Here is a 115,103-nt window from a genome sequence, read left to right as displayed (position 1 = left end):
ACCCTGTGGCAGCCGGGCACCGACCACGCTGGTATCGCCACGCAAATGCTGGTGGAACGTCAGCTCGAAGCCAAGGGCCAGAGCCGCCACGATCTGGGCCGCGAAAAATTCCTCGAGAAAGTCTGGGAGTGGAAGGATGAGTCCGGCGGCAACATCAGCCGTCAGATCCGCCGCCTCGGCTCGTCCGTCGACTGGAGCCGCGAGCGCTTCACCATGGACGACGGTCTCTCGGAAGCGGTCAAGGAAGCCTTCGTGCGCCTGCACGAAGACGGTTTGATCTACCGCGGCAAGCGTCTGGTCAACTGGGACACCAAGCTGCACACGGCGATTTCCGACCTCGAAGTGGAAAACCACGACGAGAAAGGCTTCCTGTGGAACCTGAAGTACCCGCTGGCCGACGGCGCCAAGACCGCTGAAGGCAACGATTACCTGATCGTCGCGACCACCCGTCCGGAAACCATGCTCGGCGACGCCGCCGTCGCCGTTAACCCGAACGATGAACGCTACAAAGCCCTGATCGGCAAATTTGTCGAGCTGCCACTGGTTGGCCGCCGCATCCCGATCATCGCTGACGATTACTGCGACCCTGAATTCGGCACCGGCTGCGTGAAAATCACCCCGGCCCACGATTTCAACGACTACGAAGTCGGCAAGCGCCACAACCTGCCGCTGCTGAACATCTTCGACAAGAACGCCGAAGTGCTGGCAGCCGCCCAGGTATTCAACCTCGATGGCAGCGTCAACGAAGAGATCGACGGCACCCTGCCCGCCGAATACGCCGGCCTCAACCGTTTCCAGGCTCGTAAGGAAATCGTTGCCGCGTTCGAAGCAGCAGGCCTGCTGGTCAGCGTCGACGATCACGCCCTGAAAGTACCGAAAGGCGACCGCTCCGGCACCATCATCGAGCCGTGGCTGACCGACCAGTGGTACGTTTCGACTAAACCGCTGGCCGAGCCTGCGATTGCTGCCGTTGAAGACGGCCGTATCGCGTTCGTGCCCAAGCAGTACGAAAACATGTACTTCTCGTGGATGCGCGACATCCAGGACTGGTGCATCAGCCGTCAGCTGTGGTGGGGCCACCGGATTCCGGCCTGGTACGACGAGTCGGGCAAGGTCTACGTCGGTCGCGACGAAGCCGAAGTGCGTGCCAAGCACAACCTCGGCCCGGACGTTGCGCTGCAACAGGACAACGACGTACTCGACACCTGGTTCAGCTCGGGCCTGTGGACCTTCTCCACCCTCGGCTGGCCGCAGCAGACTGAATTCCTGAAGAAATTCCACTCCACCGACGTGCTGGTGACCGGCTTCGACATCATTTTCTTCTGGGTTGCCCGGATGATCATGCTCACCATGCATTTGGTGAAAAACGAAGACGGCACGCCGCAGGTTCCATTCAAGACCGTGTATGTGCACGGTCTGGTGCGTGATGGCCTGGGCCAGAAAATGTCCAAGTCCAAGGGCAACGTCCTGGACCCGCTGGACATCATCGACGGTATCGAGCTTGAAGCGCTGGTGGAAAAACGCACTTCGGGCATGATGCAGCCAAAACTGGCGAAGAAGATCGAGAAGCAGACCCGCGACGAGTTCGCCGACGGCATCGCCAGCTATGGCACCGACGCCTTGCGCTTCACGTTCTGCTCGCTGGCCTCGACCGGCCGTGACATCAAGTTCGACATGGGTCGCGTCGAAGGCTATCGCAACTTCTGCAACAAGATCTGGAACGCGGCGCGCTACGTGCTGGACAAGGGCGAAGACTGCGGCCAGAACGGCGAAGCCTACGAACTATCCCTGGCGGATCGCTGGATCATTTCGCAGCTGCAACGCACCGAAACCGAAGTGACCCGCCAACTCGACCAGTTCCGTTTCGACCTGGCGGCACAAGCCTTGTACGAGTTCATCTGGAACCAGTATTGCGACTGGTACCTGGAACTCTCCAAGCCTGTGCTGTGGGACGAAAACGCAGCCGTAGAGCGTCAACGCGGCACCCGTCGCACGCTGGTTCGCGTGCTGGAAGTCGCCCTGCGTCTGGCTCACCCCTTCATGCCGTTCATCACCGAAGAAATCTGGCAGCGCATTGCGCCGCTGGCCGGTATCGAAGGCAAGACGATCATGCTGCAACCTTGGCCAGTGGCCAATGAAGCACGCATCGACCAGGCCGCCGAAGACGACATCGAATGGCTCAAGGGTCTGATGCTCGGCACGCGTAACATTCGTGGCGAGATGAACATCGGCCCGGGCAAGCCCCTGCCGCTGTTCCTGAAGAACGTCAGCGCCGAAGACCAGCGTCGCCTCACCGAGAACGAAGTCCTGCTGAAGAAGCTGGCCAAGCTCGAATCGATCACCGTATTGGCCGCCGGCGAAGAAGCACCACTGTCCGCCACCGCTCTGGTCGGCGAGATGGAAGTGCTGGTGCCGATGGCCGGCCTGATCGACAAAGACGCCGAACTGGCGCGCCTGGACAAGGAAATCCAGCGCCTGCAAGGCGAAGTGCAGCGTGTCGGCGGCAAGCTGTCCAACGCCGGCTTCGTTGACAAGGCCCCGGCCGACGTCATCGAGAAAGAACGTGCCAAACTGGCCGAAGCCGAACAGGCTCTGGGCAGATTGGCTGAGCAGCATGCGCGGATTGCCAGTTTGTAACGGCACATCGCACTGAAAAGGGAGACCCATGGGGTCTCCCTTTTTTATGCTTGCCGCATTCCCCAAAACACCAACAATCCCTGTGGGAGCGAGCTTGCTCCGGGCGGCGTTCCGACGATAGCGATCTATCATCCAATATCAATGTTGAATGTGATGGCCTCATCGTCGGAACGCCGCCCGGAGCAAGCTCGCTCCCACAGTAGATTGTGGTCGTCGTCACAATTGAGTTCACAAGAGCTGGATGTGGGACAATACCCGCCACTTTTAGCCATACCCGAATCGACCTCGCCCATGAACGCCCCCCGCACACCAAAACCTGCGCGCCAAAAGCCAAAACCCACGACCCCGGCCAAAGCCGTCGAGCCGCGCGAGAAGGCCAGCCTGCACCCGCGCAACCGCCACCAGGGCCGTTACGACTTCCCGACGCTGATCAAGACCACGCCTGAACTGGCGAAGTTCGTGATCATCAATCCGTATGGTAAAGAGAGCATCGACTTCGCCAGCCCGGACGCGGTGCGGGTGTTCAACCGGGCGTTGCTGAAGTCGTTCTACGGCATCGCTCATTGGGACATCCCGGCCGACTACCTCTGCCCACCGGTGCCAGGGCGCGCCGACTACGTGCACTTCCTGGCCGACCTGCTGGCCAGCGTCAACGACGGCGAAATCCCCCGGGGCGCGCCGGTCAAGGTGCTCGATATCGGCATGGGTGCCAACTGCGTCTATCCGTTGATCGGCTATAGCGACTACCGCTGGCACTTCCTCGGCTCGGAAATCGACCCGACGGCGGTGGCTGCCGCCAAAGCCATCGTGCAGTCCAACGGGCTGAACAAAGCCATTCAGTTGCGCCAGCAAAGCAATCCCAAGCACATTCTGCTGGGCCTGCTCGAACCGGGCGAACGCTTTGACCTGACCATGTGCAACCCGCCGTTCCACGCCTCGATGGACGAGGCTACCAAGGGCAGCGAGCGTAAATGGCGTGCACTGGGTCGCGCCGACCCAAAACGCAAACTGCCGGTACTGAACTTTGGCGGCCAGTCGGCAGAACTGTGGTGTGAAGGCGGCGAAGCACGGTTTGTGACACAACTGATCGCCGAGAGCGCGCATTTTCAACACAAAGTGCTTTGGTTCAGCACCCTGGTCTCGAAAGCTTCGAACCTGCCTGCCATCCAGACAGCGCTGAAAAAGGCCGGCGTACTGGAAAGCCAGGTCGTGGAAATGTCTCAGGGGCAGAAGCAAAGCCGCTTCGTCGCCTGGACCTTCCAGACTAAATCCGAGCAGCAGGTCTGGCGCGAACGCTGGGTTCGCAAAGCCTGAGTAACTGACCGTCGCAGATCAACTGTGGGAGCGGCCTTGCTCGCTCCCACATTGGTTTGGAGGTGTTTGAGGGGCTGAATCGCAGACACAAAAAAACCGTGCCCGGATTGCTCCGGTGCACGGTTTTTTTACGCGTCTTACTTGTTAACAGCGTCAGTCAGGCCTTTAGCCACGACCAGCTTGATAACTTTCTTGGCAGCGATTTCGATGGCAGCGCCAGTCGAAGGGTTGCGGCCGGTACGGGCAGGACGCTCGGTCACTTTCAGCTTACCGATACCTGGCAGAGTGATTTCGCCGCCGTTTTCCAGTTGATCAGCAACGATTTGGCCCAATTGGTCCAGAGCGTTACGCGCGGTGGTTTTTGGCGCGTCGATAGCTTCAGCGATATCGGCGATCAGTTGGTCTTTAGTAAGAGCCATTTAGTGTTCCTTCCCTATCAAATTCATATGGTTTGCAGAGTGCAGTGTCAGCCATCGAGCCCGATCTTCTGGATCTGGCACCCTCGGCTACAACACCGACAGGTCGGGGTTATAGATGCCGAAATCAGGGTTTGGTTCGACCTGACAAATGCTGAATGCACGCTTAACGCAGTGACTTCGCGTAAGACGGGGCAAAACTAGCACAGAGACGGGGAAATATCCGCCTCTACCTACCCATTTGGTCAGCTTTATTGCTCTAAATCCGGAAAAAAGCGCATAAGCCCGGTCTGACACGCCTCGAACACCCTTCAAGCACCGCCAAAACCAGCAGGTGCGGTACACTGGGCACTTTTTCGGGGAGCACGCCCTCCTCCCTTCAATCAGCCGAGAAGCCCATGCCGATCCGTCATTGCATCGTCCACCTGATCGACAAAAAACCCGACGGCACACCTGCAGTTCTTCACGCCCGCGACTCCGAACTGGCAGAGTCCACGGCCATCGAGAACATGCTCGCCGACCTCAACGAGAGCTATAACGCCAAACAGGGCAAGGCCTGGGGGTTCTTCCATGCCGAGTCCGGCGCGCATCCGTTCAGCGGCTGGCTGAAGGAATACCTCGACGACGGCAAGGACTTCACAGCGTTCAGCCGCATTGCAGTGGAACACCTGCAAAAGCTGATGGAAGAGTCCAACCTGTCGACCGGCGGCCACGTGCTGTTCGCGCACTATCAGCAAGGCATGACGGACTACCTGGCCATCGCCCTGCTGCACCACAGCGAAGGCGTGGCGGTGACCGATCAGCTCGACGTGACACCGTCCCGGCACCTGGATCTTGGCCAGTTGCACCTGGCGGCGCGGATCAACGTTTCCGAGTGGCAAAACAACAAACAGTCCAGGCAGTACATTTCGTTCATCAAGGGCAAGAACGGTAAAAAGGTTTCGGAGTATTTCCGCGACTTCATCGGCTGCCAGGAAGGTGTCGACGGCCCGGGCGAAACCCGCACCCTGCTCAAGGCGTTCAGTGATTTCGTCGAAAGCGAAGACCTGCCGGAAGATTCCGCCCGCGAGAAGACCAAGACCCTGGTCGACTACGCCAGCAGCCAGGCCAAACTCGGAGAACCGATGGGCCTCGAAGAGTTGTCGGAGCTGATCGACGAAGAACGCCCGAAGGCCTTCTACGATCACATCCGCAACAAAGACTACGGCCTGTCGCCAGAGATCCCGGCGGACAAACGCACCCTGAACCAGTTCCGCCGCTTCACCGGCCGCGCCGAAGGCCTGTCCATCAGCTTCGAAGCGCACCTGCTGGGCTCGAAGATCGAATACGACGAAGAAGCCGGGACACTGATCATCAAGGGCCTGCCGACCCAACTGACCGATCAGCTGAAGCGCCGCAACTGATGCTGGGCGGCGTACTGAAGAAATTCCTGCTGATCCTGCTGGTGGTTGTGGTCTACCAGAACTGGGGCAAGATCGAGCGGGTGTTCAACCCGTCGCAAGTGGTGTCCGAGCAGACCCAGGCCAACGCCAGGGTCGTGCTCTACGCCACCGACTGGTGCGGTTACTGCAAGCTGATCCGGCGCTTTCTCGACCAGAAAGGCATTCCGTACCGCGAGTTCGACATCGAGAAAAATGCCGAGGCGCGCAAGGCCTATGAAGCGTTGGGCGGACGCGGCATTCCGATGCTGGATGTGAACGGCACGTTGATTCGCGGTTATGAGCCAGACGAGATTCTCGCCGCACTGAAATAACTACTGTGGGAGCGAGCTTGCTCGCGATAGCGGTGTGTCAGTCAAATTAATGTTGAATGTGCCGCCGCCATCGCGAGCAAGCTCGCTCCCACATTTGTACGTCAATGTTTTTCGATGCGAAAACCAAATCGCGGGAAGTGCACATGCACCAGCCCGCCACGCTCATCTTCGCGGCGCAGGATCAGCTCTTCGCTGCCGGCAAACAGCAACTCGCCCGCAACCGGATCAACGCCATAGTCAACGGCGGCAATTACCACGTGCTGTCCCGCCTTGAAGCCGTTTGGCTCGTTGAACTGCTCGTCCGGCAAGGCCGCAGGCGTTGAATGACGCGCAACCTCCAGAGCTTCTTCAGAGGTCATTTCGCTGAACGCGCCATGCCCGAAACCCATAACTCGCGACAACCAGGCTGACACCGCCGGATAAACATCGACCAACGGCGCAGTCACCGGTGTGCCCTTGAGGAACCACAACGGGTGGGCCATGGCGAAATCGGCAATCGAAGGCTCACCAAACAGGTAGTCACCGTCCTCGCGTTCTAATTGCTGCTCAAGCCGCGCCATGATCGTCGGCCACTGATGCTTGGCCTGCTCGGCCGACAATCGCGTGGCGCTGCCACCGCTGAACAAGTCGGCACGGTCAGCAACAAAAGCCTTGATCGCTTCTGGAGACAACTTGGCAAAACGCGCCGCCACCGATTCAGGCTGGAACACCAGGCTCACCGCGTGCTGAAATACTACCGAGTCGGCCCAGGCGGCGAAGGTCGCACTGACCATCTCCTGACCTTCCGGGAATAGCGCAGGCGAAGCCTTTTCCTGCTCCAGGCGCCGGGCGATCAACGCCGTGTCGCAGTAGATATCGGCGCCAATCTGCAACACCGGGGTCTTGCGGTAGCCGCCGGTCAGCGCGGTCAGATCAGGTTTCGGCATCACTGGTGAAATCTTCACCGAACGCCAGGACAAGCCTTTGAAACCGAGTAACAGCCGGGTCTTTTCTGCGAAAGGGGAAGTCGGGTAATGGTGGAGAATCAACTCTGACATGCTGGAACCCGCTGCTGGTGTTAGAAGTCAGCAGCTTAGCGCGCAATCGATTAACGGCCTACCCATCTGCCTGATGGGCACTTATCAGTCACATTGATAAGCCCGCAGCAGCGCTCGCCACCAGACATTCCTTGGCGCTTTTCTTGAGTTTTTTGATCAGACGCTCCTGGCGCAACGCTTCGCTCTTATCACGGCAGGCTTCGGTGTAGACCAGCGCAACAGCGGGGCTGGAGAGGAAAAACCGCGCACCCTTGCCGCTCTGGTGAGTGGCAAAACGTCGGACGGGATCATCGCTGATCCCGCAGTACAGCGAACCGTTGGCCGCGCGAACCAGATAGACAAACCAGGGTTTGCTCTGCGCGGGTGGGGTTGCAGGGTCGCTGACGGAGACTTCGCTCAGGGTGTTCACGTGACGATCAAGGCTTGTAGGAAACAAGCCGCGATCTTATCAGCGACTGGCCTGAAATGCCTTCAGCCCCTTCAAGGCCTGTACGCGAACGGCATTGCTCACCAACGGCGTCCACCCCAGCAACAGACCTTTGAAACCCAACGCCTGACGCGACCAGCGCCACAGATCGAAATGGTCATGGTGCTCGCAGATCTTGCCGTCACGGAAAACAAAACGCGCCTGGATATTGTTGACCACCGTGTTGCCGGTCTGGCTGAACAGGTAAGTCGCCACCCAATGGGCGCCGCCCGTACGCTCGTCGGCGCGGACATTATCGAACGTCAGGGAAAAGTCTTTGGCGTGAGTGGTGAGCATGCGCCACATGTCGCCGGCATCGCGCCCATGCAGTTCACCAAACGCCGGATCACTGAACACTACGTCCTCGGTGTAGCAGGCGCTCATGGCCTCGGCATCCAGCCGCTGGAAAGCTTGATAAAACTCAGTGATCAATGCGCTGTTGGCATCACTCATGGACAGGCTCCCTGGGTTTGCAAAGTAGCTTCGAAAGATGCCTGCACGATAGTCTGCAAACGTCGGGAAAACTACCGGCATTCGCCACAGGAATACCGGTAGTACGCCCGCTTTAGACGCGTTCGCTTTCGACCTGTACGTACAGCGAACGCCCGGCACCGAGACCGGCGATGATTGCGCCGAGGCCAATAACCCCGAAGATCCAGCCCAGCGCAGTCCAGCCGCCAGTCCAGTCATGCACCAGACCGACTGCGAACGGGCCCATGGAGGCCAACGTATAACCGAACCCCTGGGCCATGCTCGACAGGTTGGCCGCCACATGGGCATCGCGCGAACGCAGCACGATCAGGGTCAGCGCCAGGCTGAACGTACCGCCCTGCCCCAAGCCAAGCAGGATCGCCCAGCCCCACAGACCTTCGATCGGCGCATAGAGGCAGCCGAACAGACCGCCAAGGGTCAGCAGCATGACGATGACGATCGCCAGCCGCTGATCCTTGCCACGAGTCGCCAGCCATGGCGCCGCCAGCGAACTGGCCAACTGGATAATCACCGAACCCGACAGCACCAGCCCGGCCTGGGTTGGAGTCAGGCCACGGCCGATCAGAATCGACGGCAACCAGCCGAAGACGATGTAGGCCAGCGAGGATTGCAGGCCCATATAAAGAGTCACTTGCCAGGCCAGCGGATCACGCAGCAGACCGCGTACCCGATACGCCACGTTGTGCGCGCCGTGTTTCTGACCGACTTGCGGCAACCAGAAGATCACTGCGACCAGCGCAGGAATTACCCAGAAGCCCAGACCGAGCGCCCAACTTTCGTCGAAATGCTGACTCAAGGGCACTGTCGCACCGGCCGCCATGGCCGCGCCCAGGCACAGGGCCATTGTGTAAACGCCGGTCATGGTGCCCGCGTGCTGGGCAAAGTCACGTTTGACGATGCCCGGCAGCAACACGCCGATCACACCAATGCTTGCGCCGGCCAGAATGCTGCCGGCAAACAGTCCGATCTCACCGAACGAACTGCGCAGAATGATCCCGCCAGCCAGCGTCAGCAAAATCCCCAGCACCACTCGCTCGGCGCCAAAACGCCGTGCCAGCAGCGGCGCCAGCGGGGCGAACAGCCCCAGGCAGAGCACCGGCAAGGTGGTCAGCAAACCGGCCTGGGCAGCCGACAAACCGAGGTTCATCGAGACCTCACTCAGCATTGGCGCCATGCTCGACAGCGCCGGGCGCAGGTTCAGCGCCACCAGAATCAGCCCCAGCAACAACAACCACGGGCGACGTAAAACCGGATGGCTTTGCTGGACCTGCTCGTCATCGGCCTCGGCATCGATCAGCAACTCTTCGAGCTCTGCCGTGCGTTTGGGTTGGGTCGTGTTGCTGGGACTCGCCTGCTGGCTGGACATGAGGTTCTCGGATTCAAGGTTCATTGATCAACTGCCGGGAAATGGCTTTGGCCCGCTCCGGGTCGCGCTGCTCGACGGCATCGAGCAGTTCGATATGCAGATCGAACACCTCTTGGCGTCTAGGGGTAATGTTGAGGGTCTGGCGCAGTTGCGCGCCGATGATGCTGGAAAAATAGCGATACAGCTCGCTGAGGGTGGGGTTGTGCGCGGCATCGACCAAACGACGGTGGAACACCAGGTCGCAGACGATGTAGCTGTCGAGGTCACCGTGGTAGTGACTGCCGCTGACACCCAAGGCCTCACGCAGTGCGATCAGGTCTTCATCGGTACGGCGTAATGCCGCCAGGCCAATGGCCTCGACCTCGAGGATGTGCCGGGTTTCCCGGGCCTGCTCGTGGGAGCAACGCGACAAGGCTTTCATCGTGTCCAGCGGATCGACCACCGCCCGAAGGTAACTGCCGTCACCCTGACGAATCTCGATCAGCCCGGAAAACGCCAACACCCGCATGGCCTCGCGCACGGTATTGCGGCTGATACCTAGCTCGGTCGCCAGTTCAGGCTCTGTGGGCAGGCGTTGGCCGACGGTCCAGATGCCGTTGTTGATGCGCAGGCGCAACTGTTCAAGGGCCTGATCGACCAGAGAACGTTTAACCAATGGGGATGTGTCTGTCATGGAATTCGCCCTTTCATCCAATCATAGGATGAATTTTCTGACATGTTAGTCAGCTTCGTCCGAGAGGACAACGGGCTAGGGTTATAAATCTGGAAAAGGAGCGGTATTTTCGATTAGTCAAAATTACCCTGTAAGGGTAATTTTAGGGACAGGGTTCGTGGTTTCTTATGGAAAAGAATACACCTCACTTCGACTTGTCGGTCATCAAGGCTGAGGTCAGGAGACAAGGAGCCAAAGCTTTTACTCAAACTGCATTGAGGTCCGGGAAGAGAATGGGATGGAACCTGCGAGATATGGAATTCGCCATTTGCTCACTGGAACCGCGGATGCTTTACAAATCGATGACTTGCTACACCGACCACCGAAACTGGCAGGACGTTTACCACACAACATTTCATGACCTGGAGCTTTACATCAAAGTGACCTACTGCCCCAACGGCGGGCCTCCGGTGATCTCTTTCAAGGAGAAGAACTTATGAATACGCGACAATGCATGAGCTGCGGCGCTCAAGACGCAATGCAACACTTCCAAGGTCGCAGTCTCAGTGTCGACTATAAGAACGTCTCACGATGGGTGCACGACATTGCCGGCTGGGAGTGCAGAAACTGCGGTGAAATCATTTTTGACAATGACACCGACAGCGCCGAGCGCTACTCCGACGCAGGCGATAAATTGCTCGAAGATTGCTTTCAGATCATGGGCACCGAGATGAAACGCATCCGCCGTAAACTGCACCTCACGCAGAAGGAAGCCGTAAAACTACTTTCCGGCGCCGGGCACAATGCATTTTCGCGATACGAGCGCGGCGAAATTCAACCTCCTCAAGCTTTGTTCACGCTGATGCGTCTGCTGGATCGTCATCCTCACCTTCTGGCTGAAATACAAGCGATGAACGAAGGTACTGACTTGAAGCGGCTGCTGGCCACACGCTTTCCGGAAGAGGAAACGGTGCTGGCATCCTGATCCCGAACATCAGACAAAAATAAACCCGGAACATTGTCCGGGTTTATTTCACTACCAAGCCTGGATCAATGCAGAATCTGGCTCAGGAACAGTTTGGTGCGTTCGTTCTGCGGGTTGTCGAAGAAGTCGTTTGGCGCAGCCTGTTCGACGATTTCGCCCTTGTCCATGAAGATCACGCGGTTCGCCACGGTCCGGGCGAAGCCCATTTCGTGGGTGACGCAGAGCATGGTCATGCCGTCTTCGGCCAGACCGATCATGGTGTCCAGAACCTCTTTCACCATCTCTGGATCGAGTGCCGAGGTCGGTTCGTCGAACAACATGATTTTCGGTTTCATGCACAGCGCACGGGCAATCGCCACACGCTGTTGCTGGCCGCCGGACAGTTGCCCCGGAAATTTGTGCGCCTGCTCTGGAATGCGTACGCGCTCCAGGTAATGCATGGCAATTTCTTCAGCCTTGCGCTTGGGCATCTTGCGGACCCACATCGGTGCCAGCGTGCAGTTCTGCAGGATGGTCAGGTGCGGGAACAGGTTGAAGTGCTGGAACACCATGCCGACTTCGCGACGAATCGCTTCGATCTGTTTCAGGTCGTTGGTCAGCTCCACGCCATCGACCACGATGCGGCCCTGCTGGTGCTCTTCCAGACGGTTGAGGCAACGAATGGTGGTCGACTTGCCGGAACCCGACGGCCCGCACAGAACGATACGCTCGCCCTGCTTGACGTTCAGGTTGATGTCTTTCAGCACGTGGAACTGGCCGTACCACTTGTTCACGCCCTGCATCTGAATAATGCCTTCAGGGCTCACAGGCTGTTTGATCGCTTCACTCATAAACTACGCTCCTAACGCTTGTGGCCTGTGTCCAGCTTACGTTCCAAATGCATGGAATAGCGGGACATACCAAAACAGAAAATCCAGAACACCAGGGCCGCGAACACATAACCTTCGGTGGCCATGCCCAGCCATTTCGGGTCGGCGGCGGCTTGCTTGACACTGTTGAGCAGGTCGAACAGACCGATGATGATCACCAGGCTCGTGTCCTTGAACAGCGCAATGAAGGTGTTGACGATGCCCGGAATCACCAGTTTCAGGGCTTGCGGCAGTATCACCAGGCCCATGCTGCGCCAGTAACCGAGGCCCATCGCTGCGGCGGCTTCGTACTGACCTTTGGGAATCGCTTGCAGACCACCGCGCACCACTTCGGCCACGTAGGCCGACTGGAACAGGATCACCCCGATCAAGGCCCGCAGCAGCTTGTCGAAGTTCATGCCTTCAGGCAGGAACAACGGCAGCATCACCGACGACATGAACAGCACCGTGATCAACGGCACACCGCGCCAGAACTCGATGAAGGTCACACAGACCACGCGAATCGCCGGCATGTTCGAGCGACGGCCCAGTGCCAGCATGATCCCCAGCGGCAACGCACCGACGATACCGACGGTGGCGATCACCAGGGTCAGCATCAGACCGCCCCATTGACTGGTCGCAACGTTGGTCAAGCCAAGCATGTCACCGTGCAGCAGGATGTAGGTAACGATCGGATAGAGCACCAGAAAACTCAGGCCGTAGACCGCTTTACGCTGAAAACGCGAAATGAACAGCGGTGCGATTCCGATCACTGCCAGAAACACGCTCAGGTCGACGCGCCAGCGCAGTTCAGGTGGGTAGTAGCCGTACATGAACTGGCCGAAACGCTGCTGAATGAACACCCAGCAAGCGCCTTCCTTGGTGCAATCGGCGCGCGTGGTGCCCACCCAGTTGGCATCAAGAATCGCCCAGTGCAGGATCGGCGGCACCACCAGGTAAATCAGGTAGAACGCGAACAGCGTGAGCAGCGTGTTGATCCAACTGGAGAACATGTGCTCTCGCATCCACGCCACGACACCGATGCGAATGCCCGGTGGTGGCAGGTCAGGTTTGAAAATATGAGTCGTCATGCGCGTTTCCTCACCGCTCGATCAGCGCAATGCGCTTGTTGTACCAGTTCATCAGCAGGGAAATGCTGATACTGATCGCCAGGTACACGCTCATGGTGATAGCAATAACTTCGATGGCTTGCCCGGTCTGGTTCAGCACCGTGCCGGCAAACAACGAAACCATTTCCGGGTAACCGATACCGGCCGCCAGCGAGGAGTTCTTCGCCAGGTTCAGGTATTGGCTGGTCAGTGGCGGGATGATCACCCGCAGGGCTTGCGGGATGATGACCTTGCGCAGGGTTGGACCGTTGCGCAGACCCAATGAACGCGCCGCTTCGGTCTGACCGTGGCTCACCGAGTTGATCCCGGAACGCACGATCTCGGCGATGAACGCCGCGGTGTACACCGTCAGGGCCAGAGTCAGGGCCAGCAGTTCCGGGATCAGTACCCAGCCACCGACGAAGTTGAAGCCTTGCAGCTTCGGCATTTCCCAATGCAGTGGCGCACCGAAGATCAGTGCGCACAAAGCTGGAATCACCAGAAACATCGCCAGGCCGGTCCAGAACTTGTGGAACGGTACGCCGGTCGCTTCGAAACGCTTGTTGGCCCAACGGCACATCAGCACGATGGCGACGATAGCCACCACGACGCTGATCACAAACGCCCAGAACCCTTCGGCCATCTGAGCGGCCGGCATGTTCAGGCCACGGCTGCTGACAAAGAAGGTGTCGGCGAAATTATGGCTGTTGCGCGGCCCTGGCATGGTCAGGAACACCGCGAAGTACCAGAACAGGATTTGCAGCAGCGGTGGAATGTTACGGAAAGTCTCAACGTAAACCGTCGCCAGCTTGTTGATGATCCAGTTCTTCGACAGCCGTGCCACGCCAACGATAAACCCCAGAATCGTCGCCAGGATCACACCGATAACGGTCACCAGCAGGGTGTTGAGCAAGCCGATGACAAACACCCGGGCATAGCTGTCCGATTCGGTGTAGTCGATCAGGTGTTGCGCGATGCCGAACCCGGCGCTGCGCTCCAGAAAGCTGAAACCGGAAGTAATGCCCCGGTGTTGCAGGTTGGTTTGAGTGTTGTTGAACAGGTACCAACCCATCGAGATCACCGCGACAATCGTGATGATCTGAAACAGCCACGCACGCACTCGCGGATCGCTGAGGCTGAGCCTCTGCTTTGGTGCGCCGATTGAATTTTGCATGAAGTGCCCCAGAAATAATGGAACAGAACATCACCCGGTGGTTGGCCCACCGGGTGATAGAACCATCAGCGCACTGGTGGTGCGTATTGAATGCCGCCGTTGGTCCACAGGGCGTTCAGGCCACGGTCGATTTCCAGCGGGGTGCTCTTGCCGAGGTTTTTCTCGAAAACTTCGCCGTAGTTACCGACTTGCTTGACGATTTTCACCACCCAGTCTTTCGGCAGCTTCAGATCTTTACCGTACTCACCGTCAGTGCCCAGCAGACGGGCGACGTCCGGGTTCTTGGTCGACTTGGCTTCAGCCTCGACGTTTTTCGACGTGACACCGGCCTCTTCGGCGTTGAGCATCGCGTAGCCAACCCAACGAACGATCGCCAGCCACTCATCGTCACCGTTACGCACGACCGGCCCCAGAGGCTCTTTGGAAATGGTTTCCGGCAGAACCACGTAATCTTTAGGCGAGGCCAGCTTGCTGCGCTGTGCATACAGCTGGGACTTGTCGGAGGTCAGCACGTCGCAACGACCGGATTCCAGCGACTTGGCACTTTCATCGGAGGTGTCGAAGGTAATCGGGGTGTACTTCAGGTTGTTGGCGCGGAAGTAGTCGGACACGTTCAGCTCGGTGGTGGTACCGGCTTGAATACAGATGGTCGCGCCATCCAGTTCCTTGGCACTCTTCACGCCCAGCTTGCTGTTGGCCAGGAAGCCTACGCCGTCGTAATAGGTGATGAAGCCAGGAAACTTCAGGCCCATGCCCGCGTCACGGGAACTGGTCATGGTGGAGTTACGCGACAGCATGTCGATTTCGCCGGATTGAAGAGCAGTGAAGCGCTCCTTGGCGTTCAACTGGCTGAACTTGACCTTGGTCGCATCGCCGAATACAGCAGCGGCCACAGCGCGGCAGTAGTCAGCATCGATACCGACGATCTTGCCGGTAGAGTCCGGAACCGAGAAACCCGGCAAACCGTCGCTCACGCCGCACTGCACGAAGCCTTTCTTCTGCACGGCATCCAGGGTTGCACCCGCCTGAGCGAACCCACTGACACCGAGAACTGCGGCCGCAGTCACGACTGCCAGGGTGGATTTCAACATCTTCATTCAAACCTCCAGTTTTGCTCTTGTTGTGTCGGAGCTTGAGTCCTGCCGCACCCTTATGAGGCGCTGTTGACCCGTGTTGGCTTTTTTTAGGGTCAAGCGGCGTAAGACCTAAGCTATGAGTCTAGTAGGAGAAAATCCACTCATGGATAACTCACTTCTCACCAATCGGCCGAACGGACTGTAGCCCTTTCACGTTCGCGAAGCCCGTAGCGGCCACTGGCGAACATCCATCACCGGATTCTTTGCTATCCCACAGCCAGCAGTACACTGATAGTGTTACCGCCAGGCGCAGGATTACTTGCACAGGTTTTCTCATAGCAAGGCCCGTACCACACCGGCCGCTAAAGCGATTCAGCGGCAGGTCAATAGCAAAACTTTCAACCTTGCGACATCTTCTTAACTGATCGACCCATCGTGCACCTTGAGCTCGCACTCAAAGGGAGCGAACGCACACATTTGGAGCAAACATGACCCAGCCCCTTATTCTTCAACCCAGCAAGCCTGTGGACGCCTGCGTGATCTGGCTGCACGGCCTGGGCGCCGACCGCTACGACTTCCTGCCGGTGGCCGAAGCCCTGCAGGAAAGCCTGTTGACCACCCGCTTCGTCCTGCCCCAGGCGCCAACCCGCGCAGTGACCATCAATGGTGGTTACGAGATGCCGAGCTGGTACGACATCAAGGCCATGAGCCCCGCCCGGAGCATCAGTCACGAAGAACTGGAGGTGTCGGCCGAAACCGTCATAACGCTGATTGAAGAGCAGCGAGCCAGCGGAATAGACGCCTCGCGGATTTTCCTTGCAGGTTTTTCCCAGGGTGGCGCAGTAGTGCTGCACAGCGCTTTCCTGAAATGGCAGGGACCGTTGGGTGGCGTACTTGCCCTTTCCACTTATGCACCGACGTTCAGCGATGAACTGGAACTTTCAGCCAGCCAACAGCGGATTCCAGTGCTGTGCCTGCATGGCCAATACGACGATGTCGTCCAGAACTCCATGGGGCGCACTGCGTACGAGCATTTGAAGACCCGTGGTGTCACCGTGACATGGCAGGAATACCCAATGGGCCACGAAGTGTTACCCGAAGAAATTCGCGATATTGGCGTCTGGCTCGCGGACCGCTTGCGCTAATACAGAAACTTCCTGTAGCTGTATGAGCAACACACTACGCCGCGCCCGTTTCTTGCATTACACTGGCCGGCGTACATTCCTTAACCAATTGATGAGATGACCGTGCTCAAAGCACTCAAGAAAATGTTCGGTAAAAGCGAGGCTGAGCAGCTCGCGCCCAGCTCCAGCGCACCTTCCCACACACCCGGCAACCGCACCGACGGTCATCAGCCTGGCCAGACCGCAGCAGTCGCGGCACCGAAACATACGCCCGCGAACACTCCGGCCACCGAGTCTGTTGCCGAACCTGTTACACAGCAACCGCGCAGCGAGACGCCAAAACCTGCGCAACCACGCCGCGAACGCGCGCCGAAACCGCCGCTCAAAGCCTGGAAACTCGAAGATTTCGCCGTCGAACCCCAAGAAGGCAAAACCCGCTTTCATGATTTCAAACTGGCCCCGGAACTGATGCATGCCATCCAGGACCTGGGTTTCCCGTACTGCACGCCGATCCAGGCACAGGTATTGGGTTTCACCCTGGCCGGCAAAGACGCCATCGGTCGCGCCCAGACCGGCACTGGTAAAACCGCCGCGTTCCTGATCTCGATCATCACCCAGCTGCTGCAAACCCCGCCGCCGAAAGAGCGCTACATGGGCGAGCCACGGGCGCTGATCATTGCACCGACCCGTGAACTGGTGGTGCAGATCGCCAAGGACGCGGCAGACCTGACCAAGTACACCGGCCTCAACGTCATGACCTTCGTTGGCGGCATGGACTTCGACAAGCAACTCAAGCACCTCGAAGCCCGCCACTGCGACATCCTTGTGGCTACCCCAGGCCGTCTGCTGGACTTCAACCAGCGCGGCGATGTGCACCTGGACATGGTCGAAGTGATGGTGCTCGACGAAGCCGACCGGATGCTCGACATGGGTTTCATCCCACAGGTGCGTCAGATCATTCGCCAGACCCCACCGAAAAGCGAACGTCAGACCCTGCTGTTCTCCGCCACCTTCACTGAAGACGTGATGAACCTGGCCAAGCAATGGACCACCGACCCGTCGATCGTAGAGATCGAAGTCGCGAACGTGGCCAGCGAAAACGTCGAACAGCACATCTACGCCGTTGCCGGCGCCGATAAATACAAGCTGCTCTACAACCTGGTGACCGACAACGGTTGGGAACGGGTGATGGTCTTCGCCAACCGCAAGGACGAAGTGCGGCGCATCGAAGAACGCCTGGTACGTGACGGTGTCAACGCGGCCCAGCTGTCGGGCGACGTTCCGCAGCACAAGCGCATCAAGACCCTGGAAGGTTTCCGCGAAGGCAAGATCCGCGTGCTGGTGGCCACCGATGTCGCCGGTCGCGGGATTCACATCGACGGTATCAGCCACGTGATCAACTTCACCCTGCCGGAAGTGCCGGACGATTACGTCCACCGTATTGGTCGTACCGGTCGTGCTGGCGCCGATGGCGTGTCCATCAGCTTCGCCGGTGAAGACGACTCCTACCAGCTACCGTCCATCGAGGCGTTGCTGGGTCGCAAGATCAGTTGCGAAACCCCGCCAACCCATCTGCTACGAGCGGTTGAACGCAAACGCCCTTAAGCCCGCGTCGCAACCACCAAAGCGCAGCCGGAAACGGACTGCGCTTTTTTTACGCCTGGATATTGCCAAATAGAACAATAAGTCCACAATGGACAAATTAGTTTACTTGCGAATCCACGGAGCATCCGCATGTCCAGCACACCTTATGTGATCGCCCAACCCCAGGCCCGCGAACTGCTTGATCAAGTCGACGTGCCGAAGATCCTGCGCAAGCTGTTCCGCGACCTGGCCGCGGGTCAGGCCGTGCAGCCGGCTCAGCAACGGGTGGAGTTTCCACAAGGCGCCGGTGACTTCATCAACTACCTCGGGGTGTTGGCCGAAGACGGTGTGTACGGAGTGAAAACCTCGCCCTACATCGTCCGCAAGGAAGGTCCACTGGTGACCGCCTGGACGCTGTTGATGTCGATGCAAACCGGCCAGCCGCTGCTGCTCTGCGATGCCGGTGAACTGACCACCGCCCGCACCGCCGCGACCACTGCCGTCGCCATTGATGCCCTTGCCCTGCCGCAAGCCTCGCGCCTGGCAATCATCGGCAGCGGCCCGGTCGCCCAGGCTCATCTGCATTACGTGAAGAATGTGCGGGAGTGGCACAGCATCAGCCTCTACTCGCCGAGCCTGGCGAGTCGGGATCCGGAGATGCTTGCACAGCTCTCGGCCATCGACTCGCGCCTGCAAGTGCGAGACAGCCGCGAAGCAGCGATCCAGGACGCCGATGTGATCATGCTGTGCACCTCGTCTGCAGGACCTGTGATCGACCCGCGGACCTTGAGCAAACCGACGCTGATCACCTCCATCAGCACCAACGCAGTGCGTGCCCACGAGGTGCCGCCTGCAACGCTGAGTGAAATGCAGGTCTATTGCGACTATCGCCTGACCACGCCAGGTTCTGCCGGCGAAATGCTGATCGCCAGCGAACAGCATGGCTGGGACAAGAGTGCGATCGTTGGCGACCTGGCCGAACTGTTGAGCGAGCAGACGCCACGTCCGAGCTATGATCGCCATGTGTTCTTCCGCTCGATCGGCCTGGGTCTGGAAGACATCGCCCTGGCCAATGCCCTTTATCAGTTGCAACACCAGAATTGAAACGAAACGCTTTCCCTGTGGGAGCGAGCTTGCTCGCGATGCAGACGCCGCAATCCGTCAGGCAAACAGCGGTGATGCAATCGCGAGCAAGCTCGCTCCCACAGGGGCTCTCTACAATTCCAGCATTGCGCCCACACTGGAGATACTCATGACCCAGGCAGACTTCATCATCATCGGCGGTGGTATCGCCGGTGCTTCCACCGGTTTTTGGCTGTCGCAAAACGCTCGGGTGATCGTGCTCGAACGCGAATCCCACCCGGGCTACCATTCCACCGGGCGCTCGGCCGCGCTGTACACCGCCGCTTACGGTACGCCGCAAGTACGCGCACTGACCCAGGCCAGCCGGGACTTCTTCGACGCACCGCCTGCCGGTTTCTGCGAACACCCGCTGCTGACCCCGCGCGGTGAGATGACCGTCGACTTCACCGGTAATCCGCAAGAGCTGAACAACCAATACCTGAGCGCCAAGGCGACCGTGCCGCAAATGCAACTGCTCAGCGCCGACGAAGCCTGTGCGCGGATTCCAATCCTGCGTCGCGAGAAGGTTCATGGCGCGATCTATGACCCTACCGCCACGGACATCGATACTGACGCCCTGCATCAAGGCTACCTGCGCGGGATCCGCCGCAATCAGGGCGAAGTGCACACTGACAGCGAAGTCCTGAATCTGACGCGCGATGCGAACAATCGCTGGCAAGTGAAAACCGCCGAGCAGACCTTCAGCGCGCCGATCATCATCAATGCGGCCGGTGCCTGGGCCGACCAACTCGGTGAGATGGCCGGCGCCAAGCCTCTGGGGATAATCCCCAAACGTCGCGCAGCCTTCATCTTCGCCGGTCCCGAAGGCATGGACATCCACGATTGGCCGATGCTGGTCAGCCTCGACGAATCGTTCTACATGAAGCCCGATGCGGGGATGTTCCTGGGTTCGCCAGCCAACGCCGACCCGGTGGAACCGCATGACGTGCAGCCCGAAGAGCTGGACATTGCCATGGGTATCTACCAGATCGAAGAAGCCACCACCCTGACCATCCGCCGACCGACCCGCACCTGGGCTGGCTTGCGCAGTTTTGTCGGCGACGGCGATCTGATCAGCGGCTTCGACCCGCAGGTGCCGGGGCTGTTCTGGGTGGCCGCGCAGGGTGGTTACGGTATTCAAACCTCCCCCGCCATGGGCCAGGCCAGTGCCGCGCTGGTTCGCGGCGAAGCCTTGCCGGAACAACTCAGCCGCTTTGATCTCAGCGCCGCAATGCTCTCCCCTTCCCGCCTCGGCTGAACCTGCCGCCGAGGTGACGTCTGACCTCGATTACGGCAAACTCCCAGCGCCCCTTTCTCTATGGGGCGCTGATTGCCTGGAGCAACACCGATGACCCCACCTCTTCAAGATCCTGCACTGGATAACTTCCGGGCGATCGCCGACGCCATTGCCACGCTGTTTTTCCCCCACGCCGAGGTGGTGCTGCACGACCTGCGCACGCAAAAAATCGACTACATCGCCAACAACATTTCCAAACGGGAAGTGGGCGACGATGCCGCGTTGGAGGACATGCTCAGTGAAGAAGTCAGCGAGCGGAACATCGGCCCGTACGAAAAGCTCAACTGGGATGGGCAAAAGATCCGCAGTCTCAGCAGCGTACTGCGCGACAGCGAAGGGCATCCGATTGCCGTGCTGTGCATCAACCTGAATATTTCGCTGTTTGAAAACGCCAAGGCGGCGCTGGATCTGTTTCTTTCACCGAGCAAGCTGATCCCGCAACCCGACGCGCTGTTTCGCGACGACTGGCAGGAGCGCATCAACACCTTCCTGCATAACTGGCTGCGAGAGCGGCAATTGGGGTTGAATATGCTGACTCGCGAGCACAAACGCGAGCTGGTGCTGGCGTTACACGCCGAAGGGGCCTTCAAGGGTAAAAGCGCCTCCAACTATGTGGCCAATGTGCTGAACATGGGACGGGCGACGGTGTACAAGCATTTGAAAGAATTGAAAGGCTAATACCTGACCTGAGAGGTGTGTTGGCTGATAGGGCCTCATCGCGAGCAAGCTCGCTCCCACATTAGTCCTGCGAACACAGGTCCATTGTGGGAGCGAGCTTGCTCCGGGCGGCGATCCGACGATGGTGATCGATCAATCGCCGTAGATATCCGACGTGAAGTACTTGGCTTCAATCTTCTGGTATTCGCCATTGGCGCGAATGCCATCGATGGCATTGTTCAGTTCGGCGACCAACTCGGTGTTACCCTTGCGCACCGCAATCCCGGCGCCCTCGCCCACGTATTTCGGATCCTTGAGCTCCGGCCCGACAAAGGCGTAGCCCTTGCCGCGAGGCATCGACAGGAAATCACTCAGCGGAATGGTATCGGCGAAAATGCCATCCAGACGCCCGGCGGCCAGGTCCATGTAGATCTCTTCATTGTTGCCGTAACGCGCCACCTTGATGCCCTTGGGCTCGAAGACTTCCGTGGCGTAACGGTCCGTGGTGGTTGCCCGTTGCACACCAATGGTCTTGCCCTTGAGGCTTGCGTACTGGTCATCAACCACCGCGCCATCCTTCATCACCAAACGCGATGAGGTGAAGTAGTACTTATGGGTGAAGTCCACCGACTTTTTACGATCTTCGTTAATGGTCATTGACGACAGCGCTGCGTCGATTTTCTTCACCTTGAGCGAAGGAATCAAACCGTCGAACTCGCCCTCGACCCACTCGCACTTGACCTTCATCTGTGCGCACAACGCGTTGCCGATGTCATAGTCGAAACCGGTGATCTTTCCATCCGCAGTCTTCGAGGCAAACGGCGGATAAGCCGCTTCGATACCGATGCGCAGGGTTTTCTCGGCGGCAAACAAGCTGCTGCACGCCAACAGGCTCAGGGCCAGACCACCGATCAGGGGGAGCTTCTTCATGTTCGTTTTCTCGCGGGTTGTTGTTGGTTTGGCAAGACAGAAGAAAGTGAAACGGGAAACGCCTTTTTTGTACTTATAATTCCATACTGGACTTTTATGTATTATCCGTCAATCAGGCGCGCGCAGTTCTTTCAGCCTCTGGTCGGTGAGGTGAATCTGGGGGGAAATTCGGTGTGGTTGATGACCCTATCGCGAGCAGGCTCGCTCCCACAGGGGATCTTTATCGAACACAAAATCTGTGTCTGATGGAGATCAACTGTGGGAGCGAGCCTGCTCGCGATGACGTACTCGAGGGCGCTAGAGGAATTACTTCTCCCAGCGATCCGCCGCCGCGTGATCACTGTCACGCCCTTCCACCCAACGCGGGCCGTCGCTGGTGTTTTCCTTTTTCCAGAACGGTGCACGGGTTTTCAGGTAGTCCATGACAAAGGCGCAGGCGTCGAATGCCGCCTGGCGATGGGCACTCGCCGCGCCGACGAAGACAATCGGCTCGCCCGGCTCCAAAGCGCCGATGCGGTGCAGTACTTCCAGCTTGAGCAGCGGCCAGCGCTGTTCGGCCTCAATAACGATTTTGCCGAGAGCCTTTTCGGTCATGCCCGGGTAGTGTTCAAGAAACATCCCGGCCACATCGAGTCCATCGTTGAAGTCGCGGACATAACCGACAAAACTCACCACTGCGCCAACGCCGACATTCGCCGCGTGCATCGCATTGACTTCAGCACCCGGATCGAACGCCGTGGACTGCACGCGAATCGCCATGGATCAGCCTCCGGTCACCGTCGGGAAAAACGCCACTTCATCGCCATCGACGAGCGGTTCGTCGAGCTGGCACAAGTCTTCATTGCGCGCGCACATCAGGTTCTGCTCGCTCAGCACCTCGGCGCCCTCGCGTTGCGCCAACAGCAAACGCACATCGTCGACCGTGGCGAAATCGCCTTCGACACTCAACGAATCAACGCCCAGCGCCTCGCGATAACGGGCGAAAAACTTCACCGTCAGCTTCATTGATCGGCCACCTGATAGTGCCCGCTCTTGCCGCCGAGCTTCTCCAGCAGGCGCACGGTTTCGATGACCATGCCACGGTCCACGGCCTTGCACATGTCGTAGATCGTCAGCGCGGCGACACTGGCCGCGGTCAGTGCTTCCATTTCAACCCCGGTCTGCCCGGACAGTTTGCAGCGGGCGACGATGCGCACCGCATCGAGGCCTTCGGCACTGAGCTCGACCTTGACGCTGGTAAGCATCAACGGATGGCAGAGCGGGATCAAATCGGAGGTTTTCTTCGCTGCCTGAATGCCGGCAATGCGTGCCACGGCGAACACATCACCTTTGGGGTGACCACCGCTGACAATCATCTGCAGGGTTTCAGGGAGCATACGCACAAGCGCTTCGGCCGTGGCTTCACGGAACGTCACGGCTTTTTCGGTGACGTCGACCATATTGGCGCGACCTTGGGAATCGAGATGAGTCAGCACAGCCTTACTCCTGATCAGGAGCAGCGATTGTAAACCCGTGGGTCAATTTTTCGCGAGTTTGATTGTCGACTCACCACCGACCCCGCGTAGGAGCTGCCGAAGGCTGCGATCTTTTAGCGTCTGCAAGATTGCTGAAGATCAAAAGATCGCAGCCTTCGGCAGCTCCTACGTGGGCATGTCGTCGAGCACAAAAAACCGGGCGACCTGATGGCCGCCCGGTTCCGGTGAGACATTTACAAATGCGATTCGGCGTATTCGGCCAGAATCGAACGCGGCACCCCTTGCAGGGTGATGTGCACACCGTTGGGGAAATCCTTGAAGCGTTCAGTCAGGTAAGTCAGCCCGGAGCTGGTCGCGGACAGATAAGGGGTGTCGATCTGCGCCAGGTTGCCCAGGCACACCACTTTGGAACCGGCGCCGGCACGGGTGATGATGGTTTTCATCTGGTGCGGGGTGAGGTTCTGGCATTCGTCGATCAGGATCAGGCTTTGCTGGAAGCTGCGGCCCCGGATGTAGTTGAGGGATTTGAACTGCAACGGCACTTTGCTGAGGATGTAGTCGACGCTGCCATGGGTGCTTTCGTCATCCATGTGCAAGGCTTCGAGGTTGTCGGTAATGGCGCCCAGCCAAGGCTCCATTTTTTCTGCTTCGGTGCCCGGCAGGAAACCGATTTCCTGGTCCAGCCCCTGCACGCTACGGGTCGCGATAATGCGTCGGTAGCGCTTGCTGACCATGGTCTGCTCGATCGCCGCCGCCAGTGCCAGAATGGTTTTACCCGAGCCCGCAGCACCCGACAGATTGACCAGGTGGATGTCCGGGTCGAGCAAGGCGTACAGCGCCAGGCTCTGATAGATGTCGCGTGGTTTCAGGCCCCAGGCTTCCTGGTGCAACAGGGGTTCCTGATGCAGGTCGAGGATCAACAGTTTGTCGACGTGGATCTCCTTGATCCAGCCAACAAAGCCCTGTTCGTCGATGATGAACTCGTTGATATGTACAGCCGGCAGGTTGTCGATCAACTGCACCTGGTGCCAGGTGCGGCCATGGTCCTGACGGGTTTCGACCTTGCTGACACGGTCCCAGAACGAGCCGGTCATGTTGTGATAACCATTGGGCAGCAACGACACGTCATCAACTAACTGGTCGGTGCTGTAGTCCTCGGCCGCGATCCCGCAAGCCCGGGCCTTGAGGCGCATGTTGATGTCTTTGGTCACCAGCACCACACGCAGATCCTTGTCACGCGCGTGCAGGTCGATCAACTGGTTGATGATGATGTTGTCGTTCAGGTGCTCGGGCAGAATGATGTTCGGCTCGGTGCGCTTGCTCATCAGAATCGACAGCAAACCCTTGGGCCCGCTTTTTCCGCGCTGGATCGGTACACCCAGTTCAACGTCTTCGGGAGAGGCGTCGCCCAGCGTCTTGTCGATCAGGCGAATAGCCTGACGGCATTCGGCCGCAACACTGTGAGGGCCGCTCTTGAGCTTGTCCAGCTCTTCAAGGACGGTCATCGGGATGGCAACGTGGTGTTCTTCGAAGTTCAGGAGCGCGTTTGGATCGTGGATCAATACGTTGGTATCGAGTACATAAAGGATTGGCTGGTTGGAGGGGCTACGTCCGTGATCATCCATACTCGGTCACCTGTGTGGGAGCCAGTCGACGCAATACCATGACAGTGCTGCGCCTCGAAGTGGCCACCGAATTCACCTGCCGTACCCAAATGAACTGCACGACTCAAGTGAACTGCACACAAGGGGGTCTTGGAAGACGCCACCTGTGTTGCAGGTTTCGGCGGTCTGTCTTCGTAATACTCCAAAACCTGTGACAGAAAAAAGCACTTTGACGTTTTTTTGAAGTTTATTTTTCAGAGTGACGAAAAGCCCTTGGCGCGCCGACCCGGCACCGTTAAAGTCGGAAGTCCGCCTGCATCGAAATCCCTCTAAAAATCACCCCTGCCCCAATGTTTCCGGCTTTTTTTGGGGAAAGGCGCGTTTCAGCGAAAAGCGTCCTGACAATCCTCCCAGCCGATCCCGCTTTGCGCGGTGTGCGTCAACAACCAGGGCATTGCCGTTTTCACCACGTCCTGCTTGACGTTGAAGTTGATCACCCCGTGGCGCCACAACAGCATCAATGTCAGCACCCGCTGCGCACTCTGCTCAGCCGTGAGCTGGCGACTGCCGTCCGCCGGGTCAATGTCCCACAGCGCAACCTGCAACCCCTGAGTCTTGAAGAAACCCTGCGCATCGGCGCGACGCTGGCCATTGGGCGGACGGAACAACGGCACAAAGTTCTCCGGCAGTTTGTTTTTCACCAGCTCGACGCTGCGAGTGACTGAGTACTGCCAATCCTGCCAATGGCTGTGGGAACGGAACTCCCAGCCCTGCACGCCGATGCACTGCTTTGAGTACAACGCTTGCAGCTCGGCCACCGAATGTTGTGCCAGACGGTTCTGGATATCGCTGCCCAGCACAAAGAAAGTCCCGCTCAGGTTCGACTTGCGCAGGTACTCGGTCAGCCACGCGGTGTTGTCCGGGGCGATGTTCACGGCGCTGTCGAAGCTCAGCACAAACAGCCGATCATTCAGCTCATCGCCGTTACGCTCGTAGTCACCGAACAGTTCGACTTCGCTGCTGGTCTGCGGAAACAACGCAGCCTTGCGCAGTTGTTCATTCAGATAGCGCTCATGAAAGCGCCTGCTCGGTTCGGCCCAGCGGGTGTAATACGAGTCTTCGCCTAGCTCGAACTTGGCAGCCTGCTGACGCAGGGTGTCCATGTCTTCGACCAGAAAACAGAAGGACGCATCCTGGTCACAGCTCTGCTGGGCGAAGTTGTAGTTGGCGAGCAGGCGCAGCCACATGCGTGCGCGCAGCTTGTTGATCGACCCAAGGTTGATCATGCGCAAGCCCAGGCGCTGTTTTAAAGCGCCTTCGTCCAGCGCTTCACTGGCGAGCAAGGCCCGGGCGAAGGTGAGGATTTCTGCGCGTGACGCGACATCGAACAGCGTCGGGTTGCCGAGTTGTTCAGGCCAGGTGCTGCGATCCAGCGTGGCGAGGTCGTTGGGCGCGGCATAGGCACCAACGCTGAACAACCAGGCACAAAACAGTAAAGCGATACGCAAAAGGATGTCTCCATAACAAAACCCGCGCGGCACTATAGCTGATCCAGACCAGATCCCCGCAGCGGCACCGATCTACCACAGGTTGTGCGGATACCCACCGATCATCACTTATGACCTTGATAGCTGGAGTCAACCCGGACAACCCCCTAGAATCCCCGCACGATTAAAGGAGACGACTTCAATGCTGATGGTGATTTCCCCCGCCAAGACCCTCGATTACGAAACACCGCCGGCCACCCAGCGTTTCACTCAGCCGCAGTACCTGGACCACTCCCAGGAGCTGATCCTGCAACTGCGCGAGCTGAGCCCGGCACAAATCAGCGAGTTGATGCACGTTTCCGACAAGATCGGCGGCCTCAACGCCGCACGCTTTGGCAGCTGGACCCCGGCATTCACGCCGGCCAACGCCAAGCAGGCGCTGCTGGCGTTCAAGGGTGACGTGTACACCGGCATGAATGCCCAGACCTTCAGCGAAGCCGATTTCGACTACGCCCAGCAACACTTGCGTATGCTCTCGGGCCTCTACGGCCTGCTGCGCCCCCTGGACCTGATGCAGCCATATCGTCTGGAGATGGGCACCAAACTGACCAATGCCCGCGGCAAGGACTTGTACGCCTTCTGGGGCACGCAAATCAGCGAATGGCTGAACGAAGCCCTGGCCGATCAAGGCGATGACGTGCTGCTCAACCTCGCCTCCAACGAGTACTTTTCTGCAGTCAAACGCAGCGCCTTGAACGCCCGGATCATCAACACCGAGTTCAAGGACCTGAAGAACGGCCAGTACAAGATCATCAGCTTCTACGCGAAGAAAGCCCGCGGGATGATGAGCCGTTTCGTGATCCAGGAACGCATCAACGACCCGGCTGCGCTCAAGCAGTTTGACGTGCAGGGTTACCGCTACAGTGCTGAACAGTCAAAACCCGACAACCTGGTTTTCCTGCGCGACCACGCCTCCGAATAAAGTATCAGGATGGCACACCACAGTTTGAAGATATCTACGGTTGCGTGCCCTCGGTCGAACACAGCGTCTCGGTGAAAACCATTGTGCAGTGATTGATTGGTAGTACAAAAAGCCCCCTCCCAACCCTCGGTTCCCACATCCGCAGGAGGTTGCGAGGGTTTTTTTTTACTGGTCAGAAGGCTTATGCGTTTGACGATTTCACTTTCCCCACCGGCGAACCCCAACAATTTGCGAGGGTGATATACCGCCCGGTATCGAATACTCGGTTATTCTCGCTACTTTTTTTGTCATCTTGCCGAATACTGTACGAAGGTATGCACCTGTATCTATCCCCTGCCCGGGTTCAAGTTTGATTTTGTATTCATACTCTCCATAACTCCCACCTCTCAACCTAACATTAGAAGTTGAAACATAGTTATAGTCTCGCGATTTCAACATATGATCCTCTACGGTATCCAACTCTAGCGCTCTAGGCTGAAAGCCTCCCGCCAAAGTTATTTCATCGAGGCTTCTATTATCCTGACGATATACGAACATCGGCTCTTGATTTGTAGCCCACCGCTTGGCATCGAAAGGCTTTTTAAGATTAACTGGCCCATGCATCGGAGAACCTCCGTTCACGATGATACTGACCGTAGTAAAATCACCATCACCTGCGTCAACAGGCTGATTTTCCTTAAATATAGAAAGAATTTTAGCCAAGACACTCAATTTATTCGATGAGGCATTCTTGACTGTACTGGATGTGGATGTGGATGTGGATGTGGATGTGGATGTGGATGATGAAGGTGTAAGCTCCTCTGCGGGCATCAAAACACCATATGTGTCACCTGTTTGCAGTTTTGAACTCCCACCACGCACCGCTAAGTCTTCGACACTGCGTCGTGGTTCTTTTCGTGACGAATCTGGTGAGATTGGAGCCAAGCCATTATCGTCGACCCATAACATCGGATTATTCCTGACCATTCGATATAGATTAACCCCATCCACGTCACCCGCCGGATCCGGATTCAACCACCGTTGCCACCCCGCCACGTAATACCGGAACCCATAGTAATAAAGCCCCGTCGCATCCCGTTCTTTGCCCGAATACCGCACCGTTTTGTAACTGACCTGCACCGCCTCGCCATCCGCCCACGCCGTGCCGCCGAACGGGTAATACCTTTCCTGAGTGATGATGTTGGCATCCTGGTCCAACTCCAGCGTGCTCGACCCCAGATGATCCGCCAGGCTGTAGCGTTGCTGATCGTTGGCAATTTCCGCAGGTCGCCTCGCTTCCCAGTGCAACACCCGCACGCTGCCGCGCCCAGTCTTGACCTCGATGACTTCAAGCATTTCACCTGTGCCGCTGTGGCTTCGCAGTTCCAAGCCGGGCAAGTAACGGACCTCACTGGTAAGCCTCCGTGCATGGGTTTGCATCTCGCGAACTTTGCGCACACGCATGCCGTCGGCACCGTAAATGTAGCGTTCGCTATCGTCGGCTCCGGAATTGCGCTCTACCGGTCGAACTTCGCGCAACTGGTTGCGCAGGTCCCAACTCAAGGCCTGTCCCGGTTGCAGGCTCAGCAGATTGCCGTTGGCGTCGAAACCGTTGCGAAAGTCTTCCTCGCCCGGTTCCACGCCCTCAAGTACCGGCAGGCAACGGTTGCTGTACGCCGCCGCGACCAATCGATGGCCGTGGCTTTGCGGGCCTTCGTGGGTCAGCTCCAACAGATTGCCGCCCGCATCGTAGTGGTAGCGCTGGCGGTAATTGGCGCACGGTGCAGGGTCGTCAAACGCCGAAAACTGCGGGCCGCGATTGGCGCCACCAGCCTCCCAGCCGCTGGCTTCGATCAGTTGATAAAGGCTGTCGTAGCGGTAACGGCTGATCGGCTCGATGCGCTGATTGGCGAAGTAACGAATCGGCAGCGCCGCGTCCTCGATACTGAGCACATTGCCCGTCGGGTCGTAGGCATAACGCAGGTCTTGCAAAGCCTCGTTGCCACGCTTGGCCTGAAGCCGGGTCAGGCGGCCATCTTCAGCCGCATATTCCAACGTGGTGAGCACACCATTGCCGGCAGTTTCGCGTTCGGTCTGACCGTGCGCGTTGTACTGAATGGCGCTGACCAGGGTGGTCGGCGTGGCGGCGTTTTTCAGTTGCAGGCGAACCTCACGCAACTGGCCGGCGACGGTCTGGTTGAACAACTGGCGATGGCCTTTGGCGTCGATCTGCTCGATCACCTCGCCCAGCGCGTTGAAGCACGAGCGGCTGGTCGCGCCTGTACCGGGTTCACACAGCAGGTCACGCTCCGCCACAAGCTCAGGCCAGTCGGGGGCGTCCAACGCCTGTAGAAAATGCCGCGTCTGCTCCAGCACCCCGCCGATCACGCCAAACGCCGCAAACACTTGCGTGCCCGCCGGTTCATCGTGACGAATCAGTTGCCCGCACCGGTTGTGCGCGGCGAATGCCGGATCAGCCCCGCCATAGCCATAACGTTCCGTGCAGAACGACGGTTCACCCTTGGACTGCTCGAACAGCGCCAGCGGTCGCAATTGCTCATCGTATTCAGTCCAGTGCTGACTGCCACGGCCATCCCAGCCCTGCACGGGTTGATCCGCCTCGCCCATCAGACTGACGCGCCACCCGGCATCGACGCTGATCGTGCTCAGTACCTTGCCAGACAGGGAATGAATTGTGCTCAGATTGGCGGGGGCCGAAGCTTCCGTCAGCAACCGTGGATCCCACTGTTCTATGGCGCGTCCAAGCGCATCGAACACGTTGCGACTGATCCGGGCTTGCACTGCTGCATTTTCTTCGCCTCGATAATAATCCACTGAGCGTACGGACAAACCTCGTGGATCACTGACCGCGAGTCGGGGTGTCTTGTAATGCATACCGATGGTCCGAGCCTGCATGGCGCAACCTCATTCTTGTTTGCCAGCAGGATGCTGGCGCATTCCAGGCGATAACGGCTACTGGCAGAAATTACAGTACTGACTGGAGGCCTTTGTTCAATGCTTGAAAACATCAAGCTCGCTGGGCTACTCTCATCCACCATCGCCTATCTCGAACTTGTAGAATTCATTAGCAAAATGGAATTATGACCTTATCATTCCGCCCTCAGAAAAAACAAAATAGTAAATTATGAGAACAATCGCTGAAGCAGGGACAACCTCTTATGATTGTGAGCATTAATATATTCGTCGACACGATTACGCCCAGATACAACCATCTGAAGCTTAAACCTTTGCCCACTGATATTTTTTGCATTTCTCTGACTAACTACCGGATACAAAAACAAGGCTTTTTTCATCATAACACTTAGGCGAAATCTCTTTTCCGGATCAATGAGTGCTTTCGTCCCCTTATCTATTTCATGGTATGGAAATTTTTCGGTATACGACAACCCCTTATCCACTTCAGCATGCATAATTTTCAAATAACGCAATACACCTCTTTCATTGATATCCAACAAGCCTTTCTGAAGAACCTGATCGAAAAGCACATTATCCGCGCTACGCAGCACGCCACTTTCTTGGGGAGTAAGAGTCGAATCATCGGTATATCGCGATATCATTGCATTCTTAACTTTCATATCACTACCCATTGCCGCATAGTGCTCGCTTACAACTTGATGCGCCTGCAGCAGGCTACTACCAGTTACAGCGTAATCAAGTAAAGCAACAGCATCCATTCCTGAGTCTTTGCCCCCGACAGCCGCTTCAATAAAGCGATTCCTATTACCACGTTCCGCTTCGGACAACTCTGAGTAAGCATGCATCTTTTTCTTGTCACCACCCAACCCTGACATTTGAAGCAGGGCTGTCGAATAGCCCTGTTGCTCTATGAAAGCACCTAACGTTTGCGGACTACGCCCGACCATTAAATAAAGTGTTCTATCGGGTTTTATACCTTGAGCCTCAAGCCCGGTCTTGATTGATGAAAATATAGATGTGAAACCTTCAACATCCTTCTCGTCAAAAAAATCACGACTCGAACTATTACCTCGCTCATCATGAAAAGTTACAGGACTATTTCTAACCATTCGATACAGATTAATCCCATCAATGCCTCCCGCCGGATCCGGATTCAACCACCGTTGCCACCCCGTCACGTAATACCTGAACCCGTAGTAATAAAGCCCCGTCGCATCCCGCTCTTTCCCCGAATAGCGCACCGTTTTATAACTCGCCTCAACTTCCCCCGATCCAGCAAACCACGCGGTAGTACCGAAGGGGTGATAACGCTCCTGGCTGATCACTCCCCCCTCACCATCGAGCTCCAGGGTGCAGGAACCCAGATGGTCATTCAGGTTGTAACGGTATTGATCATTGGCCGTGTCCTTGGGAGGTTCTGATTCCCAGTGCAACACCCGCACACTGCTGCGCCCGGCCTGGACGCCGATCACCTGCAACACTTCGCCGGTGCCGCTGTGGCTGCGCAGTTCCAGATTCGGCAGATAACGCACTTCCGAGATCAGCGTCCGGGCAGCGGTTTGCATCGAGCGGACTTTGCGCACGCGCATGCCATCGGCGCCGTAAATGTAGCGCTCACGATCGTCGGCTCTGGAGTCGCGTTCTACCGGTTGCACTTCGCACAACTGGTTGCGCAGGTTCCAGCTCAAGGCTTGCCCCGGTTGCAGGTTCAGCAGATTACCGTTGGTGTCGAAGCCGTTGCGAAAGTCCTCCTCGCCCGGCTCCACGCCCTCGCGCACCGGCAGGCAACGGTTGCTGTGCGCCGCTGCAACCAGTCGATGGCCGAGGTTCTGCGGGCCGACATGGGTCAGTTCCAGCAGGTTGTTGCCGGCGTCATAGCGATAGGTCTGGCGGTAATGGCCAACCGCGGCGGGATCGGCGGTGGTGGATGACGACGGGCCCTGGTTGGCGCTGCCCGCCTCCCAGCCGGTGGCTTCGATCAGTTGATAAAGGCTGTCGTAGCGATAACGGCTGATCGGCTCGATGCGCTGATTGGCGAAGTAACGAATCGGCAGCGCCGCGTCCTCGATACTGAGCACATTGCCCGTCGGGTCGTAGGCATAACGCAGGTCTTGCAAAGCCTCGTTGCCACGCTTGGCCTGAAGCCGGGTCAGGCGGCCATCTTCAGCCGCATATTCCAACGTGGTGAGCACACCGTTGCCGGCAGTTTCGCGTTCGGTCTGACCGTGCGCGTTGTACTGAATGGCGCTGACCAGGGTGGTCGGCGTGGCGGTGTTTTTCAGTTGCAGGCGAACCTCACGCAACTGGCCGGCGACGGTCTGGTTGAACAACTGGCGATGGCCTTGGGCGTCGATCTGTTCGATCACCTCGCCCAGCGCGTTGAAGCACGAGCGGCTGGTCGCGCCTGTCCCGGGTTCACACAGCAGGTCACGCTCCGCCACAAGCTCAGGCCAGTCGAGGGCGTCCAACGCCTGTAGAAAATGCCGCGTCTGCTCCAGCACCCCGCCGATCACGCCAAACGCCGCAAACAGCTGCGTGCCCGCCGGATCATCATGACGAACCAACTGCCCGCACTGGTTACGCTCAGCGAATTCAAGCGCATTGTCGGCGTAGGTCAGGCGCTCAATGGTCTTGACGTCCGCCCCCCGGGTTTGTTCATGGATCGCTGTCGGCCGCCGTTGTTCGTCGAACTCAGTCTACCAATGACTGCCCCGGCCATCCCAGCGCTCCAGCACCTGCCTGGCCTCACCCGACAAACCCAAACGCCACCCGGCATCGACACTGTCAGTAAGCAACACCGCCCCCGACAGGCTGTAAACCGTGGTCAGGTTCGGTCGGGCCGTTGGCGCCAGAAACCGCGGATCACGCTGCGTCACCAGCCACCCGGCGGCGTCATGCTGTTGGGCAGTGACCCGCTTCTCGGGGACAAGCTCGCTGACGTCTCGCCGACAATACGCGACCTGACGAACCGGCAAACCACGACCGTCGATGACCGCCAGGTATGGGGTATGTAAATCAACATTTGAACTCACTTGCCCGTCCATGGAGTTCCCCGCTGCTCGGCTGGAGGTGGATCAAACAGATCGTTCTCGTCGAAGGCGATGGTGTACCAGGTGCGGTACTGCTGCTCCCGGCGCAACGGTTTTTCTTCCGGTGGGTTGCCTTGCAGCATTTTTTTTGCCAGTAAGGTCTCGGTCGGGCGGCCTGCCGCGTCGTAGAACTGCTGGTCGTGAAAGGCGTGTTTGCGCATCGACCGATCCTTGATATAGCGCGGCTGATCGGCAAAGTACGGCCGGTAAATCCGCACGGTCTCCCCCTTGTTGTTGTACTCGACCGGCTCACTGACCCGCCAGCGTCGCGGCACCTCGGCTTCCTGCGGCGTCCCGTCGGGCTTGAGGATCAGTTCGCCGCTTTCATCGACTAGCCAGGACATGCCGGGTTCGACCTCCTGCTTGGTTTGCAGCGTCCGGCCGAATCCGTCCAGGCAAGCGATACTCACCCGGACTTGCATCTCTGCGTCGCCGGGGTAGCGGTCGGCCAACAGGGTGACGGCGTACACCGGCTCACGATGCGCCGCGTCAATGTGCGCCTTCAAGATCCGCTCGTTCGCATCAGGGGTTTTCAGGCCTTCGAGGTGCTGCCGGGCCCGGTCGCAGAGGTGCCCACTGGGCAGCACAAAACCTTCGGCTCTGGCCCAGGCGAACCATTCCGGGGACGGCGCAGAGACACGGCCCATCCAGCAAAAGGTGTCCCAGAAACCGGCGCTGGCGAAATGACCGATAGCGGCTGTCGGATTGGCAATGGCAAGAGCGGGGTCACGGTCGTCCGGCGGCAAATAGAGATGCAAGGAGTGGAAACCCACGGGCTCACCCAGTTCAGTACCGTAAAAACTGGTGACCAGCGGTTCACCGAACGCGCTGTAACGGGCCTCCTGGATATTGCGATTGGCATCCTCGATAGCCGCCGGCAGGAACGTCCGGTAGTCGATGTCGAGGCTACGGGTGGTGCAGCCGTCCGGCAATGTGACGGCGGTGGTCAGGCACCCGTAGTCATCGTAGGTCATCCGGGTAATGCCGTGACTTCGGGTCTCCTGGAACTCCTTGACGTTATAAAAGCCGTCCAGCCCATGGTAGGTGGGAAAGCCTCGGTGCACGGACCACAAGTAGTCTTTTGCGTCATCCGAGTTCAGGCTTCCATCCTTTTTCACTTCGGGCAGGAACAGCTCCATGATGTGGTAACCGACCTCAGGCGATTCGAGTTTTTCTTTCAGGTTGAAGGGCATCGTGCCCTGCTCGTCCTTGAGTTTGTCGTAAGCGCTCAGGGCGACTTCATCCAGTTCCGCCGTTTCCATGTAGGCAGGTAACCCTTCGAAGGTCGCCTTTTCCGGATCCATCGTTTGGCCGCTGACCGGGTTGATGTAGAACTGTCGAGACAGACCGGTCAGCACAGGCTCGTCAGCCCACTTCCCGCCCTCCTTGAACCATTCAAGGAAGTTGTCATGGTTGATGGTTGCAGGGCTCAGTTCTGACTTCTCCAGAACCAGTGCATTGCTGCGCTGTTGGTACGGCAGACCCAGGCGCCAAGCTTCAAGGTTCGGTTCGTCTTCACCCTGATGGTGGATATGTTTCGCCTTGGTTTGCGTCAGGTACCAACATTGTTGAGCCGGATCATGGGCGTCTTTCCACCAGGTGCTCTGATACTCGTCACTGAAGGGCGGCGTGTCGTCGACGGTGCTGCGTCGGGCGTAGTGCACGCTGACCCCATGAACGACGCTGCCATATTCATCCCACTCCAGGTTGAGGCTGTGCTGGCAGAACGGGTCGTCTGCGAGGTGCGGTTCATAGTGGTAACTGATCGACTCCAGATCCATGGGCTGGAGTACTGCGTAAGGTTGATGCTGGCCTTTGGGGCGCAGCACCCGTACCAGATAGCGGCTCTCTTGTACGACATAGGGCACAGCAGTGGCCGGGTCGTCGTCGGCAGCAAAGACCTCCGAGCGCATGACCCTGCCGCTCAGGCTGCGGGCGATTTCGCGGGCTGTGTCTTCGTCCAGTGGGGCGAGCCGTTGCGCCGCGCGGTCGTTGAAGTGGTAGTTCTGCAGCTCGGTGGGTTTCAGAGCGATCGCCAGCGGGTCGAGAGCGTAGTAACCGTCCCTCGACGAATCGATGGATTCGCCCGTATGGAACCAGATCTTGTTCAGAATCGGCGCGGTGAAACCGGCACCCGCCCGTTCCGCAGGAGTGGCTTCGGTATCGGTCTGCATCAGCAGGCGAAAGCCACGGAACTCTCGTTCGAAGCGGTCGTAATAACCGCCGCGGTAGGTGAATCCCTGGGTCAGTCGGTTGCTCGTGATGTCATCGATCTGGGTTTGCTGGCTCACCAGGTGCATGGCAAACGGTAGATGGGAGATGGGGTTCTCGACCCCCGCAGTGTGCTGCTCCTGCTTCTCGTCCAGCCATTCCTGGGCCGAACTGCGGTAGGTCACGCGACTACTGGCGCCCATGTTGTTGCAGGTTTCACTTACCAGGTAGGGTTTGGCCTTGACGAAATCGTAGCGCCAGTGCCGTGGTGTCATGTGCGGTACGGTCAGGATCAGGCTGGAGCAGCCCAGCCCTTGCAGGTCGGCGGTGCTGACCTGGCAGAAGCGGTCGTAGCGCACACCTTCAGGCCAGGGCAGGTCGACGGAGGTCGGGGCGTAGCCGTTACCGGCATGGTTCATGAACACCCGCAGGCGATCAGGTTCCAGATAGATCAGATCGGCCGCGCCCGAGCCGTCGAGATCGGCCAGCAGCACCTGCGAGGCATTGAACTCGGCGTAGGTAAAAGGCAGGGAGCACAGCACGAAGCCCTTGCCAAATCGCCCACGCCCCAGGTTCGGCCAGCATTTGACTTCGTTGTGACGGATGCGCACCAGATGCGAGGTTCCACTACCCAGCACATCGGCAAAAGCTACCAGTTCGGTCGGGGTGTTGCTCAGCAGTGGCAGATCGTCCTCGTCCTCTGCTTTGTCCGGGTGGGGCACATCGATACCATCGGCGAACCCGGTCTCGCGACGGTTGGCGTACAGGCGCACGCTGCGGGTGCCGATCAGCGCCATGTCGCTCAAGCCGTCACCGACCAGGTCGGCCATTTGCGCCATGGGGTGGAAAAACTCGCTGGGGAAGGCATCGAAAGGGATGAAGTCAGACCAGCTTCCGTCCGGGTTCAGGGTGAAATAACCGCACATCCCCGGCCCGGCGATCACCCAGTCCAGCTTGCCATCGCCGGTCAGGTCGGTGAGCGACTGGTGGATCGGCTTGCTGCTGTCGGCGACTGGAATGTTCTCCAGCTGTTTCCAGTCGCTGTACCACACGCCGTCGCGACCCGTTGTGCTGCGCAACGGTTCACGGTAGTACCAGGCCTTGTCGTAGCGGCATAGCACCCCCGGCATGCCTTCGCCATACAGGTCCACCATCTGGTAACGCTGACCGTCGTTGAGCCCGGGCATATCCAGGAACCGAGTCCCCCCCTGATGATGTTGCGGATCAAGTTCAAAAGCGTTGTAGCGAAACTCCATCGGTGGTCGGCTCTCGACCTGGCCCAGACTGTCATAGGCCTGAAGGTGCGCAGCCGTCAGGTGGTTGTAGCCCAACGGATTTGCCCGGTGCTCCAGCAACAGGCGCTGGACCAGCACCGGTGTTTCCCCCAGTTCTTTGGGGAAGTGATGGAACATCAGCACTTGCCGGCACAGGCGCCGGGTGCCCAGTTCAAACCCGTAGGCGTAGTTCCAGAACGGATCGCTGCGCTCAGGCCATATCAGCGTTTCATCAAAGGTCGGCGCGGTCTCAAGCGCAGTGCTGCGCTCGCCATAATCGAACACCAGGTGAAAGTGCCAGTGTTCTTCTTTCCAGCTGTCGGCGCCCCATGAGTACAGATGTCGATGGGCCTTTTCATTGCCGTAGCACACGCGTTTGAGGTAGCGCTGAGCACGGTGGTCGCGCCACTGCGGCGCCGCCGGGGCATCCTCTTCGGCCTTGTACTCGTAGATGATGTGCTCGCCTCGGGTATTGAGGCTTTCGTCGATCAACCAGACGCCGACATGCTGCAGGTTGTTCGGGTCGGCCCGGCGCGAGTTCTCGGTTTTGCCATAAGCATGCAGGCTGCCATCGGCACCGTGAATCAGCCAGAACCCTGTGGGGTCTGCGGTAGTGGACCAATGTTCGATCAAGGCAAACTCACCCTCGACCCGCGGCCAGTGCCGCACCACCCTATGCTCGCCCCCCAGTGGCACGCCGTTGTAGGCGGTTTCGGTTCGGGAGATCAGCGAGCCGTCGCTTTCAGCGCGCTCGGGCATCCACACATCACCGCCGGGGCCAACCACCTGATCGGTGCCTGTGTAAGTCGGTACGCCTTTGGTGGTGCGCAGGGTGATGGCATTGACCGTCATCCGCCAGCCGATCCCGAACGGGCTATTGCCGACGTCACTGCTGTAACCCAACCCGAGCGCCGGGGCAAAGCCGCGTCCGGGGGAGATCGGCAGAGGCAACTCCAGGGAGGCCGCACCGCTGGTGCCCACCGCGCCCCACCCCTTGCCGATGCTTTGGATGGCGCCACCGCCCTTGGGCAGGGAGGGGGCGTTGATCTCGAGTTTTCCTTGATTGTCCATGGCCATCCTGGTGTCCACCGTGACAGAGCTGAGAGCGGGCAGACTGCCCGAGTGGACTCAACTTATCAGGCAAGCGGGCGGCTGTGACCTGTCAAACCTGACAGGTTGATGAGCATTTTTTAGATTGAATCCGTTAGATATGCAGCGTTTTAATCGCCAATGTTTCAGGCGAAAAGAACCGGTCTGTTGTGCTCAGCAGACCAGTTCTTATGACGGCGCTGTCGAGTACCCCGCGTCTGGGCAAGCCCTTTTGAGGTTCAGCGCATTACAGCTGAAGCCCGTACCTGATCGGATTGATCGGGTACTCGTTGTCCAGCGCCTTGCGGGCGGAGTCTGGCGGATGTGTAGGTCGGAACGCAAGGTGGTGTAGTCAGTGGCCTGACCACCGTACAGGCGCCACTGTTGTAGGGAGAAGCTCCGCTACCACTCGTCGGGACTGTCAGTTATGTCAGGTTGTCATCGACCGGATGGCTGACTACCAATAGCAAGGTGAAACATCTGACCGTTCTAACCACCGGAGATCGGAAAATGGCAAAGATACTAGAAGAGTCTCATCCACTGGTCGATATCACCCCCCCCAAGTTAACAGTCCTGCGAGCGATCGGGTTTACAGTTCACCTGTACGTATCGATATCGTACCTGGGACTGGAGGGCACTACCCTGCGAAGAAGTTCGAGATCGATTTTCATCCGAGCGGACCATCATTCGAGAAAGATAGCAGCCAGAGCAAGTTTTCTCAGAACTTACCTCCAGGCCCCCATGAGCTACATACCCGAGGGATTTGGTATTCGGGCTCACAATCTGCGAAGTCCGGCTATACGTTTATCCACTGGTTCTATGTGTTGACCCCTCCCGAGGCTTAATCAGCCAAAACTACCGTTCGTCGACACTGTCAATTCTGTCAGGTAGATACTCGTTCACGTTCAGCGTAGAAAAAACACCACAGCACAATCGCCGATTCACTCTCTCCTTTGCGTGTCGCTCAGGGCGCCACACTTGGGCTTGCAGGAGAAACAGGATGAGCAAGGACTTCACCAATCCGTCCATCAAACAACTTTTCGAACTGATGCCGGGTACTGCCGAGCCTTCGACGTTGAGCAACATCGAACATTTCATCGAACAGCGCGGGTCGGTGTTCGAGCTGCTCAAGCTGGGGCGTCAAGGTGTGGTGGAGACATTCGGGATGCACAGCCGCGAGGCGCAAGTGCTACTGGACAGAGCGTCGAGCCTGGCGGTGTATGCCGCCCGCGAGTTTCGTGAGCAGCGTTTGGTGCGCCAGACACCGCCCAATCCGTTGCATCGCACCGGGGTCAGGGCCCTGGTGGAGACGCCTACCTTCGATGATCTGTTCCATCCCGACTGGGAGGGTTTCAGCCCCTCGCAAAGCCCGGACTCGAGTATCTCGCCCGCGGCGTATTTCGTGAGGTTGGTGGTGCTGGCACGGGATCTGGAAGCCCGCGCAACGGGCGGGGCCGGGCTCATTACCCTCGACACTCGGCGGCCGGATCTCACTCAGCTCATCATTGACTCCATGAGCATGTTCCAGATCAAACCGACGGTGGTTCTGGTCAATGAGGTGCTGGAAAGCATCATCAAAAACTTCATCGGCCCTGCGGTATTGAAAGATCAAGTGGTCGATGACCGATTGCTGGAAACGCGTTTTCCGCATCGCTCCATGCCGTTCGAGTGGTATGCCGAACAATGGAAACTGGTATTGGGGGAGAACAAGCTCTCATTGGGCGAGGTGGTGCGTGTCATTGACTCGACGGCCCCGTACTTCAAGCAATCAGGGGTACACGGCGCGCTGTCGGACATTGCGCTCCATCAATCCTGCAACATAGGGTCTCAAGGGCAGCGATTGTTGACCGAAAACTTTCTTCCCGCCAGCGCCCCCGGCCAACCCGAAAAATTCTACAAGGAAAACTTCGGCTCCACCCGCACGCCGTTGCTGGACTCGGTGCACTTCTGCGCCCAGACCTCGATTGATGCGCAGACGCTGACCTCCCTGTTGTCGATCGAAGACTGCGTGCCGAAGCGCTCGATCAATGTGGACCCAAGCGTGGTTCCGCAGGCGTCACCCAAGGTATTTGGCTCGGTGTTCATCAACGAGGGTACGGCCGCTGCGATGGACCTGTCGCCTCCAGCCAATGGCGGCACACGGATGCTGACCGACGCTACAGACAACCGTTTTGAGCGGATGAACCGGATGTTGCGTCTGAGCCGCTGGCTGGAATTGCCCCCTGACCAATGTGATCGACTGGTCATGGCCGCGATCCGGGCGGAGCAACGTGGCGAGATCGTCGGTTCGCAAGACTCTGCCGATCAGTCGGCGGCCACACCCTTCAGAATCACCAACAATACCCTTCGGGCCATTGGCCTGTTCCAGGAATTTCGTCTGCGGTTCAAGTGCTCTGCCGAGCAATTCGCCGCCCTGATCGATGAGATTTCTCCTTATGGACGCGGCGAAGAATCTTCGCAGTTCGACCGGATTTTCAATGCTCAGGCGTTGTTTGATACACCTTTAATGCTGGATAACGGCAATTTTGCGATCGAACCGCAAACGCGTGCCGACAAGCGTACCGTCGATCAAATTTGCAGCAGCCTGGGGATCAATCAGGAGACCTGGCGTTACCTGGCGCGCTTCGTGGCCAAGAGCTACAACCTGACCGACGAACTGCAACGCAGCCTGCCGATACTCTCGTCCTTTTATCGCTTGGTGTTGCTGGCCGCTTTTCTGCGCATCAGCCCCATAGAGTCAGGGGTACTGCTGGAGGCCCTGAGCGATAGGGGCGGCAGCGAGTTGCTTCAGAGGGTATTAGGCGAGCCCCGTCTGCTGGTCAGCGGCGTTAGCGGCATCGGCGATGTATTGAGCGTGATGCATGCCGCGCAATCCTGCGTTCAATGGTGCCAGGACAATGACCTGAACGTGCCTTGGCTGGTGCAGCATGTGGCGCCAGTGATTGCGCCGCCCCTGGCGACCGAAGCGGACACCACGTTACTGCAGGAAGTCCACAAGCGGCTGCAACCGGTGCGGTTCTCTGAAGAGACGCTTCGGGCCGCGGGCGTGCCGCAGAGTAATGACCTCTACTCCGAAGGCTGGCTGCCACTGCTTGAAGAGCTGGTTGACCGCGATGGTCTGGTGTTGGGGCTGACCCACGACGAGGAAGATTATGAGCGCGTGGCTCGCGGGGAAATTCAAGCGGCAGTGACGTTGGCGAGCATCCCGCCAGCGGATGTCGATCGGGCATGTGCGGTGATTCTGGCGCTGCTGTTGCAGGCCAGGGACGCTCAACATGCGGTGGTCCAGGAAAGCTTGTCGGTGTACCTGAGTATTTCCCAGGACCTGGTGCTGCCGTTACTCAAATGGGTCAACAAGGGCGGTGTCTACCTCTTGCTCATGGAAACGACACGGGCGCTGGACGCGGTCACTTCCGGTACAGAGAAAGTCAACGTCGGCGATGACGTGCTGAACCTGCTGGCACAGCTGACTCGGCGCGCTGACCTTGTTCAAAAGCTCGCGCTCAGTTCTGCGATGCTGGTGGCCCTGACCACCCGGCAAAACTGGCAGTGGCTCGGTCTCAAGCATCCAGAAGAACTCACCCTCAGTACCTTGTATTACCTGACACTGTTTCAGCGGGTGGTGACCCACACCGGGCAACCTGCCGAAAAAATGCTGCAGTACCTGGAGCTGGTCAATGGGCTGCCGACCTATCTGACACCGGAAGACCTGCGGCTGATCCGTGATTCGGCGGCGAGCAAGCTGGCTGAAGTGGTGAAGTGGGGCGTCCGGGAGGTGCTCGAGTGCATCCTCTATTTGAATCCGTCGATGCCGGTGGTTCGCGATTTGCCCACCCTGGACACGCTGCTTCGCATTCGTGGGCTGGCGGCCAGTAGTGGCTTGGATGCCAAGGCCATCATTGGCTTGGGTGCGCTCACCCCGGACAGTGACAAGCATGCCTGCCGCAATGCCGCAGAACAGGTGCTGGAGTGTTTGTCCGAGTCTGCGGTGCAGGGTCAGTCTCAGGCATTCGGCGAAGTCGGCCAGAGCGTGACTCACGATATCAGGTGCATCAACGACACCCTGATCGCCAATGTGAAGAATCAAGTCGCCCTGATCGAGTTGACGCTGCGTGACCTCACCAACCAAGTCTTGCCGAACATCACGGTGACCTGGAGCTGCGATCGCCCCGGGCTGCTGGAGTCGACGTCGATGACCGACCATGAGGGGCGTGCAGTGATTCGCTTCAAGCCAGAGAAAGGACCGTGGATGGGCGCCGTGCAAGTCAAGGGCACCTATGGCCTGGCTCAAGTGGTGTACGCACCGAAAATCCTGATCGATTGCGACGAATTCTCGCTGGGCTTCAGCCTTGACAGCTCTGAAGACCCAGGGAAAGACGAAACATTTTTGGCCGGCGGGCAAGCGTTTTTCCCTGTGTTTGTGAAGCTTGAAGATAAGCACCGCAACCCTGGGGTTGGCCGTACCGTGACATTTGCCGGGCAAGGCGTCGTTGCTGATCCACTGGTGGCGATTACCGATGAGCAAGGCTTCGCCAGAACCCGAATCAGAAGCATCGAGCCCGTGGAAAACGCAAGCGTGGTGGCGAGTTACAGCACCAAGGATTCGCTGGTCATCAATAACATCACTTTTGTCGACAAGCCCTCTATCAAACTCCTGGAGGCGGTGTCGATGGCCGTCGTCGGGCAGCCGCTGGTACTTCGTTGTCACGTCATAGGCCTTGGTAAACGGCCTGCACCCAATGTGGTCGTCACGTTCTTCAATGGGCAAACGCCGCTCGGCACTGCAACGACTTCGGTCGATGGCGTTGCTGAGTACACCGTGACCACACCAGCACATGGAAACCAGACATACATTGCCAAGGTCGAAATGGGCGAGCAAAAACTCGAGATCTACGTGGCCACGGCGGCGGTGATTCACGGCGAATCTACCGACTATACGTACCCGGTCGCGGGCTCGGGTACGCCTACCTTATTGTGGGTCGCGGTCAGGGAGCGGGCCGATAACCAGGCAAGGCTGATTGCCCAGTGTCCGATCGAATGGACGGTCAAAAAACTGCCGAGCAGCTCTCCGGTCATGACCACGATTTCGACCGATGCATTGGGGCGTTCCACGTTTCCCTTCGAGGTCGACGAGGTGGGCGACTACGAGGTGACAGCTGTCCAGGTGAATAAAATAACGGACAAGCGCACGTTCAATCTCAAAGTCGTGCCGGCGATTCCGTGGACCTACACATTGACCGACACGACTACGAATACCGTTGTCAGCCGCACGTCCGAACGAGAGCCCTTGGCGTTCATCCGAGGTCGAACCTATTCGCTTGAGATCGACCTGCCACCCGCGGTCGACCTTAATGGCGCCCGTGCGATGCTGGCCTGGAACAGTGAGTTCTCGGCAAAGGGGCTGGGAATGATCTTCAGTCCGCCCACCGGCGCCTACGTGATGATCGGCGATAACAAAAAGCTCAGCTGGAACATTGACTGCAAGGACCTGCGCAACGGCACCTTCGATTTGACCTTCTACTGCAATCGACTCGATCAGCGACTGGTATTGCCGGGGCGTCTGGATGCACCGCCACCGGTGCTGTCGTATCCCGCCAATGGCAACAACGTGGAAGTTCAGCCGTTGCTGACGGGTACCGGCAGTCCGTCGGCGCAGATTTATGTATTCGAAGGCCGCGACGGGCCGCTGCTGGCGCGTACCAGTGTCGGCGATGACGGGAAATGGTCGGTACGGGTTCCTGAGCCGCTGTCGATGGGGCCGCATGTGCTTTCGATCAAACAGCGGCATATCGATACGACTGAGGCGTGGGCGGCTGATGTAAGGGTAACCGTGACTGATTTTGTTGCCATTGTTGAGTATACAAACCCTGTTTTGATCCGTAATCAGGCGGTCAGAGTCAGACGTGGATCCTGGCTTGAAGGAGTGGGTTTGCCCGGTCTAGAGGTTCGAGTGGTAAAGATGAATTCCTCTGCAACTATTTACGCTCGAGGAATAGTGGGAAGGGATGGACGCTGGCGAGTGCAGTTGGATTCGACGCTGATAGGATTATTAGATATAAATGCTGCACTATTTAAAGACGACACGATTAAATCCGCCTGGCAATATTCAGGGACTACAAATCCCTACAAGTTGCACGTTGTCGATGGCAGTTGACTTTTGTTTTTCTGGCTGCAGAGTTCGTAAGCCAATAAGAAGGCATGCTTTTTACTGTCAGGCATAACTGTGTGCCTGCTTTGTTTCGGCCTTTTATCTTCGAAATATTGCTACTTAGCGGTGCAGAGGAGAAAACAATGAACACGTCAATTATGGGCACGTTGGAAGAACGTCGCTGCATGGCCCTGTCAGACTTTTATCTGGGGCAAGTAGCGCCAGTAGAAGATGAAGTTCGCCCAGACAAGTTGAACCTGACATCACTCAATGATTTGTATCAGTACCTGTTGCTCGATAGTCAGGTCGGTCAGCAACTGGAGACGTCGCGACTGGCCGAGGCAATCGCTTGTTTGCAACAGTATATCGGCGCCATCTATGGAGGCATGGAATCTGGCCACACAACGGAATTTTCCAAAGACGAATTGGCAGCCTGGCACCAGCGCTATTGCAACATCAGTGATTGGGCCGGTTATCAGATGCTGGCCGATTACCCGGAAAATTACATAAACCCGACGTTACGCTTGAACAAATCTGACTCCTTCAAGGAACTGGAAAATAATCTGGGGCAAGCGAATCTCAACGATGGAGCGGTGCAGATGGCGCTCTTTGAGCACCTGACGCATTTTGAAGAGGTGTGCAACCTCGATCTGATTTCGGCTTACATAGACAGTACCAACGGAAGTACCGGCAAAAAGGGCGAAGACTTCAAGAATGCCGATTATTACTTTGTTGGCCGGCAACGCGTTCAACCCTTTGGCTATTTCTGGCGCAAAGCCCATGTCGAGTTAAACGCCGGGAGTGAGTTCCTTAACCCGGCCGCCTGGACCGAGTGGAAGCCCATTGGTATTCCGGCTGCCGAGACCGTGCTGGCGATTCGGCCGGTGTTTTTCGCCGGGCGCTTGGCGGTGGTTTACGTCGAGGAGCAAAAAGTGCCAGACCACAAGCAAACAACTGGGCCTGTTGAAATCATCTTCCATAACCAATGGCAGGCTGAGGCCAAGCTTTCCTATCTTGCAGCGAATGGGATCTGGTCGCACCCTACATCCTTGGGGAAGACGGGGTATAGCGGGGAGTCGAAAGGTACCGCCCGGTTGGTGGTCGTGAACCAACCCGGCGTGAAAAAAGATGTCGATGACCTGCTGGCCGTATGTTTCACCATTACCCCGCCTCCTTCACAGCAGCAGGCGGCCGCCGCACAGGCTGAGGAAGAACGCGGATGGCTATTCGCTGTGTGCACTGCACTGTTAGAGCAACAATCTCCTGACATTGAAAAACTCAAAAAGTTGATCAATGAGCGTTTCGCCGATAGCAATAACCTGCAGCACAAGCTCTCACTCAGCGACGCCGTGTGGGGCGGGCATGCCGACGGTAGCTATGGCCAAGACCGCAACGACATCACCTTCGATCAGGCCCCGAATGTCAACAGCGTTCCGGTGATCAGCAAACAGGAGTCTGGTGCGCAGTTCCTGAATGTTCAGTCGCTAAATCTCACGAAGCTCAAGTGGATTCGCCTCAATTCCCTTTTTGGTCCGGAACTGGTGGCCAAGGCGGCTATTTCCATTGATGAAATTTTGTCCCGGAGGTCGCAGGACACCCTTGAGCCTCAGCCCGAAGGCACATCCCCGCCGAATGCGCCCATCGACTTCAACAGCGCACACGGTAAGTTTTACTGGGAACTGTTCTTCCACCTGCCCTTCCTGATTGCCCATCGTCTGTGCGAAGAACGCAACTACCAGGAGTCGCAACGCTGGTACCAGTACATTTTCAACCCGCACATTCGAGAGCCACGCCCGGACGAAAAGGAACCCAGTGATCGCTACTGGCTTTGCCGCCCGTTGCTGGAAAAAGGCGATATCGGCTTCGAAGCCCTGGGATTGGTGGACCCCGACGCCATTGCCTTTTCGAACCGCATTCACTACCGCAAAACCATTTTTGTGGCTTACGTGCGCTGCATCATCGCCCATGCCGATTCACTCTATCGCCGGCTGACCCGTGACAGCCTGGCGGCGGCGAAACTGCAATACGTGCGGGCCTTGTCGTTGATGGGCACCGCGCCCACGGCCAAAGCCATGAGCCACTGGGTGCCGAAGTCGGCGGACGACATACTCAAGCCCAAGGCTGGCGCCTCGTCACTGGTGACGTTCGCCCAGTCGCTGGACGTCAACGTCGCCAACCTGCCAGCGCGGGTAGAGGGTACGCCAGACTTCGAGATCGTCGACCTGGATGAGTTTCGCCCTGCCACCAACGATCAGTTGCTGAACATCTGGAAGTACATCGAGGAGTGCCTGTGGAACATGCGGCACAACCTGACCATCGACGGCAAACCGATGTCGCTGGCGCTGTATGCCCCGCCTACCAACCCGCTCGACCTGCTGCGAGCCCAGGCTGGCGGCTCTTCGGGAGCATCGCGCAACGCCGGCGGCTGGCTGAACATTCCGCACTACCGTTTCCGCTCCCTGCTGGCCACGGCGCAAAACGCGGTGCAGACCCTTATCGGGTTTGGCCGTGAGGTGCGTCAGTTGATGGAGATGCGTGATCGCGGGCAACTGGAAGAGTTGCAGCAAAGCCATGTCATTGCACTGGGCGGGCATGCCACTACCATCCAGGAGGAAACTATCAAGCAGCTGGAGGCCTCGGAAGCCGCGTTGAAACAAAGTCGGAAGATGATTGAAGAGCGGGCCAGGCACTATGAAGACCTTAATGGCAACGCATTGTTGGGGGCAGAAATAGCTGGCGATACCCTTTCAATCGCTGGAAAGCTCACCGGCTACGCCGCCATGGTGCCAAGCGTCGCCGCAGGTGTCGCCGCCGTGTTCCCGCGTATTTTCGGCATGGCTGCCGGCGGTGGTGACCCATCGAAACCAGTGGAAAAGGCAGCTTTAGCATTAGCCATCACGGGCAGCGTTTTAGCCACGGGAGGTGAAATCAGTCAACGAACAGCGTTCTACCTTCGTCGGGCTCAAGAATGGAGCTTTGCCGAAGCCCAGGCCAAGAGCGAACTAGAGGTGGTCAAGGAACAGCTCACAGCCCATATGCACACCCTCCGGGCCGCCAGAGCCAGCCTCGCACAAACCGAAAAAGCCAACCAGCAGGCCCAGGAGCTCTATTCGTTCTACAAAACCCGCGCCACCAACGTTGAGCTTTACCGCTGGCTGTTGAGCCAGATGGCCACGTTGTACTTCCAGACCTATGACGCCGTGGTGGGGCTGTGCCTGAGCGCCGAAGCCAGTTGGCAATACGAGATGGGCGATTTCGACACGCGGGTCATTCGCCCTAATGTCTGGATGGACAACCGCCACGGCCTCAGCGCCGGCGAGTCGATGCTGCTCGACCTGCTGCGCCTGGAGCGGGACTTCCTGAACCGTAACGAGCGTCGACTGGAGCTGACCAAGACCATTTCCCTGCGTCAGCTGTTCGAACAAGGCCAGTACACCGCGCCCAAAACCTGGGAGCAGGTGCTGGTGGAACTGGGTAAAGGCAAGCTTGACTTCGAGTTCTCTCAGCAATTGTTCGACAGCGATTACCCCGGCCATTACTGCCGACAGATCACCACCGTCGCGCTGTCCTTGCCGATGGTATTGGGCCCCTACCAGGATGCGCACGCGACTCTGACGCAAACCGGCAGCACCACGGTGCTCAAGGCCAATGTCGACTCGCTCGACTATCTGTATGGGGACGGGAACCAGATGCCGCCGCCCGATATTTTGCTCAACCTGCGCAGCCACCAGCAAGTGGGCATCAGCCATGGTCTGGATGATGCCGGCCTGCACCAACTGATGTTCGGAGATGAACGCTACCTGCCCTTTGAAGGCACGGGGGCTGTTTCGAGGTGGCAGCTTCATTTCCCGCGGCACGCGTCGGCTCAACAACAAAAACTGATCAAGAGTCTGACGGACGTTGTTGTACACGTGCGTTATCTGGCAAAGGCCGGCGGTACGGCTTACACCGAAGCGGTGCTGGATAAGTTGGGTGATTGAGAGTGGGCCGCCCCTGATCAACCAGGGGCGCTACCTGGCGGAGTGCCTGAGTGGCGTTATGTCGATTCAGAAACCATGGATCAATAGAGGTGAAAACATCATGAACGAAGACGAAATCCGGGGTCGTGAACTGATTGAAGACGGCCGATTTTCCTCAGACTGGAAGGATTACTGGACACACTTTAATGGCAAGGGAAATGCGAGAACATTCACAGACCCTACCTATGATAATTACTTGATGATGAATGGAGAGGCGGCCGTTACTCAGACATTCGACACGGCCCCCCTCACCACGGCTCAACTGACGAATGCCTGGTATCGGGTGAGTTTTCAATATGAAAACTTCGGTGACGGTGCAAACGCCAAGGTCGTGGTGAGGCCCAGCACCGGGACAGAGGACCTCATCGACTTAAGTGGAAAAATTCCTGATCAGCCTCTCGCCGACTGGAACTTCTATGCGCCTTATACGCTCACGGTGGTGGCAGGCGACAAGGATATTACCGTTGAATTGCATGGTTCTGACTTGGGCGGATCAAGTGGCTTACGTATGACCGATCTCAACGTTCAACTGCATCTTGCGCCGTTGAAGTTGAGCAAAATCCAGGTCGATGACAGATTGTATGAGATCACAACCTGACATTTAAATCGGAGCTGAATATCACTGATGAAAGTTAACACCGGACCGTGATAAACAGCTCCGCGCTTCAAAAAACTTAACATCCGCATTACCAGAGCACTGGCACACAACCTTGTTAGTTAACGATTAGTGGCTCACATACAAATACCCGCACAAATAAAATCGGTCCTGCTCGCCGTTGACTTCAACAGCAGACCACACATCAGAAACTACCTGATCGATTATTTAGCGCTACCCACCGTAAACTAGGAGAGACCTGCGATGAACCAGAATAAAGAATCACAATTAACGGTGACACCACTCTTGTACTTTTGCCATGGTGGTGAGCACACACAGAAGGTTTTCGCCCAAGCTGATAGCCCTTGGCTTAATCAGCGGGTCAGTCTGAATGAAGACCCAAAGCAACCGCCTCTACCTCTGACGGTAGAACCGAACGTCGGCGATTATCAAATATTTGGAGAGGAAGGTGCGCGTTGGACATTCAAATGTCCGGCCGACGGTGTCGATACCGAGTTTGTGCTGTGGCTCCAAAGTGAGTTCACTGCACAACCCTATAAAATCCCCGTTTCGGTGGGGGATCACCGACTTAAGATCAGAAAAACAACTGCACCACAGGCTCCGATTGTTTTGAATGAAGATGTCGCTTTTTTAGCGGTGGAGGTTGTTTCTTACTACACCGGTAAAGTGATGGAGGGCGTTGCGATTGAATGGATTGTAGAGGGCGAGTCATTTAAAAAACATACCAAGGTCGATGGTTGGAGCGAGCACACGCTTACACCGAAGAGTGCTGGCGAGTATGATATACAGATAAAAATATGGTCTCCTTATGACAATGATTACGTTCGGCATTCGTTTAAAGTTGAAGTACTCGCTACCTCACCCTGGGCATCCGATTTAGAATTTTTGTGGAATGGCGTGCCATTCGCCATTGGAGAAGGCATCCTTGCGCGCCCTGCTGGAAATCAAAAATTAAGGATAAACCCCAGGAATTCCAACCTCATAGATAGTCGGATTTCCGCGACAAGCAGCAATATGCCTTGGTTGTCTTCAGTGCCACTTTTGAAGAACCCTAAAACTCTAGTAAGTTCAGGGATCGAGTGGTTTATAACCATTCAAGAAGGAAATTTTAGTACCGGATCCCTAGAGTGGAGCTGTTCAAAAATCGGTCAGAAAAAAGTTATTCCGGTACAGGTTTTTGGCTATCACCTCTTGCATGCCGGAAGAATGACAATTGATGGCAAACTCATGACAACGGAACACGCGATTGAGCTACATAGAGATAGAATACACTCTATGAAATTCATCCCCAACCAGGGTAGTTCATTGATAGGTCGCGAATTCAGTTTAAGACTTCCAAACAATAATGACTTCGGACTTGTTTTTACACCTGACGTGGCGAAGCCAGTTCGTTTGACCGAAGAGGGGGTAGAGTGGTTAATTGACGGAAAGGGTGCTAATGCCGGCCATTTATTAATTTCAGTAAGGTGCGAATCCCCTTCTATTCCCGTAACCTTTAGCTGCTATATATTGCCCTAGGCTGAAGAGGGGGGGGGACTTGACTGAATGTCATGAGTGAAATACCAGCACTCATTCAGTTCCGTTGCAAGTCACATCTGTTTTTACAGCCCCCCTGTCCTTTTCAATCCCAAATACCGCATCATCCACTCTCCCCCCTTCTTCTCCAGGCAGCACATCCAGCGGCGACACTCTATGAGTGCGTAACTGCTCATGGCGCTCACCCAGTATATTCAAGCCCACCGTGCCGCATGAAGGCCTCACCAAATCCGCCCATCGCCAACCCCATCTACGCTTAGGTAGGATGACCCTCTCCCCTGCCCGAGGTTTCGCTTCATGTTCATCGGCGTCCTGCTGGTCATCACCTGGCTGATCCTGTTGCTGCGCTATCCGGCCAAGGCTTTACCGGTCTCTCTGGCGGCGGCCATCGGGTTGGGGTTGGTCGCGACGTGGGTGGTGTGGCTGGACAACCGCGAGGTCAAGCAACTGGCGCGGCTGGAGTTGCGCATCACCTACGCACCGGAACACTGCCCGGCGGATCGCCCGCTGCTGCTGAAGATGAACAACGGCAACGACGTGCCGCTGACCGAGTTACGCTGGCGGATCGCGGCCTATGCGCCGGGCGACACCGTCAACCTGGCGGACAATCAATACGCCGCGCCGCGCTACCGTGGCCCCGGCGAATTGCAGGCCGGCGCCGATTGGGAAGACTGCTTGCCGATACCGCCGCTGCGTCCCGGCTATCGCCCGCAAACCCTGGAGTTTCGCGCCGAGCATTTGCAGGGTAGTTTCTCTGACTGATCCTTCACTTCCCCCCTCTTCTTGCACAAGGACCGCGCCATGCCCATCGCGTTAATCACCGGTTGTTCCAGCGGCATCGGCCGCGCCCTGGCCGATGCCTTCAAAGGCGCCGGTTTCGAGGTTTGGGCCACGGCGCGCAAGGCTGAGGACGTGGCGATACTCGCAGCGGCCGGGTTCACCGCGGTGCAACTGGACGTCAATGACGGGCCGGCGCTGGAACAATTGGGCGAGCGCATCAACCAGCAACACGGCGGTCTCGACGTGCTGATCAACAATGCTGGTTACGGCGCCATGGGGCCGTTGCTCGACGGCGGTGTACCGGCGATGCAACGCCAGTTCGAAACCAACGTGTTCGCCATCGTCGGCGTCACCCGTGCGCTGTTCCCCGTACTGCGTCGCGCCAAGGGATTAGTGGTTAATATCGGCAGCGTCTCCGGCGTTTTGGTGACTCCGTTCGCCGGTGCCTATTGCGCCTCGAAAGCCGCGGTGCATGCCTTGAGCGACGCGTTGCGCATGGAACTGGCGCCGTTCGGCATCCGGGTGATGGAAGTCCAGCCCGGCGCCATCGCCTCCAGCTTCGCCAGGAACGCAGGCGTTGAAGCCGAACTGCTGATCACCGAACAATCGCCCTGGTGGCCGTTACGCGAAGGTATTCGCGCTCGGGCCAAGGCTTCTCAGGACAATCCGACTCCGGCCACGGAGTTTGCGGCTGATCTACTCAAAGCCGTGCAAAACAGCAAACCACCGCGTCTGCTACGGCTGGGCAATGGCAGCCGGGCGTTACCGCTGCTGGCGGGGTTGCTGCCCAAGGGCTTGCTGGAAAGTGGGTTGATGAAGCGGTTTGGCCTGACGGGCCACCTTTAAACAGTTAGGACAACAGCACTTCTGCCGCGCGTCCATTTCAAGGAATGAACATGACCGACTACACCCCCTACTTCAACGAAGTGACCCAGACTCTTGTCGACATCGAGCAATGGTTTTCCGGCACGGCCGACAGAGGCCTACTGACGCAGTTGCTGGCCCGTTTCTCACCGCAGTTTTCGATGATCGTGCCCGGCGGCAATGCGCTGGACTATCCGGGCTTGAGCGAGTTGTTCGATAAACTTGGTGGCGCCCGCCCTGGCTTGCGAATCGGCCTGAGCGAACTGCGCGGGATTGACCAACACGCAGGCGGCGCGACCATCAGCTACCGCGAACTGCAATCCGATGCGAGCGGCGTGCTGAACGATCGGCGCGCTACGGCGGTTATTGAAAGGCTGCCGTCAGGTGCGTTGCTGTGGCGGCATTTGCATGAGACGTATTGCCAGGGTTGAACGATCAAAAGAACGTTTATCTCACGTAGCTTTTTGAAGGACATGGCCAGCGCTTCCGAGGACGGTTCCGACACGTTTTGACGGTTGCGCTGGGTGACGGGGGACGGATAACCTTTTCGGGTCGCTGCCCATTCAGCGATCGGGTGTGGTAGCCCGGATTTCTCATAGGAGTGACTCAACCCATTGGAGCATCACTATGTCTAAAGCCACTCCCAATCCCACTGAAACCGACCCTGTTTCCCCCTATGCCTCTCTCGATTCAAAAGAACTCCACGCCGCTGCGCACCGCGCGCTCGATCATTACCTGGTCCTTCCTGAGACCAAGCAGTTGTTAGCCGACCGACGTCCCGGCTGCATTTTCGTCATCGCCCCCGATGTCGACAGCGAAACCCTACTGGCCCATGCCTGCGAGACGCTCGCCTCGGTCAATGTCATGGCCAGCGATCTGGCGTTTGAACTCGAAGGCCCCAAGCGCAATACCGCGCTGGCTATCCAGCAGATGATTTCGCTGGCTGAATTGGCGGTGAATCGGGCGCTGGATCACCTCGATCCACCGGATTCTCCGCAGTAGCGGACCAGGGCGTTAATCGTTCATAACGGGCAAGCCTTGATGCCAGTCAGTTAGGGCGCGCAACCTGTGGGAGCGGGCTTGCTTGCGAAGCAGGCGACTCGGTCTACCAGCTACTCCCCGCCCGCCTGCTTCACCACCACCGTGCAGGTAATCCCCGCCGCCAGCAGCACGCCCTCCGGCACTTCATCAATGTGGATCCGCACCGGCACCCGTTGTGCCAAACGCACCCAGTTGAAAGTCGGATTCACGTCGGCGATCAATTCGCGGCTTTCCGGGTTGTCGCGGTCGTAGATGCCGCGAGAAATACTTTCGACATGGCCCTTGAGCACTTCGCCGCTCATCAACTGCATGTCGGCTTTATCGCCGACGCGCACGTGGGGCAATTTGGTTTCTTCGAAGAAGCCGTAGACCCAAAACGAGTTCATGTCGACCACGGCCATTTTCGCTTCGCCGATGCGCGCATAGTCACCGCGATGGACGTTGAGGTTGGTGACATAACCGTCCACTGCCGCCAGCACTTTGGTGCGTTTGAGGTTCAGCTCTGCCGCTTCCAGCTGCGCCTGGGCCTGTTGGTAATCGGCCAGGGCCGAGTCGGCGATGTTGCTGGCGTCGTCGCGGTTTTCCTTGGAGATCACCAGGTTGTCGAGATCGGCGCGGCGATGCGCGTTGACCTTGCGCATCTCCCAGGTGGCCTTGCGTGAGGCCACCAGCGACTGCGCCTGCTTCACCGCGATCTGGTAATGCTCGGGGTCGATCTGCATCAGCAGGTCGCCCTTTTTCACTAGCTGGTTGTCGCGCACCGGCACCTCGATCACTTCGCCGGTGACGTCGGCGGCGACGTTGATGATGTCGGCGCGCACCCGGCCATCGCGGGTCCACGGGGTGTCCATGTAATGCACCCAGAGGGTCCGGCCGATCCACAGCGCGAGGGCCAGTACCAACAAGGTCGCGAGCAGACTGAAGAGCTTTTTCATCGAATCGGTCTCAAGGGTAAACAGTCAGCGCAAGGGCGCCGAACAAACAAGTGAAGAGGCTCAGGCGCAGCAGCGCCGGGTGCCAGAAGAAGCGGTACAGATCAAACCCGGAGAGAAACCGGTCCAGCGCCCAGGCCACCGCCGCAGCGATGAAAAACATCAGGGTCATGGTCGGCATGTACACGCCGTGGAAGGCGATTTCACGAGGCATGGTCAGGTCCTTGCGGGGCAGCGAGTGCCGCCAGTGGCGATTGCGGGTCGAGCAACGAGGTGCGGATGAAATGCAGGTAGCTCTTCACCCGACGCAAAGCCGAGGTGTCGAAGTGCGGAGCAAAAGGTTCGTCGGTGGCCTGGGCGCGGCTGATAGCGTGGTCGACCGCCACCAGACTGCGCTCCAGATTGCTCTGGCTCGGTTGCAGAAACAGCCGCACCAGCGAGCGGCCCATGACCCGGATCGCCTGGCGCCACGGCTGGGTTTCGGCGTAGGCCGGGTGCACCGGAAGGATCGCCTGTTCCTTGCGCAACTCGATGATCGCGTGGCCGACTTCCAGCACCACGAACATCCAGCGCAGCAGATCGCGTTGCACCTGAGGCTGCCCGGCGGCCAGCCCATACGCCTGGTGCACCAGATCGCGGGTGCTGCTTTCAAAACTTGAGGCCAGCCCTTTCAGTTTGCCACTGATGGCGAACACCACTTGCCCGCGCAAGTCCTGCTCAAGTCGCCGCCACAACCAGCGGCTGTTCGGCGGCAAGATGATCGCCCCTGCCGCCGCACAGACCAGCATGCCCATGACCATCGCGATGTAGTCGTTGATGAAGGTGTAAGGGTTGTAAATGGTCAGGTTGTCCGGCACCGAACCGGTGCTGAAAAAGATCAGCAAGCCCAGGCCGACACCGGCGTACTGCGGCCGTGAGGTGAGGAACGAGCCGAGCACGATCACCGGCGCCAGCATCACGCACAACAACGGGAAACCGTCGATCCACGGGAAGATAAAAAACATCTCGACGAAACCGATCAGCGCCCCGAGCAACGTCCCGCAGGCCATCTGGAACGCCATGCGTTTGGGGTTAGGCGTAGCCGCCGACAGACCGACGGTGGCGGCAGCGATCAAGGTCATGGTCGCGCCGCTCGGCCACGCGGTGGCGACCCAGTAACTGCCCAGCACGATCAGAATGAATGACGCCCGGATGCCCGCAGCGGCCGAGGCCAGCCCGTTGGTTTTCGGGGTGTAGGGTTCATCCCATTGCTCGCGTTCGTGACGGTGCTCGGCCAGTGACGCGTGGGTCTGTGCATAACTGTGAAGTTCGTCGACGAAGCGGTAGAGCAACTCGTAGGCGGTGTGGAAATCCAACTGCTCGGCGTCGCTCGGTTCGCTCTCCTGAAAGATCGCCCGCAAGCGGCGCACCCGTACCGGCAGCCCTTCTTTATAGGCCGCTAATTGCGCCGCCAGACGCGCTGCATCGGCATGGGTCAGCGCACGCCCCGAGAAGCCATCGAGTAATTCGGCCAGGTCCTGCAAGCCCGGTTTGATCGCCGCCACCACATGATCGGCGCCACTGCTGCGCAAGCGTTCGAGCAACTGGTGCAAGGCGTTGAAACGGGTGGTGATGCCCATGAACTCGCTGTTCAGCCGACTGAGCCGGCCGTTGCGCCGACGCATGTGCGGGTCTTCGAACACGGTGACGCTGCGCAAACCTTCCAGGCCCACGGCTTCGGCGATAAAACGCACGTTGCCGGCTTCGAAAGCCTCGCGTTGGCTGCGACCCCGCAAGCCATCGGTGACGAACAGTGCGAACACCCCGAAGCGTTGATACAAGGCGTTGCGCATTGCGGCGCTGGCGGTTTGCGGAAGGATCGCGGCGCTGACCAGGGTCGAGCAGAGAATCCCCAGGGAGATTTCCAGCACCCGCCAGACCGCCGCCATGAACGCGCCGTCCGGGTGCGCCAGCGCCGGCAAACCGACCATCGCTGCGGTGTAACCGGCGAGCACAAAACCGTAGGCGCGGAAGTTGCGATAACGCGCGGCGCCGGCCGTGCAGATACCGACCCAGATCGCCAGCGAGCCGAGGAACAGTTCAGTGTTCTGCGCGAACAAGGCAATCAGCGCGACCATCACCGCCGAGCCGGCCAGGGTGCCGAGGAAGCGATAGAAGCTCTTGGCGAACACCTGACCGCTCTGCGGCTGCATGACGATGAACACGGTGATCATTGCCGTGCGCGGTTGCGGCAGCTCCAGGCGCATGGCCAGCCAGAGGGTCAGGAACGCGGCGATCAGTACCTTGAAAATGTAGACCCAGGTCACGCCGTCACTGCGGGCCCAGTCGAAGAAACCTCGGCGCCACTCAAGGGAATACAGCCAGCGCAAAGGTGCAGGCAAGGGAGTCATGAAATCCTGCTCATTGGTCGAAAATTGTGCGGCGAGAACACGATCTCTGTGGGAGCGAGCTTGCTCGCGAAGACGGAGTGTCAGTCGATGCAAATGTCGCCTGACACACCGCTTTCGCGAGCAAGCTCGCTCCCACAGGTTCTGTGTTCAATTCACGATGCTCTTGAGAAGAGCCGGGGTTTTCGGCGCCTGGACTTTGCTGTCGGGCGGCACGTCGTTGCCAGCACCGAGCCCGCCGCCGAGGGCGGTGACCAGTTCGGCATGGGCACTCAAGCGCGCAGCCTGAACTTGTTGCTGCACTTGCTGCTGCTTGAACAGCAGGCTCTGGGCGTTAAGCACATTGAGGTAATCGGTGAGCCCGCGCTGATAGGCGATCAGCGCGATGTCGTAGGTTTTCTGCGCAGTCGCCACCGACTCGGCGGCGAAGGCTTGCTGCTTGTCCATGGACTCGCGGCGGATCAACTGGTCGGAGATGCTTTTGAGCGCATTGACCAGGGTCTGGTTGTACTTGGCCACAGCGATGTCATAGCCGGCTGAGGCTTCACCCAGCTCCGAGCGCAAGCGCCCACCGTCGAAGATCGGCAAGGAGATCGCCGGCCCCACGTTGTAGTTGAGCTTTTTACCGGTCAGAAACTCCAGCGCCCCACCGCCGGTCGCCATGTAACCGAGGCTGCCGACCAGATCGACGTTGGGGTAGAACCCGGCGTGAGCCACATCAATCCCACGAGCCTGGGCCGCCACTTGCCAGCGACTGGCGACCACGTCCGGGCGTTGGCCGAGCAATTGCGCCGGCAATGCCGAGGGCAGTTTCAGCGCGGCACCCAGCGACAACGTCGGACGCTGCAACTGTGTGCCCTCCCCTGGCCCTTTGCCTGCCAGCGCGGAAAGCTGATTGCGGCTCAGGGCAATTTCTTCGTCCAGCGCGTCCAGTTGCCGATGGGTTTCCGGCAACGGGGTTTGTGCCTGGCTGACTTCAAAATGGGTACCGATGCCACCGTCCAGACGTTTTTGCGCGAGGTCGAGAATCTGCTGTTGCTGCTTGAGGGTCGCGATCACGATGTCCCGTTGCGCGTAATGCAGCGACAACTGGATGTAGGCACGCACCACGTTGTTCTGCAATTCGAGCTGAGCCATGCGCGCTTCGGCGGCGCTCATGTGGGCGATGTCCACAGCGCGCTCGGTGGCATTGCTTTCACGGCCCCAGAGGTCGAGGGCATAGCTGATACCAAGAGCAGCGTTGTTGTCCCAGGTGGTGGTGTTGGCCAGTTCACCCGGGCCATAGAACTGATCGGTGGGCCAGTTATGGCGTTTGAGCGTGGATTGGCCATTGACCTGCAACGACTCGGCCGACTCGGCAACCCCGGCCATGGACTTGGCCTGGCGCACACGGGCGGCGGCCATGGCCATGCTCGGGCTGCCTTGCACGGCGAGGTCGATCCAGTGATTGAGTTGCGGGTCGCCATAGGCCTGCCACCACTGGGCGGTGGGCCAATGAGCGTCCCTGGCGGCGCTCTGGATCGCCTCGTCGGTGGCCAATGTGTTGGCGTCAAATGCCGTGCCCTGTGGGGCAATACCTCCGGTTCCGATGCAGCCGCTGATGGCTAACGATAAAGCCCAAACACTGAGAGTCTTCAACTCTCTGCTGATGCGACGCGGCACTGCTGCAAATTCCTGAGGTGGGGGATATTCCCCGTAGGAGCTGCCGCAGGCTGCGATCTTTTGATTTTCCGGCGTCGTCAAGAACGTCAACGTCAAAAGATCGCAGCCTGCGGCAGCTCCTACAGAGATGGGCGCAATTCTAGGGGTGGGCCTGTGCGGCGATAAGCCGGGATTCCTGTGAATCTTTGTTACCGTTAGCGAGATAATCCCTTGGTCGGGGTCACAGCGTTCCGCAACTTCGTGTCACAATTTGTCATCGCACCCGAGAACACCCCATGGACACTTTGCAAAATATGCGCGCCTTCAGCTGCGTCGCCGAAGCCGGCAGCTTCACTGCCGCTGCCGTGCAGCTGGATACCACGACGGCCAACGTCTCGCGCGCGGTCTCCAACCTGGAAGCCCACCTGCAAACCCGCTTGCTCAACCGCACCACTCGCCGCATCGCGCTGACCGAGGCCGGCAAACGTTATTTGCTGCGCTGCGAGCAGATCCTCGCCTATGTCGAGGAAGCCGAGGCCGAGGCCAGCGACGCCCATGCGCGCCCGGCCGGACAACTCAAGGTGCACACCATGACCGGGATCGGTCAGCACTTCGTGATCGATGCGATCGCCCGCTATCGCAAATCCCATCCGGACGTAACCTTCGACCTGACCATGGCCAACCGCGTGCCGGACCTGCTGGACGAGGGCTACGACGTATCGATCGTGCTCGCCAGCGAACTGCCGGACTCGGGTTTCGTCTCGCAACGGCTGGGTATCACCTACAGCATCGTCTGCGCGTCGCCCGCCTATGTGAAAGCCAACGGCTGCGCGCAGAAGCCCAGCGACCTGCTGAATCACGCCTGCCTGCGCCTGGTCAGCCCGGTGATTCCGCTGGAAAAGTGGCTGTTCGACGGCCCGGAAGGCCAGGAAATGGTCACCATCAACAGCTCGCCGTTTCTGGTGAACTCTGCCGACGCCATGAAAACCGCGATCACCAGCGGCATGGGCGTCGGTGTGCTGCCGGTCTACGCCGCCATCGAAGGCTTGCGCAACGGCAGCCTGGTGCGGGTCATGCCCAACTACCGCTCGCAAGAGCTGAACCTGTACGCCATCTACCCGTCGCGCCAGTACCTGGATGCGAAGATCAAGACCTGGGTCGAGTACCTGCGCGGGTCGCTGCCGGAAATTCTGGCGGCGCATCAGGCGGAATTGGCGGCGTATGAGTTGAGCGGGAGTCTGGGCGGGGCCAGGTTGGCCAATTAAAAAGATCGCAGCCTGCGGCAGCTCCTACGGATGTATACCTTGTAGGAGCTGCCGCAGGCTGCGATCTTTTCCGCCCTCGCACAACCCTCGCCAAGAATGTTAGCGTGCCTGGCATTCTCCTCCGCCTGACGAGCCTTCCTGCGATGAAAAAGACCGTACTCGCCTTCAGCCGTGTCTCGCCCGAAATGGTCGAGTCCTTGCAACACGACTTCGATGTGATCGTGCCCAACCCGAAGCTGGGCGACATCAACGCGCAGTTCAACGAAGCCCTGCCCCATGCCCACGGCTTGATCGGCGTCGGTCGCAAGCTCGGTCGCGCGCAGCTGGAGAACGCCAGCAAACTGGAAGTGGTGTCCAGCGTCTCGGTCGGCTACGACAACTACGACCTGGCCTATTTCAACGAACGCGGGATCATGCTCACAAATACCCCGGACGTGCTGACCGAAAGCACCGCCGACCTGGCCTTTGCCTTGCTCATGAGCAGCGCCCGGCGTGTCGCCGAGCTGGACGCCTGGACCAAGGCCGGGCAATGGCAAGCCACTGTTGGCGCGCCGCTGTTTGGTTGCGACGTGCATGGCAAGACGCTGGGCATCGTCGGCATGGGCAACATCGGCGCGGCCATCGCCCGACGCGGTCGTCTGGGTTTTAACATGCCGATTGTGTACAGCGGCAACAGCCGCAAGACCCACCTTGAACACGAACTCGGCGCACAGTTTCGCAGCCTCGATCAGTTGCTGGCTGAAGCCGATTTCGTCTGCCTGGTGGTGCCGCTCAGCGACAAGACCCGGCACTTGATCAGCCATCGCGAACTGGCGTTGATGAAGCCGAGCGCGATTCTGGTGAATATTTCCCGTGGTCCGGTGGTCGATGAGCCGGCGCTGATCGATGCCTTGCAGAACCAGCGGATTCGCGGGGCGGGGCTGGATGTCTACGAGAAGGAGCCACTGGCCGAGTCGCCGCTGTTCCACTTGAAGAACGCCGTGACGTTGCCGCACATCGGCTCAGCCACCCATGAAACCCGCGAGGCCATGGCTAACCGCGCCTTGGCCAACTTGCGCAATGCCTTGCTGGGTGAACGGCCGCAGGATCTGGTTAATCCGCAGGTGTGGAAGGGCTGATCAACAGACAGGCACGTCAATCAAGGCGTGCCTGTTATTTTGAACTTATGTATGAACAGCACAGTGCATTCATACTCACGTTCCAACCCTGCACTTAACTTGCTATTAGACACTACAACTTACCCTGCGACACAACTTGCAATTCAGTCCTGCGCTCTACACTTTTTTTGCGCTATAAACTCATGCCCTACCCCTGCGAATGGCAGGAACCGGATATGGAGAATACGCACCATGATGAATTTCACCACGGCCTGCCTGATCAGGCGCAGTAAGTTGGCCCTGGTTTTAATGGCTGGTGTATTTGGCCTGCTTGTTGTTTACAGCAATTTGACTGACTACGCCTCCAACTACGAATTCGTTGGACATGTACTCAGTATGGACACGACCCGCCCCAACAGTGCCTTGCGCTATCGCGCCATCACCTCCCCCATGCTGCACCATAGAATCTACTGGATGATCATCACCCTGGAGACAACCTACACGGCCTGTTGTTTGTTGGGCGCCTATCAGCTCTACAAAAAACTGAATGCGCCACGCAAGGAATTCCACGAGGCAAAAAAATACGGAGTTGTCGGTTTGATGATCGGCATTTTCGTGTATTACTTTTGCATACAGGTTATCGCCAATGAATGGTTCGACATGGACACTTCCGCAGAATGGAATGCCATGGCATGGACCCGAAGTATTATCGGTTACATGATGACGGCGCTTATTTATCTGTCACTGAAGACCGATCATTAACAAACGCCGTACTGCTGAACCCGATAAGGCAGAGTGCAACTTATTCGATCACGCCAACTTGCCACTGCCCGCCATCACCCGCGCCTTGGGTTTGCGAAACACCAACACGTTACCCAGCATCACCAGTACCAAGCCGGCCAATGCCGGGGCCGTCCATTGGTAGCCTTCGGCGAAGGCCGACACGTTCAACGCCACGACCGGGAACAGCACGGTGCAATACGCCGCACGTTCCGGTCCCATGCGACCGACCAGGGTCAGGTACGCGGTGAAACCAATAACCGAACCCGGAATCACCAGATACAACAACGAGCCGATATAACGCGAGTTCCATTCAATGTCGAAGGGAATGCCTTTGACCAGGCAGTACATCGATAGCATCGCAGCGCCATAGGCCATGCCCCAGGCGTTGGTCGTCAACGGCTTGAGGCCGGCTTTCTGTTGCAGGCTCGAGAGCATGTTGCCAGCCGAAAAACACAGGGTGCCGAGCAGCGCCAGACCCAGGCCAAGCAAGGTTTGCGGACTGGCGGTGTGGCCGACCAGTTCCGGCCAGAACAACAAGCCCAGCCCGCACAGGCCCAGCGCAGCGCCCATCAGCACATTGCGGGCCACTTTCTGACCGAAGAACACCCGCGCATTCAGCGCATTCCACAGTGTGGCGGTGGAGAACACCACGGCGACCAGACCGCTGGGAATCCACTGGCTGGCGGTGAGGAAGCACATGAAATTGATACAGAACAGGCACAGCCCCTGGGCCAGGCAGATCAAGTGCCCACGCCGGTTCATCACTTGCAGGCGTCGGCTGAGCAGTAACATCACAAACAGCACCAACGATGCCAGGCCGAAGCGATAAACGATCGACACCGGAATCGCCACCACCCCCAATTGCAGTTTCAAGGCAATCCAGGTGGTGCCCCAGATCAGCACGGTCAGCAGGTATAACGAGAGGTTCATGACGGCAACTCCTGAAGATGACCTTCAGTCTGTGCCCGAGTCAGGCTGTGCACTTGCATAAACTTGCGCTTTTGTCGGTCGACGGGCTGGCAGCGTCGAGGCGACGGAGTAGGATGCAAGGCGTTGGAGAGAGCCGATCATGCCCGCACTGGAAACCCTGCAAGTCTTTCAAGCCCTCAACCGCTCGCCGAATGCTCGCCTTGAGCACAGCGCCGAGCTCGGTGACGGCATGGCTGCAGCCCTGTGGAGCAACCATCACGACGCGCAGGACTATGAAGCGCCCGGTCATCACACCCTCTCCTGCTACATCGCCGGAGGCACCGGGACTTTTCGCCGCGAGCAACCCGGCACCAAGGGCGGCCCGGACAAACTCTGCATCCTGCCCGCCGAGCACCAGTCAGCCTGGGTGATCAACGGTGAAATCCGTCTGGCTCACTTGTACTTCAGCTCCGAACAATTTGCCCTCGGCTGCGTCACCTTGCTCGACCGTGAACCTCGCGAACTGCAATTGCAGGAAAGCACCTTTCTCGAAGACCCGGTGCAGGCTCGACGCTTCCGTCAGTTGATTGAATTGAACTGGGACGAACCCGGCGAACGCCTGCTGACCAGCAGCCTCGCCCATGAAATGCTCAGCCACACCTTGCTGAGTCAGGTCGGTCTGCGCCAGGGTTTGCGCCTCAAGGGTGGACTGGCCGCCCATCAACGCCGGCAACTGGTCGAGTACATCGACCAGCAATTGGCCGAGCCCATCAGCCTCGGTCAGCTGGCCGGTCTGTGTGCGTTGTCGGAGTACCACTTCGCACGGATGTTTCGCGAGAGCTTTGGCCTGCCGCCGCATCAATACCTGCTGGCCCGTCGCCTGACGCATGCACGGCATTTGCTGCGCAGCACCTCGCAACCGCTCGGTGAGATTGCGCTGGCCTGCGGTTTTGCCAGCGCCAGCCATTTCACCAATCGCTTTCGTCAGGCGATGAAGGGCACGCCCGGCGACTATCGTCAGGCGTTTTTGCGTTAGCGCAGCCACCATGCGCGAGTGCTAGACGACCAAGCTTTCATCAGAACTCCAGAGTGCTGGACAACGACACCTGACGCGAATCGCCCATCGACACAAAGAACCGGCTGACGGCCGAGGTGTAGTAAGTGCGGTCGAAGAGGTTTTTCACGTTGAGCTGGAACTTGACCTTTTGCCCGTCGAGTCTGGTGTCGTAGGTGGCGAAGGCGTCGGCCACGGTGTAGCCCGGCAGGTCGAAGTCGTTCACCGCGTTACCGGCCCGTTCGCCGACATAACGCGCGCCCGCGCCTACCCGCAACTGATCACCACCGACGATGGTGCCGAAGTCATAGACCGCCGACAGCGAGCCGGTGTTTTTCGCCACGTTTTGCAGTCGTTTGCCTTTGTAGGTCGGGTCTTCGGTGACCTCGGCGTCGGTGTAGGCGTAGCTGCCGATCATGCTCCAGCGGTCGCTCAACTGGCCGGTCAGGTCCATTTCCAGGCCACGGGAACGCACCTCGCCGGCCGCGCTGTAGGTGGTGACCAGCGGGTTCTCGGAGTTGGCCACCAGCACGTTGCGTTTCTTGATGTCGAACAGTGCGATGTTGCCGGTCATCCGGCCCGGGATATCGAGCTTGGCGCCCAGTTCCCAGGACTTGGCTTCTTCCGGTGCAACGCTACCATCGAGCACAACGGTGCTGCCGCTCAACGGCGCGATGGTCGAGTTCGGTTTGAAGGACTCGGTGTAGCTGCCGTAGAACGACAGTTCATCGGTGTAGCGATACACCAGACCCGCACGCGGCACCCACTTCTGGCCGTTGCTGTCGGTGTTGGCCTTGAACGGGCGGCCCTTGCCGGCGTACTGGTCGTATTCCTGGAAACGCCCGCCGGCCAGCAGAATCCACTGGTCGTTCAGGTGGATCGAGTCCTGCAAAAAGACCGAATCGCTGCGCAGCAGATCGGTCTGATTGCTGTCCGCTGCGCTGACCGTGGTACCTGCCACCTCACGACCGTAGACCGGGTCCAGATAGCTGAAGGACGGGAACAGGCTCTTCTGGCGGATCAGGTCGGCGCGGTAGATCTTGCGGTATTCGTCATCCACGCCGAACACCAGATCGTGCTGCATGCCGGCCACATCGACCTTGCCTTCGAGGCTGGCGGTAGTGAAACGGTCGGTAGTCAGGGCGCCTTGGGTGCCGTCCATGCTGCGGGTCAGCGTGCCTTTTTTCGGGTCGATGTCGGTGATGCGAACCTGGCTGGCGTCGTAGGTTTCGCGGTTCCAGCTGTAACCGAAGTGAGCTTTCCAGTTGTCGTTGAGCTCGTGGTCGGCTTCGAAATGGTACAGGTCCGAACGGCCTTCCATATTGTTGAACGGCTCATCGAGACGGCGACCACGCGGGATGTCCAACGGATGATTGGTGCGCGGGTCGATGGCCGTGCCACGGTCGAATGGCGTCAGGAATTCACGGTGCTCGTAGGCGAACAGCAGCTTGGTGCTTTCGCCATACCAGGCCAGCGAGGGTGCAATCAGGGTCTGTCGATTGGTGCCAAAATTGCGCCAGTAATCCTCGTCTTCGTGGTCCAGCACCATGCGGTAGGCCAGCCCCGAATCCCCCAGTGCGCCGGTGCTGTCGAGACTACCGCCGCTGCCATTCTTACCGCTGCCATAGGTTGAACCACGCAAGGTCACGGCATTGTATTGCTGTAACTCAGGCTTCTTGCTGACCAGATTCACCACGCCACCCGGGTCCTGAATGCCGTAGAGCAACGAGGCCGGCCCTTTCAGGACTTCGACCCGATCCACCGAAGCGTTCAGGCCACGACCCTGCACCAGCGGCATGCCGTCGCGCATGATCGAGCCGTTGCGGTTGTCGCCGAAACCGCGGGTCATCACCGAATCCTGAGTACTGCCCAACGTGTTGCCTTGGGTGATGCCGCTGACATTGGCCAGCGCATCGTCCAGGTTACGCGGCACCTGGTCGCGCAGCACTTGGGCCGGGATCACGTTGATGGTCTGGGGGATTTCCTGGAGCGAGGCCGAGGAACGTGCCACTGAGGTGGTGGACGGTGGCTGATAGCTCATCGGTTGCTCAACCGCCGAGGTGATGGTGGTCGCGCCGAGATTCAGGGCACCTGCGGTGGGCTGTGGCTCAAGGGCCAGGGTGTGGGCGTCGGTCTGGCGGAAGGCGAAACCGGATTTGCTCAGCAAGCGCTGTATGGCTTGTTCGGCGCTCATCTGGCCATTGATAGCCGGTGCGTTGAGACCGTAGGGCGCTTCATCGGTGTAAACCACGCTGATGCCGGTGACCCGACTGAAGTCGCTCAAGGCCTGGGGCAAGGGTTTGGCAGCGATACTGAAGGTGAACAGCGCGCTGTGCTGCTCGCTGGACTGCGCGGCGCCAGCCACGCTCAGCGGCAACAAGGCCAACGCCGAAACGGCCAGCGTAGAAGCGCCAAACCACTGTTTAACCGAACCGCCTGCCACCGATTTTGCCCTGGACTTCATTGCTCGTGACCTGTGTGTAGAAACGCTACGGATGCGAATGAATCGCACTTTCACCACTACACGGATGTCACTCGGGTTTACCTCACGCCTTTTTTGAAATTATTTGCACTACTTCACCCGCACAATCCTTCCGGCACTGCTTGCCGAACCAACGGGCTTGCCTTGCTGATCCATGCGGTGCAGGTAGTTGATCAGGCTATCCAGGTCTGTCACGCCCAAGTCGCGACGGTTGAGTCCCTGTTTGAAAAGACTGAAGCGATCGCCACCGTCGGCCAGGAAGCTGTTCACCACCAGCCGATAGGTGAGCTCGGTCTGCAACGGTTTGCCGTTAAGGCGAACACTGCCGGGGATCACTCGACTGTCCAGCGGGCGCGTGGAATCCCAGCGATAACTGAAGCCCCTGGAGACTTGCAGCACATTAACGTCGCCTTCTGCCTTCCATTGTTGATTGAGCAATTGTTCGAGTTGCCGTCCCTTCAGGTCGAAGGCGATCAGGGTGTTATTGAACGGCTGCACCGTTGCCAGCTGCCCATAGTTCAGGCGTTTTTGACCTGGCTCCAGGGCCAGGTCACCACGAATGCCACCTTTGTTCATGAAGGCGATTTGCGCGCCATATGCCGCGCCGGTCGCCAGTTGAGCATCGGCGATCAAGTCGCCCAACGGCATCTCGCCCGCCGCGTCGGGACGTCGAGTGATCGGGGAAGCCGCAATGGCGCCGACGGATTTGAGCAGCACGTTATTGCTGCGCGCTTCAACTTCCCGCTGCAAGGCGAGCATCTGCGGATCGGCTGGATACTGCGCCGGATCGGCCAGCAAATTGGCCGCTTGAATCCGCGTGACCCGATGTTGACCGGGAGTTACGTCAAGTGTCAGGTGGGTCATCAGATGCCCATAGGAATTGCCCTGCGTCACCAGCAGAGAACCGACCTTGCACAGATAACCCTGATGGGAATGCCCGGTGATCAATACATCGACCGCTGGATCAAGACGCTTGGCCACCTCAACGATATCGCCGCTCAGTTGGCTGCAGTCCTGTTTGTCGTAAGGTTCGGGGGTTGAGCCGCCCTGATGCACCACCGCGACAATCGCATTGACGCCCTGGCGGTTGAGCTCCGGGATCAGCCGATTGATCGACCCGGCTTCGTCCTCGGCACGCAAACCCTGCATGCCCTTGGCACTGACCACGGATGCAACATCGCGCAGCACCGCACCGACAAAGGCGATCTTCTGGCCTTTGACCTCTTCGATGCGATACGGCGGCAACAGGAGTTTGCCGGTGTCAGTGTCGATCAGGTTTGCCGCCAGGTACGCAAAACCACTGCCGGGATAGCTGGCGCGAAACTGACAGGCCTTGGTCGGACGAATGGAATCGCAACCGCCATTGAGCTGACGCAGGAACTCCGCCTTGCCGTTGTCCAATTCATGATTGCCGATGGCACTGAGTTTCATGTCCATGTGCCGCAGCGCTTCGAGCGTCGGTTCGTCGGCCCACATCGCCGACAGCGGTGGACTGCCGCCCACCAGGTCGCCGGCACCGATGAACAGCAACTGCGGATCGTCCTTGCGCAGTTGCGTCAGCATCCCGCCGAGGGTCGCAATGCCCCCGGCCTTGAGCGTGCGCACACCGTCAGCGGCCGTGCTGTCACGAAACGCGTAAGGGTTGGCCTGCAAGTAACCGTGCAGGTCGTTGATCGCCACGATGTTCACGGCAACCGGTTGGGCTGGCGGCTGAACATGGGCGCAACCACCCAGCGCGGCGATGGCCAGGGCGACTGCACTGAGCAGCCTTGGCAGGGAGAGACGTGACATGGGTTCATCCTTGTTCGCTAATCATTATCTGTAGGAGCTGCCGCAGGCTGCGATCTTTTAAAACAAGATCAAAAGATCGCAGCCTGCGGCAGCTCCTACGAAGTGTGGCGGTCAGGGTGCCTGTCGCGGCACCGGGGACCACCTTGAGCGTAGTCCCCATCCCTGCACGCAACAGGAGGATTTTCAGGTGGTCGGTCATGCATCCGATCCTCTCCTGAAAGTGAGGGCTCAACATCGTCCACGCCTTCAGCGCAAAATAATCATCCGTCCCAGCAGGCTGTGCTGCTCGAACCCCAGTACTCCTTGCAGGGAATCGAGCACCGCTTGCGGGTCTTTGCTTGGAAAGCTGCCACTGATCCGTCGTGCGGCCAGGTCATCGTTGAGCACGATGATCCGTCCCGGGTAATGCCGGCCGAGGTCTTTCACCACATCAGCCAAGGGTGATTTGTAGTAATTGAGCCAGCCCTGACGCCAGGCCAGTTGCGCTTCGCTGTTGGCGGCATGAAGTTTTGCGGCGGTGCCGGCGCCATAGGCCACTTGCTGGCCGGCTGTCAGCACCTGCTGCTCGGCGCCCTTGGTCGGCGTCACTGCGACGCGTCCCGAGAGCACCGTCACCTGCGCGCCTGCCGGTTGCAATCGCACTTCGAACTGCGTGCCGAGCACCCGCGCCTCGCCCTTTTCAGCCTCGACCACAAACGGCTCGCCGGTATGGGTCACGCTGAAAAAGGCCGCACCGCGACGCATCTGGACGTGCCGTTCACCGTGACTGAAATCCACGGCAATGGCGCTGTCGGCATCGAGGGTGACCCGCGATTGATCGACCAGGGTCACGCTGCGCACTTCGCCCGGCGCCGAGACGTAGTCCGCCCCTAGATCATCGAGCCAACGTGACGGCTGCCAACCGGCGCCCAACGAGACCATCAGCAGCAAGCAGGCCGCCATGGCCAAACCGCCAGACCAACGCCGCACACTGGAACGCCGGGAGCGGTTCATCGCATTGAGGTAACCCTGCAAGGCAAAGGCCTCTTCTTCGGCCAGGGCGCGGGCCGGCACTTCGCTCATTTCCCAGACCACCTGTGCTTGGGCGTAGGCTTCGGCATGCGCCGGATCGGCCTGTAACCAACGGCTGAACGTGGCTTGATCGCCGCTGCTCGGCTGGTCGTGCAACAGGCTCAACCAGGCCAGCGCAGCCTGCTCCTGAGCGGGCGTCGGACTGACGCGAGCGGTGTGATTCACGGTGCTGTCCCTGGCGTACGCGGTATCGGTTCTCGCAGACTGGCCTTGCAGGCTTCGAGGGCGCGCATCATATGTTTTTCCACGGCACTTTGGGAAAGCCCCATGGCCTTGGCGATTTCGGCGTACTTACGTCCGTGTATACGGTTGAGCAAAAAAATCTGCCGGGTACGTTCGGGCAAGCCGCGCAACGCCGCCTCGACATGGCGCAGGTCATTGCCGGCTTCCAGCGCTGCTTGCGGCTCGACGCTGAGGTTGTGCTGTTGCTCGGGCAGCCAGCCTTCGTTGAGCCGGACCCGCGCGCCTTCGCTGCGCAGATGGTCGATGGCGATGTTGCCGGCGCAGCGCAGCAGGTAAGTACTGAGCTCCTCGACGTGCACCAGCGGTCGGCGCCAGAAACGCAAAAACAGGTCCTGCACCAGATCGGCAGCAGTCGCCCGACAGCCCACGCGCCGACTGACCAACGCTTCCATTTGCGGACGCTGGGACAAAAACACCTGCAAAAAATACGCGCGACCACCCGGGCTATCGGTGCCGTCAGCGTTCTGGGGTTCAGGGGGTGTGGTGATCATCAAAGGCCGACTCAACGTGGTCCATGCCCTGCGCAGGGCCAACGGTGCGCCGATATTAATGATAAATATTCTCATATGCAAAGATGCCGAACACCTTTGTGGCCAGGGAGCTCAATAGACCCACAAAACAAAACGGGCCTGCAAATGCAGGCCCGTTTTCAGTGGGGTGGTAAGAGTGTTTCAGCCGTCAGCTATTGAGCGCGGCCTGTTCGTTTTCGAGAAATTCTTCTTCAAGCAGCGCGTCGGCATGAGCACCAGAGCTGATCGGCGTTACAGTGGCGCGTTTACCGCGCAGTTTGCCGAACAGGTGTTCCAACGCGTGTTCAAGCTTGGCGGACGCCCCGTCGATGGCCAGTTCCAGTGTGGCGGCTTTATGAGTAACGGAAACCGGTTGGTGGCCTTTTGGCCGCGCTTCAAGCTGGCAGCGCATGTCGTGTGGACCGGGTTTATCGCCGTTCTCGTCCCGCAGGTGGACTTCGACCCGTGTCAGGTCTTCTTCGTAACGTTCGAGCGTGCTCTCAATGGTAGTACGTACCCACTCCTCCAGTCGGATGCTGCTTTGAATATGGTTATCGCTGTTGACTTGGATTTGCATAGTTCATCCCTTATTTCAGCTAGCTCGCGAGAGGTCCGGTGCAGTATTTGAAACCTGGGTGACCGTGACCTCTTGGTTACAGAGTTGGGCAGACCGAGAAACAATTCAACCCCTAAAAAAAGATAAATTTTCATACACAAAAAAAGCCGGACAACTGACAAAAGCGCTGTTAATGTCGGGAGTCAACTCGACCTGCAACGCTGCAACAAATCCTCACAATTGCCCCTCGCCCAACGGGTGCATTCCGCGAAAATTCTCCGCCTCTTCCACCTGATCGCACTGTCACCGATCATCTGCTGCGTCATGCCCTGAAACGGACCATGAATGAAAAAGGCGAGCCATTGAAGCTCGCCTTTTTATTGCCTGTTTATTGACCCTGAGCAGGACCGGCATGTCCCTTGCTACGTCCTGCAAAGATTGCCGGTGGTCTGGAAAAGCGAACCAATCCTGATCACGACCGGTCAACAACTGCACGATCCAATCAAGCGGTGACGCATTATGGATAACCCCTTTCAACTGATCACCGACGCCTTTGCGCCGGATTATCAGATCAACCTGAGTATTCAGGGGCTCGACGGCAGCATCATGCTGACCCTCTCCAACGCCGGCCGAATCGTCGCCAAACGGATGATCAGCGCCGAACAACGCAATGACCTGCAACGCCTGAAACGCCTGGTGCAAAGCATCCAGTTCGGCATCGCCATCGAACAAGGCCACAGCGCCGTGGCGATCCTCGAAGCCATGACCGACAGCGACAGCCTCAAGTTGCTGCCGGTGTCATCACGCAAGGCTCACCCCCCCTTGCTGGCAAGGTTTTAAAGCTCGCCCTTCTCGACTTCCGGATGTTCACCGGAGCCCGCTCCCGTCTTGCGTTGCGGGTGCGTGATCTTCACCGACGGGAATTGCGAGGAGGCATAGCGCACCACCAGAATCGAAAACGCCAGCAGCAGAATCCCGCCGCACAGGTAAATGATCCCGATGTCCGGCGGGCTGTGGTGCGACACGTTGGAGATCAGCAGGCGCGTCAACGCGGTGATCGCCACGTAGATCAGAAAACGCACCGGCATGTGGTTGGTCTTGAAGTAAATCCCGACCATCGCCCCCAGCTCTAGGTAGATGAACAGCAGCAAGATGTCATCGATCTTGATGTCACCTTCCTTGATCATCAGCAAAAACTCCGCCACCGCCGCCCAGGCAGTGACCGCGCCAATGGCGAACAGCGCCATGTAATGGAACGTCTCGACGAACAGATTGCCCAGTGACTCGGCCAGCTCATGGACGTTCTGGCGAAGTTTTTCAGCCCAATTGATATTCACGGTAGTTCTTCCTTAGGTCGGCTCGACCGATGATGCGGGTTCGACGTGGCGGTTGTTCTGCATGCAGAAAAAAGGCCAGCGGCATGGAGTGAGATGGCGATCGGGTTCGGCTGGACACTTCTGCAGAAGCGATCGGTGCTGCTGACAAACGCAGAAACCCGTCTACATTAAAAAGCCACTACCCAAAGCGCAGGGATTCGCTTATCCTTTTCGCTGTATATAAATACAGTAGTCGCAAAAGACAACTATCGTGAAGGCATGTGAGGTGGTGAATGGCCGTCGAAGTGGTATACCGCAGCAGCCGAGATCTGGAGCGTTTGTTCATGGATAAAGCCGAAGCTGACCGTCATGACAAAATGCTCGAACTGGCCGAATTGCTGGCTGAAGTGTTGCAAAAAGCAGTTCCGTCCCTGACCGAGCAACAAGTGGAAGAAGCCGGGATCTACATGGCGAAAAATCGCGATGTGTTCGCCAAGGCATTCAAGAGCCAGCCGGATGCCCTGTCAGAATTGCTCAACGTGCCTGTTGAAGCCGTTGAACCCGCTGAGCCTGGCGAATCAGCTGAGCCTGCCAAGCCAGCCAAGTCCGCTAAGCCAGCCAAGTAAGCAACGCCCGAATTGAATAGGCCCTGAGTCACTGATTCAGGGCCTTTTTCATGCCTGGATTTCAAGCGTCCGGTTGTTCCAATGCCTCGACCAACACTTTGAAAAACCGCGCTGCTTCACCGCCCGTCACCACGCGGTGATCGAAGGTCAGCGACAGCGGCAATATCGGGTGCACTACAACCTTGCCCTCCATCGCCACCGGTTCGTCGCGAATGGACCCGGCGGCCAGTATCGCCACTTGCGGCGGCACCACCACCGGATTGGCATAGCGCCCGAACAAGGTGCCGAAGTTCGACAAGGTCAGGGTCGCGCCCATCATTTCCCTGGCCGGAATCGAACGGGCCTGCACGTCGGCACGCAAGCGGGTCACGCCGTCTTTCAGATCGGCTGACGAGCGATTGCCGACATCGCGCAGCACCGGCACGAACAAACCGTCTGGGGTGTCGACGGCAATGCCCAGGTCCAGGGTGCTGTGGTGTTTGATCGACAAGGTCTTGCCATCAAACCCGCTGTTGAGCACCGGCTCCACGGCACAGGCTGCGGCCATGGCTTTGGCGAGGCGGATCAACGGTTCACGCGCACTGCCCCAGCGGTGCAGATCAGCATCGGCGAAGATGGTCACCGGCACCACCTCGGCGTGGGATCGGGCCATGTTCAGTGCCATGCTGCGGCGCACCCCGCGCAGCTTCTCACCACCGAATTTATCGCGCTCGGTCTGCGAGGCCGTTTCAACATCGCTGCGGGTAATCAGCCCATTGGGGCCGGACCCGATCAGCCCATTCAACTCGACGCCCAATTGCCGGGCCAGTTGCCGTACTGCCGGGGTAGCACGAGCGCTCATGTGTTCGCGGGTTGAAGGTGCGGCGCCGACGAAAAACTGATCATCCTGACGGCTGCCGCCACCTTCAAGCCGGCCCACCACCGTGCAGGCATCGGCTTCGCCTTCATACCCCAGCAAAGGTTCGCCGACGTGCAGAATGTCGCCTTCGCCGCCGTAGATTTTCGCCACCACACCGTCGTAGGGTGCGGGAATATCCACCAGGGCCTTGGCGGTTTCCACCGAGACCAGCAGTTGATCGGCCTTCACCGTATCGCCGACCTTGACGTGCCATTCGACGATTTCCGCTTCCTGCAGTCCTTCGCCCAAGTCGGGCAATTTGAAATACTTCATCGCAGCCTCCGGGAGCTCAGCGCCTCTTTAGAAGTGGTGCAGCACGCTGTCGCAGGCGTGAAGGATGTCTTCGACGTTTGGCATGTACAGCAACTCCTGCCGATACAGCGGTGGCGGAATGTCCGGCGCGGTCACCCGCAAGATCGGTGCCTGCAAATCCAGCAATGCACGTTCGTAGAGGCTGGCGGCGATTTCCGCGCCGACGCCACAGGTGCGTGGTGCTTCATGGACGATCACGCAACGGCCGGTCTTGCGTACTGAGGCTTCCAGCGTGTCGAGGTCCAGCGGCTTGATGCAGGCGACATCGATCACCTCGGCCGAAATCCCCTGAGCGGCCAACGCATCGGCCGCCTGCAAGGTTTCCATGACGCTGGCGCCCCAGCTGATCAGGGTGATATCGCGGCCCTCACGCAAGGTGAAACACGTATCGAGCGGCAGACGCTTGCCATCGTCGAGCAACGGTTGCGGGTTCATCCGGTAGAGCCGCGTCGGCTCGAGGAACAGCACCGGGTCGGGGTCGTCGATGGCCGCCAGCAACAGGCCATACGCTCGCGCCGGTGACGAAGGAATCACCACGCGCAGCCCCGGAATATGCGCAAACAGCGCCTCGGTACTTTCGCTGTGATGTTCCGGCGCACGAATCCCCGCGCCCATCGGCGTGCGCAGCACCATCGGGCAAGTGATCCGCCCGCGCGTGCGATTGCGCATGCGGCTGGCATGGGACACCAGGTGCTCCATGGTGGCGTAGATGAAGCCCATGAACTGGATTTCCAGCACCGGTTTCAGTCCTTGGGCAGCCATGCCGATCACCAGTCCGCCGAGCATGGTTTCGGCCAGCGGCGTATCGATCACCCGCTTGAAGCCAAAGCTGTCGCGCAGCCCTAGCGTGGCGCGAAACACACCGCCGTTCACGCCGACGTCCTCACCGAGCACAATGACGTTTTCGTCTTCGCGCATGGCCCGGTGCAACGCCAGGTTGACCGCCTCCAGCAGCGTGACTTTGCCGTTACTCATGGGCGGGCCCTCCTGCTCGGCGCGCCGCGCGCTCGAGCAACCACTCGCGCTGCTCGGCCAAAGCCGCCGGCCACTGGGCATAAACGTGATCGATCACCGATTCGGGTGACTGACTGCCGGCCGCGTCGAAGTTATCCACAGCGCCCTGCACCAGCGCCTGACACTCGGCGATCAGCGCCTGTTCACGCCCCTCGTCCCAGACGCCCTGCCCGGCCAGAAAACGTTGCAAGCGCTTGACCGGTTCTTCAAGCCAGGCCTGTTTGACCTCATCGGCCGGTCGATAACGGGTCGCGTCGTCTGCGGTGGTGTGATCGCCGAGGCGATAACTCACGCACTCCAGCAACACCGGGCCTTTACCGTGACGCGCCCGCTCGAGGGCAATTTGCACCCGGTCGTAGACCGCGAGTATGTCGTTGCCATCGACCTGCTCGCCGTGGAAACCGGCGCCTATAGCCTTCTGTGCCAGGGTCGGCGCCGCGCATTGAATCCGCCGTGGCACCGAAATCGCCCATTGATTGTTGTTGACCACGAACACCACCGGCAACTGCCAGGCACCCGCGACGTTCAAGGCTTCGAGGAAGTCGCCCTTGCTGGTCGCGCCATCGCCGCAGGTGGTCACAGCAACCCGGTGTTCGCCGCGAATCTTGAATGCACTGGCCACTCCGCATGCGTGCAGCGCCTGGGTGGCGATCGGCACACAGATCGGGAAGTCCTCGGCTGCCGACGGTTCGGCAAAGTCGCTGCCGCGCTCATCGCCGCCCCAGTACAGCAGAATTTCTTCCATGCGCACCCCGCGCATCAATTGCACGGCGGTGTCGCGGTAATACGGGATCAGCACGTCTTCAGGGTGCATCAGACTGCCGACCGCCACACCAATGGCTTCCTGGCCGAGGGTCGGCGCGTAAGTCCCGATGCGCCCGGTGCGTTGCAGGGCGACGGCTTTTTGATCGAAGAGTCGGGTCAGGACCATTTGCCGGTAGAGGCGGGTCAGCAGATTGAAGTCGTCGGCCCAGGCGGGAAGTTCGCTCAATGCCTGGCCGTCGGGGGATAAATAGCGGGTGTAGGAAAGGTTGAGCTTGTTGAGCATCGCTTGGCTCCTGGCACGCGGGGTCAGCGTGCAGTTGTCGGGCCCGACGCTTGTGGCGCCGGGCTCAGGGAGCAAGTCGACCGGGTAAGGCCCTCACTCCTTCATCGGTACAACACTTTCTCCGCCAGCTCATCCGCGACCCGGGCCGGCGAGCGTTTTTCAGCCTGGGCATGGGCGAAGACTTCGGTCAGCCGCGAGCTGATTTTCGAGAGGTGCGCGGTGATGCTCGACAACTCCTCGCCACGGTGTTTGAGCGATACATAAATCAACCCGCCGGAATTGATCACGTAGTCCGGCGCATAAAGAATGCCGCGGTTCTCCAACTGGTCGGCAACGTGCAGGTTGGTCAGCTGGTTATTCGCCGACCCGGCCACTGCGGCGCAGCGCAATTGCGCAACGCTGTGGCTGTTGAGTACGCCGCCCAGCCCGCAAGGCGCGAGGATGTCGCACGGGGTGCTGAGCAGCGAATCGTTGGCAATCGGATGGGCGCCCAGTTGCTCCATCGCCAGTTGCACCTTGCCGGCGTCGATGTCGCTGACCAACAACTCCGCTCCGGCGGCATGCAGTTGCTCGGCGAGGGAAAATCCGACATTGCCCAACCCCTGGATCGCCACCCGCAGGCCTTCGAGGTTGTCGCTGCCCAGGCGGGCCATGGCAGTGGCGCGGATACCGGCGAACACCCCCATGGCGGCATGCGGTGCCGGATCGCCGGCGGCAGTGGTGCTGGTGACATGCTGGGTTGTCTGGGCAATGCAATCCATGTCGGCGACCGAAGTACCGCTGTCGATGGCCGTGATGTAACGACCGTCGAGCTGTTCGACGACGCGGCCGAAGGCCTCGAACAAGGCAGCGCGGTTTTCGACGTGGGGGGGGCGAACGATCACTGCCACCCCACCACCCTGCGCCAACCCGGCCAGCGCGGCCTTGTAGCTCATGCCTTGAGCCAGGCGCACAGCATCCATCACGGCGCTTTCATCGTCGGGATAGGCAAGGTAACGGCAGCCACCCAGGGCGGGACCCAAACGGCTGCAATGAATGGCAATGACCGCCTTCAACCCGGTCACCGGGTCAACGCTAAGGTGCAGCGATTCAAGGCGAGTGCTTTGCATGAGAGCGAACATCGTAGGGCTCCCGAATCACTTCTTGTAGTCGCCAGTATAGGCTTGCGGCTGAAAATTGCTGAAGCGCACCGGAATAAGCAGAGGGGGCTTTGCAGCCATAAAGACATAACCTGCAATACCCTGTGTACAGCACTGGACGAAAGCCTGCGACGGGGCTAAAACGAGGCATTCGCCGGAGATTTTGATGAACCCGCGCCAAGCTTTTTTCGCCTGCCTGCAACGCTCGCCACCGGCGCTCTTCGAAGCGGCGCTGTGGATCGCTGCCGAGCACGATCCGGAGGTCAAGCCCGAGGTGCTACTGGAGCAATTCAAGGATCTGCAACAACGGGTCAGCGCTGGTTTGCCAATGTTGCCGGTCAGCGAGTTGGCTCAACCGTTGTTACGACGACTCAATGACATGGGTTATCAGCAGGACGAATCCACCCCGCTACGCCCGCAGGCGGCGCTGCTCAACAAGGTGCTGGAACGCCGCCGCGGGCAACCGCTGGCACTCGGACTGATTGCGCTGGAGTTGGCGCGACGCCTGGAGATTCCGATGGTCGGGGTCAACTTCCCCGGACATTTCCTGTTGAAGGTGCCGGGTGCCGACCATTTGCTCGACCCGTGCGGCGGACGGCGCTTGTACCCCAATGATTGCCGCGAGCTGCTACAGCGCCAGTACGGCCCGAACATGCCGCTCAACGCCGAGCATCTGCTCACCAGCGAACCGATCCACATGCTCCAGCGACTGTCGCGCAACTTGCGTCAGTTGCACTTGGCCAACGACGACAACATCGGCGCGCTGATCGACGCCGAGCGAGTACTGGAACTCGGCAATGCCTGCGCCAGCGACTACCTGGCCCGCGCCAGCCTTTACCAACGGCTGGACTGTCCCAACGCCGAGCGTTTCGACCTGGAGCATGCCTTGTTGCTCAGTGACGATCCGATCCAGCGCATCCGCCTGACCGAACGGCTGGGCCACCTGCCCCCCAATAGCGTGGTGCATTGACACCGCAATGGATTACCGGCCTTGGCAGCCGGGATCGCTGGTATAGTTTTGCCATACCCACGAACCGAGCCGTTGATGACCTCTTCCCCTGCTCCGATCCTCATCACGGGCGCCAGCCAGCGCGTCGGCCTGCATTGTGCCCAGCGGTTGCTGGAAGAAGGTCACCGCGTCATTATCAGCTACCGCAGCGAACGCCCTGGCGTGCAAACCCTGCGTGACCTTGGCGCGACCGCACTGTTTGCCGACTTTTCCAGCGAGGCCGGGATCCTGGCGTTCATCACGCAACTGAAAGCCCATACCCAAAGCCTACGGGCGATTGTGCATAACGCCTCCGCATGGCTGGCCGAAACGCCTGACACCGAAGTGGCCGCATTCACGCAGATGTTCAGCGTGCACATGCTTGCGCCCTATCTGATCAACCTGCATTGTGCCGACTTGCTGGAGCGCTCGACGCCTGCTGACATTGTGCATATCAGCGACGATGTCACGCGCAAGGGCAGCAGCAAGCACATCGCCTACTGCGCCAGCAAAGCCGGGCTCGACAGCCTGACCCTGTCCTTCGCCGCGAAGTACGCACCGAAAATCAAGGTCAACGGTATCGCGCCGGCCCTGCTACTGTTTAACCCCGACGATGACGCGGCGTACCGCGCCAAGGCCCTGGCCAAATCCGCGCTGGGTATCGAGCCCGGCGGCGAGGTTGTCTACCAGAGCCTGCGCTATTTGCTGGACAACCCTTATGTCACCGGCACGACCCTGACCGTCAACGGCGGACGGCACGTCAAGTAAGCCGCCCCCCGCGAGGATGTTCCATGACGTTATCCCTGTCCCAGAGCTACCGTGAGATCCTTATTGGTGTTGGCGAAGACCCCGACCGCGAAGGTCTGCAAGACACCCCGATGCGTGCGGCCAAGGCCATGCAGTACCTGTGTCATGGTTACGAGCAAAGCGTCGACGAGATCGTCAATGGCGCACTGTTCGCCTCTGACAACGATGAAATGGTGATCGTCGACGATATCGAGCTCTATTCTCTCTGCGAACATCACCTGCTGCCCTTCATCGGCAAGGCCCATGTGGCTTATATTCCTACCGGCAAGGTGCTGGGCCTGTCGAAGATCGCGCGAATCGTCGACATGTTCGCCCGGCGTTTGCAGATCCAGGAAAACCTCACCCGGGAAATCGCCGAGGCGGTGCAACGCGTGACCCAGGCCGCCGGTGTTGCGGTAGTGATCGAGGCCCAGCATATGTGCATGATGATGCGCGGCGTCGAGAAACAGAATTCGACCATGAACACCTCGGTGATGCTCGGCGCCTTCCGCGATTCGAGCAACACTCGTCAGGAGTTTCTGCAATTGATTGGACGGAGCAAGTAGCAATGCCACAACTTCAACCAGGAATGGCCCGCATCCGGGTCAAGGACCTGTGCCTGCGGACCTTCATCGGAATCAATGAGGACGAAATCCTCAACAAGCAGGATGTGCGGATCAACCTGACCATCCTCTATGCAGCCCACGATGCGGTGCGCGACAACGACATCGATCACGCGCTCAATTACCGCACCATCACCAAGGCGATTATCGCTCACGTGGAGGGCAATCGGTTCGCCCTGCTCGAACGCCTGACCCAGGAGCTGCTCGACCTGATCATGGTCAACCAGAGCGTGCTCTACGCCGAAGTCGAAGTCGACAAACCCCACGCCCTGCGTTTTGCCGAGTCGGTATCGATAACGCTCGCCGCAAGCCGCTGACCGTGTCTGGCGCATAGTCCGCCAGGCTTTTATTATCCGCGCCACGATTTGATTGCACCGAGCCCATCATGACCGAACAACAACGCCTGGAACTTGAAGCCGCCGCCTTCCGCCGGCTGGTCGCGCACCTGGACAGCCGCAAGGATGTGCAGAACATCGACCTGATGAACCTCGCGGGTTTCTGCCGCAACTGCCTGTCCAAGTGGTACAAGGCCGCCGCCGACGAACGCCAGATCGAGGTCAGCCTCGATGACGCCCGTGAAGTGGTTTACGGCATGCCGTACGCCGAGTGGAAAGCCCAATACCAGCAAGAAGCCAACGCCGACCAGCAAGCGGCGTTCGCCAAAGGAAAAACCCATGACTGACCTGAACACCCTGCGCGCCAGCCTCAAGAGTGGCGAGCACGCCTTCGCCGATACCCTGGCGTTCATCGCCGCTGGCTACGATTACCAGCCACAGGCGTTCAACAACGGTGGCGTGGAAAACGCCGCCGGCCAGAACGAAGGCTCGTGCAAAACCCTCGGCCTGGCGCTGCTGGAAGGTTTGAGCGATGAAGAAGCGCTGCTGGCGTTTGGTGAGCATTACCGCTCCGTGGTTGCGACACCGGATGGCAGTGATCACGGCAATATCCGGGCGTTGATTGCGCAGGGTTTGGCGGGTGTGAAGTTCACAGCTCAACCACTGACCCGCCGCTGATTCCTGATTTGAATGCACTCCCCTGTGGGAGCGAGCTTGCTCGCGATGGCTGCTTCACATTCAAAACTGATGTCGACTGATACATCGCTATCGCGAGCAAGCTCGCTCCCACAAAAGCAGTGGGCACAAAAAAACCGGCCGAAGCCGGTTTTTTCATTTCAACGATTTCAGAACTTGGCGTTCTGCAGGTCGTCCAGGTAACGCTCGGCGTCCAGTGCGGCCATGCAGCCGGCGCCGGCCGAGGTGATCGCCTGACGGTAAACGTGGTCAGCCACGTCGCCGGCAGCGAAGATCCCTTCGAGACTGGTCGCCGTCGCGTTGCCTTCACGGCCGCCCTGCACGACCAGATAACCGTCTTTCAAGGTCAGTTGACCTTCGAACAGCGAAGTGTTCGGGGTGTGGCCAATGGCGATGAACACACCGTCGACTTTCAGCTCGTCGAAGCTGCCGTCATTGTTCTTCAAACGTGCACCGGTCACGCCCATGTTATCGCCCAGCACTTCGTCGAGCGTCGAGTTCAGCTTCAGGACGATCTTGCCTTCGGCAACCCGTGCGTGCAGCTTGTCGATCAGGATTTTCTCGGCGCGGAAGGTTTCGCGGCGGTGAATCAAAGTCACTTTGCTGGCGATGTTGGCCAGGTACAGCGCCTCTTCAACAGCGGTGTTGCCGCCGCCGACAACGGCCACTTCACGGTTGCGGTAGAAGAAACCATCGCAAGTCGCGCAGGCCGACACGCCTTTGCCCATGAAGGTTTCTTCCGACGGCAGGCCCAGGTAACGAGCGCTGGCGCCGGTCGCGATGATCAGTGCATCGCAGGTGTACGTGGCGCTGTCACCCGTCAGGGTGTACGGCTTTGCAGCGAAGTCGACGGCGTTGATGTGGTCGAAAACGATTTCGGTCTCAAAGCGTTCGGCGTGCTCTTTCATCCGTTCCATCAGTGCCGGGCCGGTCAGGCCGTGCACGTCGCCTGGCCAGTTGTCGACCTCGGTGGTGGTGGTCAGTTGACCGCCAGCCTGCATGCCGGTGATCAGCAATGGCTTCAGGTTAGCGCGGGCGGCATAGACCGCAGCGCTGTAACCGGCAGGGCCGGAACCGAGAATAATCACTCGCGAATGACGTACATCAGACATGACTCACTCCTATCGACCGGCCGGTACTACCTGGCGCGGAATGCCGGATGACCGGCTGGAATAAAAAAGGACTGTGCAAGCACTTGGGGTAGTGCCGTAGTTGGACAGCCCTGAAAATAATGGGTGCAGCGTATCGAGGAGGCGAAGATTAAGGAAATACGGTTTAACAATCCAGCTCATAGGCGGTCTCTATCCCCATGAGGCCGATTTAAAGGCGCCTTTGTTACAGTCTCTTTGTTGTTATAGCTAGTGTCGATACCGTTACCGCGCTTTCGCCTGTGTGACAAAGCCGGTAAGGTCGGCGCGTTTTCTCATTGCTCGGAGCCCACTATGCCCGCCCCCGTTCTGTCCGGCCCGCAATACCTGCGCGAAGGCCTGAAGCTGGTCTTGAGTCCCGGCCTGCGTTTGTTCGTGTTGTTGCCGCTGGCCATCAACCTGGTGCTGTTCGTCGGATTGATTTACCTCGCTGGCCATCAGTTCAGCCTGTGGGTCGACACCCTGATGCCTTCATTGCCGAGCTGGCTGAGTTTTCTCAGCTACATACTCTGGCCGCTGTTCGTGATCCTGGTGGTACTGATGGTGTTTTTCACCTTCACCATGATCGCCAACGTGATCGCCGCGCCCTTCAACGGCTTTCTCGCGGAGAAAGTCGAAGTGGTGGTGCGTGGCACTGACGACTTCCCGACCTTCAGCTGGGGCGAGCTGATCGCCATGATCCCGCGCACGCTCGCCCGGGAGATGCTTAAACTCGGCTACTTCCTGCCCAGAGCCCTCGCGCTGCTGATCCTGTCATTCATCCCGGTGGTCAACCTGGTCGCGGCACCGCTGTGGCTGCTGTTCGGCGTGTGGATGATGGCGATCCAGTACATCGACTACCCGGCGGACAACCACAAGATGAGCTGGCAGGACATGCTCGCCTGGCTGCGCGAGAAACGTTGGCACTGCATGAGCTTCGGCGGGATTGTCTATCTGGCGCTGCTGATTCCAGTGGTGAACATCCTGATGATGCCGGCGGCGGTGGCGGGCGCGACGTTGTTTTGGGTGCGTGAGCGTGGCGCGGATAACCTGGTGGCCAAATCCGCCTGATTGCGTCACAAATCCATCATCGCACCGACACAATGGCGACATGGCCTCAGCCGACACTGAGGTCATGACGACAGCTCTGCATATCACTCTGATCACCGAAACCTTCCCTCCGGAAATCAACGGTGTGGCCAATACCCTTGGCCGCTTGTGCGAAGGCCTGCGCGCGCGCGGGCACCTGGTAGAACTGGTGCGACCGCGCCAGGGCAGCGATCAAACCCGCCTCAGCGACGATGAGCTGCTGCTCTGCCGCGGCTGGCCGCTGCCGGGTTATCCGGGGCTGCAATGGGGTCAGTCGTCGATGCACAAATTGCTCAGGCGCTGGAAGCGTCATCGCCCGGACGTGCTCTACATCGCCACCGAAGGGCCGCTGGGGTTGTCGGCCTTGCGCGCGGCGCGGCGGTTGGGCATTTCGGTGGTGAGCGGTTTTCATACCAACTTCCAGCAGTATTCCAACCAGTACGGTCTCGGACTGTTGACCCGGTTACTGACGCATTACCTGCGCTGGTTCCATAACCGCTCCAAGCTGACCCTGGTGCCCAGCGCCAGCCAGCGCATGGAGTTGGAGCGTCGGCATTTCGAGCGCCTGGCACTGCTGTCCCGTGGCGTCGACAGTCAACTGTTCCACCCGGCCAAACGGCTGGGTTCGCTGCGTGAAAGCTGGGGATTGGATAACGACGATGTCGCGCTGATTCACGTCGGCCGGCTCGCTCAGGAAAAGAACCTGGGGCTGCTCAAGCGTTGTTACCAGGCCGTGCAGTCAACTTATCCACAACGACGGATAAAGCTGATCGTGGTCGGTGATGGCCCGCAGCGTGCGATGCTGGAGCAAGAGCTGCCCGAGGCGATCTTCTGCGGCTCACAGCGCGGCGAGGCCTTGGCCTGTCACTACGCGTCCGGAGATCTGTTTCTGTTTCCGAGCCTGACCGAAACCTTCGGCAACGTGGTGCTGGAAGCACTGGCCTCCGGATTGGCGGTGGTGGCCTACGATCAGGCAGCCGCAGCTCAACACATTCGCCATGGCTACAACGGTGTGCTGGCGATGCCGGGAGACGAAGAAGCCTTTTGCGATGCCGCCCGTTGGCTGCTGGAAGAAGCAGAAACCTTGCGCTGCATACGACTCAATGCGCGTCAGCACGCCAGTCGGCAGGGTTGGGGAGCCATTATCGAGCAGTTTGAAGGGCAGTTGCGTGGGGCCTGCGAAGTGCAAGCAGGAGCACAGCCGTTGCGGGCCATGCCCCATACGATCAGACCAGCGTCATCAACGCCTCACGACTGAACGGCAAAATGTCCTGCTCGCGACCTTCGCGGACTTTTTGTGCCCAGTCCGGGTCGACCAGCAAGGCGCGCCCCACGGCCACCAGGTCAAACTCTTCGTTATTCAACCGTTCCAGCAGGTTCTCCAGACTGGCCGGCTGCGCGACTTTGTCGGTGTTGACCATGAACTGCAGGAACTCACCGTCCAGCCCCACGCTGCCCACGGTGATGGTCGGTTTGCCCGTCAGTTTGCGGGTCCAGCCGGCCAGGTTCAGCTCGGAACCGTCGAACTCCGGCTCCCAGAAACGCCGCGTCGAGCAGTGGAAAATATCCACGCCGGCATCGGACAGCGGCTGGAGAAACTCGCCCAACGCCTCAGGGGTTTGCACCAGACGCGCGGTGTAATCCTGCTGCTTCCACTGGGAGAAACGGAAGATGATCGGGTAGTTCGGACCGACCGCCGCACGCACGGCCTGGATCAGTTCGATGGCAAAGCGCGAACGATTGGCCAGGCTGCCGCCGTATTCGTCAGTGCGCTGGTTGCTGCCTTCCCAGAAAAACTGGTCGACCAGATAGCCGTGGGCGCCGTGGATCTCGACGCCGTCCATGCCGATGCTCTGCGCATCTTTGGCGGCCTGGGCGAAGGCTGCGATCACGTCCTGGATATCCTGTTTAGTCATGCCATGAACCACGACCTGACCGTCCTTGAGTTTTTCCGATGGGCCGTAGCCTGGCACGCTGGCATCCGGTTCGGTGCCGATGCGCCGTACGCTGCCGACGTGCCACAACTGCGGAACGATCTTGCCGCCTTCGGCGTGCACCGCATCGACGACTTTTTTCCAGCCGGCCAACGCCGCTTCGCCGTAAAAATGCGGGACGTTCGGGTAACCGTTGGAAGCCTTGTGGCCAACCGTGGTGCCCTCGGTGATGATCAGACCCACACCTGCGGCGGCACGGCGGCGGTAGTACTCGATGACTTTCGAATTCGGCACACCGCCCGGGGAAAACGAACGGGTCATCGGCGCCATGACCACACGGGTCGGCAACTCCAGGGCGCCGAGGTTAAACGGTTTGAACAAGGCTTTGACAGGCATGCGGCACTCCATGGAGAGGCGAGGTTTATGACGGTGATAATATGGCGTATGCACAGTTTTGCGAAGCACTATTGATTTGGGTGATTAAAGGGTAGAAGCGAAAAGATCGCAGCCTGCGGCAGCTCCTACAGATAGCGTTGATCCGTAGGAGCTGCCGCAGGCTGCGATCTTTTGATGTTCAGATCAGGGCTTTTTCGATCGCCTGAACGATCGTCGGATCATCCGGCGCGGTACGTGGCGAGAAACGCGCCAGCACGCGACCATCTTTACCGAGGAGGAATTTCTCGAAGTTCCAGGTGATGTCACCCGGGAATTCCGCGCCCTCACCCGCCAACAACCGGTACAGCTGATGACGATCGTGACCGTTGACTTCCAGCTTGCTGGACAGCGGGAAGGTCACGCCGTAGTTGAGGCTGCAGAATTCTTTGATCTCGTTTTCAGTTCCTGGCTCTTGCCCGGCAAACTGGTTGCACGGCAAACCCAGCACGCTGAAGCCTTTAGCCTTGTATTGCTGGTAGAGGTTTTCCAGAGCGGCGTATTGTGGGGTCAAACCACACTTGGAGGCGACGTTGACCACCAGCACGACGTGCCCTTTGAAGGGCGCCAGAGGCAACTCCTGGCCATCCAAAGCTTTCAATGTAAGGTCGTGAAAAGCACTCATGACGGACTCCAAATTTCCCGTGTTCTTCTCGAAACAGCCACTTGGTGATGTCGCCAAGGACAGCCGCGGACTAAAAAGGCGCCCCTCGGGCGCCTCTCCAGTTCTCGAAAGCTTAGCGCAGAAAATCAGTGGTGATGGCCACCTTCGCCATGGACGTGACCATGAGCGATTTCTTCCTGGCTGGCATCACGGATGTCGATGATTTTGACCTGGAAGTTCAAACGCTGGCCGGCCAACGGGTGGTTGCCGTCAACGGTCACGTCGTCGCCGTCCAGATCACGGATGGTGACAATTTGCATCTGGCCGTCTGGCGCGGAAGCGTGGAACTGCATGCCCACTTCCAGTTCGTCGACGCCTTCGAACATGCTGCGGCTCAGGGTGCTGACCAGTTCGGCTGCGTATTCGCCGTAGGCATCTTCAGGTTCTACGGAGACTTTCAGTTCTTCACCGACTGCTTTGCCTTCCAGGGCTTTTTCCAGGCCTGGAATGATGTTACCTGCGCCTTGCAGGTAGACCAGCGGCGCGCCGCCGGCGGAGCTGTCGATGACCTCACCAGCGTCGTTGGTCAGGGTATAGTCGATGGAGACAGCCTTATTGGCGGCGATCAGCATGGGGCGAGACCTTTTGCATAAGAATATAGAAAGACCAAGTTTAGCGAAGCAATCGCCCGAAAGCGAACAGAACCCGGACGGACGGGTCGCTTCGAAAGGGTCGACGGTCCAAGGCTTCCATCAGGACGAGGACGGACACTGGGTTGCCGAGCTTTCCTGCGGCCATACCCAGCATCTGCGCCACCAGCCACCGTGGCAATCACGGGCCTGGGTGCTGGACCCCGCCAAACGTATTGAAAAAATAGGTCAGCCCTTTGATTGCGGTTGGTGCGCTCAGGGCTCGGTTAGCGATAACCTTGACGTCTGAAATATCGGTAGAAGGCCAGTCATAGGCGTTCACCCTTGCCATGCACCTCCAGAGAATCCGCATGCAAACTTTTTTTATCGCGCCCACCGATTTTGGTGTGGGTCTGACCTCCATCAGCCTTGGGCTGGTGCGTACCCTTGAGCGAGCCGGGCTGAAAGTCGGCTTTTTCAAACCGATTGCCCAGCCACACCCTGGCGACACCGGCCCTGAACGCTCCACCGAACTGATGGCCCGCACCCACGGCCTGAAGCCGCCGCAACCACTGGGCCTGGCTCACGTTGAGCGGATGCTTGGCGACGGTCAACTGGATGAGCTGCTCGAAGAAATCATCACCCTGTACCAGCAAGCCGCCATTGGCAAAGACGTGCTGATCGTCGAAGGCATGGTCCCGACCCGCAGCGCCAGCTACGCCGCACGGGTCAATCTGCACCTGGCGAAAAGCCTGGATGCCGAGGTGATTCTGGTCTCGGCACCCGAAAACGAAGTGCTCACCGAACTGTCCGGCCGGGTCGAGTTGCAAGCGCAATTGTTCGGCGGTCCGAAAGACCCGAAAGTGCTCGGCGTGATCCTCAACAAGGTCAAAACCGATGAAAGCATGGAGGCTTTCGCCGCCCGCTTGAAGGAACACTCGCCTTTGCTGCGCAGTGGCGACTTCCGGCTGCTCGGCTGCATTCCGTTCCAGCCGGAATTGAACGCCCCGCGCACCCGTGACGTGGCAGACCTGATGGGCGCGCAGGTGCTCAACGCCGGCGACTATGAAACCCGGCGCATGAGCAAGATCATCATCTGCGCCCGCACCATGCGCAACACGGTCGAACTGCTCAAGCCCGGCGTGCTGGTGGTGACCCCTGGCGATCGCGACGACATCATCCTCGCCGTCAGCCTCGCGGCGATCAATGGCGTGCCGTTGGCCGGGCTGTTGCTGACCAGCGGCACCCTACCCGACCCACGGATCATGGACCTCTGCCGAGGTGCCTTGCAGGCCGGTCTGCCAATGTTGTCAGTGAGCACGGGCTCCTACGAAACCGCCAACCTGTTGAACGGTTTGAACAAGGAAATCCCGATCGATGACCGCGAGCGTGCGGAGATCATCACCGACTTCGTCGCCAGCCACCTCGACGCCAACTGGCTGCACCAGCGCTGCGGCACGCCACGGGAAATGCGCCTGTCGCCGGCGGTGTTCCGCTATCAACTGATCCAGCGCGCCCAGGCTGCCAACAAACGCATCGTCCTGCCTGAAGGCAGCGAACCGTTGACCGTGCAGGCCGCCGCGATCTGCCAGGCGCGCGGCATTGCTCGCTGCGTGTTGCTGGCCAAACCCGAGGACGTGCAAGCGGTCGCGCGTGCCCAGGGTATCGAGCTGCCTGAGGGCCTGGAGATTCTCGACCCGGACCTGATCCGTCAGCGTTATGTCGAGCCGATGGTTGCGCTGCGCAAGACCAAAAGCCTCAACGCCCCGATGGCCGAGCAACAACTGGAAGACACCGTGGTGATCGGCACCATGATGCTCGCGCTGGATGAAGTCGACGGGCTGGTGTCCGGGGTCATTCACTCCACCGCCAATACCATTCGCCCGGCGCTGCAACTGATCAAGACCGCCCCTGGCTGCACGCTGGTGTCGTCGGTGTTTTTCATGCTGTTCCCGGAGGAAGTGCTGGTCTACGGCGACTGCGTCATGAACCCGCACCCGAGCGCCAGCGAGCTGGCCGAGATCGCCCTGCAAAGCGCCGACTCTGCCGCAGCCTTCGGGATCACGCCACGGGTAGCGATGCTCAGCTACTCCAGCGGTGAATCGGCCAGCGGCGAAGAAGTCGAGAAAGTCCGCGAGGCGACCTTGCTCGCCCACGAAGCGCAAAACGCGCTGCTGATCGACGGGCCGTTGCAGTACGACGCCGCCGCCAACGAAGACGTGGCTCGGCAACTGGCGCCGAACAGTCAGGTAGCCGGTCGGGCAACGGTGTTCATTTTTCCTGACCTGAACACCGGCAACACCACCCACAAAGCCGTGCAGCGCAGCGCCGACTGCGTCAGCCTCGGTCCGATGCTGCAAGGCCTGCGCAAACCGGTGAATGATTTGCCGCGCGGCGCTCAGGTCGATGACATCGTCTACACCATCGCCCTGACTGCGATTCAAGCCGCCAACCGACCTATGGATCTTTAAATGCTGGATTTTCTACCCGCGCCTCTGCGAGGCGTGATCGCCTCGCTGTTGTTGGCGCTGAACACCATCGTCTGCTGCACGCCGCTGTTTGTCGTAGCAATCTTCAAATTGCTGCTGCCCTTCCCCATCGCACAGCGCTTCACCGACTGGCTGATGAGCCACATCCACGAAGCCTGGATCAGCAATAACAAGGCCTGGATGGACTTGCTCGGGCACACGCGCTGGACGCTCAGCGGGCTCGAAGGCCTGGACTATCAGCACTCGTACCTGATCACCAGCAACCACCAAAGCTGGGTCGACATCATGGTGTTGCAATACGTGCTGAACCGGAAGATTCGCCCGCTGAAGTTCTTCCTCAAGCAAGAGCTGATCTGGGTTCCGGTGATTGGTCTGGCGTGGTGGGCGCTGGGTTTCCCGTTCATGAAGCGCTACTCCAAGGCCTATCTGGAGAAGTACCCGGAGAAGAAAGGCAAAGACCTGGAAACCACCCGCAAGACCTGCGACAAGTTCCGCAATAACCCGGTCGGCATCTTCAACTTCGTCGAAGGCACACGCTTCACCGAAGCCAAGCATGCTCAGCAGCAATCACCGTTCCGCTACCTGCTCAGACCCAAGGCCGGTGGTATCGCGTTTGTGCTGGATGCCATGGGCGAGCAACTGGAAGCCATCGTCAACGTGACCATTCATTACCCGGCCGGGCGCCCCGGTTATTGGGACTTGCTGTGCGGCAAAGTGAAAGACGTGGTCGTGCACTTCCAGGAACTGAAGATCCCGCCGCAATTCATCGGCAAGAACTACGACCAGGATGGCGTGTACCGCCTGGAGTTCCAGGGCTGGATCAACCAGTTGTGGGAAGACAAGGATGCGCTGCTTGCACAGATGCATCGCGAATATCCCGCGAAGTAATCAGGTGTCTGTACCGGCCCCATCGTCGGATCGCCGCCCGGAGCAAGCTCGCTCCCACAGTTGATCGTTGGTGAACGCAATATTTGTATTCCATAGAGATCCCATGTGGGAGCGAGCTTGCTCGCGATGGCGATCTCAAGGACACAAAAAAACCCGCAGATGATTACTCATCTGCGGGTTTTTCATGAGCGGCTAACGCTTAGATCGCGCCGCGTTTACGCAGCAGATCCAGCACTTGCTTGACGCTTTCTTCCAGCGACAGCGTCTGGGTGTCGACCACAAGATCAGCGTCCAGCGGCACATCGTACGGGAAGGAATCACCCGGGATGTTGTCGCCGCCAGCGGCGTACAAACCTTGTGGATCACGCGCGGCGCAAACCATCGGCGACGCCTGCACATAAACGGTCAGCAAACGGTCGCTGCCGATCAGTGCCTTGGCCTGTTCACGGCCTTCGGCATCCGGCGCGACAAAAGCCGCCAGGGTCAGCAAGCCGGCTTCGTTGAACTGACGCGCAACGTGAGCTGCACGACGCCAGTTCTCGGTGCGCCCGGCACGATCGTGCGGCAGACCTTTGTTCAGGTCGTGACGCAGGTTCTGGCCATCCAGTACAAACACCGCACGCCCCATGTCGAACAGCTTGCGCTCGACCGCATAGGCCAAGGTGCTTTTGCCAGCGCCCGACAAGCCGCTGAACAGCACGGTGGCCGGTTGCTGGCCGAAGCGCTGAGCACGCTCCTCGGTGGCTACATGCGCCAACTTGCCATGGTGCGTGGTGCTGCCGTGAGCCAAAGGCTGGGCGACGATCATGCCGGCGCCGACAGTGCCGTTGGTCAAGCGGTCGATGATGATGAACGAGCCGGTGGTGCGGTTGCTTTCGTAACCGTCGAGAGCAATCGGCGCGTCGAGGCTGATCCTGACCTTACCGATCTCGTTCAACTGCAAGGCGCTGGCCGGGCCTTCTTCCAGGGTGTTCACGTCGACCTTGTTGACGATGCTGGCGATCGAGCCCGGCACGTAACTGGTGGCGCGTTTGATGTCGTATTTCTTGCCCGGCAGCAGCGGCTCTTCAGCCATCCACACCAGCATCGCTTCGAAGCTGTCGGTGACAGGCGGCACGTTGTCGGCGTGAACCAACAGGTCGCCACGGGAGATGTCGATCTCGTCTTCCATGGTCAGCGTTACGGCCTGACCCGGGCCTGCATGTTCCAGCTCACCGTCGAAGGTGACGATGGATTTCACGCGGCTGCTCTTGCCCGACGGCAGCACCACGACTTCGTCGCCCTTCTTGACGATGCCGCTGGCCAGGGTGCCGGCAAAACCGCGGAAGTTCAGGTTCGGCCGGTTGACATACTGCACCGGGAAACGCAGGTCGGTGAAGTTACGGTCGCCCGCGACTTCCACGGTTTCAAGGATTTCCATCAGTGACTGGCCGGTGTACCACGGCGAGCGCTCGGACTTGTTCACCACGTTGTCGCCCTTCAGCGCCGACATCGGCACGAAGTGCATGCTGGTAGGCTTCATCTTCAAGCCTTCAGCGAACTTCAGGTAGTCGGCCTTGATCGACTCGAACACGCCCTGATCGAAGTCCTTGAGGTCCATCTTGTTGATGGCGACGACGATGTGCTTGATGCCCAGCAACGAGGCGATGAAGCTGTGGCGACGGGTCTGGGTCTGCACGCCGTAGCGGGCGTCGACCAGGATGATCGCCAGGTCACAGGTGGATGCACCGGTGGCCATGTTGCGGGTGTACTGCTCATGGCCAGGGGTGTCGGCAATGATGAATTTGCGCTTGGCGGTGGAGAAATAGCGGTACGCGACATCGATGGTGATGCCTTGTTCACGCTCGGCCTGCAGGCCATCGACCAGCAACGCCAGGTCGATATCGTCACCGGTGGTGCCGACTTTTTTCGAGTCGCGGGTAATGGCTTCCAGATGGTCTTCGTAGATCATCTTGGAGTCGTGCAGCAGGCGCCCGATCAGGGTGCTCTTGCCGTCGTCGACGTTACCGCAGGTCAAAAAGCGCAGCAGCTCTTTACGTTCGTGCTGGCCCAGGTAGGCGAGGATGTCCTCGCTGATCAAATCAGATTGGTGCGACATGACAGCCCCTTAGAAATAGCCTTGACGTTTTTTGTCTTCCATCGAGCCGGCGCCATCGTGATCGATGACCCGGCCCTGGCGCTCGGAAGTTCGCGTCAGGAGCATTTCCTGAATGATGTCCGTGAGGCTTTCGGCCTCGGACTCCACCGCGCCCGTCAACGGGTAGCAGCCAAGGGTACGGAAACGCACTTTCTTTTTGACGATGCGGGCTTTGTCTTCGTCGCTCAGGTGCTCGAGGATGCGCTCGTCGTCGATCATGATCAGCGTGCCGTTCTTCTCGATGACATCGCGCTCGGCGGCGAAGTACAGCGGGACGATCGGGATGCCTTCAAGGTAGATGTACTGCCAGATGTCCAGTTCGGTCCAGTTCGACAGCGGGAATACGCGGATCGATTCGCCTTTGTTGACCTTGCCGTTGTAGACGTTCCACAACTCCGGGCGCTGGTTCTTCGGATCCCAGCGGTGCTTGCTGTCGCGGAACGAGTACACGCGCTCTTTGGCGCGGGATTTCTCTTCATCGCGGCGCGCACCACCAAAGGCAGCGTCGAAGCCGTACTTGTCCAAAGCCTGTTTCAGGCCTTCGGTCTTCATGATGTCGGTGTGCTTGGCACTGCCGTGGGTGAAGGGGTTGATTCCTTGCGCCACGCCTTCCGGGTTGACGTAGGTAATCAGGTCAAGGCCCAGCTCTGCGACCATCTTGTCGCGGAAGCTGTACATCTCCTGGAACTTCCATTGGGTGTCGACGTGCATCACCGGAAACGGCAGCTTGCCCGGGAAGAACGCCTTGCGTGCCAGATGCAGCATCACGGCGGAGTCTTTACCGATGGAGTACAGCATCACCGGGTTGTCGAACTCGGCGGCCACCTCGCGGATGATGTGGATGCTTTCCGCCTCCAGCTGTTTCAGATGCGTCAGTTTGTCGACCATGGCTACTCACGAAAGCTTTCTTATGAACGGCCAGCGGGCCGTGTTCGAGCGACGAATGCTAGCACAGCGACCTCTTCTAATCAGGACGCCAACTAGATCGAAAGGGCATATGAATATACCCCCGCGTTAGGGCAGTGTACGAGGTCCTGTGGGAGCGAGCTTGCTCGCGAAAGCGGTGTTTCAGTCGACATCCATGGTGAATGTCAGTCCGTAATCGCGAGCAAGCTCGCTCCCACATTGAATGCCTGCGTCAAATCGGATTCGGGCAGTCGATGAAGATGTGTTCAAGAGCAAACCGTCGCGCCAGATAATCCCCCAGCGCCTGCACGCCGTAGCGTTCGGTGGCGTGATGGCCGGCGGCGATGAAGCTGATGTCGTTTTCCCGGGCGCTGTGGAAGGTTTGCTCGGACGCTTCGCCGCTCAGGTACAAGTCGACACCCGCCAGCACCGCCTGATCGATATAGCCCTGACCACCGCCCGTACACCAGCCGACGCGCCGGACCATCTCGCTGCCCTCGATCAGCAGCGGCTCACGGCCCATGATCTCTTGCACATGACGGGCAAAATCGCGCGCGGTCATGGGTTCGGCAAGCGAACCGACCAGTCCGACCACTTTGAGGTTTTCCGGGTCCAGCGGGCCCTCGACCGTAATGTCCAGCTGGCGAGCCAGTTGTACGTTGTTACCCACCTCCGGATGCAGATCCAGCGGCAAGTGATAGGCCAGCAGGCTGATATCGTGCTTGAGCAGGGTTTTGAGCCTACGCTGCTTCATACCGGTAATGCAGGGGTTTTCGCCTTTCCAGAAGTAGCCGTGGTGCACCAGCACCAGATCGGCCTTGGCTTCGACCGCTGCATCGAGCAATGCCTGGCTGGCCGTGACGCCACTGACGATGCGCATGACCTGCGGCCGGCCTTCGACTTGCAGGCCGTTAGGGCAATAATCGGCAATCCGCGAACTGGCAAGGTAACGATCCGCTTCTTCTACCAGGGTGCTCAGGGCGACGGCCATAAAAGACTCCTAAATATCCCGTTCAGAGGCGCGCGCGGCCTCGTATAATGCGCGACATTATGGGCCGTAGCCGGCTCTTCGTAACCTCCCAGGATTTGTTCAATGCTCAAGGGTCTGCGTTTTTTGGGCTGGCCGCTGCTGGCCGGCGTGCTTATCGCGTTGCTGATTATCCAGCGTTACCCACAATGGGTCGGGCTGCCAAGCCTGGATGTGAACCTGCAGCAAGCCCCACAAACCACTCAGACCCAACAGGGGCCGGTGTCCTACGCCGACGCCGTGGTCATGGCTGCACCGGCGGTGGTCAACCTCTACACCACCAAAGTGGTCAACAAAACCAGCCATCCGCTGTTTGAAGACCCGCAATTCCGGCGGTTCTTCGGCGACAACGCGCCCAAGCAGAAGCGCATGGAATCGAGCCTCGGTTCCGGGGTGATCATGAGCCCGGAAGGTTACTTGCTGACCAACAACCACGTGACCACGGGTGCCGACCAGATTGTTGTCGCGCTCAAGGATGGTCGTGAAACCCTGGCTCGCGTGATCGGCAGCGACCCGGAAACCGACCTCGCGGTGCTGAAAATCGATTTGAAGAACCTGCCATCGATCACTGTCGGCCGCTCGGAAAACATTCGTGTTGGCGATGTCGCGCTGGCCATCGGCAACCCGTTTGGTGTCGGCCAGACCGTGACCATGGGCATCATCAGCGCCACCGGGCGCAATCAACTGGGCCTGAACAACTACGAAGACTTCATCCAGACCGACGCCGCGATCAACCCGGGTAACTCCGGCGGCGCGCTGGTGGATGCCAATGGCAACCTCACCGGGATCAACACCGCGATTTTCTCCAAATCCGGCGGTTCTCAGGGCATTGGTTTCGCGATCCCGATCAAACTGGCGATGGAAGTGATGAAGTCAATCATCGAGCACGGTCAGGTGATTCGCGGCTGGCTCGGGATTGAAGTGCAGCCGTTGAGTCAGGAACTGGCAGAGTCGTACGGCCTGTCCGGGCGCCCAGGGATTGTCGTTGCGGGAATTTTCCGCGACGGCCCGGCGCAAAAAGCCGGCATGCAATTGGGCGATGTGATCCTCAGCATTGACGGCGAACCGGCCGGCGATGGCCGCCGTTCGATGAACCAGGTGGCGCGTATCAAACCAACCGACAAGGTCAGCGTCCAGGTCATGCGCAATGGCAAGGAACTCAAGCTGACCGCAGAAATCGGCCTGCGTCCGCCACCCGCACCGGTCAAGGAAGAAGAGTAAGCGGGCAACACCACAAACCCTGTGGGAGCAGCCGGGCGGCGTTCCGTTTGCTCGCGATGAGGCCGTAACATTCAACATCATCGTTGACTGTTAAACCGTCATCGCGAGCAAGCTCGCTCCCACAGGTTCGGCGTTGTGTTAAAGGTCGCCGAGGCCGTCGATCAACGCCTGGTTCTGCTCTGGCGTACCGATGGTGATGCGCAGGAACTGGGCAATCCGTTCCTGCTTGAAGTGCCGGACGATCACGCCTTGCTCACGCAACTTCGCCGCCAGACCGGCCGCATCATGCTGTGGGTGACGGGCAAAGATGAAGTTCGCTGCTGACGGCAACACCTCAAAACCCTTCTCCTGCAATTGCTCGACCACACGCTCACGACTGTCGATCACCCGCTGACAGGTCTTGTCGAAGTACTCGCGATCTTCAAACGCCGCCGCTGCACCGACGATTGCCAGGCGATCCAGTGGATAGGAGTTGAAGCTGTTCTTGATCCGCTCCAGCGCCTCGATCAGGTCCGGATGCCCTACCGCCAGGCCCACGCGCAAGCCGGCCAGCGAACGCGACTTGGACAGGGTCTGAGTCACCAGCAGGTTCGGGTAACGGTCGACCAGGCTGATCGCCGTTTCGCCGCCGAAGTCGATATAGGCTTCGTCGACGACTACCACCGAATCAGGGTTGGCCTTGAGGATTTGCTCCACGGCGTCCAGCGCCAACAGGCAACCGGTCGGTGCGTTCGGGTTGGGGAAAATGATCCCGCCGTTTGGCTTGGCATAGTCCGAGACGCGAATCTGGAACTGCTCGTCCAGCGGCACCTCATCGAATGGAATGCCGTACAAGCCGCAATACACCGGATAAAAGCTGTAGCTGATGTCCGGGAACAGCAGCGGTTGGCCGTGCTGGAACAGGCCGTGAAAAACATGCGCCAGCACTTCATCCGAGCCGTTGCCGAGGAACACCTGATTGCCCTGCACGCCGTAATACTCAGCCACCGCCTGCTTTAGCAGGTCGCTGTTGGGGTCCGGGTACAGACGCAGGTTGTCGTTCAGTTCGGTTTGCATCGCCGCCAGTGCTTTGGGCGATGGACCGTAAGGGTTTTCGTTGGTGTTGAGCTTGACCAGCTTCGCCAGCTTCGGCTGCTCGCCCGGCACGTACGGCACCAGATCCTTGACGAACGGACTCCAGAATTTACTCATGCTCATTTCCCCTGCCCTTCAATAGAGAGTTCGTCAACGATGCGGTACTCGGCGCTGCGGGCGTGGGCGGTCAGCGACTCGCCACGGGCCAGCACGGAAGCGGTCTTGCCCAGTTCGGAGGCACCCTGCTCGGAGCAGAAGATGATCGACGAACGTTTCTGGAAGTCATACACACCCAGCGGCGAGGAGAAACGCGCAGTGCCGGAAGTCGGCAGCACGTGGTTGGGACCGGCGCAGTAATCGCCCAAAGCCTCGGACGTGTGGCGCCCCATGAAGATCGCACCGGCGTGGCGGATCTGCGGCAGCCAGGCTTGCGGATCGGCCACCGACAATTCCAGGTGTTCCGGCGCGATGCGGTTGACCACGTCGATGGCCTGCTGCATGTCGCGAACCTGAATCAGCGCACCACGGCCGTTGATCGAGGTTTCGATGATTTTGGCGCGTTCCATGGTTGGCAGCAGTTTGGCAATGCTCGCCGCCACTTTGTCGAGGAACCCGGCGTCGGGGCTGACCAGAATCGCCTGGGCGTCTTCGTCGTGCTCGGCCTGGGAGAACAGGTCCATGGCGATCCAGTCCGGATCGGTCTGACCGTCGCACACCACGAGGATTTCCGAAGGGCCGGCAATCATGTCGATACCGACCTGGCCGAATACGTGACGCTTGGCGGTGGCGACATAGATGTTGCCGGGGCCAACGACCTTGTCGACCTTGGGCACGCTTTCGGTGCCATAGGCCAGCGCAGCAACTGCCTGCGCACCACCGATGGTGAACACCCGGTCGACGCCAGCGATGCACGCCGCCGCCAGTACCAGTTCGTTGACTTCACCCCGTGGCGTCGGTACGACCATGACCACTTCGGTCACGCCGGCAACCTTGGCCGGAATCGCGTTCATCAACACCGAAGACGGATAGGACGCTTTGCCGCCCGGGACGTACAGACCGGCGCGATCCAGCGGCGTGACCTTCTGGCCGAGCACCGTGCCGTCGGCTTCGGTGTAGCTCCAGGAGTCCTGCTTCTGTTTTTCGTGGTAGCTGCGCACCCGCGCCGCGGCTTTTTCCAGGGCTTCGCGCTGCGGCACGGTGATCCGGGTCAGCGCCAGTTCCAGACGCTCGCGCGGCAGAATCAGGTCGGCCATTGACGCCACCTGCAGGCCGTCGAACTTCTGGGTGAATTCAACCAGCGCCGCATCGCCGCGCTCGCGCACAGCCTTGATGATCTCCAGCACCCGCTGATTGACCGAGTCGTCAGACACACTTTCCCAGCTCAGCAGATGATCCAGATGATGCGCGAAATCCGGGTCAGCAGCGTTGAGTCGGCGAATTGCAGTCGGTGCGGTCATAGCGAGAGCCTCATAGGAATGGCGAAAACTCAGGTACCCGAAGCTACCATCGATCCGCTTGGGCACCTGAGAATTCTGGCTATGAGGCGGATAGACGGGCGCGACTCAAGGTCGCGCAGGTAAATCAGCCGCGGTGTCGAGACTCCACTGCCTTGCGCAGGGTGTCGATCAACGCCTGGATACGGGCGTGCTGCATTTTCATCGAAGCTTTGTTGACGATCAGCCGGGAGCTGATGGCAGCAATGAAATCCTGTGGCTCCAGGCCGTTGGCCCGCAGCGTGTTACCGGTGTCGACTACGTCGATGATCTTGTCCGCCAGACCAATCAGCGGCGCCAGTTCCATCGAGCCATAAAGCTTGATGATGTCGACCTGACGGCCCTGCTCGGCGTAGTAACGCTTGGCAACGTTAACGAACTTGGTGGCGATGCGCAGACGGCCCTTGGGCTCGACCGCGCCGATTTTACCGGCGGTCATCAGCTTGCACTGGGCAATTTGCAGATCCAGTGGCTCGTACAGGCCCTGGCCGCCGTATTCCATCAGCACATCTTTACCGGCGACGCCCAGGTCAGCGGCACCATGCTCGACGTAGGTCGGCACATCGGTGGCGCGCACGATCAGCAAGCGCACATCGGCCTGGGTCGTGGAGATGATCAGCTTGCGGCTCTTGTCCGGATTCTCGGTCGGCACGATGCCCGCTTCAGCCAGAAGCGGCAGGGTGTCGTCAAGGATGCGGCCCTTGGACAGTGCGATGGTCAACATGGGAAACGTCAGTCCTTATCAGGCTACTGATGCCCGGTCGCAAACGGCGCCGGACACACATCGAGGGTTACACCCCCAACTTTAAACAAATCCATCCATGTCGCGTAACAGCTGCTGCGCTGTTACGCGACATGGAGGGCACGTCCCTGTGCCCATGCAGCAGAAACTAGCCCGGTACGCGGCGGATTTTCGCGCCGAGCATCTGCAGCTTCTCTTCGATGCACTCGTAACCACGATCGATGTGGTAGATGCGATCGATCAGCGTGTCGCCTTCGGCGATCAGCGCCGAAATCACCAGGCTGGCCGAGGCCCGCAGGTCGGTGGCCATGACTGGCGCGCCCTTGAGCTTTTCGATGCCGGTGACGATCGCGGTGTTGCCTTCGACCTGGATGTGAGCACCCATGCGGTGCAGTTCGTAGACGTGCATGAAGCGGTTTTCGAAGATCGTCTCGATCACTGCGCCAGTGCCTTCGGCAATCGCGTTGAGGGAGATGAACTGCGCTTGCATGTCGGTCGGGAACGCCGGGTACGGAGCGGTACGCACGTTGACGGCTTTCGGCCGCTTGCCGTGCATGTTCAGCTCGATCCAGTCTTCGCCGGTAGTGATTTCGGCGCCAGCTTCCCTGAGTTTTTCCAGAACGGCTTCAAGGATGGTCGGATCGGTGTCCTTGACCTTCACGCGACCGCCGGTCACAGCAGCAGCCACCAGGTAAGTCCCGGTTTCAATACGGTCCGGCATGACTTTGTAAGTCGTGGTGTGCAGACGCTTCACACCTTCGATGGTGATGGTGTCGGTGCCGGCACCCTGGACGTTGGCGCCCATGGCATTGAGGAAGTTCGCCAGGTCGACGACTTCAGGCTCACGGGCAGCGTTTTGCAGCACGCTGCGACCGTTGGCCAGCGCCGCGGCCATCATGATGTTCTCGGTACCGGTCACGCTGACGGTATCGAAGAAGAAGCTTGCACCGCGCAGGCCGCCTTCTGGCGCCTTCGCTTTGATGTAACCGCCTTCCACGTCAATGGTTGCGCCCATGGCTTCAAGGCCACGAATGTGCAGGTCGACCGGACGCGAACCGATGGCGCAACCGCCAGGCAGTGCGACTTCAGCTTCACCGAAACGCGCGACCATCGGACCCAGAACCAGAATCGACGCACGCATGGTTTTAACCAGTTCGTACGGAGCGATCAGCGTCTTGATGGTGCGCGGGTCGATTTCGACGCTGAGTTTCTCGTCGATTACCGGCTCAATGCCCATGCGACCGAACAGCTCGATCATGGTGGTGATGTCGTGCAGGTGCGGCAGGTTGGCGACCGTCACCGGGCCATCGCACAGCAGTGTTGCAGCCAGAATCGGCAGGGCAGAGTTCTTTGCCCCGGAGATGCGGATTTCGCCATCAAGACGAACGCCGCCGGTAATAATCAATTTATCCATAAGAATCTCGACGCCCTTGGGCTCAGGTGCGCTCGGCCCAGGCCGCGCTGCTGAAAAATTTCATAGTGACCGCATGGATGCTGCCATCGGTGATCCATGGGTTCAAATGGGCATAGATCTGCTGCTGACGCTTGACCGGGCTCAATGCCGCCAGTTCATCGCTAATCACGTTCAGCTGAAAGTTGCAGCCTTCGCCCTCAACTTCTACCAACGTTCCGGGCAGCTTTCCTTCAAGGAAGCTCTTCACTTCTACGGCCTGCATGCTCAACCTCAATCGGCGCCCTGTGCGCGCGGGTCGGACATCATACAAAAAAGCCCCGCGCCTGCGAACCCCGCATGGCAGGACTCTGACGGGGGGCTTCTTTATAGATGGTAGTTATGGGTGCGCCAACAGCTCGGTCAATTCGCTGACCTGAGCGATTTCGCGCATGTCATCGGGCAGAGCACGGATGCTCAACGCCTTGCCCGCCGCTTGCGCGTCACGCATGAAACACAGCAACAACGACAAGCCAACGCTGCTGGACTTTTGCACGCCCGAGCAATCAACCACCAATGCGGACGCCGTGCTCGACTTGATCAAGGCCTGGCCCTGCTTGCGCAGGGCCGGTCCGGTACGATAATCGAGTACGCCACTGAGCATCAGCTCACCGGCCTCGCCCATGCTGACAGCCGACTCACTCATTGGGCGGGCTTCTTCTGAGTCGTTTCAGCTTCGGTCTTTTCCTTGGCTTTGGCGACTTCACCGGCCCAACCATTGATGGTCGCGTCCAGGTTATTGCCATTGCGCTGCATCGCGTCGCTGAACTGATCACGGAACAGCTTGCCGATGTTGATGCCGTTGATGATCACATTACGCAGCTTCCACTCGCCATTGATCTTTTCCAGTGTGTAAGACACAGGATAGATCGCGCCATTGCTGCCTTTGACCGTCATACCAACGCTTGTACGGTCTCCCGACTCATCCTTTGCCGCGTCGACGGTGATGCCCTGATTGTTGTACTCGAGCAAGGCATTGCCATAGAACTGGAACAGGCCCCTTTTGAAGTTATTTTCAAAGGTTTTCATTTGCTCAGGCGTGGCCTTGCGCGAGTACTTGACCGTCATGATGCTCTTGGAGATGCCCTCGGCGTCCACCACGGGGCCAACGATGCTGTTCAAGGAGTCGTAAAAGCCATTCGGATCCTGCTTGTACTTCGCTTTATTGGCCGTCAGGTCGGCGAGCAACCGGCTTGTGGTGTCCTGCACGATTTCGTGCGCAGACTGCGCAGCCACGGCGTGCCCCATAAACGGCAAGACCGCAAGTAATACCAACAGGCCACGTCGCAAGGTAGAGAACATGAAAAACTCCTTATTTAGCGTCTTTGCTAACGGTATTGAGCAGGAATTTACCGATCAGGTCTTCAAGCACCAGCGACGACTGCGTGTCATGAATGGTCCCGCCATCCTTGAGCAGGGTCTCTTCCCCGCCCACGCTGATACCGATGTACTTCTCGCCCAACAGGCCTGCCGTGAGGATAGATGCAGTGGAGTCAGTCGGCAGATTATCTACGCGCTTTTCCAGCTGCAGCGTCACTCGACCGGTGAAGCTGTCGCGATCCAGATCGATTGCCGTGACCTTGCCGATAGTCACACCGGCCATGGTCACTTTTGATCTGACCGTCAAACCGGCGATATTGTCGAAATACGCATAAAGTTTATAGCTGTCGGTGCTGGAGACAGGGGACAACCCACTGACCCGCAGGGCAAGCAACACTAAAGCCAGGATGCCAGCCAGCAAGAAAAGGCCGACACCGATTTCCAGGGTGCGGTTTTGCATCAGAAATCTCCAAACATCAAGGCGGTCAAAATAAAGTCCAGGCCGAGAATGGCCAACGAGGCATACACCACGGTTTTGGTGGTGGCACGACTGATCCCTTCTGAAGTGGGCTCGCAGTCATAGCCTTGGAATACGGCGATCCAGGTCACGACAAAGGCAAAGACGATGCTTTTAATGATGCCATTGAGCACGTCACCGTCAAACGTCACACTGTTTTGCATGTTCGACCAGTAAGAGCCTTCATACACACCCAACCAGTCGACAGCCACCCAGGAACCGCCCCAGATCCCGACCACGCTGAAAATCATCGCCAGCAGTGGCAGGGAAATGAAGCCGGCCCACAGCCGGGGGGCAATGATGTACTTGAGCGGGTCGACGCCAATCATTTCCAGACTGGACAACTGCTCGGTGGACTTCATGTTGCCGATTTCAGCGGTCAACGCAGAACCGGCACGCCCGGCGAACAGCAATGCAGTCACCACCGGCCCCAGCTCTCGCAACAGCGTCAGCGCAACCATCTGCCCGACCGCCTGCTCCGAACCGTAACTGGACAAAATGTTGAAGCCTTGCAGTGCCAGCACCATCCCGATGAATATCCCGGAAACCACGATGATCACCAGGGACATCACGCCGACCGAGTGCATCTGCTTGACCAGCAAGCCAAAGGCGCCACTGATGCCACCACGCCCCAGCAGGACGTGAAACAGAAACAGCGATGAACGACCGAGCACCGCGACGCTGTCGATGCCGGCCTGGCCGAATCGACGAACTCTCTCTATTAGTGAAATCTTGCGCATCAGCGCTTCCCCAGAAGATCTGCGCGGTAATCCGTCGCTGGAAAGTGAAACGGTACCGGCCCATCTGGATCACCCTTCATGAATTGGTGAATCCGCGGGTTATCGGAGTCCATCAGTTCATCGGGAGTCCCCTGCCCCAACACCTGCCCATCACCCACGACATACAGGTAATCGGCAATGCTCGCGGTCTCGGCCAGATCATGGGAGACCACGATGCTGGTGATGCCCAAGGCGTCGTTAAGCAGACGGATCAGGCGCACCAGAACGCCCATGGCGATCGGGTCCTGACCGACAAATGGCTCGTCGTACATCAGAATTTGCGGATCGAGGGCAATGGCCCGTGCCAGCGCAACACGACGCTTCATGCCGCCGGACAACTCATCGGGCATCAGGTCGATGGCACCGCGCAACCCCACCGCCTGCAACTTGAGCAGGACGATGTCACGGATCATTTCATCCGGAAGCTGGGTATGAACGCGCAGCGGAAAGGCGATATTTTCGAAAACATCGAGATCCGTGAACAGTGCGCCGCTCTGAAACAGCACGCCCATATGCTTGCGCGCATCAAACAGGTCGCTTCGAGACAGCATGGGCAAATTTTGCCCGTTGACCCACACTTCGCCACTTGAAGGGCGTAACTGCGCACCCATCAGGCGCAGCAGTGTGGTTTTTCCGCAGCCGGAAGGCCCCATGATACCGGTGACCTTACCGCGCGGAATGCGAATATCGACATTATTGAAAATGCTGCGCGCGCCGCGCTTGAAGGTCACTCCCTTCAGCTCGACCGCGTAGGCGTTATCGGCACTCATCTAAACTCCTTGCGATGCAAGCCTCTCACTCGGACGCCGTGCTCCCTGCCGAGAGCACATGACATCCTGGCCGAACTGGCGACGAACTATATCACTGCTAATACGAAGCGCCCAAGGCCGAAGCCTGCGGTGTTCAGCATCAAGACAGGCAAAAAGACGCAAGTTTCAGCGTTTGCGGGAGTCGCCTGAATAAAGCACGACGAACTAACGTGAGGGATTTGTTCATTACCGCTATAATCGCCGCCTTTTCATCAGGCTATACGATTTCTGACATGAGCCAATCCAGCGACCTGATTCAATCAGCACAACGCACCATCCGCCTCGAGCTTGAAGCCGTAGAAGGCTTGCTGGCCCATATCGACGCAGATTTCGTACGCGCTTGCGAGATGATTCTGGCCAGCAAAGGCCGCGTGGTCGTGGTCGGCATGGGTAAATCCGGACACATCGGCAACAAGATTGCGGCCACCCTCGCCAGCACCGGCACCACGGCTTTTTTTGTGCACCCGGCCGAAGCCAGTCACGGCGACATGGGCATGATCACCCGCGACGACATCATCCTCGCATTGTCGAACTCCGGCTCCACCAACGAAATTGTCACGCTGCTGCCGCTGATCAAGCGTCTGGGTATTAAACTGATCAGCCTGACCGGCAACCCAGGTTCGCCATTGGCCAAGGCTGCCGAAGTGAACCTCAATGTTCACGTCGAGCACGAAGCCTGCCCACTGAACCTGGCGCCAACCTCTTCCACCACCGCGGCACTGGTGATGGGTGACGCACTGGCCGTTGCCTTGCTGGAAGCCCGCGGTTTTACTGCCGAAGATTTCGCGTTTTCACACCCTGGCGGCGCTCTGGGTCGCCGCTTGTTGCTAAAGGTCGAAAACGTCATGCACGCGGGCCAGGAGCTGCCGCAAGTCGTGCGCGGCACGCTGCTCAAAGATGCGTTGATGGAAATGACCCGCAAGGGTCTGGGCATGACCGTAGTACTGGAAGCAGACGGTAAACTCGCCGGCATTTTCACGGACGGCGACCTGCGCCGCACGCTGGACCGTACCATCGACATCCATCAAGCCACCATCGATGACGTCATGACCCCTCATGGCAAGACCGCGCGCGCCGAGATGCTCGCCGCCGAGGCCCTGAAAATCATGGAAGACCACAAGATCAACGCACTGGTCGTGGTCGATAGCGAGGACCGTCCGGTGGGCGCCTTGAACATGCACGATTTGCTGCGTGCGGGAGTAATGTAATGAGCGCGGACCTGCTGCAACGCGGCAAAAACATCAAGCTGGCGGTTTTCGACGTCGATGGCGTGCTGACTGACGGTCGCCTGTACTTCCTCGAGGACGGCAGCGAATTCAAGACGTTCAACACCCTCGACGGCCAGGGCATCAAGATGCTGATGGCCTCCGGCGTGACGACTGCCATTATCAGCGGACGCAAGACCCCAGTGGTCGAGCGACGGGCCAAAAACCTCGGCATTCCTCACCTGTATCAGGGTCGCGAGGACAAACTGGTGGTGCTCGACGAGCTTCTGGCGCAACTGGGCCTAAGCTATGAGCAGGTTGCCTACCTGGGCGATGACCTGCCGGATCTGCCGGTGATTCGCCGCGTCGGGCTGGGCATGGCAGTGGCCAGCGCCGCCAGCTTCGTCCGCGAACACGCCCATGGCATCACCCTGGCTCGTGGCGGCGAAGGTGCTGCTCGCGAGTTTTGTGAACTGATCCTGCGCGCCCAGGGCAACCTTGAAGCGGCTAACGCCGCGTACCTGTGAGCCACCCATGCTGAGCAAAAAGTTTCGCAACATACTGCTTTATGGGGTCATAGCCGCACTGTTCGCGGCCGCTGGCTACTGGAACATCAGCCCGGAACGCTTCCTCGACAAGCCGGTAGCGCACGTCGACGAGAGCCAGATCGACTATTACGCCATCAACGCCCACAGCGTGCAGTACCTGCCCGACGGTAAATTGCAGTACAACATGACGTCCGACAAGGTCGAGCACATCAAAGCCACCGACATTACCCTGCTGACCAAGCCCGACCTGAACATGTATCGGGGCACCACCTTCCCCTGGCACGTCCAGAGCGAACGCGGCGAGGTCAATTCGGGCGGCACTGAAGTTGAATTGATCGACTCGGTACGTATCGCACGCACCGATGAGAAGAACCGCCCGATGCTTATTACCAGTAGTCGTATGACGGTATTCCCGCAGCAGCAATATGCGCAGACCGAGCAAGCCGTTAGAATCGACGGCGCTGGTGGTGTATCGACTGGTAACGGAATGAAAGCGTATTTGAAAGACAGCAGGATACACCTGCTATCGAACGTAAGAGGACAGTATGAGGCTCGTTAAAACTCTCCCTATTTTGCTCAGTCTGGGCGCAGCACTGGGAAGCGTGAGCGCCTGGGCTCTGCCGAACGATAGCCAGCAACCTATTCGCATTCAGGCCGACGACGCTCAGCTGGATGACAAACAAGGCATCGCCACCTACAAAGGTGACGTGATCATTACCCAGGGCTCGATGAAAATCACCGGCAACACCGTGACCATCACCCGCACCAAGGCCGGCGAAATCGATGTCGTGACCTCGGTGGGCAACCTGGCGTACTTCGAGCAGTTGCAGAAGGTTGGCGATCCGCAGCCGGTCAAGGGCTATGGGGTGACTATCCAGTACCATGCCGCGCAAAACCGCATTGTACTGATCGACAAGGCCAAGGTCATCAATGACGGCAACACCACCGAAGGCGAGAAAATCGTCTACGACACCGTCAAGCAGGTTGCTAACGCAGGCCGTGCCACCGGCGCCTCGATGACTGCGCCGCGCCCACGAGTCGATATGGTTATCCAGCCGAAAAAGAAAACTGACGAGCAAAAGGCCCAGTAATGGCAACTCTGAAAGCTCAGCATCTGGCCAAGAGCTACAAGAGCCGCCAGGTCGTGCGTGACGTCAGCCTGTCGATCGACAGCGGCCAGATCGTCGGTCTGCTTGGCCCGAACGGCGCCGGCAAGACCACCTGCTTCTACATGATCGTGGGCCTGGTCCAGGCCGATCAGGGGCGCGTACTGATCGACGACCTGGACGTCAGCCACCAGCCGATGCACGGTCGTGCACAAGCGGGTATCGGCTATCTGCCGCAAGAAGCGTCGATCTTCCGCAAACTCTCGGTCGCCGACAACATCATGGCCATCCTCGAGACCCGCAAGGAACTCGACAAGGCCGGTCGTCGCAAGGAGCTGGAAAGCCTGCTGCAGGAATTCCACATCAACCACATCCGCGAAAACCTCGGCATGAGCCTTTCCGGTGGCGAACGTCGCCGCGTGGAAATCGCTCGCGCCCTGGCCACAGCGCCGAAATTTATCCTGCTCGACGAACCGTTCGCCGGCGTGGACCCGATTTCAGTGGGCGACATCAAGCAGATCATTCATCACCTCAAGGCCAAGGGCATCGGCGTGCTGATCACGGACCACAACGTCCGCGAAACCCTGGACATCTGCGAAACCGCTTACATCGTCAACGATGGCCAGTTGATCGCCGAAGGCGACGCTGAAACCATCCTGGCCAACGATCTGGTCAAGGAAGTGTATCTGGGCCATGAGTTCCGCCTGTAAGCACTGAGGTGTCTGGCCTGTCGTCTGGGCACTGCCTCAATAAAACTTTGCATGCTTTTATTGTTACAGCGCTCTAGGCAAACACTTCAGTTTCAGGCATATAATTTGCTTATGTTTGGCGCTCCGGCGCCCTGTAGTGGATGGCGCATGTGCGCCGGCGAATTAAGGTGTTAAGCCCCTGCCATGAAACCATCGCTAGTCTTGAGAATGGGCCAGCAGCTGACGATGACACCGCAGCTGCAACAGGCCATCCGCCTGCTCCAATTGTCGACCCTGGACCTGCAACAGGAAATCCAGGAGGCATTGGAGTCCAATCCAATGCTCGAACGCCAGGAAGAAGGCGACGACTTCGATAACGCCGACCCGATGGCGGACAACATCGAGCAGAAACCCAACAGCGATATCCAGGAACCTTCCTACCAGGAAACCGCGCCCACGGTGGATAACCTCGAGGAAGGCGACTGGAACGAGCGCATCCCTAACGAGCTGCCGGTCGACACCGCCTGGGAAGACGTTTACCAGACCAGCGCCAGCAGCCTGCCGAGCAACGATGATGACGAATGGGACTTCACCACTCGCACCTCCGTCGGCGAGAGCCTGCAGAGCCATCTGCTCTGGCAATTGAACCTGGCGCCGATGTCCGACACCGATCGGCTGATCGCCGTCACCCTGATCGACTGCATCAACAATCAGGGCTACCTGGACGAAACGCTTGAGGAAATCCTCGAAGCCTTCGATCCGGAACTGGACATCGAACTGGACGAGATCGAAGCCGTCCTGCATCGCATCCAGCAATTCGAGCCTGCCGGCATCGGCGCACGCAACCTCGGCGAATGCCTGTTGCTGCAACTGCGCCAACTGCCCGCCAAGACCCCTTGGTTAGCCGAGGCCAAGCGCCTCGTCATCGACTACATCGACCTGCTGGGCAGCCGCGACTACAGCCAGCTGATGCGCCGCATGAAGCTCAAGGAAGATGAACTGCGCCAGGTCATCGAACTGGTACAGAGCCTCAACCCGCGTCCGGGTTCGCAAATCGAGTCCAGCGAAGCCGAATACGTGGTGCCTGACGTCATAGTGCGCAAAGACAACGAACGCTGGCTGGTGGAGCTGAACCAGGAGTCGGTTCCGCGTCTGCGCGTCAACCCGCAATACGCCGGATTCGTCCGTCGCGCCGATACCAGCGCCGACAACACCTTCATGCGCAATCAGTTGCAGGAAGCGCGCTGGTTCATCAAGAGCCTGCAAAGCCGCAACGAAACCCTGATGAAAGTCGCCACCCAGATCGTCGAGCACCAGCGCGGCTTCCTCGAGTACGGCGATGAAGCCATGAAGCCGTTGGTCCTGCATGACATCGCCGAAGCGGTCGGCATGCACGAGTCGACGATTTCACGGGTGACCACGCAAAAATTCATGCATACCCCACGCGGTATCTATGAACTGAAATACTTTTTCTCCAGCCACGTCAGCACCTCTGAAGGCGGTGAATGCTCGTCCACAGCGATCCGCGCGATCATCAAAAAACTGGTTGCTGCGGAAAATCAGAAAAAGCCGTTGAGTGACAGCAAGATCGCTGGTTTACTGGAGGCACAAGGCATTCAGGTGGCCCGCCGCACCGTCGCCAAGTACCGCGAATCCTTGGGGATCGCGCCTTCGAGCGAACGCAAGCGGTTGATGTGACGGGCTACGCCATAGCGTTCCAGGGTGTGTTCGAAAGTTTTTCGGACACGCTCTAGTGGCAGGCAAACCAGCCTGCCGCCTTATGCACTGGCAACGAAGGAGAAGCTGTATGCAAGTCAATATCAGTGGACACCAACTGGAAGTGACCGAACCCCTGCGCATCTACATCGGCGAAAAACTCGAACGATTAGAAAGGCATTTCGACAAGATCACCAATGTGCAGGTCACGATGACCGTCGAGAAGCTGCTGCAGAAAATCGAAGCCACACTGCATATCCCCGGTGGAGAAGTGGTCGCCAACGCTGAGCATAACGACATGTATGCCGCGATCGACGCCCTGACCGACAAACTGGATCGCCAACTCAAAAAGCATAAGGAAAAGACCCAGGGCCAGCTCCAAGGCGCAACCGGTCGTTAATACTCCCAACCCATGATCCGACTTGAAAACATCCTGACCCCCGGCCGTTCTTTGGTGAACGTGCCGGGTGGCAGTAAAAAGAAAGCTCTCGAACAAATTGCCAACCTGATCGCCCGCGAAGTGCCGGATCTGGAGATGCAAGATGTCTTCGAAAGCCTGATTGCCCGTGAAAAACTCGGTTCGACCGGTTTTGGCAACGGCATCGCCATCCCCCACTGCCGCCTCAAAGGTTGCGAGTCGCCCATCAGTGCCTTGATGCACCTGGACGCCCCAATAGATTTCGACGCCATCGACGGTGCTCCGGTCGACCTGCTGTTTGTTTTGCTGGTCCCGCAAGCCGCTACCGATGCACACCTGGAACTGCTCCGCCAGATCGCCAGCATGCTCGATCGTAAAGAAGTCCGCGATCGCCTGCGCAGCGCAAAAAGTAATGAAGCCTTGTATCAGGTTGTCCTCGACGAGCAGAACGGTCACTAACCATGCGCTTGATCATCGTCAGCGGCCGCTCTGGCTCAGGTAAAAGCACCGCCCTCGATGTACTGGAGGACAACGGCTACTATTGCATCGACAATCTGCCGGCCGGCCTGTTGCCGGAATTGGCCGAGCGCGCACTGATTCACACCGAGTTGGCGCAACCACTGGTCGCGGTTTCCATCGATGCGCGCAACCTGCCTAGCCACCTGTCACGCTTCCCGGAGCTGCTGGAGGAAGTCCGCAGCCGGCACATTCAATGCGATGTGCTGTATCTGGACGCCGACGAAGAAACCCTGCTCAAGCGTTTCTCGGAAACCCGTCGCCGCCACCCGCTGAGCAACGCCAACCGCTCGCTGGCCGAAGCCATCGATGACGAAACCAATCTGCTGGGGCCGATTGCTGACCTGGCCGACCTCAAGGTCAACACCACCCATCTGAACCTGTATCAGCTGCGCGACACCATCAAGTTGCGCCTCCTGAACCAGCCAGAGCCGGGCACTGCGTTTCTGGTAGAGTCCTTCGGTTTCAAGCGGGGCATGCCGGTCGATGCCGATCTGGTGTTCGATGTGCGCTGCTTGCCGAACCCATACTGGAAGCCGGAACTGCGCGCGCAATCCGGGCTGGACCAGCCGGTTGCCGAGTATCTGGCTGCTCAGCCGGATGTCGAAGAGATGTTCCAGGACATCTCCACCTACCTGCTCAAATGGCTGCCGCGCTTTGCCGCCAGCAACCGCGCTTACGTCACCATCGCCATTGGCTGCACCGGCGGGCATCACCGCTCCGTCTACCTGACCGAACGTCTGGGTCAGGTCCTGCAACAATCCCTGAAGAACGTCCAGGTTCGCCACCGCGACCTTAGCTAAAGGATTCACACCGCGATGCCCGCTCTGGAAATTGAAATCATCAACAAACTGGGCCTGCATGCCCGCGCTTCCGCCAAATTCGTAGGCAAAGCTGCGGAGTTTCCCTGTGAGATCAGAGTGGGCCGCACCCCCGACCAGAACAAAATGGTCGATGGCAAGAGCATCATGTCCATGATGATGCTGGCCGCCGGCAAGGGAACGACGATCCACCTTAACGCAGAAGGTGATCAAGCTCAGGAGGCGCTGGATGCGTTGAAAGCGCTGATCAACAACTATTTCGGCGAAGGCGAGTAAAGGATCGTCCGAACGCGGCCATTAAAAAAGGCGCGCCCCCCATTGGGTGGCGCGCCTTTTTTGCTTAACGGTAAGGGTTTAGCTACCCGCCACTGTCATCCGTTCGATCAACACCGAACCCGTGCGAATGTTGCTGCGCAGTTCCAGGTCATTACCCACCGCAACGATCTGCTTGAACATGTCGCGCATGTTGCCGGCGATAGTCACCTCCTGGACCGCGAACTGGATTTCACCATTCTCGACCCAGAAACCCGCCGCACCGCGAGAGTAGTCACCGGTGACCATGTTCAAGCCCTGCCCCATTAATTCGGTCACCAGCAAGCCACGTCCCATGCGTCGCAGCAGCGCCGCCTGGTCTTCATCGCCGTGTGTGACGAACAGGTTGTGCACCCCTCCGGAGTTGGCGGTGCTCGGCATACCGAGTTTGCGGCCGGAATAAGTACCCAGCACGTAAGACACCAACTCCCCCTTCTCGACGAACGGTTTGGCATACGTTGCCAGACCATCGCCATCGAACGCCGAACTGCCCATCGCACGCATCAGGTGCGGACGCTCATCGATCGTCAGCCATTCAGGGAAAAGTTTCTGGCCCAGCGCGCCTTCGAGGAACGACGACTTGCGGTACAGGTTGCCGCCCGAAATCGCCCCCAGGAAACTGCCGAACAGACCGCCCGCCAATTCTGCGGAAAACAGTACCGGCACTTCGCAGGTCGGCACCGGACGTGCGCCCAAGCGGCTGGCCGCACGTTGCGCCGCACGTTGGCCAATGCTCACCGGATCCGCCAGCAGGTTGCCCTGGCGATTGACGTCGTACCAATAGTCGCGCTGCATCTGGCCGTCAGCTTCGGCAATCATCACGCAGCTCAGGCTGTGACGCGTCGACGCATAACCGCCGATAAAACCATGGCTGTTACCGTACACGCGGCAGCCCTGGTGAGTACTCAAGGTGGTGCCATCGGCGTTCTTGATCCGGCTATCGGTGGCAAACGCCGCCGCTTCACAGGCCAGCGCTCGCTCGATCGCTTGCTCAGGGGTGATGTCCCATTCGTGGAACAGGTCGAAGTCCGGCAGGTCCTTGGCCATCAGCGCGGCGTCGGCCAGGCCCGAGTGTTCGTCTTCGGAGGTGTGCTTGGCGATGGCCAGGGCGGCAGCGACGGTTTCGCGAATGGCCTCGGGGCCACTGGCCGAGGTGCTGGCCGAGCCTTTGCGCTGGCCGACATACAAGGTGATGCCAAAGCCCTGATCACGGTTGAACTCAACGGTTTCAACTTCCCGCTGACGCACCGAGGTCGACAGGCCCTGCTCCAGAGACACGGCCACTTCGCAGGCACTCGCACCCTGACGCCTGGCTTCGGCGATGATCTGCTCGACTTGCTCTTGTAGTGCCGGCAACGCTTGTGGGCCGACGCTTTCAACTGCACTCATGCTGTTCTCCACTCAAATTCTGCTTTCGGTTAAGGTCATCGCGCGACCGGGCCGGACAAGCGGCCCCCGACTGGTTATCATGGCGGCGTTTCTTTGCGGACGGCCACCATGGTTGATTCTTACGACGACTCCCTCGATACGGGAGAAAAAAGCAAATCCCAGGTCAAACGCGAGCTGCATGCTCTGGTTGACCTCGGCGAGCGCCTTACAACACTCAAGCCTGACTTGCTGGCAAAACTGCCGTTGACCGACGCTTTGCGCCGGGCCCTGGCCGATGCTTCCAAGCACACCGCGAACATTGCGCGTAAACGGCATCTCATGTTCATCGGCAAACTGATGCGCGATCAGGACACTGACGCCATTCTGACGTTGCTCGATCAACTCGATGCCTCCACCCGGCAGTACAACGAACGTTTCCACGGCCTGGAACGCTGGCGCGATCGCTTGATCGCTGGCGACGACGGCGTCCTGGAGAAATTCGTCGTCGATTACCCGGAGGCTGATCGTCAACAGTTGCGCTCCCTGATCCGTCAGGCCCAGCACGAACTGGCGACCAACAAGCCACCGGCATCGAGCCGTAAAATCTTCAAGTACATCCGTGAGCTGGACGAGACTCAACGCGGTCTGCGTTAAATCTCGAATCGGGTGAGTTGCCCCGCAACTCACCCGAAGCTCCATCCATCAGGATCCTGTCCCCCCCACAGTGATCGCATCGATTTTCAAGGTTGGCTGGCCGACACCCACCGGCACCGACTGACCATCCTTGCCACACGTCCCTACCCCGCTGTCCAGCGCCAGGTCGTTACCGACCATCGACACCCGGCTCATGGCTTCCGGACCATTACCGATCAACGTTGCCCCTTTGACCGGCGCGGTAATCTTGCCGTCCTCGATCAGGTACGCCTCGCTGGTGGAGAACACGAACTTGCCGCTGGTGATGTCGACCTGACCACCGCCCAGATTGGCGCAGTAGATGCCCTTCTTCACCGAGGCGATGATTTCTGCCGGATCGCTTTCGCCACCGAGCATGTAAGTGTTGGTCATGCGCGGCATCGGCAGGTGCGCGTAAGACTCGCGGCGACCGTTGCCGGTGCGCGCCAAGCCCATCAGGCGAGCGTTGAGCTTGTCCTGCATGTAGCCCTTGAGCACGCCGTTTTCGATCAGCGTGGTGCACTCGGTCGGAGTGCCTTCGTCGTCGATACTCAGCGATCCACGGCGACCGGCCAGTGTGCCGTCATCAACGATAGTGCAGAGTTTGGACGCAACCATTTCACCCATGCGGCCGCTGTAGGCCGAACTGCCTTTACGGTTGAAGTCGCCTTCCAGACCATGGCCGACCGCTTCGTGCAGCAACACGCCGGACCAACCCGACCCCAGAACCACCGGCAAGGTGCCGGCCGGCGCCGGAATGGCTTCCAGGTTGACCAGTGCCTGACGCAATGCCTCACGGGCGTAGCCCATGGCACGGTCTTCAGCGAGGAAATAGCGGTAATCGGTACGCCCGCCGCCGCCATGACCACCGCGTTCGCGGCGACCGTTCTGCTCGACGATCACGCTGACGTTGAAGCGCACCAACGGTCGCACGTCCGCTGCCAGACCACCGTCGGTGGAGGCCACCAGAATCCGTTCCCAAACCCCAGCCATGCTCACGGTGACTTGCTGGATACGCGGATCGAGCGCGCGAGTCGCCACGTCGATACGCTTGAGCAACTCGACCTTCTCGGCGCGAGTCATCACTTCCAGTGGGTTGTCGGGCCCGTACAATCGAGCGACGTCTTGAGTGCTGAACGCCTGCACCGTACCGTTTTGCCCGGCACGGGAGATCGAACGAGCAGCACGCGCCGCCAGGCCCAGGGCTTCAAGGGTGATCGCATTGCTGTAGGCAAAACCGGTTTTTTCACCCGATTGCGCACGCACGCCGACACCCTGATCGAGGTTGAAGCTGCCTTCCTTGACGATGCCGTCTTCCAGCGCCCAGGACTCGGAAATCTGTCCCTGGAAATACAGGTCGGCCGCATCGATGCCCGGGCCGGCCAGATCACCCAACACACTTTGCAGGTTCTCGATCGTCACGCCGCCCGGCGCAAGCAGATGTTCACTGACTGAGGACAACAACTCGCTCATAGGTTTTACGCCTTAATTCAACGTTCTGAGGCAGGTCGCTGCGCGCCCTGCGAGAAAAAGCGCCGGTGACTGGACACCGGCATCCGCGCCCGGATGGACGCCTGTTCACTGCTATCGCGTTCGGCCAGCAGCACGGCCTCGCCTTGGTCCTGTTCCGCCAGCACACGCCCCCACGGGTCGATAATCGCCGCATGGCCAAAGGTTTCACGCGGTCCGGGATGAGTTCCACCCTGGGCGGCCGCCAACACATAACACTGGGTTTCGATGGCCCGCGCACGGATCAACACTTCCCAATGGGCCGCGCCCGTTACCGCAGTAAACGCTGACGGCGCAGTAATCAGTTCTGCCCCGGCGGCGCGCAGTTCGCTGTACAGCTCAGGAAAGCGCAAGTCGTAGCAAACCGTCAGGCCAACCCGACCGACCGGCGTATCGGCAACGACCACCTGACTGCCATGAGCATAGTCATCGGATTCACGGTAGCGCCCACGATTGTCCGCCACGTCGACATCGAACAAATGCAGCTTGTCGTAGCGAGCCACCGTTTGACCGTGCTCATCGATCAGCAACGAGCAGGCATTGGATTTTGCCCGGGGCTGATCCACCGGCGGTAACGGCAAGGTGCCGGCCACTATCCATAACTTGAGGTCGCGAGCGGTCTGTTTCAACCAGGGCAGAATCGGACCTTCGCCCAAGGCCTCGGCGCGACCGATGTCAGCGATGTCACGACGGCCCATGGCGGCGAAGTTTTCCGGCAACACCGCCAGTCGCGCACCACTCGCTGCCGCTTGCTCGAGCAAGCGCCGAGCCCGGGTCAGGTTGGCCGGCACGTCGCTCTGGCTGACCATTTGAATCACCGCAAAAGACATGGCGCACTCCTTATCAGGTATGCGGCCATGCTACTCCATAGGCTTGGAGAGTGCGTTCTGAAAAAGAGCGTCAAAAAGGCTTGTCGTAGGTAATTTTCGGCTCTTTCCACGGGCCTTTGATGGTGTATTTGACGCTGGCAAAGCGCGCCACGCGATCACCGATCAGTTTGTCGATCAGAAACAATGCACCGCCTACCGCCGGCGCACCGACGATCAGTGCAGCAATCGGCAGGTTATTGGTCAACGGCAGGGTCAACAACAGCTGGGCATCGACCTTGTCTCCCACCAGATCCAGCGTACCGTTGAGTTCAAGATTGCTCGACGGGCCAGTCAGGGTGATCGGTTCACGAGTGACGTAAACACCCTCACTGGCCACCAGCAACCCCTTGACCCGGTCGTAACTCAGGCCTTTGCCGAACAGGTCGGAGAAGTCCAGCCGCAAGCGACGGCCAATCGAGTTGAAATTGAGCAGGCCAAACACCCGCAACGCCTGCGCGCCACCTTCGACTTCGACGAACTGCCCTTTGCGTAGCGTGGCATCCAGGCTGCCGGAGTAACGCTTTGGACCGACCCAGGCCGGTGAGCCAGGCCAGCGGCCGTCGATGTCCATATGGAACTCTTCGCTGGTCACCGTCGGCGCAAACCCCCAACCCTTGAGCACATCCCCAAGGTTCTTGCCCTCAAGGCGGCCCTTGTACCAACTGCTGGTAGATCCCGGCACGCCTTCCCAACCACCCGCCCCCTGCAACTGCATGCCTTTGAGGCCCAGATTCATGCTGTTGAAGGCAATGCCCTTGACGATTGGGCGGACCTTCAGCGACCAGGCGCCCACCAGGTCAGTGCCCTGATACAGCTCGTCAATCTTGATATCCAGTGCAGGAATTTTCGTGGGATCGACCGACGCCAGCGGGTCCGGTGCATTTTCGTCGGCCTGCACCTTCGGATCAGGCGCCGGCAACCGCACGTATTGCAGGTTGATCGCAATCGGCGCGGATTTGGCGTCGGGAATCCCGACGGTGCCTTTGGCCTGTTGGCTATCGAGTTGCAACGCCCAG

105 protein-coding genes and 1 pseudogene (2 of these 106 running past the window's edge) are annotated in these 115,103 nt (G+C 58.9%); 49 read left to right on the top strand and 57 right to left on the bottom strand.

Annotated features, from left to right (window positions below):
* Together AC1RPZ_RS09195 and rlmF are read left to right on the top strand one after the other, a co-directional pair.
* Positions 1-2,637, top strand: partial view of a valine--tRNA ligase gene (locus tag AC1RPZ_RS09195; RefSeq protein ID WP_493136740.1) — the 3' portion only. The gene continues 210 nt to the left of window position 1, outside the view; the window shows 2,637 of its 2,847 coding nt (coding positions 211-2,847); its start codon lies off the left edge, out of view; its stop codon occupies positions 2,635-2,637.
* Between the two features lie 291 nt (positions 2,638-2,928).
* Positions 2,929-3,951: a 23S rRNA (adenine(1618)-N(6))-methyltransferase RlmF gene (rlmF, locus tag AC1RPZ_RS09190; protein WP_493136739.1), complete on the top strand. Its 1,023-nt coding sequence runs from the start codon at positions 2,929-2,931 to the stop codon at positions 3,949-3,951.
* A gap of 137 nt (positions 3,952-4,088) precedes the next feature.
* Here the strand turns inward: rlmF and AC1RPZ_RS09185 are convergent, their stop codons facing one another.
* Complete coding sequence (locus AC1RPZ_RS09185; protein WP_007905514.1) at positions 4,089-4,370, bottom strand: HU family DNA-binding protein; 282 nt, start codon at positions 4,368-4,370, stop codon at positions 4,089-4,091.
* A gap of 395 nt (positions 4,371-4,765) precedes the next feature.
* Here AC1RPZ_RS09185 and yejK point away from each other — a divergent pair, with 395 nt between their 5' ends.
* Both yejK and AC1RPZ_RS09175 read left to right on the top strand, forming a co-directional pair.
* Positions 4,766-5,770, top strand: a complete 1,005-nt coding sequence (yejK, locus tag AC1RPZ_RS09180; RefSeq protein WP_493136738.1) for a nucleoid-associated protein YejK — start codon at positions 4,766-4,768, stop codon at positions 5,768-5,770.
* Positions 5,770-6,120 (top strand): glutaredoxin family protein, encoded by a 351-nt coding sequence (locus AC1RPZ_RS09175; RefSeq protein WP_493136737.1) that lies wholly within the window; start codon positions 5,770-5,772, stop codon positions 6,118-6,120. Before yejK ends, AC1RPZ_RS09175 begins: the two co-directional genes overlap by 1 nt.
* A 101-nt stretch (positions 6,121-6,221) precedes the next feature.
* Here AC1RPZ_RS09175 and AC1RPZ_RS09170 read toward each other — a convergent pair whose 3' ends face one another.
* From AC1RPZ_RS09170 to AC1RPZ_RS09150, 5 genes are all read right to left on the bottom strand, one after another.
* Positions 6,222-7,157 (bottom strand): glutathione S-transferase family protein, encoded by a 936-nt coding sequence (locus tag AC1RPZ_RS09170; protein ID WP_493136736.1) that lies wholly within the window; start codon positions 7,155-7,157, stop codon positions 6,222-6,224.
* 88 nt (positions 7,158-7,245) lie between these two features.
* Entirely contained in the window at positions 7,246-7,566 is a 321-nt protein-coding gene (locus AC1RPZ_RS09165) for a GIY-YIG nuclease family protein (RefSeq protein ID WP_493136735.1), read from the bottom strand.
* Between the two features lie 39 nt (positions 7,567-7,605).
* Complete coding sequence (locus AC1RPZ_RS09160; RefSeq protein ID WP_493136734.1) at positions 7,606-8,076, bottom strand: nuclear transport factor 2 family protein; 471 nt, start codon at positions 8,074-8,076, stop codon at positions 7,606-7,608.
* Positions 8,077-8,188: 112 nt separating this feature from the next.
* Entirely contained in the window at positions 8,189-9,505 is a 1,317-nt protein-coding gene (locus AC1RPZ_RS09155) for a CynX/NimT family MFS transporter (protein WP_493136733.1), read from the bottom strand.
* Positions 9,495-10,154 (bottom strand): FadR/GntR family transcriptional regulator, encoded by a 660-nt coding sequence (locus tag AC1RPZ_RS09150; protein WP_493136732.1) that lies wholly within the window; start codon positions 10,152-10,154, stop codon positions 9,495-9,497. The genes AC1RPZ_RS09155 and AC1RPZ_RS09150 overlap by 11 nt, the downstream gene beginning before the upstream one ends.
* A gap of 167 nt (positions 10,155-10,321) precedes the next feature.
* On the opposite strand from AC1RPZ_RS09150, the gene AC1RPZ_RS09145 reads away from it, so the two are divergent.
* Both AC1RPZ_RS09145 and AC1RPZ_RS09140 read left to right on the top strand, forming a co-directional pair.
* On the top strand, positions 10,322-10,633 hold the full coding sequence (locus AC1RPZ_RS09145; protein ID WP_493136731.1) for a type II toxin-antitoxin system MqsR family toxin: 312 nt from the start codon (positions 10,322-10,324) through the stop codon (positions 10,631-10,633).
* Positions 10,630-11,118, top strand: coding sequence for a type II toxin-antitoxin system MqsA family antitoxin (locus tag AC1RPZ_RS09140; RefSeq protein WP_493136730.1), 489 nt, complete (start codon positions 10,630-10,632; stop codon positions 11,116-11,118). Before AC1RPZ_RS09145 ends, AC1RPZ_RS09140 begins: the two co-directional genes overlap by 4 nt.
* A 65-nt stretch (positions 11,119-11,183) precedes the next feature.
* On the opposite strand, the gene AC1RPZ_RS09135 is transcribed toward AC1RPZ_RS09140, so the two are convergent.
* The 4 genes from AC1RPZ_RS09135 to AC1RPZ_RS09120 all read right to left on the bottom strand — a co-directional run bounded on the left by AC1RPZ_RS09135 (position 11,184) and on the right by AC1RPZ_RS09120 (position 15,346).
* Positions 11,184-11,948, bottom strand: a complete 765-nt coding sequence (locus AC1RPZ_RS09135; RefSeq protein WP_010444394.1) for an amino acid ABC transporter ATP-binding protein — start codon at positions 11,946-11,948, stop codon at positions 11,184-11,186.
* Positions 11,949-11,959: 11 nt separating this feature from the next.
* Complete coding sequence (locus AC1RPZ_RS09130; protein ID WP_493136729.1) at positions 11,960-13,057, bottom strand: amino acid ABC transporter permease; 1,098 nt, start codon at positions 13,055-13,057, stop codon at positions 11,960-11,962.
* A gap of 10 nt (positions 13,058-13,067) precedes the next feature.
* Complete coding sequence (locus AC1RPZ_RS09125; RefSeq protein WP_493136728.1) at positions 13,068-14,249, bottom strand: amino acid ABC transporter permease; 1,182 nt, start codon at positions 14,247-14,249, stop codon at positions 13,068-13,070.
* A gap of 65 nt (positions 14,250-14,314) precedes the next feature.
* Positions 14,315-15,346, bottom strand: coding sequence for an amino acid ABC transporter substrate-binding protein (locus tag AC1RPZ_RS09120; protein ID WP_493136727.1), 1,032 nt, complete (start codon positions 15,344-15,346; stop codon positions 14,315-14,317).
* A gap of 467 nt (positions 15,347-15,813) precedes the next feature.
* Here AC1RPZ_RS09120 and AC1RPZ_RS09115 point away from each other — a divergent pair, with 467 nt between their 5' ends.
* The 5 genes from AC1RPZ_RS09115 to AC1RPZ_RS09095 all read left to right on the top strand — a co-directional run bounded on the left by AC1RPZ_RS09115 (position 15,814) and on the right by AC1RPZ_RS09095 (position 21,130).
* On the top strand, positions 15,814-16,470 hold the full coding sequence (locus AC1RPZ_RS09115) for an alpha/beta hydrolase (RefSeq protein WP_493136726.1): 657 nt from the start codon (positions 15,814-15,816) through the stop codon (positions 16,468-16,470).
* A gap of 96 nt (positions 16,471-16,566) precedes the next feature.
* Positions 16,567-18,054 (top strand): ATP-dependent RNA helicase RhlB, encoded by a 1,488-nt coding sequence (gene rhlB, locus AC1RPZ_RS09110; protein ID WP_493136725.1) that lies wholly within the window; start codon positions 16,567-16,569, stop codon positions 18,052-18,054.
* Between the two features lie 129 nt (positions 18,055-18,183).
* Positions 18,184-19,137 (top strand): ornithine cyclodeaminase family protein, encoded by a 954-nt coding sequence (locus tag AC1RPZ_RS09105; RefSeq protein ID WP_493136724.1) that lies wholly within the window; start codon positions 18,184-18,186, stop codon positions 19,135-19,137.
* Between the two features lie 148 nt (positions 19,138-19,285).
* Positions 19,286-20,413: an NAD(P)/FAD-dependent oxidoreductase gene (locus tag AC1RPZ_RS09100; RefSeq protein ID WP_493136723.1), complete on the top strand. Its 1,128-nt coding sequence runs from the start codon at positions 19,286-19,288 to the stop codon at positions 20,411-20,413.
* A 90-nt stretch (positions 20,414-20,503) separates the two neighbouring features.
* Positions 20,504-21,130: a helix-turn-helix transcriptional regulator gene (locus AC1RPZ_RS09095; RefSeq protein ID WP_493136722.1), complete on the top strand. Its 627-nt coding sequence runs from the start codon at positions 20,504-20,506 to the stop codon at positions 21,128-21,130.
* A gap of 132 nt (positions 21,131-21,262) precedes the next feature.
* Here the strand turns inward: AC1RPZ_RS09095 and AC1RPZ_RS09090 are convergent, their stop codons facing one another.
* From AC1RPZ_RS09090 to AC1RPZ_RS09065, 6 genes are all read right to left on the bottom strand, one after another.
* On the bottom strand, positions 21,263-22,039 hold the full coding sequence (locus AC1RPZ_RS09090; RefSeq protein WP_493136721.1) for an ABC transporter substrate-binding protein: 777 nt from the start codon (positions 22,037-22,039) through the stop codon (positions 21,263-21,265).
* 306 nt (positions 22,040-22,345) lie between these two features.
* Entirely contained in the window at positions 22,346-22,798 is a 453-nt protein-coding gene (moaE, locus tag AC1RPZ_RS09085; protein ID WP_493136720.1) for a molybdopterin synthase catalytic subunit MoaE, read from the bottom strand.
* 3 nt (positions 22,799-22,801) lie between these two features.
* Positions 22,802-23,044, bottom strand: coding sequence for a MoaD/ThiS family protein (locus AC1RPZ_RS09080; RefSeq protein ID WP_123428752.1), 243 nt, complete (start codon positions 23,042-23,044; stop codon positions 22,802-22,804).
* Positions 23,041-23,514, bottom strand: a complete 474-nt coding sequence (gene moaC / locus AC1RPZ_RS09075) for a cyclic pyranopterin monophosphate synthase MoaC (RefSeq protein WP_054593900.1) — start codon at positions 23,512-23,514, stop codon at positions 23,041-23,043. The genes AC1RPZ_RS09080 and moaC overlap by 4 nt, the downstream gene beginning before the upstream one ends.
* Before the next feature lie 233 nt (positions 23,515-23,747).
* Positions 23,748-25,139 carry a PhoH family protein gene (locus tag AC1RPZ_RS09070; protein ID WP_493136719.1) on the bottom strand — a complete coding sequence of 464 codons (1,392 nt, stop codon included), beginning with the start codon at positions 25,137-25,139 and terminating at the stop codon, positions 23,748-23,750.
* A 362-nt stretch (positions 25,140-25,501) separates the two neighbouring features.
* Positions 25,502-26,626: a polysaccharide deacetylase family protein gene (locus tag AC1RPZ_RS09065; protein WP_493136718.1), complete on the bottom strand. Its 1,125-nt coding sequence runs from the start codon at positions 26,624-26,626 to the stop codon at positions 25,502-25,504.
* Between the two features lie 181 nt (positions 26,627-26,807).
* Here AC1RPZ_RS09065 and yaaA point away from each other — a divergent pair, with 181 nt between their 5' ends.
* Positions 26,808-27,587, top strand: coding sequence for a peroxide stress protein YaaA (yaaA, locus tag AC1RPZ_RS09060; RefSeq protein WP_493136717.1), 780 nt, complete (start codon positions 26,808-26,810; stop codon positions 27,585-27,587).
* A gap of 198 nt (positions 27,588-27,785) precedes the next feature.
* Here yaaA and AC1RPZ_RS09055 read toward each other — a convergent pair whose 3' ends face one another.
* From AC1RPZ_RS09055 to AC1RPZ_RS09040, 4 genes are all read right to left on the bottom strand, one after another.
* Entirely contained in the window at positions 27,786-30,482 is a 2,697-nt protein-coding gene (locus AC1RPZ_RS09055) for an RHS repeat-associated core domain-containing protein (protein WP_493136716.1), read from the bottom strand.
* 227 nt (positions 30,483-30,709) lie between these two features.
* Positions 30,710-33,067, bottom strand: coding sequence for an RHS repeat domain-containing protein (locus AC1RPZ_RS09050; protein WP_493136715.1), 2,358 nt, complete (start codon positions 33,065-33,067; stop codon positions 30,710-30,712).
* A 132-nt stretch (positions 33,068-33,199) separates the two neighbouring features.
* Positions 33,200-33,535 carry a hypothetical protein gene (locus tag AC1RPZ_RS09045; RefSeq protein WP_493136714.1) on the bottom strand — a complete coding sequence of 112 codons (336 nt, stop codon included), beginning with the start codon at positions 33,533-33,535 and terminating at the stop codon, positions 33,200-33,202.
* Positions 33,532-38,154: a SpvB/TcaC N-terminal domain-containing protein gene (locus tag AC1RPZ_RS09040; protein ID WP_493136713.1), complete on the bottom strand. Its 4,623-nt coding sequence runs from the start codon at positions 38,152-38,154 to the stop codon at positions 33,532-33,534. The genes AC1RPZ_RS09045 and AC1RPZ_RS09040 overlap by 4 nt, the downstream gene beginning before the upstream one ends.
* A 1,012-nt stretch (positions 38,155-39,166) precedes the next feature.
* Here AC1RPZ_RS09040 and AC1RPZ_RS09035 point away from each other — a divergent pair.
* The 8 genes from AC1RPZ_RS09035 (at position 39,167) to AC1RPZ_RS09000 (ending at position 53,131) form a co-directional block, all read left to right on the top strand.
* Positions 39,167-44,320, top strand: a complete 5,154-nt coding sequence (locus AC1RPZ_RS09035; protein ID WP_493136712.1) for a Tc toxin subunit A — start codon at positions 39,167-39,169, stop codon at positions 44,318-44,320.
* 137 nt (positions 44,321-44,457) lie between these two features.
* Positions 44,458-48,294 (top strand): Tc toxin subunit A-related protein, encoded by a 3,837-nt coding sequence (locus AC1RPZ_RS09030; RefSeq protein WP_493136711.1) that lies wholly within the window; start codon positions 44,458-44,460, stop codon positions 48,292-48,294.
* A gap of 100 nt (positions 48,295-48,394) precedes the next feature.
* Entirely contained in the window at positions 48,395-48,931 is a 537-nt protein-coding gene (locus tag AC1RPZ_RS09025) for a hypothetical protein (protein WP_493136710.1), read from the top strand.
* Positions 48,932-49,192: 261 nt separating this feature from the next.
* The gene (locus AC1RPZ_RS09020) at positions 49,193-50,467 is read left to right on the top strand and encodes a hypothetical protein (protein WP_493136709.1); all 1,275 of its coding nucleotides are present in this window, start codon (positions 49,193-49,195) and stop codon (positions 50,465-50,467) included.
* A gap of 315 nt (positions 50,468-50,782) precedes the next feature.
* Positions 50,783-51,247, top strand: coding sequence for a multidrug transporter (locus AC1RPZ_RS09015; protein WP_493136708.1), 465 nt, complete (start codon positions 50,783-50,785; stop codon positions 51,245-51,247).
* A 39-nt stretch (positions 51,248-51,286) separates the two neighbouring features.
* Positions 51,287-52,111, top strand: coding sequence for an SDR family oxidoreductase (locus AC1RPZ_RS09010; RefSeq protein ID WP_493136707.1), 825 nt, complete (start codon positions 51,287-51,289; stop codon positions 52,109-52,111).
* 50 nt (positions 52,112-52,161) lie between these two features.
* A complete protein-coding gene (locus tag AC1RPZ_RS09005) occupies positions 52,162-52,560 on the top strand; it encodes a DUF4440 domain-containing protein (RefSeq protein ID WP_493136706.1) in 399 nt (132 codons plus the stop codon).
* Between the two features lie 196 nt (positions 52,561-52,756).
* Positions 52,757-53,131 (top strand): DUF6124 family protein, encoded by a 375-nt coding sequence (locus tag AC1RPZ_RS09000; RefSeq protein ID WP_493136705.1) that lies wholly within the window; start codon positions 52,757-52,759, stop codon positions 53,129-53,131.
* A gap of 110 nt (positions 53,132-53,241) precedes the next feature.
* Here the strand turns inward: AC1RPZ_RS09000 and AC1RPZ_RS08995 are convergent, their stop codons facing one another.
* The 4 genes from AC1RPZ_RS08995 to AC1RPZ_RS08980 form a co-directional block, all read right to left on the bottom strand.
* A complete protein-coding gene (locus AC1RPZ_RS08995; protein WP_493136704.1) occupies positions 53,242-54,105 on the bottom strand; it encodes an efflux RND transporter periplasmic adaptor subunit in 864 nt (287 codons plus the stop codon).
* A 10-nt stretch (positions 54,106-54,115) separates the two neighbouring features.
* Positions 54,116-54,316: a DUF1656 domain-containing protein gene (locus AC1RPZ_RS08990; protein WP_019691945.1), complete on the bottom strand. Its 201-nt coding sequence runs from the start codon at positions 54,314-54,316 to the stop codon at positions 54,116-54,118.
* A complete protein-coding gene (locus AC1RPZ_RS08985) occupies positions 54,306-56,492 on the bottom strand; it encodes an FUSC family protein (protein WP_493136703.1) in 2,187 nt (728 codons plus the stop codon). Before AC1RPZ_RS08985 ends, AC1RPZ_RS08990 begins: the two co-directional genes overlap by 11 nt.
* Positions 56,493-56,639: 147 nt before the next feature.
* Positions 56,640-58,151 (bottom strand): efflux transporter outer membrane subunit, encoded by a 1,512-nt coding sequence (locus AC1RPZ_RS08980; protein ID WP_493136702.1) that lies wholly within the window; start codon positions 58,149-58,151, stop codon positions 56,640-56,642.
* A 275-nt stretch (positions 58,152-58,426) separates the two neighbouring features.
* Between AC1RPZ_RS08980 and AC1RPZ_RS08975 the strand changes: the two genes are divergently transcribed.
* The 3 genes from AC1RPZ_RS08975 (at position 58,427) to AC1RPZ_RS08965 (ending at position 61,254) form a co-directional block, all read left to right on the top strand.
* Complete coding sequence (locus AC1RPZ_RS08975; protein ID WP_493136701.1) at positions 58,427-59,395, top strand: LysR family transcriptional regulator; 969 nt, start codon at positions 58,427-58,429, stop codon at positions 59,393-59,395.
* 143 nt (positions 59,396-59,538) lie between these two features.
* Positions 59,539-60,513: a 2-hydroxyacid dehydrogenase gene (locus AC1RPZ_RS08970; protein ID WP_493136700.1), complete on the top strand. Its 975-nt coding sequence runs from the start codon at positions 59,539-59,541 to the stop codon at positions 60,511-60,513.
* Between the two features lie 231 nt (positions 60,514-60,744).
* A complete protein-coding gene (locus tag AC1RPZ_RS08965) occupies positions 60,745-61,254 on the top strand; it encodes a DUF2165 family protein (RefSeq protein WP_493136699.1) in 510 nt (169 codons plus the stop codon).
* Positions 61,255-61,302: 48 nt separating this feature from the next.
* Here the strand turns inward: AC1RPZ_RS08965 and AC1RPZ_RS08960 are convergent, their stop codons facing one another.
* A complete protein-coding gene (locus AC1RPZ_RS08960; RefSeq protein WP_493136698.1) occupies positions 61,303-62,205 on the bottom strand; it encodes a DMT family transporter in 903 nt (300 codons plus the stop codon).
* Positions 62,206-62,344: 139 nt separating this feature from the next.
* Between AC1RPZ_RS08960 and AC1RPZ_RS08955 the strand changes: the two genes are divergently transcribed.
* Positions 62,345-63,220: a helix-turn-helix domain-containing protein gene (locus AC1RPZ_RS08955; RefSeq protein ID WP_493136697.1), complete on the top strand. Its 876-nt coding sequence runs from the start codon at positions 62,345-62,347 to the stop codon at positions 63,218-63,220.
* Between the two features lie 40 nt (positions 63,221-63,260).
* Here the strand turns inward: AC1RPZ_RS08955 and AC1RPZ_RS08950 are convergent, their stop codons facing one another.
* The 6 genes from AC1RPZ_RS08950 to AC1RPZ_RS08925 form a co-directional block, all read right to left on the bottom strand.
* The gene (locus AC1RPZ_RS08950; RefSeq protein ID WP_493136696.1) at positions 63,261-65,702 is read right to left on the bottom strand and encodes a TonB-dependent siderophore receptor; all 2,442 of its coding nucleotides are present in this window, start codon (positions 65,700-65,702) and stop codon (positions 63,261-63,263) included.
* 108 nt (positions 65,703-65,810) lie between these two features.
* A complete protein-coding gene (locus tag AC1RPZ_RS08945; RefSeq protein WP_493136695.1) occupies positions 65,811-67,511 on the bottom strand; it encodes a bifunctional metallophosphatase/5'-nucleotidase in 1,701 nt (566 codons plus the stop codon).
* A 4-nt stretch (positions 67,512-67,515) separates the two neighbouring features.
* The gene (locus AC1RPZ_RS08940) at positions 67,516-67,710 is read right to left on the bottom strand and encodes a hypothetical protein (RefSeq protein ID WP_493136694.1); all 195 of its coding nucleotides are present in this window, start codon (positions 67,708-67,710) and stop codon (positions 67,516-67,518) included.
* 47 nt (positions 67,711-67,757) lie between these two features.
* A complete protein-coding gene (locus AC1RPZ_RS08935) occupies positions 67,758-68,747 on the bottom strand; it encodes a FecR family protein (protein ID WP_493136693.1) in 990 nt (329 codons plus the stop codon).
* On the bottom strand, positions 68,744-69,319 hold the full coding sequence (locus tag AC1RPZ_RS08930; protein WP_493136840.1) for an RNA polymerase sigma factor: 576 nt from the start codon (positions 69,317-69,319) through the stop codon (positions 68,744-68,746). The genes AC1RPZ_RS08935 and AC1RPZ_RS08930 overlap by 4 nt, the downstream gene beginning before the upstream one ends.
* 184 nt (positions 69,320-69,503) lie before the next feature.
* Positions 69,504-69,911: an HPF/RaiA family ribosome-associated protein gene (locus AC1RPZ_RS08925; protein WP_493136692.1), complete on the bottom strand. Its 408-nt coding sequence runs from the start codon at positions 69,909-69,911 to the stop codon at positions 69,504-69,506.
* Between the two features lie 498 nt (positions 69,912-70,409).
* Between AC1RPZ_RS08925 and AC1RPZ_RS08920 the strand changes: the two genes are divergently transcribed.
* A complete protein-coding gene (locus tag AC1RPZ_RS08920; RefSeq protein WP_493136691.1) occupies positions 70,410-70,730 on the top strand; it encodes a DUF3509 domain-containing protein in 321 nt (106 codons plus the stop codon).
* Here AC1RPZ_RS08920 and AC1RPZ_RS08915 read toward each other — a convergent pair.
* Positions 70,727-71,227 (bottom strand): phosphate-starvation-inducible protein PsiE, encoded by a 501-nt coding sequence (locus AC1RPZ_RS08915; protein ID WP_493136690.1) that lies wholly within the window; start codon positions 71,225-71,227, stop codon positions 70,727-70,729. The two genes, AC1RPZ_RS08920 and AC1RPZ_RS08915, sit on opposite strands and share 4 nt — an antisense overlap.
* 272 nt (positions 71,228-71,499) lie before the next feature.
* Between AC1RPZ_RS08915 and AC1RPZ_RS08910 the strand changes: the two are divergent.
* Positions 71,500-71,739: pseudogene (locus AC1RPZ_RS08910) on the top strand (YebG family protein); the annotation flags it as partial.
* A gap of 154 nt (positions 71,740-71,893) precedes the next feature.
* Here AC1RPZ_RS08910 and AC1RPZ_RS08905 read toward each other — a convergent pair.
* From AC1RPZ_RS08905 to AC1RPZ_RS08890, 4 genes are all read right to left on the bottom strand, one after another.
* Entirely contained in the window at positions 71,894-73,003 is a 1,110-nt protein-coding gene (locus tag AC1RPZ_RS08905; protein WP_493136689.1) for a dihydrolipoamide acetyltransferase family protein, read from the bottom strand.
* Between the two features lie 27 nt (positions 73,004-73,030).
* The gene (locus AC1RPZ_RS08900; protein WP_493136688.1) at positions 73,031-74,017 is read right to left on the bottom strand and encodes an alpha-ketoacid dehydrogenase subunit beta; all 987 of its coding nucleotides are present in this window, start codon (positions 74,015-74,017) and stop codon (positions 73,031-73,033) included.
* Positions 74,010-75,104 (bottom strand): pyruvate dehydrogenase (acetyl-transferring) E1 component subunit alpha, encoded by a 1,095-nt coding sequence (pdhA, locus tag AC1RPZ_RS08895; protein WP_493136687.1) that lies wholly within the window; start codon positions 75,102-75,104, stop codon positions 74,010-74,012. The genes AC1RPZ_RS08900 and pdhA overlap by 8 nt, the downstream gene beginning before the upstream one ends.
* Before the next feature lie 101 nt (positions 75,105-75,205).
* Positions 75,206-76,225 (bottom strand): Glu/Leu/Phe/Val dehydrogenase family protein, encoded by a 1,020-nt coding sequence (locus tag AC1RPZ_RS08890; protein WP_493136686.1) that lies wholly within the window; start codon positions 76,223-76,225, stop codon positions 75,206-75,208.
* Positions 76,226-76,409: 184 nt separating this feature from the next.
* On the opposite strand from AC1RPZ_RS08890, the gene AC1RPZ_RS08885 reads away from it, so the two are divergent.
* The 6 genes from AC1RPZ_RS08885 (at position 76,410) to AC1RPZ_RS08860 (ending at position 79,653) form a co-directional block, all read left to right on the top strand.
* Positions 76,410-77,213, top strand: coding sequence for a SirB1 family protein (locus AC1RPZ_RS08885; RefSeq protein WP_493136685.1), 804 nt, complete (start codon positions 76,410-76,412; stop codon positions 77,211-77,213).
* A 75-nt stretch (positions 77,214-77,288) separates the two neighbouring features.
* Complete coding sequence (folM, locus tag AC1RPZ_RS08880; RefSeq protein WP_493136684.1) at positions 77,289-77,999, top strand: dihydromonapterin reductase; 711 nt, start codon at positions 77,289-77,291, stop codon at positions 77,997-77,999.
* Positions 78,000-78,022: 23 nt separating this feature from the next.
* On the top strand, positions 78,023-78,583 hold the full coding sequence (folE, locus tag AC1RPZ_RS08875; RefSeq protein WP_493136683.1) for a GTP cyclohydrolase I FolE: 561 nt from the start codon (positions 78,023-78,025) through the stop codon (positions 78,581-78,583).
* A gap of 2 nt (positions 78,584-78,585) precedes the next feature.
* A complete protein-coding gene (gene folX, locus AC1RPZ_RS08870) occupies positions 78,586-78,957 on the top strand; it encodes a dihydroneopterin triphosphate 2'-epimerase (protein ID WP_493136682.1) in 372 nt (123 codons plus the stop codon).
* A 68-nt stretch (positions 78,958-79,025) separates the two neighbouring features.
* Positions 79,026-79,322 (top strand): DUF1244 domain-containing protein, encoded by a 297-nt coding sequence (locus AC1RPZ_RS08865; protein WP_493136681.1) that lies wholly within the window; start codon positions 79,026-79,028, stop codon positions 79,320-79,322.
* Entirely contained in the window at positions 79,315-79,653 is a 339-nt protein-coding gene (locus tag AC1RPZ_RS08860) for a HopJ type III effector protein (protein WP_054593966.1), read from the top strand. Before AC1RPZ_RS08865 ends, AC1RPZ_RS08860 begins: the two co-directional genes overlap by 8 nt.
* Before the next feature lie 167 nt (positions 79,654-79,820).
* Here the strand turns inward: AC1RPZ_RS08860 and trxB are convergent, their stop codons facing one another.
* Positions 79,821-80,783 carry a thioredoxin-disulfide reductase gene (trxB, locus tag AC1RPZ_RS08855; protein ID WP_145022184.1) on the bottom strand — a complete coding sequence of 321 codons (963 nt, stop codon included), beginning with the start codon at positions 80,781-80,783 and terminating at the stop codon, positions 79,821-79,823.
* Positions 80,784-81,113: 330 nt separating this feature from the next.
* Between trxB and cysZ the strand changes: the two genes are divergently transcribed.
* Together cysZ and AC1RPZ_RS08845 are read left to right on the top strand one after the other, a co-directional pair.
* Positions 81,114-81,869: a sulfate transporter CysZ gene (gene cysZ, locus AC1RPZ_RS08850; RefSeq protein ID WP_493136680.1), complete on the top strand. Its 756-nt coding sequence runs from the start codon at positions 81,114-81,116 to the stop codon at positions 81,867-81,869.
* 40 nt (positions 81,870-81,909) lie between these two features.
* A complete protein-coding gene (locus AC1RPZ_RS08845) occupies positions 81,910-83,145 on the top strand; it encodes a glycosyltransferase family 4 protein (RefSeq protein ID WP_493136679.1) in 1,236 nt (411 codons plus the stop codon).
* Here the strand turns inward: AC1RPZ_RS08845 and AC1RPZ_RS08840 are convergent.
* The 3 genes from AC1RPZ_RS08840 to AC1RPZ_RS08830 form a co-directional block, all read right to left on the bottom strand.
* Positions 83,114-84,217 (bottom strand): NADH:flavin oxidoreductase, encoded by a 1,104-nt coding sequence (locus tag AC1RPZ_RS08840; protein ID WP_493136678.1) that lies wholly within the window; start codon positions 84,215-84,217, stop codon positions 83,114-83,116. The two genes, AC1RPZ_RS08845 and AC1RPZ_RS08840, sit on opposite strands and share 32 nt — an antisense overlap.
* Positions 84,218-84,395: 178 nt before the next feature.
* Positions 84,396-84,878 carry a glutathione peroxidase gene (locus AC1RPZ_RS08835; protein WP_493136677.1) on the bottom strand — a complete coding sequence of 161 codons (483 nt, stop codon included), beginning with the start codon at positions 84,876-84,878 and terminating at the stop codon, positions 84,396-84,398.
* 125 nt (positions 84,879-85,003) lie between these two features.
* A complete protein-coding gene (locus AC1RPZ_RS08830) occupies positions 85,004-85,489 on the bottom strand; it encodes an FKBP-type peptidyl-prolyl cis-trans isomerase (protein ID WP_493136676.1) in 486 nt (161 codons plus the stop codon).
* Between AC1RPZ_RS08830 and AC1RPZ_RS08825 the strand changes: the two genes are divergently transcribed.
* The 3 genes from AC1RPZ_RS08825 (at position 85,458) to yihG (ending at position 88,863) form a co-directional block, all read left to right on the top strand.
* The gene (locus tag AC1RPZ_RS08825) at positions 85,458-85,796 is read left to right on the top strand and encodes a DUF3565 domain-containing protein (protein WP_493136675.1); all 339 of its coding nucleotides are present in this window, start codon (positions 85,458-85,460) and stop codon (positions 85,794-85,796) included. The genes AC1RPZ_RS08830 and AC1RPZ_RS08825 overlap by 32 nt on opposite strands.
* A gap of 61 nt (positions 85,797-85,857) precedes the next feature.
* The gene (gene pta, locus AC1RPZ_RS08820) at positions 85,858-87,957 is read left to right on the top strand and encodes a phosphate acetyltransferase (RefSeq protein ID WP_493136674.1); all 2,100 of its coding nucleotides are present in this window, start codon (positions 85,858-85,860) and stop codon (positions 87,955-87,957) included.
* Positions 87,958-88,863 carry a 1-acylglycerol-3-phosphate O-acyltransferase, YihG family gene (gene yihG / locus AC1RPZ_RS08815; RefSeq protein ID WP_493136673.1) on the top strand — a complete coding sequence of 302 codons (906 nt, stop codon included), beginning with the start codon at positions 87,958-87,960 and terminating at the stop codon, positions 88,861-88,863.
* A gap of 199 nt (positions 88,864-89,062) precedes the next feature.
* Here yihG and cysN read toward each other — a convergent pair whose 3' ends face one another.
* From cysN to AC1RPZ_RS08800, 3 genes are all read right to left on the bottom strand, one after another.
* Entirely contained in the window at positions 89,063-90,961 is a 1,899-nt protein-coding gene (cysN, locus tag AC1RPZ_RS08810; protein ID WP_493136672.1) for a sulfate adenylyltransferase subunit CysN, read from the bottom strand.
* 9 nt (positions 90,962-90,970) lie between these two features.
* Entirely contained in the window at positions 90,971-91,888 is a 918-nt protein-coding gene (gene cysD / locus AC1RPZ_RS08805) for a sulfate adenylyltransferase subunit CysD (RefSeq protein ID WP_493062453.1), read from the bottom strand.
* A 250-nt stretch (positions 91,889-92,138) separates the two neighbouring features.
* Positions 92,139-92,897, bottom strand: coding sequence for a Nif3-like dinuclear metal center hexameric protein (locus AC1RPZ_RS08800; protein WP_493136671.1), 759 nt, complete (start codon positions 92,895-92,897; stop codon positions 92,139-92,141).
* A gap of 102 nt (positions 92,898-92,999) precedes the next feature.
* Between AC1RPZ_RS08800 and algW the strand changes: the two genes are divergently transcribed.
* The gene (gene algW, locus AC1RPZ_RS08795; RefSeq protein ID WP_493136670.1) at positions 93,000-94,154 is read left to right on the top strand and encodes a Do family serine endopeptidase AlgW; all 1,155 of its coding nucleotides are present in this window, start codon (positions 93,000-93,002) and stop codon (positions 94,152-94,154) included.
* A 138-nt stretch (positions 94,155-94,292) separates the two neighbouring features.
* Here the strand turns inward: algW and hisC are convergent, their stop codons facing one another.
* From hisC to AC1RPZ_RS08745, 10 genes are all read right to left on the bottom strand, one after another.
* A complete protein-coding gene (hisC, locus tag AC1RPZ_RS08790; RefSeq protein ID WP_493136669.1) occupies positions 94,293-95,345 on the bottom strand; it encodes a histidinol-phosphate transaminase in 1,053 nt (350 codons plus the stop codon).
* A gap of 2 nt (positions 95,346-95,347) precedes the next feature.
* Entirely contained in the window at positions 95,348-96,685 is a 1,338-nt protein-coding gene (hisD, locus tag AC1RPZ_RS08785; protein WP_493136668.1) for a histidinol dehydrogenase, read from the bottom strand.
* A 124-nt stretch (positions 96,686-96,809) separates the two neighbouring features.
* A complete protein-coding gene (gene hisG / locus AC1RPZ_RS08780) occupies positions 96,810-97,445 on the bottom strand; it encodes an ATP phosphoribosyltransferase (RefSeq protein WP_493136667.1) in 636 nt (211 codons plus the stop codon).
* Positions 97,446-97,611: 166 nt separating this feature from the next.
* Complete coding sequence (gene murA / locus AC1RPZ_RS08775) at positions 97,612-98,877, bottom strand: UDP-N-acetylglucosamine 1-carboxyvinyltransferase (protein WP_493136666.1); 1,266 nt, start codon at positions 98,875-98,877, stop codon at positions 97,612-97,614.
* A 22-nt stretch (positions 98,878-98,899) separates the two neighbouring features.
* Positions 98,900-99,139: a BolA family protein gene (locus tag AC1RPZ_RS08770; protein WP_007912386.1), complete on the bottom strand. Its 240-nt coding sequence runs from the start codon at positions 99,137-99,139 to the stop codon at positions 98,900-98,902.
* A gap of 114 nt (positions 99,140-99,253) precedes the next feature.
* A complete protein-coding gene (locus tag AC1RPZ_RS08765; protein WP_054593985.1) occupies positions 99,254-99,559 on the bottom strand; it encodes an STAS domain-containing protein in 306 nt (101 codons plus the stop codon).
* The gene (locus tag AC1RPZ_RS08760) at positions 99,556-100,215 is read right to left on the bottom strand and encodes an MlaC/ttg2D family ABC transporter substrate-binding protein (protein WP_493136665.1); all 660 of its coding nucleotides are present in this window, start codon (positions 100,213-100,215) and stop codon (positions 99,556-99,558) included. Before AC1RPZ_RS08760 ends, AC1RPZ_RS08765 begins: the two co-directional genes overlap by 4 nt.
* Before the next feature lie 10 nt (positions 100,216-100,225).
* A complete protein-coding gene (gene mlaD / locus AC1RPZ_RS08755) occupies positions 100,226-100,693 on the bottom strand; it encodes an outer membrane lipid asymmetry maintenance protein MlaD (RefSeq protein ID WP_123424284.1) in 468 nt (155 codons plus the stop codon).
* Positions 100,693-101,490: a lipid asymmetry maintenance ABC transporter permease subunit MlaE gene (mlaE, locus tag AC1RPZ_RS08750; protein WP_493136664.1), complete on the bottom strand. Its 798-nt coding sequence runs from the start codon at positions 101,488-101,490 to the stop codon at positions 100,693-100,695. The genes mlaD and mlaE overlap by 1 nt, the downstream gene beginning before the upstream one ends.
* Complete coding sequence (locus tag AC1RPZ_RS08745) at positions 101,490-102,299, bottom strand: ATP-binding cassette domain-containing protein (protein WP_493136663.1); 810 nt, start codon at positions 102,297-102,299, stop codon at positions 101,490-101,492. The genes mlaE and AC1RPZ_RS08745 overlap by 1 nt, the downstream gene beginning before the upstream one ends.
* Positions 102,300-102,571: 272 nt before the next feature.
* Here AC1RPZ_RS08745 and AC1RPZ_RS08740 point away from each other — a divergent pair, with 272 nt between their 5' ends.
* From AC1RPZ_RS08740 to AC1RPZ_RS08695, 10 genes are all read left to right on the top strand, one after another.
* Positions 102,572-103,546 (top strand): KpsF/GutQ family sugar-phosphate isomerase, encoded by a 975-nt coding sequence (locus AC1RPZ_RS08740; protein ID WP_493136662.1) that lies wholly within the window; start codon positions 102,572-102,574, stop codon positions 103,544-103,546.
* Positions 103,546-104,070 carry a KdsC family phosphatase gene (locus tag AC1RPZ_RS08735; RefSeq protein ID WP_493136661.1) on the top strand — a complete coding sequence of 175 codons (525 nt, stop codon included), beginning with the start codon at positions 103,546-103,548 and terminating at the stop codon, positions 104,068-104,070. The genes AC1RPZ_RS08740 and AC1RPZ_RS08735 overlap by 1 nt, the downstream gene beginning before the upstream one ends.
* A gap of 7 nt (positions 104,071-104,077) precedes the next feature.
* Positions 104,078-104,650, top strand: coding sequence for an LPS export ABC transporter periplasmic protein LptC (lptC, locus tag AC1RPZ_RS08730; protein WP_493136660.1), 573 nt, complete (start codon positions 104,078-104,080; stop codon positions 104,648-104,650).
* Positions 104,637-105,182, top strand: coding sequence for a lipopolysaccharide transport periplasmic protein LptA (lptA, locus tag AC1RPZ_RS08725; RefSeq protein WP_493136659.1), 546 nt, complete (start codon positions 104,637-104,639; stop codon positions 105,180-105,182). Before lptC ends, lptA begins: the two co-directional genes overlap by 14 nt.
* Positions 105,182-105,907, top strand: a complete 726-nt coding sequence (lptB, locus tag AC1RPZ_RS08720; protein WP_493136658.1) for an LPS export ABC transporter ATP-binding protein — start codon at positions 105,182-105,184, stop codon at positions 105,905-105,907. Before lptA ends, lptB begins: the two co-directional genes overlap by 1 nt.
* A gap of 183 nt (positions 105,908-106,090) precedes the next feature.
* Positions 106,091-107,584: an RNA polymerase factor sigma-54 gene (locus AC1RPZ_RS08715; protein ID WP_493136657.1), complete on the top strand. Its 1,494-nt coding sequence runs from the start codon at positions 106,091-106,093 to the stop codon at positions 107,582-107,584.
* 109 nt (positions 107,585-107,693) lie between these two features.
* Positions 107,694-108,002 carry a ribosome hibernation-promoting factor, HPF/YfiA family gene (gene hpf, locus AC1RPZ_RS08710; protein ID WP_493136656.1) on the top strand — a complete coding sequence of 103 codons (309 nt, stop codon included), beginning with the start codon at positions 107,694-107,696 and terminating at the stop codon, positions 108,000-108,002.
* Positions 108,003-108,014: 12 nt separating this feature from the next.
* Positions 108,015-108,479: a PTS IIA-like nitrogen regulatory protein PtsN gene (gene ptsN / locus AC1RPZ_RS08705; protein WP_493136655.1), complete on the top strand. Its 465-nt coding sequence runs from the start codon at positions 108,015-108,017 to the stop codon at positions 108,477-108,479.
* A gap of 2 nt (positions 108,480-108,481) precedes the next feature.
* On the top strand, positions 108,482-109,339 hold the full coding sequence (rapZ, locus tag AC1RPZ_RS08700) for an RNase adapter RapZ (RefSeq protein ID WP_493136653.1): 858 nt from the start codon (positions 108,482-108,484) through the stop codon (positions 109,337-109,339).
* A 15-nt stretch (positions 109,340-109,354) separates the two neighbouring features.
* Positions 109,355-109,633 carry an HPr family phosphocarrier protein gene (locus AC1RPZ_RS08695; protein WP_493136651.1) on the top strand — a complete coding sequence of 93 codons (279 nt, stop codon included), beginning with the start codon at positions 109,355-109,357 and terminating at the stop codon, positions 109,631-109,633.
* Between the two features lie 78 nt (positions 109,634-109,711).
* Here AC1RPZ_RS08695 and pmbA read toward each other — a convergent pair whose 3' ends face one another.
* Positions 109,712-111,058, bottom strand: coding sequence for a metalloprotease PmbA (gene pmbA / locus AC1RPZ_RS08690; RefSeq protein ID WP_493136649.1), 1,347 nt, complete (start codon positions 111,056-111,058; stop codon positions 109,712-109,714).
* A 108-nt stretch (positions 111,059-111,166) separates the two neighbouring features.
* Here pmbA and yjgA point away from each other — a divergent pair, with 108 nt between their 5' ends.
* Positions 111,167-111,691, top strand: a complete 525-nt coding sequence (yjgA, locus tag AC1RPZ_RS08685; RefSeq protein ID WP_493136647.1) for a ribosome biogenesis factor YjgA — start codon at positions 111,167-111,169, stop codon at positions 111,689-111,691.
* Positions 111,692-111,739: 48 nt separating this feature from the next.
* On the opposite strand, the gene tldD is transcribed toward yjgA, so the two are convergent.
* The 3 genes from tldD to AC1RPZ_RS08670 form a co-directional block, all read right to left on the bottom strand.
* Complete coding sequence (gene tldD, locus AC1RPZ_RS08680) at positions 111,740-113,182, bottom strand: metalloprotease TldD (protein WP_493136645.1); 1,443 nt, start codon at positions 113,180-113,182, stop codon at positions 111,740-111,742.
* A 17-nt stretch (positions 113,183-113,199) separates the two neighbouring features.
* On the bottom strand, positions 113,200-114,048 hold the full coding sequence (locus tag AC1RPZ_RS08675; protein ID WP_493136643.1) for a carbon-nitrogen hydrolase family protein: 849 nt from the start codon (positions 114,046-114,048) through the stop codon (positions 113,200-113,202).
* A 70-nt stretch (positions 114,049-114,118) separates the two neighbouring features.
* Positions 114,119-115,103, bottom strand: the final stretch of a protein-coding gene (locus AC1RPZ_RS08670; protein ID WP_493136641.1) for a YhdP family protein. It continues 2,819 nt past the right edge of the window; 985 of the gene's 3,804 nt are visible here — the last part of the coding sequence; its start codon lies off the right edge, out of view; the stop codon is at positions 114,119-114,121.

It is taken from the genome of Pseudomonas sp. GW822-FHT02D10, assembly GCF_058802345.1.
Note: the sequence above shows the minus strand (reverse complement) of the source record. Positions and strands in the feature narration are given on the sequence as shown.

Coding starts and splice junctions, on each gene's coding strand:
- AC1RPZ_RS08925 (WP_493136692.1), bottom strand. CDS start 69,911: ATGCAAATCCAAGTCAACAGCGATAACCATATTCAAAGCAGCATCCGA.
- AC1RPZ_RS09015 (WP_493136708.1), top strand. CDS start 50,783: ATGTTCATCGGCGTCCTGCTGGTCATCACCTGGCTGATCCTGTTGCTG.
- AC1RPZ_RS09115 (WP_493136726.1), top strand. CDS start 15,814: ATGACCCAGCCCCTTATTCTTCAACCCAGCAAGCCTGTGGACGCCTGC.
- AC1RPZ_RS08760 (WP_493136665.1), bottom strand. CDS start 100,215: ATGTTCTCTACCTTGCGACGTGGCCTGTTGGTATTACTTGCGGTCTTG.
- AC1RPZ_RS08990 (WP_019691945.1), bottom strand. CDS start 54,316: ATGCCTCGTGAAATCGCCTTCCACGGCGTGTACATGCCGACCATGACC.
- yejK (WP_493136738.1), top strand. CDS start 4,766: ATGCCGATCCGTCATTGCATCGTCCACCTGATCGACAAAAAACCCGAC.
- AC1RPZ_RS08840 (WP_493136678.1), bottom strand. CDS start 84,217: ATGCCTGTCAAAGCCTTGTTCAAACCGTTTAACCTCGGCGCCCTGGAG.
- AC1RPZ_RS08900 (WP_493136688.1), bottom strand. CDS start 74,017: ATGAGTAACGGCAAAGTCACGCTGCTGGAGGCGGTCAACCTGGCGTTG.
- AC1RPZ_RS08715 (WP_493136657.1), top strand. CDS start 106,091: ATGAAACCATCGCTAGTCTTGAGAATGGGCCAGCAGCTGACGATGACA.
- AC1RPZ_RS08920 (WP_493136691.1), top strand. CDS start 70,410: ATGGATAACCCCTTTCAACTGATCACCGACGCCTTTGCGCCGGATTAT.
- AC1RPZ_RS09070 (WP_493136719.1), bottom strand. CDS start 25,139: ATGGATGATCACGGACGTAGCCCCTCCAACCAGCCAATCCTTTATGTA.
- pta (WP_493136674.1), top strand. CDS start 85,858: ATGCAAACTTTTTTTATCGCGCCCACCGATTTTGGTGTGGGTCTGACC.
- pdhA (WP_493136687.1), bottom strand. CDS start 75,104: ATGCTCAACAAGCTCAACCTTTCCTACACCCGCTATTTATCCCCCGAC.
- mlaE (WP_493136664.1), bottom strand. CDS start 101,490: ATGCGCAAGATTTCACTAATAGAGAGAGTTCGTCGATTCGGCCAGGCC.
- moaE (WP_493136720.1), bottom strand. CDS start 22,798: ATGGCGATTCGCGTGCAGTCCACGGCGTTCGATCCGGGTGCTGAAGTC.
- folX (WP_493136682.1), top strand. CDS start 78,586: ATGCCACAACTTCAACCAGGAATGGCCCGCATCCGGGTCAAGGACCTG.
- lptC (WP_493136660.1), top strand. CDS start 104,078: ATGCTGAGCAAAAAGTTTCGCAACATACTGCTTTATGGGGTCATAGCC.
- rapZ (WP_493136653.1), top strand. CDS start 108,482: ATGCGCTTGATCATCGTCAGCGGCCGCTCTGGCTCAGGTAAAAGCACC.
- AC1RPZ_RS09055 (WP_493136716.1), bottom strand. CDS start 30,482: ATGCAGGCTCGGACCATCGGTATGCATTACAAGACACCCCGACTCGCG.
- AC1RPZ_RS08860 (WP_054593966.1), top strand. CDS start 79,315: ATGACTGACCTGAACACCCTGCGCGCCAGCCTCAAGAGTGGCGAGCAC.
- lptB (WP_493136658.1), top strand. CDS start 105,182: ATGGCAACTCTGAAAGCTCAGCATCTGGCCAAGAGCTACAAGAGCCGC.
- AC1RPZ_RS09010 (WP_493136707.1), top strand. CDS start 51,287: ATGCCCATCGCGTTAATCACCGGTTGTTCCAGCGGCATCGGCCGCGCC.
- AC1RPZ_RS09145 (WP_493136731.1), top strand. CDS start 10,322: ATGGAAAAGAATACACCTCACTTCGACTTGTCGGTCATCAAGGCTGAG.
- AC1RPZ_RS08965 (WP_493136699.1), top strand. CDS start 60,745: ATGATGAATTTCACCACGGCCTGCCTGATCAGGCGCAGTAAGTTGGCC.
- AC1RPZ_RS09105 (WP_493136724.1), top strand. CDS start 18,184: ATGTCCAGCACACCTTATGTGATCGCCCAACCCCAGGCCCGCGAACTG.
- AC1RPZ_RS09130 (WP_493136729.1), bottom strand. CDS start 13,057: ATGACGACTCATATTTTCAAACCTGACCTGCCACCACCGGGCATTCGC.
- cysN (WP_493136672.1), bottom strand. CDS start 90,961: ATGTCGCACCAATCTGATTTGATCAGCGAGGACATCCTCGCCTACCTG.
- AC1RPZ_RS09175 (WP_493136737.1), top strand. CDS start 5,770: ATGCTGGGCGGCGTACTGAAGAAATTCCTGCTGATCCTGCTGGTGGTT.
- AC1RPZ_RS08905 (WP_493136689.1), bottom strand. CDS start 73,003: ATGAAGTATTTCAAATTGCCCGACTTGGGCGAAGGACTGCAGGAAGCG.
- AC1RPZ_RS08970 (WP_493136700.1), top strand. CDS start 59,539: ATGAAAAAGACCGTACTCGCCTTCAGCCGTGTCTCGCCCGAAATGGTC.
- AC1RPZ_RS09000 (WP_493136705.1), top strand. CDS start 52,757: ATGTCTAAAGCCACTCCCAATCCCACTGAAACCGACCCTGTTTCCCCC.
- AC1RPZ_RS09080 (WP_123428752.1), bottom strand. CDS start 23,044: ATGAAGCTGACGGTGAAGTTTTTCGCCCGTTATCGCGAGGCGCTGGGC.
- yaaA (WP_493136717.1), top strand. CDS start 26,808: ATGCTGATGGTGATTTCCCCCGCCAAGACCCTCGATTACGAAACACCG.
- AC1RPZ_RS09005 (WP_493136706.1), top strand. CDS start 52,162: ATGACCGACTACACCCCCTACTTCAACGAAGTGACCCAGACTCTTGTC.
- AC1RPZ_RS08825 (WP_493136675.1), top strand. CDS start 85,458: ATGGAGACAGCCTTATTGGCGGCGATCAGCATGGGGCGAGACCTTTTG.
- rlmF (WP_493136739.1), top strand. CDS start 2,929: ATGAACGCCCCCCGCACACCAAAACCTGCGCGCCAAAAGCCAAAACCC.
- AC1RPZ_RS08865 (WP_493136681.1), top strand. CDS start 79,026: ATGACCGAACAACAACGCCTGGAACTTGAAGCCGCCGCCTTCCGCCGG.
- hisC (WP_493136669.1), bottom strand. CDS start 95,345: ATGAGTAAATTCTGGAGTCCGTTCGTCAAGGATCTGGTGCCGTACGTG.
- AC1RPZ_RS09020 (WP_493136709.1), top strand. CDS start 49,193: ATGAACCAGAATAAAGAATCACAATTAACGGTGACACCACTCTTGTAC.
- AC1RPZ_RS08830 (WP_493136676.1), bottom strand. CDS start 85,489: ATGCTGATCGCCGCCAATAAGGCTGTCTCCATCGACTATACCCTGACC.
- yjgA (WP_493136647.1), top strand. CDS start 111,167: ATGGTTGATTCTTACGACGACTCCCTCGATACGGGAGAAAAAAGCAAA.
- AC1RPZ_RS08995 (WP_493136704.1), bottom strand. CDS start 54,105: ATGAAAAAGCTCTTCAGTCTGCTCGCGACCTTGTTGGTACTGGCCCTC.
- murA (WP_493136666.1), bottom strand. CDS start 98,877: ATGGATAAATTGATTATTACCGGCGGCGTTCGTCTTGATGGCGAAATC.
- ptsN (WP_493136655.1), top strand. CDS start 108,015: ATGATCCGACTTGAAAACATCCTGACCCCCGGCCGTTCTTTGGTGAAC.
- AC1RPZ_RS09160 (WP_493136734.1), bottom strand. CDS start 8,076: ATGAGTGATGCCAACAGCGCATTGATCACTGAGTTTTATCAAGCTTTC.
- trxB (WP_145022184.1), bottom strand. CDS start 80,783: ATGTCTGATGTACGTCATTCGCGAGTGATTATTCTCGGTTCCGGCCCT.
- hpf (WP_493136656.1), top strand. CDS start 107,694: ATGCAAGTCAATATCAGTGGACACCAACTGGAAGTGACCGAACCCCTG.
- AC1RPZ_RS08890 (WP_493136686.1), bottom strand. CDS start 76,225: ATGTTCGCTCTCATGCAAAGCACTCGCCTTGAATCGCTGCACCTTAGC.
- folM (WP_493136684.1), top strand. CDS start 77,289: ATGACCTCTTCCCCTGCTCCGATCCTCATCACGGGCGCCAGCCAGCGC.
- AC1RPZ_RS08950 (WP_493136696.1), bottom strand. CDS start 65,702: ATGAAGTCCAGGGCAAAATCGGTGGCAGGCGGTTCGGTTAAACAGTGG.
- AC1RPZ_RS08765 (WP_054593985.1), bottom strand. CDS start 99,559: ATGAGTGAGTCGGCTGTCAGCATGGGCGAGGCCGGTGAGCTGATGCTC.
- AC1RPZ_RS09095 (WP_493136722.1), top strand. CDS start 20,504: ATGACCCCACCTCTTCAAGATCCTGCACTGGATAACTTCCGGGCGATC.
- AC1RPZ_RS09155 (WP_493136733.1), bottom strand. CDS start 9,505: ATGAACCTTGAATCCGAGAACCTCATGTCCAGCCAGCAGGCGAGTCCC.
- AC1RPZ_RS09035 (WP_493136712.1), top strand. CDS start 39,167: ATGAGCAAGGACTTCACCAATCCGTCCATCAAACAACTTTTCGAACTG.
- AC1RPZ_RS08940 (WP_493136694.1), bottom strand. CDS start 67,710: ATGACCGACCACCTGAAAATCCTCCTGTTGCGTGCAGGGATGGGGACT.
- AC1RPZ_RS08985 (WP_493136703.1), bottom strand. CDS start 56,492: ATGACTCCCTTGCCTGCACCTTTGCGCTGGCTGTATTCCCTTGAGTGG.
- AC1RPZ_RS08975 (WP_493136701.1), top strand. CDS start 58,427: ATGGACACTTTGCAAAATATGCGCGCCTTCAGCTGCGTCGCCGAAGCC.
- hisG (WP_493136667.1), bottom strand. CDS start 97,445: ATGTTGACCATCGCACTGTCCAAGGGCCGCATCCTTGACGACACCCTG.
- hisD (WP_493136668.1), bottom strand. CDS start 96,685: ATGACCGCACCGACTGCAATTCGCCGACTCAACGCTGCTGACCCGGAT.
- cysZ (WP_493136680.1), top strand. CDS start 81,114: ATGCCCGCCCCCGTTCTGTCCGGCCCGCAATACCTGCGCGAAGGCCTG.
- AC1RPZ_RS09140 (WP_493136730.1), top strand. CDS start 10,630: ATGAATACGCGACAATGCATGAGCTGCGGCGCTCAAGACGCAATGCAA.
- AC1RPZ_RS08960 (WP_493136698.1), bottom strand. CDS start 62,205: ATGAACCTCTCGTTATACCTGCTGACCGTGCTGATCTGGGGCACCACC.
- tldD (WP_493136645.1), bottom strand. CDS start 113,182: ATGAGCGAGTTGTTGTCCTCAGTCAGTGAACATCTGCTTGCGCCGGGC.
- algW (WP_493136670.1), top strand. CDS start 93,000: ATGCTCAAGGGTCTGCGTTTTTTGGGCTGGCCGCTGCTGGCCGGCGTG.
- AC1RPZ_RS08745 (WP_493136663.1), bottom strand. CDS start 102,299: ATGAGTGCCGATAACGCCTACGCGGTCGAGCTGAAGGGAGTGACCTTC.
- AC1RPZ_RS09025 (WP_493136710.1), top strand. CDS start 48,395: ATGAACGAAGACGAAATCCGGGGTCGTGAACTGATTGAAGACGGCCGA.
- AC1RPZ_RS09150 (WP_493136732.1), bottom strand. CDS start 10,154: ATGACAGACACATCCCCATTGGTTAAACGTTCTCTGGTCGATCAGGCC.
- AC1RPZ_RS08800 (WP_493136671.1), bottom strand. CDS start 92,897: ATGGCCGTCGCCCTGAGCACCCTGGTAGAAGAAGCGGATCGTTACCTT.
- AC1RPZ_RS08945 (WP_493136695.1), bottom strand. CDS start 67,511: ATGTCACGTCTCTCCCTGCCAAGGCTGCTCAGTGCAGTCGCCCTGGCC.
- AC1RPZ_RS08955 (WP_493136697.1), top strand. CDS start 62,345: ATGCCCGCACTGGAAACCCTGCAAGTCTTTCAAGCCCTCAACCGCTCG.
- AC1RPZ_RS09030 (WP_493136711.1), top strand. CDS start 44,458: ATGAACACGTCAATTATGGGCACGTTGGAAGAACGTCGCTGCATGGCC.
- AC1RPZ_RS09100 (WP_493136723.1), top strand. CDS start 19,286: ATGACCCAGGCAGACTTCATCATCATCGGCGGTGGTATCGCCGGTGCT.
- AC1RPZ_RS08675 (WP_493136643.1), bottom strand. CDS start 114,048: ATGTCTTTTGCGGTGATTCAAATGGTCAGCCAGAGCGACGTGCCGGCC.
- AC1RPZ_RS08835 (WP_493136677.1), bottom strand. CDS start 84,878: ATGAGTGCTTTTCACGACCTTACATTGAAAGCTTTGGATGGCCAGGAG.
- AC1RPZ_RS09120 (WP_493136727.1), bottom strand. CDS start 15,346: ATGAAGATGTTGAAATCCACCCTGGCAGTCGTGACTGCGGCCGCAGTT.
- AC1RPZ_RS09125 (WP_493136728.1), bottom strand. CDS start 14,249: ATGCAAAATTCAATCGGCGCACCAAAGCAGAGGCTCAGCCTCAGCGAT.
- AC1RPZ_RS08885 (WP_493136685.1), top strand. CDS start 76,410: ATGAACCCGCGCCAAGCTTTTTTCGCCTGCCTGCAACGCTCGCCACCG.
- yihG (WP_493136673.1), top strand. CDS start 87,958: ATGCTGGATTTTCTACCCGCGCCTCTGCGAGGCGTGATCGCCTCGCTG.
- AC1RPZ_RS09135 (WP_010444394.1), bottom strand. CDS start 11,948: ATGAGTGAAGCGATCAAACAGCCTGTGAGCCCTGAAGGCATTATTCAG.
- folE (WP_493136683.1), top strand. CDS start 78,023: ATGACGTTATCCCTGTCCCAGAGCTACCGTGAGATCCTTATTGGTGTT.
- AC1RPZ_RS09040 (WP_493136713.1), bottom strand. CDS start 38,154: ATGGCCATGGACAATCAAGGAAAACTCGAGATCAACGCCCCCTCCCTG.
- pmbA (WP_493136649.1), bottom strand. CDS start 111,058: ATGAGTGCAGTTGAAAGCGTCGGCCCACAAGCGTTGCCGGCACTACAA.
- AC1RPZ_RS09090 (WP_493136721.1), bottom strand. CDS start 22,039: ATGAAGAAGCTCCCCCTGATCGGTGGTCTGGCCCTGAGCCTGTTGGCG.
- AC1RPZ_RS08770 (WP_007912386.1), bottom strand. CDS start 99,139: ATGCAGGCCGTAGAAGTGAAGAGCTTCCTTGAAGGAAAGCTGCCCGGA.
- AC1RPZ_RS08740 (WP_493136662.1), top strand. CDS start 102,572: ATGAGCCAATCCAGCGACCTGATTCAATCAGCACAACGCACCATCCGC.
- mlaD (WP_123424284.1), bottom strand. CDS start 100,693: ATGCAAAACCGCACCCTGGAAATCGGTGTCGGCCTTTTCTTGCTGGCT.
- rhlB (WP_493136725.1), top strand. CDS start 16,567: ATGACCGTGCTCAAAGCACTCAAGAAAATGTTCGGTAAAAGCGAGGCT.
- AC1RPZ_RS08695 (WP_493136651.1), top strand. CDS start 109,355: ATGCCCGCTCTGGAAATTGAAATCATCAACAAACTGGGCCTGCATGCC.
- AC1RPZ_RS08735 (WP_493136661.1), top strand. CDS start 103,546: ATGAGCGCGGACCTGCTGCAACGCGGCAAAAACATCAAGCTGGCGGTT.
- cysD (WP_493062453.1), bottom strand. CDS start 91,888: ATGGTCGACAAACTGACGCATCTGAAACAGCTGGAGGCGGAAAGCATC.
- AC1RPZ_RS09185 (WP_007905514.1), bottom strand. CDS start 4,370: ATGGCTCTTACTAAAGACCAACTGATCGCCGATATCGCTGAAGCTATC.
- AC1RPZ_RS09170 (WP_493136736.1), bottom strand. CDS start 7,157: ATGTCAGAGTTGATTCTCCACCATTACCCGACTTCCCCTTTCGCAGAA.
- AC1RPZ_RS08845 (WP_493136679.1), top strand. CDS start 81,910: ATGGCCTCAGCCGACACTGAGGTCATGACGACAGCTCTGCATATCACT.
- lptA (WP_493136659.1), top strand. CDS start 104,637: ATGAGGCTCGTTAAAACTCTCCCTATTTTGCTCAGTCTGGGCGCAGCA.